The following is a 115,343-nucleotide window of genomic DNA, read 5'->3' as shown; positions in this document are numbered from 1 at the left end:
GTGATTTATAATTGACTGATAATAAGGATTTTAGAATATTTTTTTTCTGTTCAGGTTTTGAATGTCTAACTAATGCAATCATAGCATTGGTCAAAATAACTGGGTCTTTTTCTGCTAATGCTTTGGCTTGCCATTCACTAACAGGCTGGTGTTCAACCGCCAAACGAGCGGCATAACGAACAAAACGGTCAGGATTATTAAGATTTGCCCAAGCAACATTTATCGCTTCTGCATTTGGCTCACCATGAAATTTCTCCAAACTTCTACGAAGTAAATTTTCTTTGTTAATGGCAGTTGCAGCCGCAACATTTGTATTTTCTGTACCATTATAATAAACCCGATAAAGGTCTGATTCTAAGCGACGTCCGCCCGTTAGGAAATATAATGCACCATCAGGGCCAATAGCACCATCGGTTAATGGTAGGGGCATTCCAGATAAAAATTCTTCTCGTTCGGCAGTGTATGTTGAGCCAGAAGGTTTGAGATGAACTGCGTGAATAATCCCAAAACTCCAGTCGAATGCCAATAGTGTTTGCTTATATTTAGCAGGAAATTTGGCGTCTTTCAAATAAAGTAAATTAGTTGGCGAACCTTGTCCGATATTAAGCACAGGTGGAAGATTATCTGGAAAAGTGGGCGACCATTTTCCAGTACCGATTCGCCAGCCAAATTCGCCACCACTTGTTACGTGGCAAATTCGAGTTGGACGATACCAAGGCAAACCAAAATCCCATTCCATGTCTGAGTCGTAGGTAAACAAATCGCCTGCTTCATTGAAAGTAATATCAAACGGATTTCTGAACCCAGCAGCAACCATTTCCCAGCGTTTTCCAGTAGAATCTACATTTGCGACCCATCCTGCAGGTACTTTCGGATAATCATCATGTCCACGTGGGTCTTTGATCAAAGGCAATAAATTATCATTTTGACCAACATTTGGCAGGCGATAAGCATCCATTGCTGGTGGAGTTGTGAAATTTCCTGCAACAACATAAATAGATTTTTTATCGGGTGATAAAATAACACTGTGTGGGCCGTGTTCGCCATCTCCTTTTAGCTCTTTTAATAGGGTAAGTTTGTCAAATTGGTCGTCACCGTCGGTATCTTGCAAACGGTATAAACCACTGGTTTTAGGCAACGTTTTGCTTGGATAATTATTAACTACGATATATAGACTATTGAAGGCATAAAGTAAACCTTGAGCTGCTCCAATTGCTGTTGTATCATTTCCAATCTTGAGTTTTTCGATGATGGGTTTGGTCGAACCTGAGTTAATTGCTGGAATTTTTAAACGATACAAAAAACCATATTGGTCTGATGTAATCATTCGTCCTTTGTTATCAAAAGTCATCGAAACCCATGAGCCTTGTCCATTTTCGGAAGGGCTATAAAGGTGTTCGGCTTTGAAGCCTTCTTGAAGTTTGAGTTTATCAATTTTAGGGTTTTCAGCCAGAGGCGACTGTTTTAATTGTGTGTAGGATGCTCCAACAAGTAACAGCCCAGTTACCGCAGTAATTAGTTGAATAGTTTTAGATTGAAATTTCATTTTTGTTTAAATTGATTAGGTTGAATGAAGGCTAATGGGTAATTTTTGTTAGTAAATGCCTTTAAAAATATGACCGTAATGTTATATTAAGCAGGCGTTTTAACTTAACAAATATTGTTTATTTCTTTCATAGAAATTGATAAACAATATGAATGTGGTTTTTAAAACTGAATTTTTACCACAAATATTAAAAGTTGGAATATCGTTCTATTAAACTTAACCAATAACTATTATAAAAATGATGTTTTTTTATCTTTTTTGGTGGGAATGTAGTCAAAATGTATAAAAACCGAGACAGGATGCCCAATAAATCAAGATTTTACAAGTCAAAATAATGTATTTAAACTTGATTTTATTTTATACTATCATTCTCTAAAGTTCATTTCGATTAAAAATGCTTTCCATTTGTGGTTGTTGTTCGTTCAGAATAGCTAATACATTTTTGACCGTTGAAACACACATATTGGTATAAGTTGTGGTTGTTAGACTACCTACGTGTGGAGTAATAAGGGTATTGGGATGGATCATTAATGGGTCATTGGCACTTGGTGGAGTTGCCATTGGAACATCGGCCCCATAGCCTGCGATTGTTTTATTATTTAAGGCTTCGAGTAGAGCATCTTGGTCAACAATTATTGCTCTTGCTGTATTGATTAAAATAGCGTTTGGTTTCATCAATGCCAAAGCTTTTTTGTCAATCAGTTGTTTAGTTTCGGTAACCAAAGGCAGGTGAATACTGATAATATCTGATTGACGAAGCACTTCTTCAAAAGTCAAAAACTCGTAAGGAGACTCAACTTTGCTACGATTCCAGTAAACTACTTTCATACCAAAAGCGTCAGCTATTTTAGCCACTTTTTTACCGATATTTCCTAAACCTAAAATTCCTAAAGTTTTTCCGTTAATTTCATCACCTTCATATTGATTTCGCCAATTCCAATTACTAGATTTTACTTCATTGATGGCATTATAAAGGTTTCGTTGAAGCATTAATATCAACGAAATTGTATGTTCAGCAATCGTTGATGCATTTGAACCTGGTGCATTAACGACCTTTATTTTACGAGCTGTTGCTTCCTTTACGTTAAGGTTGTCAAGTCCAACTCCGCAACGAGCAGCTACTTTTAAATCAGGACAAGCATCCATCAATTGTAGATTTACTTGCCCTTTTCCACGCGTAATAACCGCATCAATTGAATTTTCGGATAAAATGTCTGTTAAAGATTGTTCGCCATAAGCAGTAAAAATCTGAATATTTTGGGATTCAGCTAAAAGCTGATAAGCTTCGTCGGCAATGGTTTCTAAAAGAAGAACGTTTTTTTTCATGTTTATTGAATGTGGCAAAGTTAGACTTGATACTTTGCCACTTTATGCCTTAATTATGATACAAAGTTGCTTCTTTTGATTTATAACCTCTAAAATCATTTCTTCCTGAAACATAAATTCCTGCTTGAAAATATTCATCTTCAAAAATAGCAGGGTCGATATAACTTCCTGGAGCACATGAAAGTTCGAGTAAGTTTCCCGAAGGGTCACGGACAAACATTTGAATGGGGCCATCAGGCAATTGGCGAACTTTTCCCCACGGCGAAGTATCAATAACACCGAGCTCTTTCATCCTGAAAAATATGGCATTGATGTCATCAACTTGAATACAGATGTGACCACGAAATGAAAAAACATCATCCCATTCGGTTAAGTGTAGCTGTTGAGTTTCGTTAAATTTGAAGAATGCCGTTGGGTAATCGAAAAGAAAGGCGGGAATGGGTTCTAGCCCTAATTCTTTTTCGTAAAATTCGCAAGCTTTTTCCAAATCACTTACAATTAGTGCGATGTGATTTACTCCTAATGCTTTTGCCATAGTTTTATTGGTTTAAAAGAGAATAGATACTAAACTTTTGATTGAATAAATTTTTGAGTTTTAAGTACTCCTTCAACAAATAGAATTTTGGAAAGATAGCTCAAACTCATAATCCAAAGATAATCGTAGGCAGTTCTAACAATAAAACCACCAATAACTGATAATATATTTGACGTAACGATAACTATAATACTGATTGAAATAGCAATGTCAATGCCTTTTCTGAACAAACCGTAAATAGCCATAAGGCTTTGTTGAACCATGATTATCAACACCAAACACTGCATTAGCGTTGTAAATACTGGAAAAGCTATATAAATAAATCCAATTGCTGTTATCAGAATCAAGCTAATTCTCCATGAATCATTTTTGTTGTTATAACCCACATCTCTATTTAATTTCGACAAGATAAAAAGGGTGATTTGTAACTCAATGATATAAATGATGGTTATAACATTAAAATTTTCAACATTTTTATTAAATAGATAACTTGACCAAAGGCCAATAAATGTAATGGCTAATGATAATAATAAAAGCTTATCTAGGATTTCAAGTTTATGTTTTCTATTTTCATAGTAATAATAAGCGAGTAAGGGTGTTTCTAATGCTTTGAAAATCCAAACAAGCCAAAATTTACCACTCAACTGGCCGTAAATTTCAAGAGCGACCATGATGAAATAAACTAAGAAAACATATTTTTTTTCAATCATTCGCTTTAATTTATACCTTTTGCTTAAATTCTTTCACAAAATCCCAATTGGGAGTTAATCCTAATCCTGGAGATTTTGGAGCATCAATCATACCATCAATCGCTTCAATTTTTTCATTTACTAAATCATACATCATCGGATTTCCACCCAACGAAAATTCTATAATCGTAGCAGCAGGAGCAGCAAAAGCTACATTTACACCAGCCATAAACGAAAATGCCGAACCCCAACAATGTGGTGCGAGTTCGAGTTGATAGGTGTGAGCCAAATGTGCTACCCGCATTGCTTCTGTGATTCCGCCAATGATTGCTGAGTCTGGTTGTACAATATCTAATGCTCGAACTTCAATTAAATCTCGTACATCAAAAGCCGTATATTCGCTTTCACCCGCAGCAATTGGAATTGAAGTTGAGGCTCTTACTTCAGCCGTTCCGTGGCGATTATCAGGACTAATTGGTTCTTCAAACCAATACAAATTACAATCTTCAACGCCTCTACAAAATTGTTTGGCTTCTGGAACGCTGAATGTTCCGTGGGCATCAGTCATTAATTTGATATCATCGCCCAAAGCTTCACGGGCGGCACGCACTCGCTTGATACTTTCTTTGACTGTTAAATCCATAATACCCACACGCATTTTTACACCTTGAAAACCTTTGGAAACGTAGCTCAAAAGCTGTTCGCCAATTTTATCAGCTTTTGCCCAACCACCGCTGGCGTAAGCAGGCATTTTGTCACGGCAAGTACCGCCCAAAAGCTCAACAACTGGTACGCCCAATGCTTTTCCTTTTAAGTCCCAAAGAGCTGTATCAACGCCACTCATAGCGGAAACGGTTAAGCCTCGACGCCCTAAAATCGGAAATTTCCGTCCTCTTGAAAGTGCGTAGTGGTCACGAGTGCCATTGTAAATATGTTCCCAAATACGAGAAATATGTCTAGCATCTTTGCCAATTAATAATGGTTTTATTTCATTTTCGACACAAGTGACAATGGAAGCACATTCGCCCGATGAACCAACCGCAGCTTTGGCTTCTCCAAAACCTTGGAGACCAGATTCGGTCGTTATGACTACGAGTGTCATGTCAAAATTGGTCAGAAGACCATAATCTGAAAAATGTTGTTTTTCTTTTGGTATTGGACAACGAAGCCAGAATGCTTCAACGTTTGTTATTTTCATAAGTACTATTTCTTGCTCATAAAATACTATTTTGGAGCAATGTTTTCTAAAACAATTATATCTTAAAATTGATATTCAACGCTTAAATCAATGGCCGTAAAGTTTCCACTGATTTTCGAGTAAGCATAGCATAGAATTCTTCGGTAACGGCTGAACTGCCGTGGTCTTCCAAAAACTTCTTTTGTTCTGGACTTAATCCTTCAGGATTTGTTTCGATTGAATTAGGATAAGGATTAGCAGGTGTTCGGTCTAAAGGTGAGCAAAACTCAACAGAAAGCACTTTGTCGTAGCCTATTTCCTGCAAAGTTTCAATAATTTTTGGCCAGTTGATTGTTCCCATTCCAGGAGCCATGCGGTTATTATCTGCTACATGGAAACCAACCAAACGCCCTTTAGCTCTGAGAATAGCATCATAAGTATTGTCTTCTTCAATGTTCATGTGAAAAGTATCCAAACAAACACCACAATTAGGGCCAGTTGCTTTTGCTAGTGCCAAAGCTTGGTCTCCACGATTGATAAAATAGGTTTCAAAACGATTGATTGGCTCAATTCCAAGCTGAATTCCGACGCTTTCCGAATATTCGTAGATTTCTTGCATTCCTTCAACAGCCCATTGCCATTCTTCATCAGGACGGCCATCAGGGATGATTTTGCCAACAGTGGCAGGTACAACAGATACCATCGAGCCATCCAATTCTTTTACCATTCGCACAACATCTTTTACATATTGTACTGATTTGGCACGTTGGTTTTTATCTTTTGCAAGAAGATTTCGGTCTTCGAGCATGAGTGTTACCGAACCCCAGCAACCCATGCCATAATCTTTGAGCAATTGATTTACTTTTTTAGTATCGTAAAGTTCGGGTGAACCTTGAATTTCGATTTTTTCGTAGCCTAATTGTGCAATTCTTTTAACGGTTTGTTCGATAGGCTCTGCCCGCATCCAATTATGAATTGAAAGTTCCATTGTGAAGTTTTGAGGTTGAATAATTTAAGCAGAATTTAGGTGATTTATCTGCTTTATTTCGATAAAACAAATCTACTATTTTTTGATTATTAATAGCATTATTTGGGAATTTTTAATTTGTCATAAATACAATTAATCGTTCAAGATTTTAACAATTTATCTAGTCTTACAACCGACTGAATCATGGCACGCACATCATGATAATTGATTTTCCAAGAATGACTCATGTGTCTCCAAATAGGTTCACCTTGACGAGTCATTAGTGGCCACCATTCGCCTAATTTGTGGTTAATCATTTTATCAAATACAAAACGGTGAACGTTTACATAAGCATTCCAGTATTTTTCGTCTTTCAAGTATCGGTAAGCATCAAGCATTCCGATTAACATTTCGGCTTGCTGCCAAAATTCTTTTTCTCGGTCATAGACTTCGCCAGCGTGCGAACCTTCTACGAAAACACCACCAAATTCCCAATCAATGCCATTATCAACCGAATGGCTAAATGATTTTTGAATTTGTTGTTCGTATAAGTCATAAGGCAACTTCAAAATATCTAGGGCGTGCATCAATAACCAAGCAAATTCTGAGTTATGCCCGTAGCTGGTATTGTCTTCAGCAGAGGCCTTTTGTCCATCTTCGCTGAATCTGTCCCAACCCCAAACAATATCAAATTTTATCTGTGGAGCAACAGTCCAATCTGCCCAAAACTGTGGAATTCCAGTGCCATATTTTGGGTGCATGATTTTCTTGGTCAATAACTCAATTGCTTCCAATAATTTACGTCGATGTACTTGTTCACCTGTACATTCGTAGAGTGTTGTAAATGCTTCCATCAGGTGCATGTGAGCGTCAAGTGTTTTGCGGTCACCACCTGCCGAGCCAGCACCTTTTAAATCCCAGTTTCGATGGAACATTTCCCAATAACCGCCAAAATGTGTATCAACAGCGTATTTTTGTAGTAAATCAAATACTTTTTCTGCATATTCTCGTCCACGTGGGTCGCCAGTTGCAAGGGTATATTCGCTCAAACTATAAATGGCAAAACTATGACCATAAACTATTTTTTCATCAATTACAACTTCGCCTTTGCGGTTCATCATCCAGTAAAAACCGCCATATTCTGCATCCCACATTTTATTGAGCATAAAATCAACGCCATGGCGAGCCATTTCTGCCAATTTCCCACCGCCATAACCTGCACGATGAGCCGATGAATAGGTGAAAACGGAGCGAGATTGGGCAATCAAAGATTTTTCATCTTCGCCCGAATCATTGCCAAATTCATCGAAATGTGTCAAAAAACCGCCGTATTGGGTATCAACGGTGCGAGAAATCCAGAAAGGTAAAAGGCCATTATTGAGATAAGAGACAATTTCGTCTCGCAGCTCTTGGGCATGAGAAAGATTCATAGTTGAATAGTTTTTTATAGAGGTTGAATGCTGATATGATTCTAGTTAAGGTTTTGTTCTAAAATTTCTTCCAAAGTAGCTGTGCCAGTTTGGTGCAACTTCTGAACTGTTACGGCGGCAGCTAAATTAGCAATTTCGAGCGATTCTTTTATAGTTGCACCCGTACCTCGGCTTGCCGAAAATGCCGCTACAACTGTATCTCCTGCACCAACTGTATCGAGTTTTGTGTTCAATTTTAATGCTTCTACGCTTTGTGTTTTGTCGGATGAAATATATAAAATACCGTGTTCACCACGAGTTATGACGAGCGAACCGCCAATTTGTTTGAGCAAAGCTTTGCCATACATAATGCAAGCTATTTCATTAGCTTCTTCTATTTCTAAAACGCCAACTAAGCGGGCTAATTCTTCGGTATTTACTTTTAAAATAATGTTTTTGATATGCAGTCCATACGCACGTAAATCGGCTACAAAAAGACAATCAGGAAATTTTTCTAAAACACTATTAAGCTGCTGAATTCGTTGAGGCGTAAGTAGGGGATTAGGAAATTGTTGGTTGATAATCAGAACATTAAGATTAGGTAAAGCAGATTCAAGGTCAAGCAATATTTGCTTAAATATCTCTTCAGAAAGAGCATTGTTTGTTCCGAAATCTAGTCGGTTTTCTTCGCCATTGACCGACATCGGTTTTGTATAAGTACAGGTATCCCAACCGCTCGAAAGACCTTTCAGAAATGTAGTATCAACATTGATATTTTGAAACAAATGCTTCATTTCTCGCCCAAAAATATCATTACCAATACAGCCAAAAACTTGTATATTTTCTACGCCTAAAGCCGCCAAATTCTGAACTACATTTCCTGCCGCACCTAAAGAAGTTATGGGCTTACTGCCCCAAAAAACTTCTTTACTCGTTTCAACCGAAAATTCGTGCGTTTGCTGGTTAATTGCATAGTAAAAATCAACAGCAAAATCACCAATAACCCCAATTCGGAGATTGCTAGTTTTTTGAAAAATTTGCTTTATTTTGGTTGGTTGAAGAGGCATGAGTTTCTAGTTATTTACTCAAATAATTGTTAAAAAACTCAAAAAATCATAATGATGATATTTTTGATAGTCGTGCTTATTATTCTTTTCAATCCACATGACCATCTTTCTTGAAGGGTTTGCCACTCCATGCTTTTTTTGCTGTCCATTCGGCTGCTGGGTCAGTCCAAAATGGGTGCGATGCAGGTAAGCCTAGCGGTAAGAATCCAAAAGTACATAAGTATAAACTTCCAGTTGTAATATAAGGGTCGGCTGCTTCAGGTTGGTGTCCTGCAAAACCTAATTGCAACCAACCTTTTTCGTCAAAAGTGCCATCGGCTTCAAACTGATTTTCCATAACTTTTGTCAACGCACACCTTACCTGTGCTGGTTGAATATAAGCGGATAAGTTATTACTTAAAGCCACTGCTGCCAATACTTGGAACGCACCAACTCGATACGCTATCGAACGCCCAATTGGTGGATAAGTGCCTTCTGGCGAGATGAATCTTTCCTGATGCTCAGCATAGCGAATCATGCGTTTGAGAGCAAGGTCGTATTCTTCTTTTTTTGCGAGTTTATTTTCAACCATTACTTGCAAAACCTCAACGAGCATTGGATGAATAACAAAAGAATTATAATAATCCATCGCAAAGCTTGGTCCATCGCCATAAATGCCATCGCCGTAGTACCATTCTGGAATTTTCTTGAGGGCATAATCAATGCGAGCTGGGTCATAGTCTTCTCCAATTTTAAGCAGAAAGGTTTCGGTCATGGCCGAAAAAAGTAACCAATTGCTATAATATGCCTTTCGATTTCTTAGCGATTTGAATTCCTCAATAAAACGTTTTTTTGTGAGTTCATCGAGCGGTTCCCAAAGTTTGGTTTTTGCTCTTAAAAATCCCTGTGCTAAAAATGCCGCATCAACCAAAGGTTGCATTTCTTTTCTGAAATTAAGATAATCAGGACTTTGCTGATTAACCATGTTTTTCAAACCGACAAGCAGTTCTTCCCTCAATTTTTTACGAAGTTTCCCTTCATCTGTGTTGTCGTCATCTAGTGCGAGCCATGGAGCAATACCCGCTACGGTTCGGCCGACAGCCTCCAAATGTGAAACGGGAAATTCTCTTTTATAAGTATTTGGCCCACCCTCAATGGGCATATTTTTGACTAAAGTTTCTTGTGCTAAATTATGCACTACAGGATAAGAAATTTTATACAATAATTTACTCCAATATGCCCGATTTTGTTCGCCAGTTTCATTATTAAATGCTTTATTTTGGGCGAAAATAAGTACTGGACTTATCAACGAGAAAAGGATTATAATTAATGTTTTTTTCATTTATCTTGTTCTTATTTTAAAGCATCAACTATTTCATAAGTCCAAGCGTATTGGCAAGGAATATTACTCGGATTAACAGACGGAGCTATTATTGTAAGCGTATTATTTTTATGTGTAAATTTTACATCGCCCTTATACCCCAAAAGGTTGATTTTTAGGGGTTTATTAACGTTTTGAATCGTTATAACTTCATCCCAATGACGAGTAATAGCGTAAATATTTTTATCTTTTTGAGTAAAATACAAGGTTGATTCTTTAGTCAAAGCTGGAGAATTATGCCATTTACGAGAGCCATAAATGGCATTGCTATTTACTTTTAGCCAAGTGCCTATTTCGTGTAAACGTTCCTGCATAATTACTGGAATCGTACCATCTGCGGCAGGGCCAATGTTGAGCAATAAATTGCCGCCTTTAGCCACAATATCAATGAGTTGATGCACGAGAGCCTCGCCTGTTTGGTAACTGTCAAGGTTTTCATTTCGGTTATAACCAAACGATTCTCCCATGCCTCGACATTCTTCCCAAGGTTTCTGAAATCCATTGGTAGTTTCGGTATTATCATTGCCTCCGTGGCCGTATTCTGATGTATAAAAACTTCCGTGTTTACTTTTAGTATCATTGCCCCAACGGTCGTTCACAACAATATTATTTTTTACCGCAGGATTATTATAAAGCCAAGCCAAAAATTCTTCACTTTTCCAAGTTTTGGCAGGATAATCCCACTCCCCATCAGTCCATAAAATATCAGGTTGATAGCGAGTTACGAGGTCTTTCATTTGTGGCAACATTCGCTCGCTCACATATTGATTTACATCGTTTTTATAAACAGGATTATACCATTCGTAAAGTGAATAATAATAACCCATTTTGAGGTTTTTTGCTCGGACAGATTTCATTAAATCGCCTGCTAAATCTCGGTGTGGGCCAACGTCAACGGCGTTCCAATTCCATGATTCTTTGCTTGGCCAAAGTGTAAATCCTTCGTGGTGTTTTGATGTCAGAACTACATATTTTGCTCCAGCTTGTTCAAATATATTTGCCCAATCGTCAGGTTGAAAAAGTTCGGCTTTAAAATCTTGCACGAAATCTTGGTAGTTTTTATCACCAAAATTTTTCTTGTGAAATGCCAAAAACTCAGGATGAATTTTAAGATTTGGGGCGAATAATCGTTGCCAATACCATTCGGCATAACCGCTACCAAATCCATCGGCATTTGATTTTGTTGCCCAAGAAGGAACAGAATAAAGTCCCCAATGGATAAAAATGCCAAATTTTGCATCTTCAAACCAAGTTGGTGTTGGTCTTTGGTCGAGGCTTTGCCAATTAGCTTGATATTGGGCATGACTATTGACACCAATAACAATGAAGATTATCGTTATGAACTTTTTCATTCGTCTAAAATATCTTTACTTATAATGACTGGTGGCCATAAAAACTTTTCCGCCGTCTTCGCTTGCTGTAACCGAATAACTAAATCCAGGGTTGATTGAGTACGCTCCGTATTCGCCTAGTTTATTGATGGCGATGAAACCTACTTGAAAATCTTTGGCTTTTACGGGGTTTATTTTTACTAAACGTTCAATAGCAGCTTTGCATGCTTCTTCTGGACTTTTACCCATTCGCATCATTTCGACTACCAAATGAGTTCCTGCAATCCTGATTACTTCTTCGCCTTGACCCGAAGAAACGGCCGCTCCAATTTCATTATCAACGAATAGTCCAGCTCCGATAATTGGAGAATCTCCCAAGCGGCCTTTCATTTTGAAACCCATTCCGCTGGTAGTACAAGCTCCCGAAAGATTTCCTGCATTATCCAACGCAATTGTTCCCATTGTATCGTGGTTAAACGAGCCATCTTCCAAGAAGTTTGGAGCAAAAGGGCCATGTCCTGCCTTTTTTTGTCCTTTTATTTGTTGTTGCTCAATATTCATAACTGGCTTATATTCCGATTTTTTAAGCCAATTTTTGTAAGATTGTTCAGCATCAGCCGAAAGTTTATCAGGTTCTTTTGTGAAACCATTAGCCAACGCAAATTGTAAAGCACCATCGCCCACCAAAAATACATGTGGCGTACTTTCCATTACCTTTCGAGCTACCGAAATCGGATGTTTGATGTGTTGTAAATAGGCAACCGCCCCGCAATTAGCATATTCGTCCATAATACAAGCATCAAGTGTTACTTTTCCGTCACGGTCGGGGTTTCCGCCCAAGCCAACACAACAATTAATTGTATCTTCGATTGACCTTGCACCTGCTTCAACTGCATCTAATGCACGGCCTTTTGGTTCTTTCAAAATTTTCCATGCTACGGCATTCACAGGTAAACCGCTATCCCACGTTGAAACTACGATTGGTTTTTGTATGGTATTGGTTTTGGCAAATGCTTTGCTAATTGACAAAAATGGTAAACTAAGTACCGACCAATGTAAAAAATTTCTTCTAGATTGCATAAAATAAATGGATTATTGTATTGTTGAATGAGTGATTTTACGGAATAATGAAAATTATGACGCTTTTAATATATTTTCGACTACGTAAGCGTGAACGCCATAAATTTTTGCATCATCGCTGAGTTGCGAAATTTCGATGCTCAATTCTTCTTTGAAATCGGTCAAGCAATATTTATTGATTGCGTGTTCGATTGGATTTACAATCAATTTTTGAGCTTTAGAAAGTACACCATCAATAATAATTATTTGTGGATTGAATAAATGCACTGCAATTGATAACCCTTTACCGAGTTCAAGACCAATATTATGAATGATGTCAATTGCAAAAGCATCGCCTTGTTGGGCAGCATCAATCACCATTTCGAGGTTGATGTTTTCGAGTTTATCTTTGTATTCCCCTAATTTTGAAACCTGCCCATTTCGCAAGCCTTCTTTGATATTTTTTAATAAGGAAGACGCAGAAGTAATTGTATCTAAACATCCAACTTTTCCACAATAACAAAGAACACCATCAGGATTAACCTGAATATGTCCTAGCTCACCTGCGAAGCCTGAAGCACCATCGAAAATATCACCGTTAATAACGATACCTAAACCAACTCCCCAGTCAACATTGACCGATAATACGTGTGATTTTCCTTTAGCTAAACCAAAACGATATTCCCCAAAAGCAGTTGCTTTAGAGTCATTAATCACAAATGTTGGTAAATTAAAGTGAGCTTCGATGAGTTTTCCTAAAGAAGTATTTTCTTCGTTGAGGCCTTTGTAAGTGTAGTTAATGCCCGTTTTCTTGTTGACCAAACCAGGAATGGAAACGCCTAAAGCTATAATTTCTTTTCCTTTCGAGATTTTTTGTTCAACAACATTATCTACTAATTTAAAAAGTGTTTCCAAAAAAGATGGATTATTTTTTAGTTGAAGGTCAAAAACTTGGGAAAAAACAATTTCATTTTTCAGATTTAATACCGCAATTCGAGTATCATGCGTATTAATATCAAGGACTAAAATGAAATTTTTATCTGGATTTACGCCGTAAATTGCAGGTCTTCTGCCTTGTTTAGAGATGGCGAATCCTGTTTCAAGAATCCATTTCTCGCTGACAAGTTCGTCAATTAAAGCAGTAATCGAAGGAATACTGATATGTAGCGAATGTGATAATTCAGCAATTGTATTTTTGTCATTAAAGTACAAATCATTAAGAATGCCCTTCTTTTGTTTGTTTTTCTTAATATCAACAACAGATTCTTTGCTGTTTACTTCCACTTCAGGTTCAATAGCGTTTTCGGTTTTAGGTATGAGCATAGTGCTTTTTTATATAATAGGTAAGTAAATAATAGATAAATGAGACTAAAATTAGGATTAAAATACAAATCTCAGTTTATTTTTTTAAATTAAACAATAATTATTATAAACATTCCTGTTTTTACAGATATTTATTTTAATAAAAATAGTATAAAATTCTTATTAAATAAAATTATTTAATAAGTCGCTTTAAATATATTCAAGAAAATGGTTAACTAGACTAAATCTAATTGATAAATTTAATATTTAACACGCAAAAATTATCGAAAATTTATTTTTCTTGTAACAGAAACATGTCTGCACAGCATGAAAATGTGAAGCCTATTGTTTACTTTTAAGGTCAGATTTAAACTTCAAAACTATTCAACTATTATACGACTATGACTTTAAGAAAACTTCTTAAAAACAAATTACTGATAGCCACCGCTTCCACGGCTTTCATTGTTTCTTGTGTGAAGCTTAGTAAAAAAGAACAACCACTTATTATTAATGAAGATGCAACCAAAGCAGTTGCAAAAGCAAAAGAAATTCGTGAAAAAACTCCAATAAAATTGACGGATGGCGTACAAATGACTCTTTGGGCGTCTGATTCGCTTGCTCCAGACCCAGTTTCTATGTCAATCGATGACCAAGGAAGAGTTTATCTGATTCGTACAAATCGTCAAAAAAATTCTGAATTTGATATTCGCGGACACCGTGATTGGATGACGGAATCAATCGGCTTACAAACGGTAGAAGATAGAAGAGCATTTCTGCACAAAACATTTGCTCCTGAACGTAGTAAAGAAAATGAATGGCTCAAAGATTTGAACGAAGATGGTAGCCATGATTGGCATGATTTAGCCGTTGAAAAGGATGAAGTTTGGCGTTTGGAAGATAAAGATAATGATGGAATTGCCGATGTTTCGATGCGTGTAGTGAATGATTTCTTTGAAGAAATAACTGATGTAGCAGGTGGACTATTAGTAAGTGGAAAAGAAATGTTTATCGGCATTGCACCTGATGTTTGGCGTTTGAAAGATACCAATAATGATGGCATTTATGATAAAAAAACATCCATTAGTCATGGATATGGCGTTCATATTGGTTTTGGTGGACACGGAATGTCGGGCGTAACTGAAGGTCCAGATGGACGAATTTACTGGAATATTGGCGATATAGGTGCAAATGTCACCACTGTCGATGGGAAAAAATTTGAAAACCCTAACTCAGGAATTATTGCTCGTTCAAATCCAGATGGTAGCGATTTCGAGATTTTTGCTAGTGGTTTACGCAATACACACGAGTTTGTTTTTGATGATTATGGAAATTTGATTTCGTCAGATAATGACGGCGATTACCCAGGCGAAAGTGAGCGTTTGGTTCATGTCGTAGAAGGCTCAGATGCTGGATGGCGTTCAAACTGGCAATATGGAAAATATACCGACCCAAAGAATAATAAATTTAATGTTTGGATGGATGAAAAACTCTACAAACCTCGTTGGGATGGACAAGCGGCGTATATAATTCCGCCAATCATGAATTATCATAATGGCCCAACTGGTATGGTTTATAATCCTGGAACAGCGTTGGGTTCAGACTGGAAAAATAAGTTTTTCTTGGTAGAATTTGTCGGAAGTCCAACTCGCTCACATATCTGGTCGTTTGGTTTGAAACAGAAAGGAGCATCATTTGTACTCGATGGAGAAAAAGATGTTGTTAGCGGAATTCTACCAACGGGAATTCGATTTGGCCCAGACGGAGCATTATACGCCGCCGATTGGATAAATGGTTGGGATACCAAAAATTATGGCCGTGTTTGGAAATTGGATGTGACAAAAGATAAAAATGACTACGAAGCTCTGCGAAAAGAAACCAAACGCTTGATTCAACTTAATTATGAGGCACAAACAGATGCGGTTCTTTATGGATTACTATCAAATGTTGATATGCGTATTCGCCAAAAAGCTCAGTTTGAACTTGTAAACAGAGGTCAAAAAGGTTTTACACAATTAACAAAAGCCATTGCTCAAACACAAAATCAATTAGCTAGAGTACATGCCATTTGGGGAGTTGGACAATTGGCTCGTCAAAATAAAACTTTTGCTTCGCCTTTAATTACATTGTTGAAAGATAGTGATGAAGAAATCATTGCTCAAGCCGCTAAAATTATTGGTGACGTAAGACTTGAAACTGCGGGAAGTGAATTAGTGCCTTTGTTGAAAAGTAAAAATCCAAGAGTGAAGTTTTATGCTGCCGAAGCAATTGGTCGTATTGCCTATCAAGATGCCGTAAATCCGCTAATTCAAATGCTCGAAGCCAATAATGATGAAGATTTATATATTCGTCATGCGGGTGTTTTGGCTTTGTCAAGAATCGGAAAAGTTGAGCCAATGGTTGCTTTAGCTAATAATCCAAGCAAAGCACTTCGTACGGCTGCGGTTTTGGTTTTGAGAAAATTGAAAAATGATAATATTGCAGTTTTCTTGAATGATAAAGATGAATATATTGTAACAGAGGCTGCTCGTGCTATCAATGATGATTTATCGATTACTGGAGCATTGCCAGCTTTGGCGGCTACTTTGGCAGATAAAAGATTTACTTCTGAACCTTTATTGCGTCGTGCTATCAATGCTGCTTTGCGAGTCGGAACGGGCAAAGAACTTGATTTATTGATTGCCTTTTCAACAAGAACTGATATTAAAGACAATATCAAAGCAGAAGCTTTGGCTACTTTGGGGTCATGGGCTAATCCTTCGGTTTTGGATAGAGTTGATGGCCGTTATCGTGGAAAATTAGAAAGAGATGGAGCATTAGTAAAAACTAAAGTTCAACCTTTTATTGGCAATTTCTTGAAAGAAACAAATGCCGAATCGCTAGTTGCAATGGCTGGATTACTTTCAGATTTGAAAATAAAAGATTTTAATACAGAGTTAGCTACAATTTATGATAACAATAGCAATTCTAAAGTAAAAACAGCTATTCTTTCGGCTTTGAATGACCTTAATTACGCAGAAATGGAGGCGATTATTAAGAAGGGAATGGAAGATAAAGAAGAAAATGTAAGAACTGTTGCATTGAGTTTATTGAGCAATGAAAACGTGTCGAAAGAAAGCTTGCCAGGGATTGTAAAAACGATTTTTACAAAAGGGGGAATCAAAGAACAGCAACAAATTTTGATAGTTTTAGGAAAATTAGCAATTGATAAAACCCAATCTATTTTAGACGGTTTAATTGACCAACTGAAAGAAAAACAATTATCACCAAGCCTTTCTCTTGAATTGAAAGAAGCCGTTGAGACTTCTGGCTCAGAAACCCTAAAAACAAAAATCGCGGCAATCAAACCAAATGCCTCACCGATGGATGAATATTTGGAAGCTCTTTTTGGCGGAAATCGATTTAATGGTCGTAATACCTTCAACTATAACTCAACAGCTCAATGTGTGCGTTGTCATTCGCTGGGTGGTGAAGGTGGTTCGGTTGGGCCAAACTTATCAAAAATCGGTAGTACTTTAAGCCGTGAACAAATTTTGCAAGCACTCATTGAGCCAAGTGCGAGGCTTTCGCCTGGTTATGGTACAGTTTCATTGAAACTAAAAGATGGACAAGAAGTAACTGGAACTTTAGCCAAGGAAAACGAACATGAATTGGTCATTACTACTTCTGATGCAGAGCCTTTGGTGATTCCAGTTTCTCGCATCGCTAAAAGAGAAAATATGCCATCAAGTATGCCACCAATGGGAACTTTACTTTCAAAAAGAGAAATTCGTGACGTGGTTGAATTTTTGGCTAATCTGAAGTAAAGTACGAAAAGTTCAGTAATTAAGTTTACTGAACTTTTTTTTAACATAATTAGGCATCAATGCTTGGATTTGCTCAGTTTTAATTAAATTCAAATATGTTTTTGAATCTTGTTATCGGGGTTCAATCATTCTTATCGTTTATTCAACCATTCTCTTAACTATGAAAAATGAAATTTCTCGCCGTGGCTTCATGGCCATTGCTCCAATCGCAACCATTGGCTTGTTGCTCAACAAACGCTCTAATAGTTGGTTAGACAAGCCAAATTCAAAATTTGGCGGCGTTCAGATTGGCACTATCACGTATTCTTTTAGAAGTATGCCACACGATATTGACCAATTGTTGCAGTTTTGTATAGATTGTAATGTAAGTGCCATTGAAATGATGGGTGACCCCGCCGAGGATTTTGCAGGAAAACCTAAAAATCCGAATCCATTTAGAATGGGGCCTCCACCACGCCAAGCAGCTGGTCAACCGCCACAACGTCCACAAATGACCGACGAGCAGAGAGCTCAAATGGCTGAATACAATAAAAAAGTAGCGGCTTGGAGAGAAACTGCATCGATGGATAAATTTAAGGAAATTCGTAAGAAATTTAATGATGCGGGTGTATCGATTTATGCTTTTAAACCGAATGCTTTTGGTCCAAACAATTCGGATGCAGAAGTAGAATATGGCATGAAAGCCGCTAAAGCTTTAGGTGCAACATCAGTAACGGTGGAACTTCCAACTGATTCAGCACAAACCAAAAGATTGGGCGATTTAGGTGCGAAACACAAAGTTTATGTGGGGTATCACGCTCATTTGCAAGCAACTGATACACTTTGGGACGAAGCTTTAAGCCAATCACCTTACAATTCGCTCAACCTTGACTGTGGACACTACATTGCTGTTGGTGGAAAAAACACCAAAGAATCGTTGTTGGCATTGATTGAAGCCAAACACGACCGTATCACAAGTATGCACATCAAAGACCGTACTGCCGATGGTAAAGGAAATTTGGAATGGGGCAAAGGCGATACTCCACTCAAAGAAGTTTTAACATTGATGAAGACCAAGAAATATAAATTTCCAGCTACGATTGAGTTAGAATATGATATTCCTGAAGGATCAAATGCCGTAAAAGAAGTTGCCAAGTGTGTGGCTTATGCCAAAGGTTTGTTGAGTTAATGAGCATATTTAGTTTTCAAATGCCATCTACAGAGATGGCATTTGAAAAATTATTTTAACTTATTCACTAAAACCAACACCGCAGTATCTTTTTTAGATTCATTTATACGACCACGTTTGTTTCGGTCAAAATTGCCTAATACAATATCCTCATCACCGTCAGCATCGAGATCGGCGGCATCCATCACGAGCCAATTTCCTGCATTTACTTCTTTGATTGATGAAGCTTTAAAGGCAAACTTGCCCTTATTTTCTAGATAAACAAAACCTTCTTTTGGCTGATTTTTGAAATCGGGGAAATAAGCAATTGTTGCAATATCAACGTCACCATCTTTGTCAAAATCTCGAGCCAAAGCCTTAAAACAGCCATTAATCGGATAAAAAAATGCTTGTTGAAATTGTGGCGATGAACTGTTATTTTTACCTACATTTAAAAAGCCATAAACGCCATGATAATTCTTGAGAAGATGCGTAGAATAATCTGCATTATCTCCACTTGTATATAATATATCTTTTAAACCATCATTATTCAAATCAACTAATTCAAAGAAACTTGAGCCATTTACAGGCGAAAACCGTAGAATTTCTTTGGTTTCAAACTGAAGTGCACCTTCCGCACTTTTGCCTTTATTTGTAAATAAGAAAATGCCTTCTTGAGCTTGTGCAAATAATACCCAAATGTCGGGTAAACCATCTTTGTTTACATCATCAATGTATGCTTTTATAGCACCAGGTAAGCTTCTTATGATAAATTGTTTGTAGTTGTTTTTACCCAAATTTTTGTACCATATTAATGCTCCATTTTTATTGCCATAGCCGCAAATAAGTTGGTCAATTAATCCGTCTTTGTCTAAGTCAACAGATATACTTTGAACGGGTCTTGGCAGATTTTCGATGACTAATCCCGTATTTTTGAAATTATTTTTCTCAGATAAATTGAAGCTATTTAAAGTACCTTTTGTCAAATCATTTGGATTTAAAATGCCAATATTTGTCAAATATCCAGTTCGACTACCTGATTTTTGAAGCGAAATCCCGAAGTCAATATCAACAATAGTTTCTGTTAATTTTTGAGATAAAATAGCTGTATTTTTCTTGTCAAAAATGCTTAACAAGGCATCACTTGCTGCATAAATTTGTTGATTTGCAGTGTCAATTTTAATGTAAGTGAGCGATGGAAAACTACTTTGTGTAATCGAAACAGGTTTTACCGAAAATAAATCAGTGATTGCAGAAATGGGTTCACGACCTTGATTGGGTAATTTTTCAGGAGCATTTTTTTGATAAAATGCTACAATTTTTTCCCAATCTTCAGGCGAAATAGCAGAAATACTTTGATATTGATTATCGACTCCTTTCTGAATATCTGGATAAACTTCCCCATTGACTATTTGTAGGCCTAATTGTTTGGCCATTACGGGCATGATATTGTTTTTCCAAGTGTTTTTATCAAGAAGAGAAGGTTCTGGAAAAATATGACAAGAACTACAATAGGTTTGAGCAAGTTTTTCGCCTTCAGATGGTTGATTACAGCCCAAAGTAAATAATAAACCAACGAAAGAAAAATAGCTTATTATTCGTAAAATATTCATATTATTTGATTCAAAACTTTTTGTGAACGATTCCGAAAGCTAAGTAAAATTGCTTGCCTTACAAAAAAGGCAATGATTATTAAATATCCAAAAACAGAAAATGCGTACTTTTAGGGTACGCATTTTCGTAATAAAAGCGGTATTATAAATTCTTTTTCTTCAATTCGTTTACCGCAAAATTGGCTGCACGAGCGGTAAGTGCCATATACGTCAATGAAGGATTTACGCAAGAAGCCGAAACCATAGCGGAGCCATCAGTTACGAAAACGTTTTTCGCTCCCCAAACTTGATTATTGCCGTTCAATACTGAAGTTTTTGGGTCACGTCCCATGCGAGCAGTTCCCATTTCGTGAATTGCCATACCCAAATATGAGCCACGGTCGTAACCTTTTACATTTTTCACACCAGATTTTTCGAGCATTTCAATGGCGTCATTTTGCATATCGACACGCATTTTTTTCTCATTTTCTTTCAATTCGGCATCAAAAACTGGAAGAGGAAGACCCCATTTATCTTTATCGGTTTTGTGTAAATAAACACGATTTTCAAAGTAAGGAAGCGTTTCTCCAAAACCACCGAAGCCCATTGTCCAGTTACCAGGTTTTGTTAGTTCTTCTTTAAAATCTGCACCGAAACTCAATTCGGCTACATTTCGCTGCCATCCTTGACGGCTACCGCCACCTTGATAACCAAAACCACGTAAATAGTCACGTTTATCACTGCCAATATTTCGGTAGCGAGGTACATAAATACCATTTGCTCGACGACCAGAATAATATTTGTCCAAGTCTCCTTCCCATTCTCCAGCAGCTCCAGTGCGGAAATGGTGATCCATTAAATTATGACCTAATTGTCCAGAATCATTGCCGAAACCATTTGGAAAACGCTCAGAAGTTGAGTTTAGCATCAAAGTTGTAGATCCTAATGTACTTCCACATACAAAAATGATTTTGGCATAGAACTCACGCACATCCAAAGTTTGTGTGTCAATGATACGTACTCCAGTAGCTTTTTGTGTTTTATTATCGAATAAAATTTCTTTTGCAACCGAATCAGGGCGAAGGGTCAAACGACCAGTTTTAGCCGCAGGCGGTAAAGTACAAGATTGTGTACTGAAATATGCCCCGAAAGGACAACCCAACGCACATTTATTGCGATATTGACATGCTGCACGACCAACACCCAATTGTTCTTTGCGGGCTTCTGAAAGATTGGCAACACGGCCAATTGTCATTGTACGACCTGGGAAATTTTTCTCAAGGCGTTTACGAACTTCTTTTTCTACACAATACATTTCCATTGGAGGTAGAAAATCGCTGTCTGGCAATTGCGGTAAACCTAACTTTTCACCAGAAATTCCAGCAAATTTTTCTACATAAGAATACCACGGAGCAATATCTTTATAGCGAATAGGCCAGTCAACTGCAATGCCATCTTTGAGGTTGGCTTCAAAGTCAATATCACTCAAACGATATGATTGACGCCCCCACATGATTGATTTTCCACCAACAATATTGGGTCTAAACCAGTCGAAACGTTTGTCTTCTTTATACAAAGCATCCGAATCGTTCATCCAATATTTTTCGCTCATCTCGTTGTACGGATAATCACGAGATAATTTTGGGTGGCTTTCTTTCTGAGCAACCGTTAATCGGCCATTGTACTGCGATTCCCACGGAGCTTTCATAGCATTTTCGTAGCCTGTCACGTGTTCGAGTTGGCGACCTTTTTCAAGCATTAAAACTCGTAAACCCTTTTCAGTCAATTCCTTAGCTGCCCATCCGCCTGATATTCCAGAGCCAATTACGATGGCGTCGTAAGTTTGTTCTTTGATTAAATCTATATTTAAGTTTGCCATATTTTTATTTGATATGATAGATGTGAGATACTTGATTTGGGAAAATGTATTTTTTCCACTCTCGTTTCTGAATTATAAAGCCCAAGCTTTTTGACCAGGTTTTAATGGAATACAAGCCTCAAATTTACCAGGAATTGGCAAGTATTCTAATGCCTGCGTGGCACCGATTTCGGAAGTGAAATAACCTGTTACTGTCAAACCTTTCATCGTTAAAAAAAACGTTTTGTTATCAATGGTGCTTTGTTTGACCATTTCGTTTTTTTGAGCGAGGTCGAGAGCAGCAAAACCTTTTCCAAATTTAGCTTGGCTATCGGCATCTAATTTTGCTAATCCTGCATAAAACTTTTCTTGTTCTGGTTTTTCGTAACAATCTCGCATCACACGCACGATAAACTTTTCAACACCAGCTGCTTTTGCTCCAGGTGTACCAGTTGTTGGGATAATAATATCTGCAACATCAGCTAGTAAGGCTTCTTGAGTTGTACTTACTTTGAGGCTTTCGCCTGTGTTGAGGACTTGCCCCATTGCACCTGCCATGAGTGGTGCTGCCATTACGCCTCCGAGTAGGAGCGTGGCTCTTTGAATTGATTCTCTACGATTCATGTTTTTTTAATTAATGTTGAATAAATAAATGAGAAAATGCTAGCAAATAGTGGTTGATTGATGCTATCATTGCTCATTCAAAATTATCTACGGAAACTGTCACCTACAAATTTTAAAACTTCTGGCAAAGCAGTACGCCAATAAGTCCAGTTATGGCTTCCATCACGAACTCTAAATTCGTGTGGTATTTTTTTGTCAATCATCATAGCATGAAGAGCCATATTGCCTTTTATCAAGAAGTCATCGTCACCGCAATCAATATAAAATTTTACCTTTTTTATATCATCACTGTTAGCATTTTCGACAATTTTTATTGGAGCATTTTTGTAATAATGGTCTGTCAAACGGCTTTTTCCAGATAAGTCTTTTCCATATAAATCACCAAAAACGGCATTCCAACGAGCATTATCTGTCGAGTTAGATGTAATTTCTTCGTCAGTCCAAACGGCAGCACTAAGTGGAGCTGCTGCCACAAACATTTCGGGGTGTTTGGTTGCATAAAGTAATGTTCCAAGTCCACCCATTGAAAGACCAGCTACGGCTCTAAATTCTTTTTTTGCTCTAATTCTGTAGTTTGATTCAATGTATGGAATAAATTCTTTGATGAAGAAATCTTCAAATTTAGTTTTTCCATCGAAAGTATTCATGTACCAACTAACGCCTGCATCGGGCATCACAATAATCATTGATGGAGCTTCACCACTGTTAATGGCCTTGTCTGCAATTTCGGGAGTTTGTCCAAATTGTGTCCAACCAGTTTCATCATCGGTGTAGCCGTGAAGTAGATAAAGTACAGGATAAGCCCGATTGGTTTTGTCATAGTCGGCAGGTAGGTAAATGCTGTATTCAACATCTTTGCCGAGGGTAGTACTTTTAATTTTTAAGCTTTCTTTGAGCGTTCCTTGTTGGGCGTACCCAGCGAAAGAGACTATTAATAATAGCCAGAGTAATCGTTTCATTATACGTCGTAATTGTAAGGTTGAATAATAACCAAATATAGCAGATTTACTTTCATTTTTATTCAAGAAAATGCCAATAAATCTGCTATAAATATAATTATTTAACTAAGCGATTTTCTAGCTTCACGGTCTGGGTCATTTTTGAGCATTGATTCGTCATTTAAAACCATTGTTTCACCGTTTTCAGAAGTATATTTTGCCCAATTTGGTAAACCTCCGCCATTTGGATTGCCAGTTCGTGCAAAGTTTAAGAGTGATTTTGCCATTTTTTCAGAAAGTCTTCTTGGTCTTGCACCACCGCCAGTATGTGTCAACATTAGGTCAGTATTATAAAACCAAAAACAAATATCATCACAATGAAAAGCTCTCATTCGACCATCAAAAAGTGGTGGTTGGAAACCAAACCAAGCTACATAAACTGGGGCTTTTTGTTTTGCTTTCGCATCAGCTGTAGTAATGGCAGCTTTTCTGTTACTTGCAATCATTGACCAAATTTCGATAGGTTTTTTATCAGGGAAAACTTTTGCGTAACTATCAACTATGGCACTTGTTTTATCACCAAAACGCGATTTTAATTTATCTTTTGCTTCGGAAAGACTAATGTTTTCAAGCGAAGAATCAACTCGACTTGGGGATTGTTCATTGAAAGTTGTACTGATTATCATCGGAATATCAGCCGAGAAATGCGAATTATTTGCATAAAATGTACCTTCTTCCAAGAAGCGACCATCGGCAACTGGCACAAAACCACCACGAACAAGATTAAGTCTTTTGGCTTCGTCGGCCATTTTTGCAACGGCACGATTGGCAATATCAATGTATTCTCGCCACGGAATTTGTTGTAATTTCCCAACTTCATTGGCAGATAATCCAGCTTCTTTCAAAACAGCTTCACCCAATTTTTCTGAATATTCTTTTGATAAACCACCAAGCGAAGAACCACTCAGTGCTACGACTTTATGGAATAATCCTTTAGCCGATGGCATTGCAGTAAGTGTACAAACTTTTGCTCCACCACCCGATTGGCCCATAATTGTAACGTTGCCTGCATCACCACCGAAATTAGCAATATTATCTCGTACCCATTCCAAAGCAGCTACAATATCTAGCATTCCAACATTTCCTGAAGCAGCCATTTTTTCACCAGCAGCACCCGCTAAATTTGTAAATCCTAAAGCTCCTAAACGATGATTGAGCGAACAAAAAACAACATCACCAAGACGACTGAGATTTTCGCCGTTATAACCATCTTGCTCAATTGCATTTCCATTAACAAAACCTCCACCGTGCAACCATACAATAACTGGCCTTTTCTTATTATCAAGTGCGGGAGTCCAAACGTTAATTTTTAAACAATCTTCACTTACGTCGTCATAATTCCAATGGTCAACAAATGAGGCATATTGGTCGGCGTAACGTTTTTCCATGATTTGTGGTGCCGAATTTCCCCACCAAACGGCAGGTTTAATATCTGTCCAAGCTTTTGGTTTTTGTGGAGGCATAAAACGATTTTCACCTGAAGTATCTGCTCCGTATGAAATACCCAAAAAGGTATGAATTCCACGCAAAATATAACCTCTTACTTTGCCATATTGCGTATTTGCAACCGCAATATTATCCCCAACAAATAATACTTGTTCATCTTCATTATCTTTTGGTTTAACACCTTTTGCTTCCGAAGAAAGAGTAGTGCCAAGGCCTAAGCCCGCTGTACTTAAGCCTAATTTCTGAATGAAATTGCGTCGGTTTGATTTCATGTCAATAGTTTTTATAGGGTGAATAGATGGAAAATCGGTATTGAAATCAATTTAATAATGCCAAAATGGAGGATTATCCCATGATTTTCTTCAAATTGTTGAAGCTAGTTGTTAAATTTTCAACTGGTGACGGAGCTCCATCTTGCTCAACAAAATAATGTTTTACGCCCGCCGTTTTAGCTGCGGCAAATATTGGATTAAAATCAATGTAGCCAGTTCCTACCTCTACTGGGCGTTGTGTTTCTTTGTTCAAATCTTTTACGTGGAAGAGAGGGAAACGTCCTGGATGTTTTTTGAATAACGCTGGAATATCAACACCAGCTTTGGTTGCCCAAGCAAGGTCAAGCTCAAATTTTAGTATATCAGCACTGATTTGTGAAGTCATCATATCGAATGGACGTTGCCCTTCAACTTGCTCAAATTCCGCAGTATGGTTGTGGAAAACGAAGGTTAGTCCAGCTTTTTTTGCTGCTTCACCTGCTTTTTGAAGAATTTCGAGCGAAAGTTTTATTTCCTCCATTGTTTTTACTGGAGTGCTTGCACAAACCAAGTACTTTACACCACCTTCAGCAGCTTCATCAACAATTTGTTGGGTATCATTCAATAATGATTTCATCGGTGGCATTGCTGGTCGTGCAGGTGCTGCACTTCCGTCGGCTGTTGGACGTGGAGCAGGTCGATTAAATGGAGCTCCATTTACGTGGTGTGCTTGCCAAGACATGCCTAAATCGATCACTAATTTAGCAAATTCTTTAGGTTTCATGCCATAGTAGCCACCTTTCATACTAAAAGCAGATTCGATTTCTTTGTAGCCAATGGTTGAAATTTGCTTCAATGTTCCTTCAACGTCTTTATCAATAACTGACATTGTTGTAAACAATTGAACGCCAAAATTGGCCGTTTTTTTATTATCAAAGAATGCGTCTGCTAAATTAGGTAACATCAACCCACCAAGTGCTAAAGCACCCGAATTTCTAAGAAAATCTCTTCTGTTTTGCATCGTAGTTATTTTTAAAATTATTTATTTTTATTGCTTTGTTCCATGAAATACTTATCCCAAAAAGCCAATTGCTCCTTTGATGGTAATTTTGAATATATTGGAGTTTTGCCAAATTCCATCACTTGTGGGTTTGTCGAATCGAATGCTTGCCAATCGGGGAGGCCTTTCGCATTTGGATTACCATTTTTAGCAAAATTTACCCAATATGAAGACATTTGTTCTTCTAAAATCTTATCGGATGCTTGAAATGGACGATTCCATTTGTGTAGCGTGTGCAAAGCGTAACCAAATTCGGCAGAATGGAATGCCCCAAAATCTTGTTTATCTGAAAATTGTGGCGGTACGTGGCTAAAATGATAAAGAAACGCTTTATTTTTTCCTTTGCTCGATTGCAATTTCGCCCAAGTATAGTTTTGCCAGCTAAAGAGTATATCGCCATCCATGGCATTTTGAGATTCTTTGGCTTCTTCGTCTGTGTTGGCAGGATAAACTTTTAGAAAATCATTGCTAAGTTCACCATATTTTTTCTCGGCATCTATTTTAAAATCTATTGCGTTAAGGACTTTTTGTCGTGGAAATCTATCGCCTGCATTCCAACCTGTGAGTAGCGGAACGTCATTTTGTTTATTTTTCTCGAAAATTTCGTGTACTTGTTCTGTTAAAACATAACCATCAATAATCGGAGAATTCATCGCCCCATTGAGCTTTAATAATTCATCGGCAGGTTTGATTCTCAATGTTGCAATAGAATTTGCTTGCATTTTTTCGGCCAATTTTACTCCGACCAGTTCGGCTTCAGCGAGTGATGGAGTTTTTCGAGTTAATCCAAAAATTCCGCCACTTTCTGCAATTACTCTATGAAACAGTCCTTTTGCTAAAGGTGAAGCCATTAAAACATTTATCCCAAATGCTCCAGCCGATTGACCAGCAATGGTCACATTTTGAGGATTTCCACCGAAGGCAGCGATGTTCTTTTTGACCCATTTCAAGGCAGCAATCATATCAAGAATGGCATAGTTTCCCGAAGCATTATACTCACTTTCTTTGGTTAAGTCAGGATGAGAGAGGAAACCAAAAATGCCTAAACGGTAGTTGATAGTGACAAAAATTGCTCCTTTTTTTGCCATGTTTTCTCCATCATATAATGGCACAGAACCCGAACCACTTGTAAAAGCTCCTCCGTGAATCCAAACAATAACAGGACGTTTTTCGGCACTTGACTTGGCGGCTGTCCAAACATTGAGGTACAAACAATCTTCGCTTAATGGTTCTTGTGGAGCCAGAAATTCGGCGGTGTACATCATAAACGGCACAGGTTTATTTTGTATGGCACTTGCTGAAAAGGCTTCACATTTACGTATTCCTTCCCAATTAGTGACGGGTTGTGGAGTTTTCCATCGCAATTCGTTCACAGGCGGTGCAGCATACGGAATGCCTTTATAAACCAATACATTTGGGTTTTTGCCTCGAATCCCTGAAATATTTCCATTCTCAATTCTAATGATATTCTTTTGGCCAAAAACAAGAACTGAAATCAGTAAAAATGAAATTGTTAAGATTTTCTTCATTCCTTTTGCTGTGTTATTTTAGTATAATTACACCAGAGTTCTTTAGTTTTTCTGCTTCAATATTTGGAAGTTTCCAATTATTGTCGAATCTTCCTCCCGAAATAATGTTTGTATTGCTTCCTTTGAAAAGTATAAAATCTTGAAATCTTCCAAGTGCATTCATGGCTGCTGGTGAGCCTTGGCGAGTCGGAACGCCGTTTGTCATTTCAGGAACTGTCCACCACGGTAAACCAGAGTTAACCAAAACATAATGATTTCCTACAGGGAAAGTGTATGCAAGACCATAATCTGTTGCAGAAGAATTGAGATGAATGGGTAATTTATCGGCAAATTTTCCAATTAATGTATTGGTTTCTTTTGTTCCAAATAGTATCAAATTTGATGCTTCAATATCGCTTGGACGTACTTCTTTATCACTCAAGGTTCTTGGAAAAACCATCACTCTACCCAAGAAATCACCACGATAAACAGACCATTCTGCTGCTTTTTGGGCATCTGCTCGACGTTTTGCTAATTCTTCTGATGATGGATTTCCTGCTGTGCCGTAAACATAAATGTGACGGTCTGCAATGGCTTCAGTCATTGGGCCTTCAGCCCCTTCTTTTTTCGACAATTCTTCGGGTGAAAAAGTAATTTCAGTCCAAGTACCAGTTTTTTTAGAAAATGTAACCGTATTTCCTGTTAGTGTATTTATTGATTTTCCATCAATTATTACTTCTAGTTGATTTTTTGATTTAAATTTTGGGTGATTTTCGAGGTTTAAACTGAAAGTATTAAGCTCTGAAGTTACGATTTCAATGTGATTTTTTGCCGTAAATTTCGCATCAATTAAAGCGGTTTTTCCTACCGTAAATTCGTTCAACTTTACCCAATATGATTTGCTATGTTTGTATTGACTTGTTGCGAAACGTACTCTTTCAGGAAAAGGATTACGTTTGAATTTTGCAAACCAATCAAAGATGAATTCGTCTTTGTAGGCATTTTCCCAACTATTATGTTGTACACCTGGATATTCTGTATATTCTACTTGCGTGCCAGCATCTTTCAAGCGTTTTACCCATTTACGTGTTGAATCAACATTTACTGCTGGATCTTTGTCTCCTTGAAAGAAATAAACAGGAAAATTGAGTGCATTCGGTACTAATTCGAGCGTTCCAGCAGGAGGAGCAGGACATACAGGTGCAATGGCTGCCCAAATATCTGGATGACTCAGCCCAATCCACATTGTGCCACCGCCTCCCATCGAAAGCCCTGTCAGATAAGTTCGGTTTTCGTCAATAGAAAATCGTTTTTTTGCGTCGGCAATCATGTCCATCACATCTTTTTCAACTACACCTTGGTAGCCTATTGTGCCACGAGCAAATGAAGAAACTACGATGTAATCTACGTCTTTCCATTCTGGAAAATAGCGACTTGCTTCCACATCTGATTCACCTTGAGCATTGCTTTTACCAAATACCCTTCGCAATGACAAACGATGGTTTGATCCCGCTCCATGAAGCATTACAACGAATGGATATTTCTTTTTTGGATTATAATTCTTTGGCAAATACAAGCCATAAGGCTGTTCGGTATCATCAACATCCGAATGAAATGTCAAAACTTGTGGCCCAGAAGGAAGCTTTTGAGCAAGACTATTTATACTCATTGTGATACCCAATAGTATTACAAAAATGAGGTTTTTTGAGAATTTCATAGTGTTGAGGTTGAATAGTGATTGATTTAGAATAAATCAAAAAATATAACTTATTGATAATGAGAGAAGTCAAATATATCTGAGTAAAACAAAGGTTAAATATATGCCAGAGCCATTGTGTTTTAAACAAAAAATATATTTTAGAAAAAAGGAGAATTGGGTTTTTAGTCCCAATCCTCCATACTGTATTTATTCTAGGGTTTATTATTCAATTTAATGTTATTCGCTTGCTTTGAATTCGATTGCTGAAACTGCCATTACGATTTGTTTTTCTTTTGCATTGGCATTTTTGAAAACTAAATATAAATCGTGTTGACCTGTATTTTGCGGTACTGCAATTTTTAATTTATTATTCATATTAGGTCGTGGAGCAGGAGCGGCCGCTTGTCCATTCGCTGGAGCTGCAGGAGCTGCTGGAGGCGGTCCCATTCTCATTTCTCTTGGTTCAATTTTTTCGCTTGTTCCAATCAAAGAACCTGTTGGTGAATCAAGGTGAAGTTCGATTACACCACCTGAAGCACCAACACGTGTTTGTGCTTGAGCTGTAATTTCGATTTCACTAATTCCTGTTAAATCAACATTATTATAACCTAAATATGAGTTATCACCAACCATCGAGAATGACCTACCTGGCGTAATTACTAATTGTGTACCTTTCGATTTATCAGCTAATTCTGGATTTAAGGTCGGGTTTCTCAAAACAATTACATCTTCAGTTGCCAAAGACTTCATTACTTTTGTTCCTTTATCTTTGTATGCAGCACGTAAAATATATGTTCCGTTAGTCTTTTGTCCTTCAGGAATTTTGGTTGCATAACTTCCTTGAGTTGGCAAAGATTTCGCTGTTTTTGGCTCGTTGATATTCAAAATATAATCTACCATAATATTTGCTTCTGCCATCGAAATTTGTGGGTGAGCTGCCATTACGTGGTCGCCCCAAACACCACCGCCACCATTGATAACTTTTTTAGAAAGGTATTCAACAGCTTTACTATCGCCTTTATATTTGTTAGCAACATCTTTTAAGCTTGGCCCTACTGATTTTACATCGATGATGTGGCAAGATTTACAATCACTTTTACTCATCAAACGTTCCCCCATTGAAGCAAATGCCACCGCATCAACGCCTCTGTGATTTTGCGATGCTTCAATTTTATCATATCCGATTGGCATATAATCAATGCTAATAGCTACTTGTTCTGGTTTAATTTTGCCATTAGCCAAATTACCATCTTCTTTGTCAGAAACACTTACTTCGTAATCGATTGGTTTATTTGGGAAATAGAAAGTTTTATTACCTTTTTTGATGTTGAAAGCCACTGCTGGAGGTTCGTTTCCTACTTTAATTTCAAACGACTCGCTGTTTTCTTCACCTTTGCCATCTTTCACCGTAAGTGTTATGTCATAAATTCCTGCTTTGTCAAATAATACACTTGCATTTTCTGTTTTAAAAACTTTTTTGCCAGTTTTTCCTTTTACTTCCCATAAATAGCTCAATTTATCGCCGTCAGGGTCAACAGTTCCTTTAGAAGTTAGATTCACTTTCATTGGTACAGAACCCGTCATGTTATCTGCTTTTGCAACTACTTTTGGCATTCTATTTCCACCATTATATTCCACTTTAACGAGTCTTGCATTTTCGTTTCCTCTAAACCATGCTGAACCATATTCTAGTACATATAAGTCGCCATCTGGAGCAAAATCCATATCAATGGCACTACCAAAATCCGTATTTGGCATAAAACGCTCCATTGATTTATAATCACCATTTTCGTCCATTGTTACAGACATAATCCATCCACGCATAAACTCTACGATTAACCATTTACCTTCATAATAATCAGGAAAAACACGTTTTCCATTTGGGAAATCTGATTTACGAAAAACAGGGCCTCCAGTTGCACTTCTACCCGAACTACCAACTAACGGGAACTCTTCTGAGATACCATAAGGATAATAAATAAAAGCTTTTTGTGCAGGAGGCAACTGTTTTAAGCCAGTATTATTTGGTGAATCATTGATTGGTTTTGCTGGGTCATATTTTGCGTCTGGACGAGGCTTACCTGTTTCAAAATCCCAATCAGTATAGGCTTTGTTATCAGCAATGAAATACGGCCATCCAAAATTGCTTGCTTTGCGTGCTTGGTTAAATTCATCATATCCACGAGGGCCTTGCTCAGAATCAACTGAGGCATCTGGACCAACTTCTCCCCAATACAAATACCCAGTTTTGCTATCAATTGTTGGTCTCCATGGATTACGATGTCCCATTGTATAAATTTCTTTTTTTACTAAACCATCACCATTATTTGGCAATGTTTCGTATAAATTTCCTTTTGGTATGCTGTATGTAGCATTTGCTTCAGCAACATCCGTTGTGGGCTTGATTCTTAAAATTTTCCCTGTTAAACTGTTTGTATTTCCTGCCCCACGTTGGTCATCCCAATATTCCCATCCTTTTCTTTCGTCAAGGTTAGCATAACCAACAGTACCACTGTTTGATGTATTATTTCCAACTGTCAAATACAGATTTCCTGCTTTATCAAAGACCATTCCTCCACCTGTGTGGCAGCATTCTTCACGTTGTGTTGGTACGGTTAACATTATTTTCTTTGAACTAGCCACCAACTCTTCTCCACGCAATTCCCAACGTGCTAAAACATGTTGATTCACGTCTGTATCTGCATAATACATATAAATCCAGTGATTTTGCTCAAAATTTGGGTCATGAACCAATCCCATTAATCCTTCTTCTGCTTCACGTTTTACCCCTTTTGCATTGGTATATTTTGTGTTTACTGGAATCGTTGCCAAAGTTTTGATTACTCCTGTATTTGGGTCGAATTGTTTTAATGCACCTTTGCGTTCAACAAAAAGTACTCTGCCATCTTTAAGCAAAGTCATTTCCATTGGCTCATCTAATTTATCACCTAAAACCACTTTTGTGAAGCGATTTTCATCGGGAGCTTTTTGGGCAAAATTGTTAAAAGTACATAACGTTGAGATAGTAAAAATCAACGATTGTAGGATGTTTTTTGTACGCTGCATTTTTTTGAAATATTGGAGTTGAAACTTCATGATACCATGGTTATGGTTGAGTATAATTAATAAACAAAAATGCAAATAACTGAGGATTGTGAAATGATAAATCGGCACAATAGCTAAAGTTCTCGACGAATAGGCTTATTTGAAGGATTTTTTGTACTATGATTTTAAAAGTATGACAATTAATCTACTTAAAGCTAGTTTTTCAAGAGACACTATTATTGTATCAAATAGATACAATAATAGTGTCTTTCTTTGATAATTACAAATATTTCTTTATTTTTGTATAAATCTAAGTTCTATGACTGAAAATACTGACCTGAAAGATTACTGGGAAAATAAAACCCGATTACTTCCTAGTGTTTCGATTGATTGTGTGATATTTGGCTTCCACAATAATCAATTAAAAATTTTACTTTTAAAGTATAAGAATACTAATTACTACGCTTTACCTGGTGGATTTATTAATTTGGATGAAGATTTAGAAGATGCTGCTCAAAGAGTTTTGGAAGATAGAACGGGTTTGAAAGATATTTATTTAGAGCAGTTTCATGTTTTTGGATGTAAAAATCGAAGAAATGATGAGACGCATCAACAAATAATGTCAGCGAGTGGTATTAACTTAAAACCAAACCATTTTTTATTGAATCGTTTTATTTCTATTGGCTATTATGCCTTAGTTGATTTCTCGAAAGTGATTCCAACTCCTGATGACTTGTCGGATTCTTGCCAATGGTACGATTTGGATAAAATACCGCATTTGATGTTTGACCACAACCAAATTTTTGAGAAAGCTCTTGAAACTTTGCGTTTGATGATTTATGATAAATTGGTTGGTTTTAATTTGCTTCCAACAACATTTACAATGAATGAAATTCAAAACCTTTACGAAACGATTTTGGGAGAAAAATTGGTTCGGTCAAATTTTCAACGAAAAATTCTTAGTTTAGGTATTTTGGAAAGAATTGAAAAGAAAATGACTGGAGCTGCTAATAAAGCTCCTTATTTATATCGTTTTGTAAGAGATTAAATAATTAGATAATGCTTTGGATGAAGGAATAACAGCCAAAGCATTATTATTACTTATTAGTAGTAATTACAATCGTACCGTTAGCTCCTCTAGAACCAAATGCCGCACTATTTCCGTACTTAACAGCTCCCAATTCTTTAATATCTCTGACATTCAAACTATTGAGAATATTCATGACAGTTTCTTCGCCGTCAATGAAAGTTCCATCAAGAACCAAAGCGGGTGTAATTGAGCCACCTCCACCACCAAGATTTGTATTTGTACTCCGAAAATGTATTGTATATTGACCTTGTACATTTGTAACGACCATTCCTGGAATGCGGCGAAGTAAGTCAAAAACACTTAAATTGTAATCATTTTCGCTTATTTTTACATTAATATCGTTAGAAACGATAGCAAATTCTTTCCTTTCTTCTTTTAACTCTGAAACAGGTTTAGAATCATAAACTACTCCTTGAGTAATGATTTCTTTTAATGGTATCGAATCTGTTTTGAATCCACGTGGAGCAATTGCTGCAATCGTTCTTATGTTTGTTTCTGCTAAAGTACTATCTAGTTGGTGAAAATCTTCTGGGAAATAGTCATCGGGAAGCATGTTTGCAAATCCTTCTCGTCCCCAATAACCATTAATTAAAATGCCATTTGGTTTTGAGAGCCAACCATTTTCTCCAAAACTAGCATGAAAATTGACTAAATTAACGACTGAATAATAATACGGATAATCATAAAATATTTTTATTGGATTGAAGCGATTTGTTACAAAAACCATGAGTGGATACTCAGAATAGAAGATAAATTCCTCTGTTTCTCGGTCGAACATACAAATCTCTTTCGCTTCGCAAGGTTTTAAAGTACCGTCTTTTATTTCTTGTTCAACTGTTGTTCTTCCGAAATACATTTGTTTTGGTGCTAGAACTTTAAAAACCGCAAATCCGCTTTCTTGAAGTTTATTATCTTTTAACGCGACCAAAAAACTTCTAAAAGAATCTCGATATGATTTCTTTTTATGTTTTTCCCAACGTTTTTCATCTATTGGAGAAATTGGGTTATTTTTTTCAAAATATTTTAATCCTGAAAAATATGTTTTTTCACCATCCGATTCAAATCTATCCATTTGAAACTTTATTTTAAGTCCAAAAGCATCATTTTGAATGATTATTGGTTCACGAGCGGTCGCTACAACTTTTTTATTTTTATCGTAAGTCAATACAATCACCTCAGGATTCAAGATTTTACAATCTTTGAAATATTCAGATTCTCCTAAAAGTCCACGATTAAAAATTTTCCATTTTTTTCTCCATTCTTTATCGTGTTGAGCTATTACTTTTACTTCTTTGAGTTCTAAACCGTTTTGTAAAGTGAAAGAAAGATTTTGCGTTTTTGTATCAGATTTTATAAGCGTTTTCTTGAGCGTTTCATAACCAACGAATGAAATAATTAAATCTATTTTTTGAAAGCGTGCAGGAATTTTTAGCGAAAAAAAACCATTTTGGTTAGTTGTTGTGCCAATACTTGTGTTATTGACATAAACATTGGCAAATGGAACGGGGATTTTACTTTTTTCGGCAACTTTTCCGCTAATTTCCCAGCTTGTATTTTGGGAAAATGCCGAAAATGAAAGCAAAAGAATAATCAAAAACTGAATTCCCGTTTTCATTGTATTTGTGTTTAAGGATTAGTATTGAATAGTTTTATACCCAATGAGGCGTGATACAACCTTTTTGTATCACGCCTCAACGCCTCACGATATTATTTAATGATTCTTTTAGCACCTTTTGTATCAATAATTTCGGCACTCAGAATATCCGAACTTATCGTTAAATTATGAGCTGATTGTGATAAAAATGAAGAACCAAATCCGATTTCTTCCCTTCTTGTTTTACCGTTTTTGAATTTCAATAGAACCGTAGTTTCGTTTGGTTGAAGTGCAACGGTTTTAACAGGAAAGTGGTATTCAAAGAATTTCAAGATGTTTTTATTTTGAGAAGTTACGGTCAATAGTTGTCCTTTTGGATTCATTATTTTCACTAAACTTTTAGCATCTCCAGTTACACAATAACCACTTTTATCAAGTGAAACCGCTTCAAAAGAACCTTTTCCATTGCCTTTTAGTAATAAACCGTTTAATGCATCATTTCTACCAACCGAAACTTCAACAGCATAATCGTTTCCAGTAACGAGTACATCTAAATTGCCATCTTGGTCAAAATCTTGTGTGAGCATGCCAAATATTGGGGCAAATTGGGCTTGAATTGGCAATTCTTTTATTTCAAATTGTCCATTTCCTTTGTTTTCGATATAACTACTTTTTAACCAATTTGCTTTAAGAATTATTGCTTCTTTCAATTCTTCTGGTTTCAAAATTTCTTTGATTGTTGCCTCAGAAAATTTAGCATAATTCTGAAAACGTTGACGGGTTTGTATAAATTGTTTGGCCAAATCATCACGTGTATTGAATGGAAATTCTTTCGGTTTTCCTTCTAAATCTTTATAATAAACAGTCGGAATAGCATCATAGAATCCATCATTATTAAAGTCTTTGGCATAAACACTTACAGGTCGTTCGTCGGTTGCTCGCATAAGCGTATTGATTCCAGTATTTCCTGCGATATAATCAATGTCTCCATCATTATCAAAATCTCCAGAAGTGATACTATTCCACCAACCTATTTTATTTTCAATATTTGACGTCTGTGGTTGTAATTTTCCTTTAACATTTTTCATGAATGTAATTGGCATAAACTCTCCAGCAAGCACCAAATCTTGCCAACCATCATTATCAAAGTCAGTCCAAAGCACATCACAAACTAATCCAATGTTTTTTAATTGCGGAGCAATTTGAGCTGAAACGTCAGTAAATTTGCCTTTATCGTTGCGTAAAATATAACTAGAAACTGGTTTTGGGTAAGCTGAAGGTTCAACTCTGCCACCAATAAAGAGGTCTAAGTCGCCATCTTTGTCAAAATCAGCAGCTTTTACACATGAACCACTTTTGAGAAATTTAGGTAAAGCGTTAATTTCTAATTGAAAATGCCCTTTGCCATCATTGAGATAAAGTTGGTCTTGTAGCGAAGGTGAATCAGCCGCAAATTCTGAACTACCGCTGACGATGTATAAATCTAAATCTCCGTCGTTTTCAACATCAAAGAGAAGCGTACCCATATCTTCGGTAACTTTTTCGGCTCCATCTTTACCCGACAATAAATCCTGAATGCTAAATTTTCCTTCTTTATTTTGAATCAAAAATTTCCCCTTATGATTATTTGAACCACCAATGAAAATATCTTCAATGCCATCGCCGTTTACATCTCCCACTGAAAGAGCAGGGCCAAATTGAGAAAATTTATGTGGTAAAAGTTTCTGAACATTAAAGTCAATATAATCTTCTTCTTCATGTTTATAATTTACTTTAAGAGCATCTGTAACATCCGTAAAAAGCAGACTTGCTTTAGGTAATTGAACTTCTGGAAGGGGAGGAGTGGCATTTTTTTCATCAAGTATAATTACTTGATTGGTTTTTATATTGCTGAGTGTTTGCGTTTTTCCGTTGCCCCAAGTAACTTTTAGTTGTGTTATTTGTTTGTATTTACCTAAACCAAAATGTGCTATTGGCTCGACGGTTGATAAATAACCTCGATAAGGGGAGTTTTCGTAAACTTGTTTTTCGCCTTTACCATATTTTATTTCAACCCAAGCACCAATTCCGTTGATGTTATTTTCGTTTCCTTTAAATTTTACTCGCAGGAAACTACTTTCTTTAGGTTTGATTTGAACTAAATTATTTTGAAAAACTGATGCAGAATCATTAATATTATTGACAATGTAGTCTAAGTCTCCGTCGTTGTCAAGGTCAGCATACGCAGCTCCATTTGCCGAAGTTGGTTGCGTAATTCCCCATTTTTCCGTTACATCATCAAATTGAAATGCTCCGTTTGTTCCAGTATTTTTATATGCGTAATTTTTAAGTTTTACTTTTGGTACATATTCCAAAAGCATAGATTTTTCCATGAGTGCGTTTACCTCATTCCGATAAGCTAAAAAATCTTGGTCAGTTATATCTCTTGGAAAACCATTAGTGATGATAATATCTCGGAAACCGTCATTATCAAAATCAGTTACCATTGGAGTCCAACTCCAATCGGTTTGGGCAACACCTGCTAATAAACTGATTTCGCTGAAAATTGGCTGTCCATTTATAGGATTTTTTCCTTGATTAAGCTGCAAAGTATTGCGTGGATATTGGTATAAATAACCAAATTTGTCATTGTTTTGGTAAGTTACATAGCTATTTGCTGGAGTCATCATTTTTTTACGATAGTTACTTTCGGGCATCATATCGAGAGCTATAATGTCAACTAAACCATCGTTATTAATGTCCGAAACATCATTCCCCATAGCCGAATAAGAAGTATGTTTAAAATACTGTTTTGCTTGTTCGGAGAAAGTGCCATTATGATTATTGATATATAATAAATCGTTTGTCAGGAAATCGTTGGTTACATAAATATCTTTCCAGCCATCTTGATTAATATCAGTTATATTGATACCTAATCCATAAGCATCGTCGAAAATTCCTGCTTCTTGCGAAACATTGGTATAGAAAGCATGATTTTTGGTTTTATCGAAATCATTTCTATAAAGTCGGTCGCTTCTTTTGGAAGCTTTAATTTTATCTTTTTCTTGATATTTATTAGGAAAGCGACTATCATCCATTTCATTAATGACAAGATATAAATCTAAATCACCATCATTGTCATAATCAAAAAAAGCGGCATTTGTTGTGTGTGTAGTATCAGCAATGCCATAATCTTTGGCCATTTCTTTGAATGTCGGAATACCTTCTTTACCAAATCCTTGATTGATGTAAAGCATATTTGTCCGTTGGGTTACTGCTTTTCGAGCGGTAGCACAGACATAAATATCAAGTAATTTATCATTATTAATATCAACCAAAGCAACACCTGACGACCATCTATTTTCGCCAGCAACACCAGCTTTTTGTGTTACATCTTCAAAGTGTAATGTTTCACCTTTTTTAGTTTTATTAATATAAAGTTTATTTTGAGTGGTGTTTCCAGTAAAGTATATATCTGTAAGGTTATCGTTATTGAAGTCACCCATTGCCACGCCACCGCCATTATAAACGTATTCAAAAGTGAGGATATTCAAGGTGTCATTTTCAGCAATTCGGTTTGAAAATTTAATGCCACTTTTTTCAGGTTTGAGTTCTGTAAATAGTGTCTGTTTATTTTCACAGGCTGAGAAAATAAATGGGATTAAGAGCAAGTATAGTACCTTTTTCATAATTTTCTATAATAGAGAAATGTAATAACAAGTTTTTAGGGCTAATGGCGTGTTTGTTTCTACAAAATTAAAAAAGAGATGGCAATTTAGCCATCTCTTTTTATAAATCACTTAGATATAATAAATATTAATATCCAGGATTTTGTTTTAAAATACTAGAACCAAGTAAGTCAATTTGAGCTTGAGGAAGTGGTAACAAAGCATGTTTCGCTTGGTATCCACCGTTTGGTAATGTATTTGGTAATACTGTATTTTCGTATTTCAAATAAGCATTGATATCAGCAACATCAGTTCCCCAACGTACCAAGTCAAAGAAACGGTGTCCTTCCATAGCTAACTCTAACTTACGTTCGAAACGAACAGCAGTACGAGCAACAGCTTTGTCAGTCCAAGGAGCATCATAAGTACTGATTTTATAGTTAGCCGCTGGGCCACCATCTTGTGTTACGAAAGATGCAGGGTTCGCTGCACGATTACGAATCATGTTAACATATTCACGAGCTTTTTCTAAGCTACCAACTTCAACTTCAGCTTCAGCTGCCATCAATAAAACGTCAGCGAAACGGATGATTGTAACGTTCAAAGCAGTGTAACCTGGAGTCCAAGAGCTATTATCTTGTAACGAACCCTTTTCAGATTTGTAATAAGAATATTTCTTTGGAGAGTATGGTCCACCATTAGCTTGGTTACGAATCCAGTCAAAGCCTGGGTGTTTTTGCCAGTCTAAGAACATGATACCACGACGACCGATAGTGTGGTCAATACGAGGGTCTAGTTCACCTGCATCTGGTGTAAATGAAGTACTTGTTTGAATACCCATATCAGATTTTACTCTGTTTGCAGCATCATTGTAAGAACCATCAAGTAATGGTAAACCATCTTTTGTACGGTATGAGTTCGCTAATTCTGAGCTTGGTTGGAAGAATCCACAACAGTTACCAGGGCCATTAGGACCAGTGTTGTAAGGCCAGTTCAAGTCACCATCAGCATTTGCGTTATTTACACTACCTGTGTTAGCAGCAGCTTGTACAGCAAAGATTGACTCAGAGTTATTATCGTTAGATGCTTTGTACAAATCAGGGAAGCTAGCAACAAGAGCGTATTTAGTTCCACCCGTTGTTACACCATTTGCAATGATTGCATCAAACAAAGTTTTTGCTTCAGCATATTTCTTTTGAGCCATATAAACTTTAGCTAAATATGCAGCAGCAGCCCATTTGTTTGCACGACCTTTTTGGCCTTGAGTTGCAGGTAAGTTATCGTAAGCGAATTTGAAATCAGCTTCGATTTTAGGGTACAAATCAGCAGTATTCGTAATTTTCTCAATACCAGAACCTACGTCAACAGTTTCGTCAACATAAGGAGTATTGTTGTAGTTTCTCTTCAATGAGAAATAGAAGTGACCTCTCAAGAATTTAGCTTCAGCTTCTATACGTTTTTTGTCTTCAGCACTTACATCAGATTGAGCATCTTTCAATAAGCCTAAAACGTTATTTGAACGAGCTACACCTTCATATAAACCACGGTAGTTATCGTTAATTACACCTTGAGTTGCAAGATATTCAAAACGTTGGATTGGGTTGATGTCAGAAAAGTCACCTGGGTCAGTTCCTTTGTTAGCATCTCCACCACGAATACTTCCCCAAACCCAGTTGTTAGGGTGAACCATACGTGTACCATAACCACTCATTTGACCATAAGCAGAAATCAAAGCTCCTTCTAGTCCTTTTTTAGTAGTCAACTGCGTTTTAGCAATTGCACCAGTCGGTAATACTGTAAGGAAATCTTCCTTACATGAGTATCCTATTAAAGTAAGCAAGGATACTGCTAATGTTAATTTACTAAAAATATATTTTCTCATTTTAATAATGAAGATTTGAGTTAAATTTTTAACACTTTGCTTTTGTAATCAGCAGCATTCACTGCTGATTACGATTTACTTTGAATTAGAATCCTAAGTTAAGACCTACTGTAAAGCTTTTAGTAATTGGGTAGTTACCTACGTCAATACCGAAGTTTGTATCAGCATTTCCACCTACTTGAGGGTCTAAGCCTTGGTATTTTGTGATTGTAAACAAGTTGTTAGTTGAAGCATATAAGTGTAATCTGCTCAATTTCAATTTGTCTAAAATGCTCTTAGGTAAGTTATAACCTAATGCAACATTTTGCAATCTCAAGTATGAACCATTTTCAACGTAGAATGAACTAGCTTGAGTATTAGTACTAAAGTTAGAAGCAGTTTCAAAAATTGGAATTGTTGCTCCTGTATTTTGTGGTGTCCAAGAATCTTTAACACGCTCAGAAATAGCAGCACCAGAGAATGATGGATAGAAATCAGTAAACCATTTAGATACGTTGAAAATTTTGTTTCCAACTGAAGTATAAAGATATGCTGATAAGTCAAATCCTTTGTAAGTCAAAGTGAAGTTTACACCACCAGTGAATTTAGGGATTGGACTTCCTAAATAAGTACGGTCATTTGCATCAATTTTACCATCGCTGTTAAGGTCAGCATAACGGAAACGGCCAACGCCTTTACCATCTTGTGCTGGAGCAGCATCAACTTCTGCTTTTGATTGGAACAAACCTAATACTTTGAAACCATAGAATGACGATAAGCCATAACCCAATTGGTTACGAATAGGGTTGATACCACGGAAACCAGGGTTAACGTTAGTTAAGTAAGTTTGACCGTCAGCAATTGCAGTAATTTCGTTTTTCAAGAAGCTACCAGTTACGTTTACTTCATAACCTAAGTCAGTAGTAATTTTACCACGGTTGATAACTTGAATATCAATACCTTTATTTACCATTTTACCAATGTTTACTGAAGGAGCAGCAGCTTGGAAACCAGCAGTTGCTGTAATTGGTAATTGATACAATAAGTCTTTAGTATCTTTTTGCCAGAAATCAACGATAACATCTAATTTACCTTTCAAGAATGAACCATCGATACCGATGTTTTTAGTGATACTTGTTTCCCATTTAGCGTTCGGGTTTCCGATACGTGTACGGTAGTATCCATCAACGATGCTTGAGTTAGAACCATTAATGTCATAACCTGAGTTACTTACACTTGCAGCATATAAGCTGTATTGGTTGTTAGGGTCAACGTTGTTTGAGTTACCCATTGTACCATAACCTCCACGAACTTTCAAGTCTTGAACCCAAGAAAGATTTTTCATGAAAGATTCAGAAGATACACGCCATGCAGCAGATACCGCAGGGAATATACCATAACGGCTGTTTTCACCAAATCTTGAAGAACCATCACGACGAATAACTCCAGTTACGATATATTTGTCATTGAATGTATAAATAGCTCTACCGAAATATGAGTTAAAGTTTACACCTTTAAACAAGTTACTTGAAGGTGGGTTTTTGCTTCCCAATGTAGTAATTGTTACATAGTTAGGGTCTTTAGAGAATGGATTTAAACCATTTGCATTAATGCTTCTACCTGCACCAGTATTCAATGCTTCTTGACCAACTAAAGCTTCGATATTGTGTTTACCAAATGCTTTTTTGTAGCTAGCTGTATTTGTGAAAGTCCATCCGAATGAATAGTTGCTTCCTTCGTTATAACCAAATGCTGAGTTATTTTCAGAGTTTTCATATTGCCAACGAGTATAACCCCAGTTGTAACCATTGTTGTAGTTACCAGCTGCAGAAGAACGTAATGTTAAACCTGGAATTGGATCATATTCAACATAAATGTTACCATTTGCTAACGCATTGAAATTGCGGTTATTTAGTAAACCTTGTTGGTTAGCAACTGGGTTACGTGGGTTGTTAAAACCTTTTGCTGCAGTACCTGCATATCCACCAAATTCATCATAGATAGGAATGATAGATGGCATACGGAATGCTTGTAAGATGTCATTTTCGTCAGCAGCAATACCATTACCACCAGCACCACCAGTTTGTCCTAACACTTGAAGGTAGGTCATTTGGATGTTTTCACCGATACGTAAGTTTTTCAAAACGTTGAATTCTGAATTGATACGGAATGCATAACGTTTTAATTGGTTACTAATCAAGATACCTTTTTGGTCTTGAGCTGAGAAACCAACATAGAAACGGCTGTTTTCGCCACCACCGCTAAATCCTAAAGAGTGTCTTTGGATTGGAGCTTGACGTGTAATTGCACCATACCAGTCTGTACCTGCTTTGTTAGCTTTGATAACTTGATAGATTGAACCAGCTGAAGGGTCGATGTTATATTTTAATTTTTGGGCAGCTAAATCAACTGAACCAACAACACCTGGAGTTCCACCAACACTTAAATAATCAGGAATAACTGGAGTTGAACCTGTACCAAATTGTGGGTGACCAAATGCTTCACCAGAATTTCTTTTTGCATTCCAAGTCCAAGTAGCGAAATCAGTTGGATTCATCATCGCTTGACCATTACCTGGGTCAGTAACACCATACATACCATCATAAGTAACACTTAATTTCTTAGCACCTTTTGAGCCTTTTTTAGTAGTGTAAACAATTACACCATTGGCAGCACGAGCACCATAGATTGAAGCAGCAGAAGCATCTTTCAATACAGTAGTTGACTCGATGTCGTCAGGGCTTAAAAAGTTAGTAGAACCTACTGGCATCCCATCAACAACATAAAGAGGTTCGTTACCACCAAATGCACCAAAACCACGTACACGAATTTGGCTGGCAGTACCTGGCTGACCGTTTGTTACAACAGTAAGACCAGCAACTCTACCTTGTAATTGTTGCTCAACGTTACCAGATGGAACAGCAGTTAAATCTTTAGATTTTACTGTTGAAATCGCACCAGTTGATTCACGTCTTTTATCGATTGAATAACCTGTTACAACAACTTCATCAAGACTTGCAGCATCATCTTCTAAAGTAACATTGATAGAGCTTTGTCCAGATAATTTTACTTCTTGAGTTTTGTAGCCAATTGAACTAAATACCAATGAACCACCTGAATTTGGTACATTGATTTTAAATCCACCGCCTGCATCACTAATAGTACCAGTCGTAGTACCTTTCACTGTGATACTAGCACCTGGTACGCCTTCGCCTTTTGCGTCACTTACTTTACCACTTACGGATTTTTGTGCAAAAGCGGCTACGGACATCAGCCATAACAACCCGCAAAACAGAGCCCCCTTGATAGGAACAAAGTAGTTTTGTTTCATAGTTTTGATTAAGTTAAAAAATTAGAAAAAAAAATTGATTAAGGTTTTTTTACTATATATATAGAATAAATTATTGCTAAAAACACACGATTAAGTGTATCTGGTACAATTATAAGAATCATCTTATGTTGTTCCAAATTTTTCTTTATATTTTTATATTTTTGATGAAGATTTTAATCTGGCAAATAAACTTAATAGGTATCGTTTACAACCAGTTTTTAGTTATTGTATCAATCTGATGCAATATTAAATATTTTATAGAAAACTTCAAAATATTTCTATTTAATATAATTCGTTTAGTGTAAAAAAAAGTTTTTTTACATTAAATAACGAAATATTTATATCGTGGCAAATATACAAAACTTTAATGAGTCTATATATGTATAGACAAGTTTTTAAATGAAATGATAAAATAATATCATTATTGACTAAAATAGTTGAATAATTTAGTGAAGTAACTACTTGCAGTGCATCATTGTAATTTTGAAGCTAAAAGTCCTTATTTTTTTGAAAATTGTTCGGCTGCGGCCAACACACGCATCGTATTCCCCCCCCAAATCTTTTTAATATCTTTAGCAGAATATCCTCTTCTGAGAAGCTCAATTGTTACATTTTTTATTTTACTTACATCTTCCACTCCAATTACATCACTACCTCCATCCATGTCCATACCGATACCAACATGGTCAATACCAACCAATTGTACAACGTGGTCAATATGATTGACAACATCTTTTACAGTGGGTACATCGCTCGGATATTTGTACTTGATTTGTCGAAGTTCGGCATTGAGTCGCTTCTTTTCTTCGGGAGTTGTTTCTGCTTTCATGGTTTGCATTCTGATAGTTTTGATTGAAACTGCCACTTCAGCCGAAGGCTTTTTAAGAAAATCTGCCACAAAATTTATTTGAATAACGCCTCCTTTTGATGCCAAAAGTTTTATCATATCGTCGGTCATATTACGTTTTACATCGCACAAAGCTCGGCATGAAGAATGGGACGCAAAAACAGGAACTTTACTCATTTGCATTACATCATAAAAAGCCGAATCCGACAAATGTGATACATCAACGACAATCCCCAAACGATTCATTTCTTTAATACAGGCTTCTCCCAATGGACTCACGCCGCCGTGTTCTGCTCCTTGTGGGTCGCCAGAAGAATCGCTCAAATCGTTATTAAAAGAGTGAGCGAGCGTAATATATCGCAAACCTAAATCATAAAATAATTTCAGATTAGATAAATCAGTACCCACTGGCCACCCATTTTCCATGCCAATAAAAACACCTAATTTTCCTTTTTTGTGAGCAGAGAAACCTTCTTTAGCAGAAGTCACTAATTCGACTGTTGAGGCGTTTTGTTTGACGCTCTCATGTATTTTCTGAAAAATCTTCAACGCTTTTTCTTTGGCCTCCGCATTTGCTTCGGGAGTTCGTTTCCCTTGCCCTAAATAAACAGCAAAAAACATTGCATCCATGCCACCTTCTTTCATTCTTGGAAAGTCAATCTGGGTGCCATCTACTTCATAATCATGCTTCGCACCCACATCAAAGCCTTCCATATCCATCATATTTATGGGAGCATCTGCGTGCGTATCAACCGTAAAAGCTTGGGTATGAATTTTATTGGCTTTTCTCAGTATGCGTTTTTCATTTTTATCTTGTGCGTTAATAATGAAAGGAATGAATAGCAATAATGTAAATAGATGTTTCATTGTTGATGTTAGTTAGGGTTTTTATTTAAGTTTTCTTCCTTTCCAAGTATATTCGGTTTTGTTTTGAGCCACAAGCCCAAAAAATACGACGTAAAATGGATAAATTATCTGTACAAAAGGAATGAGCCAAATTAATCTTTTTTTATCTAAAAAACTGACTATAAGGCTTAAAAATATAAATTCAGCAGAAAACTTTAGAAAAAATAGACGATTTAAAAAATCATTTGGAATTTGAGTAAAAAAACAAGCAATTAGACTTAATGGTAAAGCCAAATTTGCAAAAAAAACAAAAACTGCTAATGCCGTTGTTTGCCAATTATTGTAATGCCGCCATTTGCTTGCCCAACGTTTACGTTGATTGTAAAAAGACTGCCAAGATTGATGAGCGTGCGTTTGCACAATTGTAGCCTTATTTTTTAGAAAAAAAACTTTTTCTGAGTGAATTTTAGCAATTTTATGCATCAAAAATTCATCATCACCCGAGGCCAAATCTTCATTTCCTTTGAAACCATCTACTTCATAAAATGCAGTTTTTAAGTAAGTTAAATTCGCTCCATTGCACATATTTGGTTTTTTTATGAACATGGCACAAGCTCCTGAACCAACTAAACTTGCAAATTCAATTATTTGAATCGCATCAAAAAAAGAACGAAGCCCTGATTTGTTTTGAATAAAAATTACAGGACAACTGATTAAATATGCTCCAGTTCGGGCTTGAAATGTGGCAATTGTTTCTAGCCAATTTGTACCAACTCTACAATCTCCGTCAGTTGTAGTGATTAAATCGCCTGAAGCTAATTGAATGGATGAATCAATGGCTCTTTTTTTTGGTGAAGTATTATTGACTTTTGGCTCTAATTGATTGATAATCAGATTAATGGAAGCGTTTTTTTGAAATGATTGAATGATTTTTAAAGTATCATCAGTCGAATCGTCATCAGCTACAATTACTTCAAATTTTTCTTTTGAGAAAGTCTGTTTTTCTAAATCTTGCAGTAATAAAAGAATATTATCAGCTTCGTTACGAACAGGAATAATAACAGAAATTTTTAGACTTTCGCCCACTTTTTCTGAATCCAAAAAACCAGAAATTGGGGCTTTTAGCCAAACAAAAATTAAACTTGATGTCATCAAAAAATATATTCCAGTAATGATTAACAAGCTGAATATTAGCATTTTACGTGTTTTTAGGTTTGAGTTTTAATTCTAATATAAATAAACTACCAATGAGTATAGGGAATAACACATTGATAAGCCAAATAGAAAACGTTGCCGAAGAAATAGATGCGATATTTGCTCCAAAAAAACTAAAATAATAAATAGAAGTTAATGCTCGAATGCTTAAATCTCCCAAAGCATTGAGTATGGAAATCAAAGTTTTTGTCAAGAAAATGATTCCGATTCCAGCTAAGAGGACTGAATTTGGTAGATTAATCTGAAAAATCTTAAACAACAATAAAAATTGAAATGTAAAAACGATGTATCTACAAGTTGAAATGATGAATAGGTTTCTTAGTTCGGCTAGAGTATAGTTTTCTAAAATGCCTAAGTATTTTTTTAAATATTCAAACAATTTATTTCTTGATAAAAACTGATTAATATTTGATAAATTAATGCCTAAGAAAATTCCAAAAACTAAAAAAATCAATAAAAAAGTAATAATAATGATGTGAATGAAAATAGGAGAGGGTTTTACCCAAAATACAAAAAAAATATAACTTATTGTGCCAAAAAGCAGCGAAATGTATAGCTGAAGGCTATTTCCAAGTAAAACTGCTCCAACGCTTTGTAAGCGTTTATCTGTTTTTAACATCAAAATTTTTCCTGCATAATCGCCAATCATCATTGGAGTGGCAGTGGCAAAGGTTAAACCTATCAAAACGCCTTTATAAGCATTCCAGAAACTTATTTTTTCTACTTTTGAAGCTAATTTCTGCCATTTCCAAGCTTCAAATGCCCAGTTGATGGGTGTGAATAAAATTATGACAATGAGTATTAATCGGTTACCTGCTAGGAATAATGGGCTGAAACTTTGCTTAAATTCACTCAAATGCTCAATTTTAGTTTTGACTAAGTTATAAAGCATAAATAGAACGAGTAAAAAGATACCAGTTTTTATCCACCACATTGCTCGACTTGACGTAAGATATGAGATTTTTGAGTTAATTTGCATCTATGAATCAAGATAAACAAGATAAAATAATATTAGGGGTTGACCCTGGTACACGTGTGATGGGCTACGGAATTATTTCTGTACAAGGAAATACATTGACTTTAATCCAATATGGTGTAATAAAACTTGACAAATATAGTTCACATGAATTGAAGTTGAAGAAAATATTTGAACGAATAACACAACTAATAAACGAATATTTGCCTGATGAAATGGCTATTGAAGCTCCATTTTACGGTGTAAATGTGCAATCAATGTTGAAATTAGGACGAGCTCAGGGCGTGGCAATCGCAGCCGCTTTGAACCGTGAAGTACCAATTGTTGAATATCTACCAAAAAAAGTAAAACAATCGGTTACTGGAAATGGAAATGCCACCAAAGAGCAGGTGGCATATATGTTGGAACATCTATTAAAAACGAAACTTGAAACTCAATTTCTTGATGCAACCGATGCTTTGGGTGTTGCGGTTTGCCATTACATGCACGGCAAAACTAAGGCCCTCACAGGTAATTCATCAAAAAAGAAAGGTTGGTCTGCCTTTGTGAGTGAAAATCCCGAACGTATGAAATAATTTCACAAAAGCTAAATCATTTTATTTCTTCAATAACTCTGGAAATTGAGCTTTCATGCGTTCAATTCTTGGAATAGAAACATTTTGTACATAAGGATTTTCAGGATGATTTCTTTCGTAATCTTGGTGGTAGCCTTCTGCTTTCCAAAATATTTGAAATGGTACAATTTCAACAGCAATAGGTTTTTTATATTTTCCAGAAGCATTTAATTGTTTTTTGTAGTTTTCGGCAGCTACTTTTTCGCTTTCATTCTGATAAAAAATAATCGAACGATACGAATCTCCACGGTCTGGGCCTTGACCTTTCACTTGTGTTGGGTCTTGAGATGCAAAATAAACTTTTAGAAGCGTTTCGTAAGAAATGATTTTTGGGTCATAAATTACTTCTACCGATTCGGCATGACCTGTCAATTCAGTATTTACATCTTCATAAGTTGGATTTTTGGTATGCCCACCGCTATAACCTGAAACAGCTTCTTTTACACCTTTTAAACTTTCAAAAATAGCTTCGACACACCAAAAACAGCCTGCTGCAAAATAGGCTTTTTCGGTTGGGCCATAAACAGTTTTATCGACAATTTTTTCAGCAGGTTTTGTGGTTGAACTGCAAGATAATATTAAAATAATTAGGCTTAATGCAAGGCTAGCAAAAAATGTCTTTTTCATAAATTATTAAAGTTTTGATTCATAAAAAAAGCGTGTCAAGGCGAAACATGACACGCTCAATATAATAAACGATAAAATGACTGTTTTGGTTTTATTCTATTTCTACGACTTTAAATTCAGTCCGACGATTAGTTTGGTGTTCTTCCTCTGTTTTAGCATTTTTGATAATTAACTCACTTTCGCCATAACCTTTGGCAGAAAGACGTTCACGAGCAACACCCTTTGAAACAATATAATTAATAGCAGATTCTGCACGTTTTTGTGATAAGCGAAGGTTATAAACTTCGGTTGCACGGGCATCAGTATGGGAGCCTAATTCAATTTTTATCTGCGGATTATCATTCAACGTTTGTACTAATTTATTCAATTCAGTCGCCGCATCTGGACGAATATCCCATTTATCTAAATCATAATAAATGTTATCAACTCTAAAAGTTTTGCCTACAAAAACCTGTTCTAAATTTAATGAAGTATAAAAAGTGGTATCTGTAACTGGTTTTTTCAATAATGATTGCGGAATATCTCGACCTGACATGGAGAATTCTTCACGATTGGTCAAGAAGTTAGGTTTCTTTGCCATTACCAAATAATTGCCATCTACTTTTAATGGAATTGGGCCAAATTTCCCATCTTTACCAGTCGTAAGTTCAGTGATTATTTGGTCTTGGTCTGCATCTACAATTCTTACTCTTGCAGAGTCAAGCGGTGTAAAAACATTAGCCGAATTTTTTGAAGTTATTGTACCTACTAAATAATAGTTGACCGTTTTAATTTCTAAAACTTTGCTTGTGCTATCAGGATTTCCTGTTTTTGGAGAAAGCAATGGGTTTTTCGATGGGTCATCATTGTCAGTTAATTCGGTTTTAGTTGGTGCTTCGTAATAATAAATATCATCGTCGCCCAAACCGCCAGCTCTATTTGATGAGAAAAATACATCGCCACGTTTACTCATCACCAAACCAAAATCATCCATATTTGAGTTATATGGAATGCCCATATTTTCAACGGTTACTTTTCCTCCAGCTCTAACAGCCAAGAAAAGGTCGAGTTTTCCTAATCCAGGATGCCCGTCTGAAGCAAAATAAAGTTTTCCGTCTTCTGACACATAAGGAAACATTTCATCACCTGCTGTGTTAATTTCTTTTCCCATATTTGCAGGATTCCCGAAGCGACCCGACGCATCCATGTTTACTCGGTATAGGTCTAGTCCACCAAACCCACCTGGCCGATTGGAAGCAAAATAAATAGTTTTTCCATCTCTAGAAAACGCTGGGCTTCCATCCCAACTAGCCGAATCGGAAGCACTTACGTAACGAGGTTCAGTCCAACCGCTGCCGTCAACATAGCGAGCAATGTACAAATCCATATCTGGAGAAAGGTCTTTACGTTTGCCAGTATTTCCTCTCGCATAAATCATGGTTTTGCCATCAGGTGAAAAAGTTGGTGTTCCTTCGTTGCGTTCGTCGTCAAAAATGGCGTCACTAAATTTTTCAATTTTGCCCATTTCCGAAATTGTCTTATCAATTTTCACTTTATAAAGTCCAACATAGGGCAATCCGTTAGAATAGGTTTTACTTTTGCGTGAAGCCGTAAAAATAAGTTCGTCACCCCTTACCATTGGAGCAAATTCAGAACCTTTAGTGTTGACTTGTGAAAGGTTTTTAAAAGCTACAACACTTTGTTTTTTCTTGATTTCATCAATTGTTTTGAGCGTATTTACTTCACGATATGCTTTTTCGTTATATGCTTTGATGGTACTTTTTGAATCAATAAATTGTTGGAGTTCTTTAAGAGCCAAATCATAATTTCCTGCTGCTTTTAAAGCAAAAGCATAATGAAAATGAGCTTCTGGATTAGCTATTTTAGCTTCAAATGCTTTTTCGTAATATGGAACAGCCTCAACCCAGCGGTTTGAAAGTCGATACGATTCGGCAATTTTGTAATAAAGATTGGCTTTTTCGGTCTCGGCAATATTCGTTACCTTCGTCAAATCTTTAATGGCTAAGTCGTATTGTCCTTTATCAAAACTGGCAAGTCCACGTTTATAGGTTTGGATTTGCCCCAAAACACTATTTGCTATACAAAAAAGGACAATAATATTTAATAATCGTTTCATCGTTTTAGATTCGAGATATTGAGATTCGCGATACAAAAGAAAAATAGAGTATTAGAAAATAAAACTAAAATTTCTATAAATACTCGACCCAATTTATAAGTTTAACCTAATAAGTCAAACGTTTTTTTGATAGAATTGTTGTATTTGTATAAAATGCTTTAAAATATGTCTTTTATTGTTTCAGAAATTACTATTTACCCTATAAAATCATTGGCAGGAATTGCTCTCCAAGAAGCAATTGTGGAGGAGCGTGGCCTACAATATGACCGTAGGTGGGTGCTTGCCGATGAACAAAACGTATTTATCACACAGCGTCAGAATGAGCAAATGGCTTTGATTGACGTACAAATTGAAGCTGAAAGACTAAAAATAACGCATCGAGTAAAAAAAATAGCTCCTTTGATTGTGCCATATTTGCCCCAAACAACTGATTATAAAACGATTACAATTTGGGATGATGAGGTAAAAGCCATCAGGGTAAGTGATGAAGTTGATGCTTGGTTTTCAACTGTTTTAGGTATAAAATGTCAATTATTTTATCAGCCAAATGATTCAATTCGATTGACCGACCCACGATATTCTATTACAAAAGAAGAACATACAAGTTTTGCCGATGGTTATCCAATTTTAATTCTTGGGCAAGCTTCACTAGATAGTTTGAATGAAAGATTGGCAGAACCTGTTTCAATGAAACGATTTAGACCTAATATCGTTTTTTTAGGCGGTGAAGCACATATTGAAGATGATTGGAAGTATTTTAGTATTGGAGAGGCACAAATGGTAGGTGTAAAGCCTTGTGCCAGATGTGTCCTGACAACCATCGATCCCGAAACTGCATTGAAAGGAAAAGAACCGCTAAGAACATTGAATCAATATCGAAATTTTAATAATAAAGTATTATTTGGGCAAAATTTGTTGGTTGTGAAGACTGGAAAAATTTCGGTAGGTGACAAAATTCAATTTTGACAATACATGATTGAGACTAAAAATAGCTTCCTAAAAACGCTTCATTATTTGAGCCTAGATGTGGTTTTGGGAGCTATTATAAGTAGTTGGATGTTTTGGAAAATACCAGTTGGAAATGATTTAGTTGATACTCCTTCACTGATAATTTTGGGTATCTGCACTTGGATTATTTATATATTAGACCGATTGCTGGATAATCTAAAATCTGAACCCGAAGATGCTCGACATCAATTCCATTTTCAACATCAGTACTACCTTCAAGTAACTATAATTATTTTGTTTTTTATTGCTTTTATTTTTGTTTTTTTTCTGCCAAAAAAAGTATTTTATTTTGGAATTTACTTTTCAGTAGCACTTATTTTATACTTTTTTATTCTACAAAAACAATCAAAAAGCACAAATTTTCAATATTATAAAGAAATTTTCACATCAGCTATTTATAGTATTTGTATAATTGAAAGTGCATTTAGTACCAAACAAAAGCTTGATTGGACGGCATATTTAGCTGGATTTAATTTCTTTTTATTGGTGCAACAAAGTATTCTTATTTTTTCGTTTTATGAACTTCAAGAATATCCACAAACAAAAAATCTCGCCAAGAAACTTGGCAAGACCAATTGTACTTATTTAATATTGTGTATTATAGTATTTATTGCTGTTTCAAGTTTTACTACAAAAGAAAATTTTCTTCAAAAAGTATTTTTTATTGAAACATTAATGGCTGTTTGTTCGACTTTGATTTACTTTTTTCAAGCTAAATTAGTCATCAACCAAAATTATCGATGGCTAGGAGAAATGGTGTTTTGGCTGCCACTTTTGCTTATTTTCTTTTAAGTCTGTCAGCAATTTTCTTAGATTTCTCTTCATTTTTTGCGTCTTCATTCTTCTTTTCAGCCATAATTCTAAGTCCACGGCGGTAAGTATAGTAGAAAAAACCAGCAACAGCAAACATCAAAAAGAAGTAACTGTCTTTGAGTGGAACTTGTTTATAAAGTGCTTGATCAACAAACATCGTAAGAAATGCTAAACTGGCAAAAAGTATGATAGATTCAACGAGCTTCATATTTTATTAATTATTTTATCAGTGCTCCAATTACCTTAAATTTTTCAAAAACTTGTTCATTATGTGGAGCATCGGCAAGTTCTTCGGTTAAATCTTGTCCTGCCCAATGCTCGTAATGTTTCCCATTTCGCCATAATCGGGAGTTGGTAACTTCGTAAATTAATCCTTTGTAAGCAACCCAGATTTCGTCTTTATCTTGTCCATTTCGGAGGGCAAGCTGGTTTTTGGTATATTCTTTCAAGTTTTATCAAAATTTCTGCAAAGGTCGTAAATTCTTAACAAAGATTTGATTGAAGCTGTTTTATTTTGAATTAAAAAAGGCGATAAATATTTTATTTATCGCCTTAAATAAGCTTATTTCCATGTTTCTAATTCAATAATTTCACCCGTTGCTTTCTTCTTCAGAATGACTTTTTTATCGCCATTAGGCAAAATTTCATCTTTAATAAACCAATGGTCCACATCATATTCGTTGTAAACCGATGGTTTTTCTAAACCAACTTGACCACGCCAATCAGGTAGTTGAACGGGTTCCCAAAGCTTAGTTTTTGCCGATTTATACGCTGCATCAATGATGGCATTTACTACGTAACCATCATAAAAAGTTTCATTGGGTTCTTTGCCTTGTTCCAAAGCGTTGAACATATCGGTAAACATATTTGTATAACCAAGTTCGTGGGCTTCGTCACCAACGGGAAATTGCCAACCACTTGAACTTTCGGCTTTTTCGGCTACATAACCACCTTCGCCTGCACCGCTTGTAAACATCTCAAAGCCTGTACGAAGAAATGAATTTATCCAAATTGTACCTTCAGTTCCCATCACTTCATCTCGTAAATCCATGCCACCTCTGAATGTCCATGAAACCTCAAATTGTCCGATTGCTCCATTTTCATATTTTACCAATCCGATTGCATGGTCTTCAGCGTCAATTGGTTTTACTTGCGTATCGGCCCAACACATCACTTCGACAGGTTTTACATCTTTTCCAATAAAATTTCGGGCAATTTCAATGCAATGACATCCCAAATCTAAAACCGCTCCGCCACCTGCTTTATCAATATCCCAAAACCAATCCGAGTGTGGGCCAGGATGCGTTTCTCTTGATTTTGCCCATAAAATGCGACCAATTGCTCCATTTTTTACACTTGTCAGAGATTTCATGAATTTTGGAGTGTAGCATAAATCTTCCAAATAACCAGCAAAAATACCTGCTTCTTCACAGGCTTTGGTCATACGAAGAGCTTCTTCTGCATTTCGGCCGAGAGGTTTGGTACATAAAACTGCTTTTTTGTGTTTTACACATAAATCAACAGCCGTTTCGTGTAAATTATTTGGTAAAGCAATCACAACGACTTCTGTTGCCGAACTTTTAATGGCTTCTTCCATATCAGTAAAATAATGCGGAACTGCGTAATCTGAAGCAAAACGGATGGCGGTTTCTTCACGTCGGGCATAAACTACCGAAACTCGGTCTCTTCCACGTTGACCGTGAAGTGAATCTGCGTAAAAACGCCCAATAAATCCACCACCAAGGATACAAACTTGTGCCATATTTTTTATTTTTTTGATGAATAGATATTTTGTAAAATTGGATTGACGAGATAAAATTCTAATTAATTACTAAACCTTCGCCCATTGCTAGTACTTTATATTTTGTGTCATATAATTGGCAAGCTTCAACAAAGCGATTTGGGTCTTCTGTATTGAATTCGAAAAGATGATAATGGTGCGGGATGACTAATTTCGCACCAATGATTTTTCCTAATTTGGCGGCTTCGTCAGCGTTTAAATTTCCTGCCACTTTTCGTTCGGGTTGATTGCCGTTGATGGGCAAAAAAGCAACGTCAACGGTATAAGGTTTTAGGATTTCTTCTAAGCCGTCAAACCAAAGTGTATCGCCCGAATGATAAACCGAAAAGTGACCAAACTGAGTGATAAACCCCATAAATTTACATTCGCCTTTTTCGTTTTTTTCGACTGAATTATGAGCCGCAGGAATTCCTGTAATTGTAAAACCTTTATATTGGAAACTCAAGCCTTCATTTAATCCAATAGGAAAGTTTAAATCGCATTGAATTCTATCAGCTACAAAAGTTCGATTTGCTTCGGGTATGATAAATTTTATGCTTGAATTTTTTTGAATAATCGGAATCAACGTTTCAGCATCCAAATGGTCTGTATGATTATGGCTCGATGTAACAATATCAATGAAATCTAATTGTTGTGGCGAAATTACCAATTCACTCATTCGGACGTGCGGTTTGTCAGTATTTTGGTATTTTATGCTCAAAGAATCAGATAAATAGGGGTCAAAAAGCAAGTATTTGCCTTGCCATTTTATCAGAAAACCACTTTGAGCCAGCCACCAAACTTTAAAACCCGAAAAACTATCAAATGACTGGATGTCATTTAATAGCTCAATATTTTTTTGTTTGGGTTTAATTAAGGTCATTTTATTATCTCATCAAATTTGCAGCGGTACACATATTTGCTATTTTCTGCTTCGTAGCCCAACGAGCCGTTTGCGACATTCCGCAGTCTGGAGCAATGGCTAGTTTGTCGGCAGGAACATATTTTAAGCATTTGGCAATGCGTTCTTTAATGTCTTCAACGGTTTCGATATAATAACTTTTTACGTCAATTACTCCAACAGCTACATCCATTTTTTCGGCGAAACGCTCTAATAAATGTACTTCAGCAAAATTTAAAACGCACATTTCTGTATGCAATTCATCGACTGTAAAATCTAAAAAATCAGGTAGCATTGGTAAAATTGTTTTCTTGCCAACCGAACGCCCTTTATAATTTCCGAAGCATAAGTGCGTACCAATTCTAGTTTTTCCAACAATCCCTTTTACAGTGCGGTTAAAAATATCAACAAATCTCTTTGTATCTTCTTTATAAGCGTAACATGACATTGACGGCTCATCGATACAAATTTCTTTCGCACCCGCTTCAACTAAAGCCGCCAATTCTTTTGCAACGATTGGTAAAAGTGCTTCGGTAATTTCCCAACGGTCTTTATAAATTTCACCAGGGAGCATTCTTCCAGAGAGTGTATATGGTCCAGGAATTGAAGCTTTTAAAATTTTGCCTTCAGGTGCCAAACGTTTTAGTCGTTTAAATTCTTCAACAACTCCCAATCCTTTTGGAGCAGTAAGTGGTTCTATAATGGTATGTTTACCTCTTTGGTCGTGAGCAGGCGGCCCAAATTTACGGGTTTCTTCGTGATTAGCTTGTAATCCTTTAATGAAACCATAAAAGGACAAATTGAAGTCCAAGCGAGTTTGTTCGCCATCAGTTATAACATCAAGCCCAGCCGAAACTTGGTCATGGATGGCATTAACTACGGCATCTTCAATCATTTCGTTGATGTCGGCGGGGCCAAATTTATCTAAATTTTCGGAAGCAAATTCGAGCCAACTTGGAAAAGGCCAAGAGCCAACAACTGTGGTTTTTATAGGAATTGGTTGCATATCTTTATGTAAAAATTAACAATTATAATCTTAGTCGAAAAAAGAAGAATTATTTTTCTTTAGAAACGTAGCTTTCGATACCAACTTTTTGATACATTTTTGATATTCGATGGGCGTGTTCATCATAAGCTGCTTGAAAAATTTCAGTGGCTTTTTCTGCTCCGATTACTGCTCCAGCCGTCAATACTTTTGGCGGATGTCCAGCTTGTGTTAGGATATTGGCTAATTCAGCTTTGATACAGTTAATAATCATGCAAGAACCAACCGTCGAACCTGGTGAAACAGGTGTTTCTAATCCTTCAATTTTAATCATTGCATCACCAACTGGAGCTCCAGAATCAAGCACAATTTTACAAAAATCTTGCAATTTTTTGCCATCTTGTTTTTTACTTATACTCGCTTCAGAATGTTCTTTTGAAATAATTCCAACGGTTTTTATGTCTTTACTTTGAAAAATCTCAGCCATTTCAATCGGAACAACATTACAACCAGAGGAAGAAATAACTAAAGCAGTATCAACTTCCGAAAGGTCAAAATTTCTCAAAATTTGTTGTGCAAATCCTGTTACATTTTCCAAAAACATGGCTTGCCGTTGTCCATTAGCCCCAACAACTAAGTTATGAAATGTCAGCGATAATTCTACAATTGGGTTAAATCCAGGAAATGAGCCGTAGCGTGGCCACATTTCTTCGACCATAATTCGACTGTGTCCGCTCCCAAAAACGTGTACCATTCTTCCTGCCAAAATTGATGCTGAAAACAGTTTTGCCACTTGCCTTATTTGAGTTTCTTGCTTAGAAACAGTTTCAATTAATCCTTGACATTTTGCTAGATATGCTGCGGTGTATGACATTCTTTAATGATGAAAAATGGTTAATATATTTTGTGATTTATAATAACTAATGTGCTTTTAACACTTACTAAATGCAAAAGCGGCTGCTCCAATAGCTCCTGATAAATCGGTAAATTTTGCTTGTTTAATGATTGTTTTTTTACCTTTTGGGCGAAATTCATAAAGGTCAATAAATTCATTCAGCGGTCTGAACAATGCCTCGTTTGCCGTTGTTATTCCTCCTGCCAAAACAACTATTTCAGGCGAAAGGGCATTAACCAAAGATACAATCGTAATTGCCAATTTTTTGACCGAATCAAGCCAAAGCCAAGTGGCAAATGTATCATTGGCAAGGTATGCTTTTACTAAATCATGGGTTGATTGAAATTTCCCCATCGACCGACGGCTAATCGAATAATTGCCAACGGCGTATTCTAAACTACCTGGCGTTCCCAAAATACTTAGTTCATCGTCTTTATTATCAATCGAAATATGTCCTAAATGCCCAGCCATTTGGCTAAGTCCTTGATAAAGTTGACCGTTTATCATAATTCCGCCGCCAACGCCTGTTCCTAAAGTTAGCAAAATTGCATTTTTATATCCTTCAATAACACCATATTTTGCTTCAGCCATCAAGGCTGCGTGAGCATCGTTTAGGACAAAGGTTTTTGTGCCAAAGTATTCTTCCCAAATAAAATTTTCTAAACCAAACAAGCGGTTCGGCAAATGGGCAATTGATTTATTATCATTACTCGCCAAGCCTGGTGCGGAAACACCAATCATTTCAATTGGGTCTTGCCAAAAATTTGTTAAATATTTGACCATTTCTAGCAACTTTTCTCGCCATTTTCCTTCTGGGTCGTCTTGTGTTGCGATGTAATGTTGCTTCAAAATCTCTCCGTTTTCACTTAGTAAAATTCCTTTTACATTTGTACCTCCGAGGTCAATTCCAATGGCTACTTTCATTGTTTTTTGCATTTTAAATACTCAATATTGTCCTTCTGATACTTCCCAACCTCCATCAACGTAAAGCGTTTGGCCTGTGCTAAACTTGGAGGCGTCCGACATAAAAAAGATTGCTGCTCCGTCGAGGTCTTCTGGTCGGCCAATTCTTCCACCATCTAAAGGTTGTTTTGTTTTTACAAAATTCATGATTGTGGTGTCTTTGCTGGCTCGTGCCGACATTGGTGTTTCGACCAAAGCAGGAGCCAAAAGATTGATTCTGATATTGTGAGAAGCATAATATGCTGCCAATGATTTTGTAAAACCAATAACGGCCGATTTGGATGCAGCATAAGCATGTGTAACAAAAAATTGTGGTGATGGCGAAAAACCCAACACTGAACCCATATTTAAAATTGACCCTCCTTTACCTAATTCAAGCATTTTTTTTACCGCTGCTTGGTTGGAAAGCATCAAACTTGTGAGATTCAATTCCATTGTTTTGTTCCAACCTTCAAGTGAAAGTTCATGTAATGGCCCATCGCCATATTTTCGTCCACTTCCACCTGCTACGTGATAAAGTCCATCGAAACTACCAAATTCACCGCAACACAATTCTATGGCTTTAATAGATGTTTGTTGCTCAGTTGCATCTCCGCAAATCGCTCGTCCGTTTTTGCCCAAAAATAGTTCGGCAGATAAACAACTTTCGGGATTTCTGCCCACCACTACAACTTTTGCTCCTTCTCGAACGAATGCTTTGGCTGCCGAAAAGCCTAGACCTGTTGTTCCGCCAACGATAACAATTGCTTTGTTTTTGAGCATTTTTGCAAATAAAGTATTATGAAATACGTAACAGAATAATTATTATACAAAATTGTAACTGAATAATTATAAAATCCACACAATAATTTTAAATTCACAATACTATTTTGATATTTATGTTTAAAAAACCTTTACTACAAAAACTACCGTTGAGTTTCGGTTCTTCATTTTTGATTGAACGTTTTGAAACGCCTTATTTTGAAACCCCGTGGCATTACCATCAAGAAATAGAAATTGTATTGTGTGATGGCGGTTTTGGAAAAAAATTTGTTGGCAATCACGTTTCAGATTACATCGAAGGTGATTTGGCTATTTTGGGAAGTAATCTTCCGCATTGGTTTCGAGCCGATGATAATTGCTATAATAAAACAGCCACAATAAAACCTGCTTCTATTGTGATTCATTTCTTGGATGATTGTTTTGGGAAAGAATTTTTTTGGATTGAGGAAATGACTGAAATTCGGAAGTTCTTGGAAATAGCAAAATTTGGAATTGAGTTTTATGGTGAAACCAAAAATACCATCAGGAAAATAATTTTAGGACTTTTAAAAGCTGATAAAATTGGCCGTTTACTAGGTCTAATCGAAATTTTGCATTTGATGGCAAATACAAAAGAATACAAATTACTTTCTGAAAATGGCATGGTTGGTGTCAGTAAAAAAGACTCCGAAAGAATGAATGTTGTGTTTGATTATGTGTTAAAAAACTTTAAAAATGACATCAATTTGGGAGAAATTGCTAATAAAACCAACTTTTCGGAAGCTGCATTTTGTCGGTATTTTAAACTTCGAACACAAAAAACATTTGTAGAATTTGTGAATGAAATCAGGGTTGGACATGCCTGTAAATTATTGATGGTAAGTGAGCTAAATATTATCGAAATTTGCTACGAATCAGGTTTTAAAAATCTTTCAAATTTCAATCGTCAGTTTAGAAATTTCATGAAAATGAATCCAAAATCGTACCGAGATCGTTTAGAAAATTAAAGATTTATAGCAGAAAATCACTATATTCGCATCTAATTATTGAATCCCTATGAAGGTTTTACTATTAGAAGACGACCCTGCTTTGTCGAAAGAAATTCAAAGCTTTTTGTCTTCAAAAAAAATAGATTGTGATACAGTTTTTGACGGAGAATTGTTTTTCCGACAAACAAAAAATAACGAATACGATGTTTTTCTGCTTGATATAAATGTACCTAAAATCAATGGCTTAGATGTTTGTAAACTCATTCGAGAAACCAACAAATATACACCAATTATTATGCTAACGGCCTACGGTGATATTCAGGATAAAGCTGATGCGTTTGGTTTTGGAGCGGATGATTATCTTGTAAAACCTTTTCATTTTGAAGAACTTTTTTTGAGAATTACGTCATTATTACGTCGAAGTGTGACACCGCAAGATTCAGATAGTATTATTACGATTGATGATTTAGAAATTAATACTTCCGAAATGAAAGCCAAGCGTAAAGGTGAACTAATCGACTTAACACCTAAGGAATATCAACTTTTATTGCTGTTGGCAAAAGCAAAAGGACGCACACTTTCAAAACAATCAATTGCCGAACAAATTTGGGACATACATTTTGATTCAAACATGAATACAATTGAGGTTTATATAAATTTTTTAAGAAAAAAAATAGACCGAAACCATGATGTTAAATTGATTCATACTCGGCCTGGCTTTGGTTATTATCTCAAAATAGAATAGCCATGACATTAAAAAGACGCATTGCCATTAATATTGCCATCGCTTTTTCGGTTTTATTCGGATTGGCAGCCTTTATTATTTTTTACGCTTTTTCATCCTTCCGAATTGAAGAATTTAAACAACGATTAGAAGAAAAAGCTTTAACTACTGCCAAGCTATTGGTTGAAGTGAAAGAGATTGATAATCAGATACTTAAGCTAATTGATCAAAATTCAATCAATAAACTTTATAACGAAAAAACACTTGTTTTCGACCAAAATTACAAACTAATTTATAGTAGCATTGATGACGCCACAATCAGTTGGAATATTGAAGATTTACAGACTTTAAGAAAAGAAAAAACGTTTTTTAGGAGTGAAAAAGAAAAAGACCTGCTCGGAATCTACTATGATTTTGAAAAGACAGATTATTATATTTTAATTTCAGCAGAAGATAAATATGGCTATAATAAACTTGATTTTTTGTTTTTGACTCTTCTTTTTACATTCTTGGCGGGTACATTATTGGTTTGGTTTTCAACTTATTTTTTTATTGAACGATTATTAAAACCGCTTGATGTTTTTCAGAAGCAAATAACCAATATTTCGGTCAATGAACTAGATATTCAATTGTACGAAACTAGCCATAATGACGAAATTAATTTACTTACAAAGGCATTCAATATTTTACTTTCGAGAATTGGGAGTGCTTTTCAAAGTCAAAGAGAATTTACATCGAATGCGTCGCACGAAATTCGAACACCTTTGACCAGAATCGCCTTTAAAGTCGAGAATTTACTGCAAAACCCTACACATTCGCCCGAAACAATCAGCTCTCTCAAAAGTATCAACGATTACGTTCATCAACTTTCAGACTTGGTAAACTCATTATTGCTTTTATCAAAAATCAATCGAGAAGATGCCCAAAAAAAGTTTGAAAAAGTGCGGATTGATGAAGTGATTTTTTTGGCGAATGAAAAAGTCAAGAAAATTTACCCCAATTTTGACCTAAAATTTGAAATCATAGTCATTGATGAAATTGAGCTTTCGATGGATGTACTTGGCGTAAAATCGCTTCTCGAAATTGTCTTTATCAATCTTTTAAAAAATGCTTATTTGTATTCAAAAGATATGCGAGCCAATATCGTTATCGAACAAATTGCAAGCCATCAGTTACAAATTAATATTTCAAATGAAGGAGATATTTTAAATCACTTAGAGCAAGAAAAACTTTTTGAGCCCTTTATGCGAGGCTCAAATTCGAGCAATATCAATGGCTCTGGCTTGGGTTTACGCCTTTCAAAACGTATTTTAGATTATCATTCTGCAACTATAAATTATCAAGCAATTTCTCCTCAAACGAACCTTTTTAAAATTATTTTCTCTAATTAAGTTTTTTTTAAGGTAAACTTAAAGGCAATTTTAATAAGCATCAATACATCTTTGTGGCTGTAAACAAAATACTGTCAACTGATGATAAAAAAGATTGCTTTTTTACTAATAATTATATCCACTCAGACTGTTTTTGCACAACAAAATCTTACACTTAAACAATGTGAGGAGGCTTTTGTCAAAAATAATTTGTTGTTATTGGCCGAACAATACAACATTGATATTGCTAAAGCATCGGTAATTCAGTCTAAAATTTGGGAATTACCCTACGCATCAGGCGAACTGAACGCCATAAATCCTCAAAATAAGCGAGTACTTGATATTGGGGCAAAAGGACAAAAAGCTATAGCAGTTCAGCAACTACTTTATTTGGGGAAAAAGAAAAAAAATGAAGTGGAATTTGCAAAATCAACCGTCGGCATTGCAGAACTGCAATTTGAGCAACTCCTTAAAAATCTCCGATTTCAGCTCCATCAAAGTTTTTTCAATAGCTACTTTGAGCAACAAAAAATTCTGAGTATCAATAAGCAAATTGCCAATATTGATACCCTCGTGAAAGTGTATTCGCAGCAGGCTCAGAAAGGAAATTGGCCATTGCGAGATGTGGTGCGTTTGCAATCGTTGTCGTTCAATCTTAAAAATGATTTTTTGGCGGTTCAAAAAAATATCAATGACGAACAGGAAAATTTGAAAATTCTTATCGGTAGTCAAGAAACCATCAACCCAATTGTTGAGGAGAGAGGTTTGAATAATTATTTTGAGAAAAATAATCTTCCAGTTTCCGAAGCACTTTTGGCAATGGCTTTAGAGAAAAATCCTGATTATTTAAGTTTTTTGAAAATCATTGAAAGCAACGAATTGATGATAAAATGGCAAAAATCGCTAGCAAAACCCGATATTACGGTTGGTGCTTCTTACGACCAGCGTGGGGGAGCTTTTGGAAATCAAGTGAATTTTACTGTTGGAATTCCTTTGGCTTTGTGGAATAGGAATAAGGGAAATATCAAAATTGCAGAAGCTGAATTTGAAAAATCAAAGCTTTTGAAAGAACAAAAAATACTTGAACTTAAAAGCCAAATTGATAATGCATATTCAACTTGGAATCAGCAAAGAGAACAATACAGTCATATTATTTCGTCAGGAATTGAAAATTTTGATGTCGTTTATAAGGGAATCTTGTTCAATTTTCAAAAGCAAAATATCGCTTTGCTTGAGTTTACAGACTTCATGGAAAGTTACAATCAAAGTACGCTTCAGTTAATTGAAATGAGAAAACAGCTCATTTTATCAGGCGAATCAATCAATCATATTGTCAATGTAAATTTATTCAACTAATGAAAAATATATTAATTATAACAATGCTGGTATTTGGCATTTTTGGTTGTGATAAAACACCAAAAAAAGTAGAAACACAAACAACTTTTGTGTTGAGCAAAAAAATGCTTGAAACTACCCAAACACAAGCTGTGGCATTTCAAAACCTAAGAAATGAGCTTAATTTTTATGGGAAAATCACGGCCGATAACAACAAAATGATTGAAGTTTATCCAGTTGTTGGCGGAAATGTGACGAAAGTATTTGTCGAATTGGGAGATTATGTAAAAAAAGGACAATTGCTCGCAACCATTCGTAGTACTGAAGTGGCAAGTTTTGAGAAAGAACTAGATGATGCAAAAAATGATTTGTTGGTATCGAAAAATAATTTAAAAGTAGCTCAAGAATTATTTGAAGGAAAACTGAATTCGGAGCGAGAAGTAATTGAAGCTCGCAGTCAGCTTGATAAGGCAAAGTCGCAATTACACCGCATTGAAGAAACATATAGTATTTATAACATCAAGCAAGGTGCAGTTTATGAAGTGCGGTCGCCGTTGAGTGGCTTTGTGATTCAAAAAAATATTAATCAAGATATGCTTCTCCGCAACGACCGTAGCGACAATATTTTTGATATTGCCGAGATTGATGATGTTTGGGCGATTGCTAATGTCAATGAAAGTGACATCAACCAAGTAAAATTAGGAATTGAAGCTGCCGTTACGACGTTGAGCTATCCTGATAAAGTTTTTCATGGAAAAGTTGATAAGATATTCAATATTATCGACCCCGAAACAAAAGCCATGAAAGTGCGAATTAAACTTAGCAATAGCGAATATTTACTCAAACCCGAAATGCGTGCTAATATCAAACTTTCTTACACCGAAAGCGAAAAAATGTTAGCAATTCCATCGGAGTCGGTCATTTTTGATAAAAGCAAAAACTTTGTTATGATTTTCAAAGACCGTAATAATATCGAAACCCGACAAGTAGAAGTTTTTCGACAAGTGGGTGATATAACTTATATTTTATCAGGATTAAAAGAAGGCGAAAAAGTAATGACCGCAAACCAACTATTGGTTTATGACGAGTTGAACGATTAATCGAAATAAAAATATTTAAGCCTTAAATTCATCACATCCGAAATGAATAAATTCATCAAAAATATTATAGCCTTTTCACTTAAAAATAAACCGTTTACTTTCTTTTGGGTAGGGGTTTTAGTGATTTCTGGCTTTATTTCATTCAAGAATATGCCCATTGAGGCGTTTCCAGATGTAACAAATACTCAAATAATCATCGTAACCGAATGGAATGGAAGAAGTGCCGAGGAAATTGAGCGTTTCGTAACGACTCCAATTGAGATTTCTATGAACTCAGTTCAGAAGAAAACCAGTGTTCGTAGTATAACTATGTTTGGGCTTTCGGTCATCAAAATTATTTTTGATGATGATGTAGAAGACTTTTTCGCAAGACAACAAGTAAACAATCTTTTACGTAATGTGTCTCTGCCCGAAGGTGTCGAACCTGACGTACAACCACCTTATGGCCCAACAGGCGAGATTTTTAGATATACGTTGAAAAGTAAAACAAGAGATTCAAAAGATTTACTTACGATTCAAAACTGGGTCATTGACCGTCAATTACGCTCGGTTTCGGGAGTTGCCGACCTGGTTGCATTTGGTGGACAAGAGAAAACCTACGAGATTAGTGTTGACCCTAATCGTTTGGCTAAATATGATATAACGCCATTGCAGGTTTATGAAGCGGTAAATAAAGGAAACTTAAACGTTGGTGGAGACATCATCGAAAAAAACAAGCAAGCCTATGTTGTTCGTGGAATTGGTTTGCTGAGTTCAATTCAAGATATTGAAAACATTATCGTGGATGATGCTGGTGGAAATCCGATTTTGGTAAAAAACCTAGCCGATGTACACGAAGCGGCTATGCCAAGAGTTGGTCAAGTTGGTTTGAATAATAATGACGACGCTGTAGAAGGAATTGTGGTGATGCGAAAAGGTGAAAATCCTAAGGAAGTATTGGAAAGAGTAAAAGCGAAAATTACTGATTTAAATGAAAGAATATTACCGTCGGATGTAAAAATGGAAACATTCTACGACCGAGACAATTTGATGAATTATACAACCACCACTGTGATGCACAATATGTTTGAAGGAATATTATTTGTGACTGTCATTGTGTTTTTATTCATGGCAGATTGGCGAACAACGGTTACAGTTTCAATCATTATTCCGCTATCTTTATTGTTTGCATTTTTTTGTTTAAGAATGAAGGGAATGAGTGCTAATTTACTCTCTTTGGGTGCGGTCGATTTCGGAATTATCATTGATGGTGCTGTCGTGATGGTTGAAGGTATATTTGTAACTCTAGACCACATCGCCCACAAAAAGGGAATGCAAGCCTATAATAAACTTGCCATCGGTAGTGTCATTAAAAAAACTGGAACTGAACTTGGGAAGGCTATTTTCTTTTCAAAATTAATTATCATCACAGCTTTAATGCCCATTTTTGCCTTTCAAAAAGTAGAAGGAAAGATGTTTTCACCTTTGGCTTATACGCTTGGTTTTGCATTGTTAGGGGCGTTACTTTTTACGCTGACATTAGTTCCTGTTTTATCCCACATTTTTTTGAATAAAAATGTTCGAGAAAAAAATAATCCTTTTGTTAATTTTTGGAATAATATCGTCGAAAAGGGACTTTTATGGACATTTGCTCACAAAAAACTGACCTTATTGGTTTCAATAATATTTATGGGACTTACGTTTTTTTCGGCATCTTTTCTCGGAACAGAGTTTTTGCCGCAACTTAATGAAGGGGCATTATGGGTAGAAGCTAAATTTCCAATGAGCCAAAGTTTGCCAGAAACTGTGCAGAAAACTGCAATTTTAAGAACAGAACTTCGAAAATTTCCTGAAGTAAATGGCGTGCTGTCGCAAGTTGGTAGAAGCAATGACGGCACCGACCCAAGCGGTTTTTATTATGTGCAAATGCAAGTAAATCTTAAACCAAAAGATGAATGGAAAAGAAAAATCACAATGGACGATTTGGTGCGTCAAATGGATGATTCTTTATCAAAATACCAAGGAATTGGCTATAATTATTCGCAGCCAATCATTGATAATGTGGCAGAAAGCGTGGCGGGAATTAATGCTTCTAATGCGGTAAAAATATTTGGCGATGATTTGAATGAATTAGATAAAATTGCCAATCAAGTTATCAAGCAAATCGAAAAAGTAGAGGGAATTAAAGATGTCGGGATTTTACGAAATGTTGGTCAACCCGAAATTAGTGTAATCTTAGACCGTGAAAGAATGGCAGCTTATGGCGTAACACTCTCTGATGCACAAGCTGTTTTAGAAATGGCTTTTGGCGGGAAAACCGCCACTCAAAAATTTGAAGGAGAAAAGAAATTTGACGTACGAGTAAGGTATTTAAAAAATTACAGAAAAGATGAAGAAGACATAAAAAACCTGAAGGTGCCAACCATTCAAGGAGCGAAAATCCCGTTGAAAGAAATTGCTAGTATTCAAAAAATAACAGGGCCTGCCTTTATTTATCGGGATAATAATAAACGTTTTATTGGTGTAAAGTTTTCTGTAAGAGACCGTGATTTGGGAAGTACTATTGCTGATGCTCAAAAAAATGTTGAAAAAAATATCAAATTGCCAACAGGTTATTCAATTGGTTGGACAGGCGAATTTGAAAATCAGGTGAGAGCCACAAAACGCCTGGGCGAGATGGTGCCAATTAGTTTAGTTGGTATTTTTGTGCTGCTTTTCATTATGTTTGGCAATGTAAAAGATTCACTTTTGGTGTTGGCTAATGTACCTTTTGCTATTATCGGAGGAATTATTGCACTGCACATAACTGGAATCAATTTCGGTATTTCGGGTGGAGTTGGTTTTATTGCTTTATTTGGTATTTGTATTCAAAATGGCGTTATTCTTATTTCCGAATTTCACAAAAATATCAGGAGCAAAATGACCCTCGACGCTTCAATTATGGAAGCCGTAAAAGTACGAACAAGACCAGTTGTGATGACGGCTCTTATGGCATCAATCGGCCTTTTGCCTGCTGCCATCAGTACAGGAATCGGTTCTGAGTCGCAAAAACCTTTGGCAATCGTAATTATTGGAGGTTTAGTCACAGCCACAGTATTAACACTTTTGGTTTTTCCGATTATTTTTTGGATTTTCAATCGAGTTAAACACGAAGCAATTGATTAAAATAAAGGCTTGAAAAATGATTGCTTTGAATGATTCAGAATATAGATTTCATTCAAAGCAATTTTGTTATTTATTGAGAAAATATTAGGTATCGCTACAACGTTTATTTAAAAAAAAACGTCATTCTTTAAAACAACATTTTTTTTTCTTTTATATTTAAACCATATTTGCTGAAAATCAATGTTTGGATTGATATTTGACTGATTATAATTTGCCAATAAAGCTATTAAACAAAAATATTCGCATGAAAAAAATTGCCATTCTCTTCATTTCTTTTGCTTCTTTTGCCGTTTTTTCTTGTAAAGACAAAACTGTTCCTGTTTCCGAGAAAATCAAAAAAACATGGGGTGCAAATATCGTAAAAGAAGGAAGTGCTACCGTTTTTACTAAAGGAGCTTCATCAAATACGAAGCCAGGGTATTCGTCTTTTGTATTAAATTTACTTATTGCTCCTTCAGTAACATTGAAAGAAGCTGATGGAAATACGTTTACAGGTCAATATGAATTAGTTGGAGATACACAATTGGTGTTGAAAAACTTAAATCCTGTTCCAACAGGTACTGGCGGTACAATCGAATTTACAATCAATTCTATCACTGATACCGAACTAAACATTACTCGTACTACTGCTAGTCAAAAAACGGGCGGTACTATCAATACTTATAGTTTGATTAAGCAATAAGAAATGATTTTGAAATATTTTGAATCAGAAGGTGAACTGAAAAGTTCACCTTTTTTGATGTGATATTTTCTCAGTCGAAAATAACAACTCTTGCGAATCTTATTAATCTTCATCAATTTTGCATTATGGAAAGAACAGAACTCAACACACTTGGCGAATTTGGTTTAATAAACCGAATCAGTTCAAAATTTATAGCAACAAATCCTGAAACAATCAAAGGTATTGGCGATGATGCTGCCGTTATTGACGTTGGTGATAAGTATATGCTTATTTCGACTGATATGCTCATGGAAGGGATTCATTTTGACCTTTCTTATACACCTTTGCGTCATTTAGGTTATAAAGCTGTTGCGGTCAATATTTCTGATATTGCGGCCATGAATGGTATTGCCAAACAAATTACAGTTAGTATCGGACTAAGCAATCGGATGTCGGTTGAAGCGATTGACGAACTTTATGAAGGAATTAGATTTGCTTGTGAAAGTTATAATGTTGATTTGGTTGGTGGTGATACTACCGCTTCTCGTTCGGGACTTGTGATTTCGGTAACGGCAACTGGTTTTGTTGATAAAGATAAAATTTCGTACCGAAACGGAGCAAAACCTAATGATATTTTGTGTGTAACGGGCGATTTAGCTGCAGCATATTTTGGTTTACAAATCTTGGAACGTGAAAAACAAGTGTTTTTGGCTAATCCAAATATGCAACCCGAATTGACCGATAAAGAATATTTAGTTGGAAAATTACTCAAACCCGAAGCCAGAACAGATATTATTCATGAATTACACGAGTTGGACGTTGTGCCGACTTCTATGATTGATATTTCTGATGGATTGGCTTCCGAATTGCTCCATATTTGTTCACAATCGGGCGTAGGAGCGATGGTTTTTGAAGATAAATTGCCAATCGAAGATATTACTATGCTTACTGCAACCGAATTTAACCTCAGTCCAATTACAGCAGCGTTGAATGGAGGCGAAGATTACCAACTTTTATTTACAGTAAAACAGGCTGATTTTGATAAAATCAAAAACTTATCCGATGTTTTGCCTATTGGATATATAACCCAAAACCCAGAAGTAGAATTAGCACTTAAAAGTGGAGGAAAAGCCGAAATCAAAGCTCAAGGTTGGGTACATTTGAATAATTGATGTATTGCAGTTAATAAAATACTTTTATGCAAAGCCGCTCATTTCTGAGCGGCTTTTTTTATTAATTATAATGATTAAATAATGTTAAAATTGTTCAAATGATGGATAATAAAGTATTGCTTTGATGCTTTTAAAAAGCTTTTTGGCAAAATAATATTTGGTTTTTTTGAAAAATAAAAAGTAATCGTTTGTTTTGCCTTGTTTTTATGAAGTTTTTTATCGCAAAATACTTTATGTTTATCTTGAATTAGTTAGTTGGTATCTATTTTGTAATTTAACGTACAATTTTTCTCGTAAAAATTCATTTAATTTGTAATCAAAATCATTCAATCCTAAAAAAATGCAAAGACGTTCGGCAATCAAAACTATTGCCCTATCAATCGGTAGTACTATTGTTTTACCATCGTGGGCCAATGCTTGGAATAAGGAAAGCATTTCAAATTCACAGTTTATCATTTCGTCTTCTCAAGAAACAGTTTTAGCCGAAATCGTCGAAACGATTATTCCTAAAACAGATACTCCTGGAGCAAAAGACCTTAATATTCACCAATTTACAACTAAAATGGTGACAGATTGTTACGATAAAAAATCACAAGATATTTTCTCGAAAGGAATAGATTTGGTTGATGCCGCCGCAAAAAAAGATTATTCAAAAACGTTTATTGATTGTGATGCGAAGCAAAGATTAGTGATTTTAAATAAACTTTCAAATTCAGAAAATAACGATGAGAAAGGCTTTATTCGTTTAGTCAAAAATTTGACAATTCAGGGATATCTTAATTCAGAATACGTGATGACCAACCTCCGTGTTTATGAATTTGCTCCTGCTCGTTATCACGGTTGTGTTCCTGTCAAAAAGTAATAAGTTATCGAAAGTAAATGTCAGAAAACATTCACCAATTTATTCTCACATTCAATTATTTAGATTAGATAATGTCAAACTTAAATATAGATTCAGTAAAAGCTCAAACATTTGATGCCATCGTAATTGGCTCAGGAATTAGCGGCGGATGGGCAGCTAAAGAGCTGACAGGTAAAGGTTTACGTACGCTCGTATTAGAGCGTGGACGTGAAGTAAAACACGTAACTGATTACCCAACAACCATGATGCAACCTTGGGAATTTGAGCATCGTAACCAACTCAAAAAGGAAGTACGAGATGCCAATCCTATCATTAGTAAGTGCTATGCTTTTTATGAAGGAACAGAACAGTTTTTTGTAAAAGATGCCGAGCATCCTTATGTACAAGAAAAACCATTCGACTGGATTCGTGGCTATCAAACAGGTGGAAAGTCGTTGATGTGGGCAAGACAAACACAACGTTGGTCAGAATTTGATTTTGAAGGCCCAGCCCGTGATGGTTTTGCTGTTGACTGGCCAATTCGCTATGCTGACATTGCTCCTTGGTATAGTTACGTTGAAAAATTTGCAGGAATTTCAGGCAATAAAGACGGCTTAGCATCGCTTCCAGACGGAGAGTTTTTGCCACCGCATGAAATGAATTGCGTTGAAAAATATTTTAGTCAAGAAGTAGCAAAAAACTACAAAGATCGTCACATTATTATGGGGCGTGCAGCTCACTTGACTCAGCCGAAACAAATTCATTTTGACCAAGGAAGAGCTACTTGCCAACACCGCACCATTTGTGAACGTGGTTGTCCTTATGGAGGATATTTTAGTAGTAATTCTTCTACTTTACCTTGGGCGGCTCGAACTGGTAAAATGACATTGCGACCACATTCGGTAGTGCATTCAATCATTTATGATGAGAAAAAAGGCAAAGCAAAAGGTGTAAGAGTGATTGATGCCAATACCAAAGAAATGATTGAGTATTATGCTCGTATTATTTTTGTCAATGCGGCAGCTCTAAACTCTAACTTGATTTTGTTGAATTCGACTTCAAGTCGTTTTCCGAATGGATTAGGCAATGACAGTGGATTATTAGGAAAATATGTGGCTTTTCATAATTATCGTGCAACAATTAATGCTGAATATGAAGGTTATTTAGACAGTACTACTGATGGCCGTCGTCCTAATTCGCCGTATATTCCTCGTTTTAGGAATGTATTTAAGCAAGAAACTGACTTTTTGCGTGGTTATGCTTCTGGATTTTCGGCTGGTCGTTATTCGCACGATGATAGAAGCGGAATGGGCGAAGATTTGAAAAACGGTTTGTTAAATCCATCATTGAATAATGTTTGGAGTGTTGGCTCGCACATGATGGGTGAAACAATTCCTAAAGAAAGTAATTATGTGGCTTTGGATAAAAACCAAGTTGACCCGTGGGGAATTCCGCAGTTGAAAATTTCGGTTGATTATGATGACAATGATGTTAAAATGACCAAAGATTTCTTTGAGCAATTGACCGAAATGTACACAAAAGCAGGTTTTAAAAATATTCGTACCTACGATTCAAATCGTACTCCAGGTTTGGATATTCACGAAATGGGCGGTGTCAGAATGGGCAAAGACCCAAAAACTTCGTTGCTCAATAAATGGAATGCAATACACAGTTGTAGCAATGTTTTTGTAACTGATGGTGCTTCGATGACTTCTACCTCAACGCAAAATCCATCATTAACTTACATGGCTCTCACCGCTCGTGCAGCCGATTATGCAGTGAAAGAAATGAAAAAAGGGAATCTTTAACAATACTTTATTTACCTTAAAAATCCGTAAATTCTTAATTAGATTGACGGATTTTTAAATTTATAATAAATTCAAAATATTTTGAATTTATAGTTTTGATAATTTATTTAGTTTAAATAGGTTGTTCAATAAAATATACTTGTTTGCCATTTTTGGCATTTCATTGAAATCATGCCTAATTTTGAGCTTTTAAAAGACAACCAGAGAAAATGCAAAAACTCCTTTTTATAGACCGTGACGGTACAATCATTGATGAGCCAAAATCAGATTTTCAAATTGATTCGCTCGAAAAATTAGAATTTCTACCAAAAGCCCTTTCAAATCTCAGAAAAATTGCTGAAGAAACTGATTATAAGCTCATTATGGTAACAAATCAGGATGGACTCGGTACAGAATCTTTTCCAGAAGATACCTTTTGGCCTGCCCATAATAAAATGTTGAAAACAATGGAAAATGAAAATATTCGTTTTTCAGCGATTCACATCGACCGTAGTTTTCCTCATGAAAACCAACCAACTCGCAAGCCAGGAACTGCTTTATTGACCGAATATTTGAATAATGAAATGTACGATTTGGCTAATTCCTATGTTATTGGAGATAGAGCAACGGATGTTCAATTAGCAGTGAATTTAGGAGCAAAAGCAATTTTTATAGTCGATGGTTTGACGAATAACTTGGTTGAAGGCTTGACTCCGCCCCAAAAAGAAGCAACTAAACTGATAAGTAATGATTGGGATGAAATTTATGAGTTCTTGAAACTTCCAGAACGAATTGCTTTTATTGAGCGAAATACGAAGGAAACGAAAATAAAAATCGAATTGAATCTTGATGGAACTGGAAAGTCAGATATTCATACAGGACTTGGATTTTATGACCACATGCTTGACCAAGTGGCAAAACATTCGGGTGCTGATTTGAAGATTTCGGTTGAGGGAGATTTACATATCGACGAACATCATACGATTGAAGATACAGCTTTGGCCCTTGGTGAAGCTTATTTGAAAGCTTTAGGAGATAAAAAAGGAACAAATCGCTATGGTTTTTTATTGCCAATGGACGAAGCCCTTGCTCAAGTTGCTATTGATTTTTCAGGCCGACCTTGGTTAGTTTGGGATGCAGATTTTAAGCGTGAAAAAATTGGAGAAATGCCAACCGAAATGTTTTACCATTTCTTTAAATCGTTTTCTGATACATCAAAATGTAATTTAAACATTAAGTGTGAAGGACAAAATGAGCATCATAAAATTGAAGCAATTTTTAAAGCTTTTGCCAAATCAATTAAAATGGCAGTCAAAAGAAATCTCAATGAAATGAACTCTTTGCCAAGTACAAAAGGAGTTTTATAAGAAAAAAAGAAATGTTATTTTGAGTCCAAACAGTTTTTGTTTGGACTTTTTTATTAACAATAATGATGATTTTTATAGGTGTTAATAATTTTAAGACACTAAAAGTCTTTCAAATAATTTTGAAAATACAAAAACTTCCATTTATTTTTGTGAATATAGTAAACAGCAGTAACCCAAAACATGAATAAATTTAGAATAGTCGCTTTCACAAGTGTACTTTTAAGCCACTTTTATGCTCAAGGGCAAAATCAATTGCCAGTTTCGGTAGTTGTGATTGGTACAGATTCAAAGCAAAATAATGAGCAAGTAGTTACTAAATACTACGGAAACAATAAAAAAGAAGTTAAAACTGCTCAAGATGCTGCTTATTATCGTGAATTTAAGCAAGTTGCCGAAAAACTTTATCAGGTTTGTGAATACAAAATTGATAAAAGACCATCAATGGAGCTTTATGTGACAAATACGGCTTATGACATTAAAAATGGACCATTTAGGTTGTATTATCCTAATGGAAATTTGATTGACAACGAAGGTTTCTATAAAAATGATGTACAAGTTGGGCAGTGGTACTATTATCACACCAATGGTCAATTGAGTGGAAAAGAATTATATGAAGATGGGCTGCTGGTTGATGCCGAGTATTTCAATGAAGATGGTAGTAAACTGGCAGATATTACGCTTTCAGTAAGAGAAAAACCTAGTTTTCCTGGTGGAGTTAATGAAATGGATAGGTTTGTTCAACGAACAATCGAATTGCCCGAAGAAGTCGTGAAGAACAAGATTGTTGGTAAAATGGCGATTGGTTTTATTGTCGAACCAGATGGTACACTTTCTAACCCTAAAATTGAATTATCATTGAATCGTGCTTTGGATGAAGCGGCATTTAAAGTGCTTGACCAAATGCCAAAATGGATTCCTGCTAAATTACATAATAGACTCGTTAGGGCAAAATATACGATGCCAATTGTTATTACTATGCGAACAAAGTAATTTATTGCTCTCTTCATTTTTCTTCTGTTTTTGCTTTTTGTCGTTTTCTCATGCTCAATATTTTAAAATGACTTAATAAAACTTTTGGCATAGTATTTGAAAAGTTATTAAGCGGATACAAATCGTATCCCAAATTTCAACTAAAAAGAAATTTGTGTGCTAAATAATAAACCCAAAAGGAAAACGTCAAATGAGAAAAGTTTTAACCTCTGCTGTTATCTTGAGTTGCGGAATTTCGGCTTTCGCACAAACTTCTGAGCATTCACTAATTTATGCGAAGGTTTCAGAAAAAATAAGTTCAAAAATTGATTTATCTTCTAATGATATTAGTCGAAAGTATTTTAATGCTAATTATGAAGAAGTAAAATCATTAGAAGCTGCAAAATTTATTCAAATAAAGAAGAAAAATAGTAGTGGAATCTACGATGTTACCGAATTTAATGCGGAAGGATTTTTAAGAATGGAAGGTTCATTTGCTGATGAAAAATTGGAAATGAAAAACGGTAAATTTAAGTTTTATCGCCCGAATGGAGTGGTAGATTACGAAGGCGTTTATGATGAAAATATGCCTACTGGTGAATGGAAATTTTATTTCCCTAATGGGCAAATGAGTAGCATTGAAGTATATGAAAATGGCAATAGAATCAAGGAAGAATATTGGAATGAAGATGGCAGTGCTTTATTAAAAAAGAGTGTAGGCGAACGTTTATTGCCATTATTTATGGGTGGACAGCTTGTAATGAGTGAATATTTGAAGAAAAACCTTGTTTATCCTGCCGAAGCTGTTGCAAGTAAAATTTCAGGTAAAGTTGTGGTAAGTTTTTGGGTAAACGAAGATGGTACAATTGCTGACCCAAAAATTGAAGAATCATTGGGAACAGCTTTTGATAATGCTGTGTTGAAAATGGTCAAAGAAATGCCAAAGTGGTTGCCTGCGAAGCACCATAACCGTGCTGCAAAACAAATGTATATTTTGCCTGTAACGTTTCAACTATAATTTACTTGGGAGTAAATCTTTCAGGCTAAAATATCTAAGCCACGGTTTTAAAAATCGTGGCTTTTTTGTATATAAACATTAAAAAAAATTAATGATAGAATTCAAATATTTTGTTCTCTTTTTCAAAGAATAATCCAAAAAAAGCCGTTTTTGATGTACAAAACCTTGTTTTTGTCTAAATACTTTTGTTATATTTGATAAGATTAAAATCAGATCTATATAAATGTTTATTTATGAAAATGCTTTTGCCAATCGTATGGTTTGTGCTAAATGTATTGAGTTTCAATACATTTCCGAGCCATTTTGAGCAAAAGATATTGAGCGTTGAAAAACCTCAAAATATTAGATTAAATCAAGTTCCTTCGGAGAATTCTCATAAAAACAAGCCTCAAATTTATTTTTTACCTGAAGAAATTGAAGAGAATGTTGAGGAAGATGCTGACCATGAATCCGAATTGGATTTCTTGGGAAATGTAGATTTTTTAGAAAATAGTTTTTTTATCGCTAAATATTTCACAAAATTTCAACAATTTGACTTTTTATTTAGTGATTTCTGCCCCATTGCTTATCATCAAGCAAAGTTTATACGCTTTCGAAATATCAGAATTTGATACTCATTCAAGTTTTTACAGCTTCCAAACAAATAATTTACTCTATTAATTGAGATTAAAGGTTTTTAATTCCTTTTTGATATTGATTTCAGAGCCATATAGTTCATTTGTTAAAAGTTCAGCACGTATTTGATTTTTACACATTATTTTGAGTAAGTAGAATCAGTGGTGACTTTGTATAGCTTTTTATATTTTTTATTTAAGAAAAGTCTTCATGAAAAAGAACCATTCAAACGGGTCGTCGTCACGATTCGATGAACATGAGCTTTTGCATGAACTAAAGCACTTTTTGCCAGCACAAGCCCCGCTAAAAGACTTTGTTCATCACAACACGCTGCATGCTTTTCAAGATTCAAAGTTTTATGATGCCATTCGTAGAGCATCAAAACTGTTTGGATATAAAGTTTCGCTCTCATTGGATGAGTATCGAATGCTTTATGATAAAAAACAAATCAATCCAGCTATTCTTGAGAGAAAAATTATCGAACGAAAAGGGAAAACTCAAGCAGAAGAGTGGAAAGCGAAGGCTCTTTACGGAAAATATGATACTTCAATTTCGCCACGAATCGGCGTACTACGTTCAAATTGGAAGAAAAAGTACTATATCGACCTTGATTTATTAGTGCATCCACTTTTATTCAGGATTTTGTGCAGTTACCTCGACCAAGGTATTTCGATTTGGAGTTTCCCTGTTTCTCACAAGGGATTTTTGGCTTCGATGAGAGAAATTGAGCAAAATACTTTTTCTAGTTTTTTTAAGAGTAGTAGAGCCAAAAATTTATTGTTGAAAGGAGAATGCACCATTGAAGAATTGTTGACAATTGTGGTTGAAGACAAATCTCTTTTTAATCAATATGTTTTTGACCAACAATTTGCTCATCAGGGTTGGTCGGGCATGGTTTCGGCAGTTGAGGATCTACCACAAACGTTGTTAGACCAAAAGAAAATTTCATTAAAAGAACTCATCATATTTGAGTTATTACTCGAAATTGATGCACTTGATACAAAGTTTGGTGAAAACTGGACATCGCTAAGTCATCGTTTGGAAACCCAAACCGATTTGTTTGCTGATGTACCAAAAAATGAACTGAGCGAGTTATTAGAGATTTGGCAAGATGCTTTTGAATGGACTTATTATGACCAAGTACTTGCGGGAATAAAGATGGATAAAAAACACATTGAAAGTAGCAAAGAGAAGACTTTTCAAGCGATGTTTTGTATTGATGACCGTGAGTGTTCGATTAGACGTTACTTAGAAAAATTTGATGAAGGATGCCAAACTTATGGCACAGCGGGCTTTTTTGGTGTGGAGTTTTTCTACAAACCTGTTCATGCCAATTCATCAACAAAGCAATGCCCAGCACCAGTAACACCCAAATATTTGATAAAAGAGGAAATTGAGAATGCCAAGGCCAAGAAAAACAATGATATTCATTTCGGAAAGCAGACGCATTCACTTTTTAGTGGTTGGTTTATAGCCCAGACAGTTGGCTTTTGGTCGGCATTTCGTTTGTTTCTCAATATCTTCCGTCCTTCTGAAAATGCCGCAACGGTTTCTTCATTCAAACACATGGATAAATCATCGACACTTTCCATCGAAAACAAAAATATTGATGATAAAGAAGATGGTCTTCAAATTGGTTTTACTGTGGAAGAAATGGCTTTTCGTGTGGGAAACTTGCTCAATAGCATCGGTTTAGTGAAAGATTTTGCATCAATTGTTTATGTGGTTGGTCATGGAGCGAGTAGTGTAAATAATACGCATTATGCTGGTTATGATTGCGGAGCTTGTTCAGGAAGGCCAGGTTCTATTAATGCGAGAGTGGTTAGTTTTATGGCGAATCATGTGGGTGTTAGGGCAATTTTGAAAACACAAGGTATTGATATTCCCGAAAGTACACAGTTTGTGGGAGCATTGCACGATACCACACGTGATGAAATTGCTTTTTATGATATTGATATTCTTTCGGAAGAAAATCAGATAAAACATGCCAAAAATGAACTTCTTTTTGCAAAAGGATTAGATTTTAATGCCAAAGAACGTTCGAGAAGATTTGAGTCAATTGATACGAAATTGAGTGCTGAAGAAATTCACGAAAAAATCAGAACTCGCTCAGTTTCATTGTTTGAGCCTCGTCCCGAACTCAACCATGCTACCAATGCTCTTTGTATTGTCGGAAGAAGGGGGATGTCAGAAAATCTATTTCTTGACCGTCGTTCTTTTATGAATTCTTTCGATTATAAAGTTGACCCTGAAGGCAAGTTTTTGGTAAATATTCTGAATGCAGTTGCTCCTGTTTGTGGAGGAATAAACCTCGAATATTATTTTTCAAGAGTCGATAATCATAAACTTGGAGCAGGGTCAAAATTGCCTCATAATGTGATGGGACTTTTCGGAGTAGCCAATGGCATTGATGGTGACCTTCGTCCTGGACTTCCAAGTCAAATGATTGAAGTCCATGACCCTATTCGTTTGTTAGTAATTGTTGAGCATTTTACTGATGTTGTGCTGGCTTCAATTCAAAAATCAGCACAAACCTATGAATGGTTTTTCAATGAATGGATTCACTTAGTTGTGGTAAATCCAGTATCGAAAGAGCTTTCCTATTTCAAAGATGGCGGCTTTGAGACTTACGAACCATTGCAAACAGAACTTCAATCGGTTTCAGATATTGAGGATTTGGTGGAATCGCATCAAGAAAATTTTCCAGTTTATTTGATTAAGTAAAAATTGTCAGTCTTTGTCTTTAAGTACATTATTGGCAGTCAATACCAAAACAAAAGAATATGAATCAATTACTTCAGTTATTTATTTTTATACCGTTTTTGGGCTTTATTATAAGTCTTCTAATTCCCGATAAAAACGAAGGTACAATCTCTTGGGTTGCATTCTTAACAGCGGGAATCAATTTGGTGAGTTTAGTGATTTTTGTAATTATATGGTTAATTGATGGACATACAACATTGAATCTGAAAGAAATTGTACTTTTTAAATCGAAAGAGTATGAGTTTTTAGTGGATTTGTGTTTTGACAAAATTACGGTTGTTTATATTTTAGTCGGTGCTTTCTTAACATTTTTAGTAACGATTTACAGTCGTTATTATCTTCACCGTGAAAGAGGCTACAAACGTTTTTTCAATACCATTCTTTTCTTTTACTTAGGCTATAATATCACGATTTTATCAGGAAATTTTGAAACTTTATTTATTGGATGGGAAATATTAGGTATTTGTTCGTTTTTGTTGATTGCCTTTTACCGAGATAGATATTTGCCAGTTAAAAATGCGATTAAAGTATTTTCTGTTTACCGAATTGGTGACGTAGGCTTGATTTTAGCGATGTGGGCGAGCCATCATTTATGGCATGAAAACATCACATTCTTGAAATTGAGCAATTATGAACTTGTTCATGAGCATCTCGAAAATCATAGTTTTATTGGTGTTTTTATTTCATTAATGATTTTGTTGGCTGCGGCGGCTAAATCGGCTCAATTGCCTTTTTCATCTTGGTTACCAAGAGCCATGGAAGGGCCTACGCCATCAAGTGCTATTTTTTATGGCTCGCTTTCGGTGCATTTGGGCGTATTTTTATTGCTTCGCACCTTTCCTTTTTGGGACCATCAAATATCAGTCAGGATTTTGATTGCTTTGCTTGGTTTAGCAACTAGCATTATCGCTTCTCCGATTGCACGTGTACAGTCATCCGTAAAGAGTCAAATTGCTTATGCTTCGATTGCCCAAATTGGTTTAATTTTCATTGAAGTAGCCGCGGGTTTTGAAACATTTGCGTTGTTTCACTTTGCAGGAAATGCATTCTTGAGAACCTATCAATTATTGGTTTCTCCTTCGGTGGTGAGTTATAAAATTCGTGAGCAATTCTATAATTACGTTCCTCGACACCACACTTTTGAAGATAACCTTCCTAAGAAAATAGAATACTCAGTCTATTTATTGAGCTTAAAAGAATGGAATTTAGATTCATTTATGAATTATATTCTTTGGAAACCGCTCAAAAATATTGGTCGAAAACTAGATTTTTTGACTGTAAATAGACTTTTATTGCTGTTTATTCCTGCTTATATCATCGGTTTAATATTTCTTTTTACAGTTGGAACAGGCACCGAACACCCGCACGAATATTTGCCAGGAATATTTGCCTTGATTGGTTTATTGATGATTTTGAAATCGTTTTCTGAGCGAAAAAGCCCTTTGATGAGTTGGCTATTATTGATAATGAATCACTTTTGGATTGCCCTTGCTATTTCATTCAACGAAAAGTTTGAATTGACCGAAGTCATTTTCTATTTGAGCGGTGTCATTGTTTCGGGAATTGTCGGTTATTGGGGTATTCTGAAACTTAAAACCTACGAAAAAAACATTGATTTGAATCAGTTTCATGGCCATGCTTTTGAGCATCCAAAATTTGCAATGGTTTTCTTATTGGCTTGTTTAGGCTTGGCTGGATTTCCGATTACACCAACTTTTATTGGTCTTGATTTAGTATTTAGTCACATTCACGAAAACCAAGTGGTTTTGGCTTATGCTACTGCTTCAAGCTTCATATTAGCTGGTATTTCATTGATTAGACTTTACTCTCGATTATTTCTTGGGCCACATATTAAAACATATCACGAAACAGCTTACAAATCATCATAAGTTGTTCAATACATTCTAAGCAAAATTTAAAAAAATTAAGAAATGGAACATAAAACAAAGTTATTACTGCCAAAAGACGGTATTGAAGGGTTAAAAGAAAACTTTTCAACGGATGCAATTTCTGGATTTATTGTATTTTTATTGGCATTACCATTGAGTTTAGGTATTGCTAAAGCATCCGAATTTCCACCTATAATGGGTTTAATTACTGCCATCATTGGCGGTATTGTTGTAAGTTTTTTCATGGGTTCACGCTTAACAATTAAAGGCCCTGCGGCAGGTTTAATCGTAATTGTAGCTGGAGCCGTTGGCGAATTTGGTGGCGGCGAAATTGGATGGCATTTAGCACTTGGTGCAATGGTTGTGGCTGGCATTGTTCAGATTTTATTTGGCGTTTTTAAACTAGGAAAATTAGCCGACTTTTTTCCACTTTCGGCCATTCATGGAATGCTTGCAGCCATCGGTTTAATTATTATTGCCAAACAAATTCCAGTTTTATTAGATGTTGCACCAGCAATGGTTAAAGGAAAAGGGCCAATCGAATTACTCGCGGCTATTCCTGATTTTATTCTTCATCTTGACCCTAAAGCAACTTTGGTTGGTTTAGTAAGTTTGACAATTATGCTGATTTGGCCTTTTATTAATCATCCGATTAAAATGATTCCTGCACCGTTAATGGTTTTATTATTTGCCATTCCTGCTGAATTAATGCTAGATTTTCAAAAAACTGAACCTGCCTATGCTTTAGTTCACATTGGAAATTTACTTGAAAATGTCAAAATAAACGTTAATTTTGCTGGTTTTGCTCAAACAGGCGTATTTATTAAATATGTTATAATGTTTGCTTTGGTTGGTACATTAGAATCATTATTGACCGTTAAAGCAATTGATATGCTCGACCCATTCCGTCGCAAATCTGATGCTAACAAAGACCTAATTGCTGTTGGAATTGGTAATACTTTGGCTGCCATTTTAGGAGGTTTGCCTATGATTTCGGAAGTTGCTCGTAGTTCATCAAACGTTAATAATGGTGCTAGAACACGTTGGGCAAATTTCTTTCACGGATTTTTTATCTTAGCTTTCGTTTTATTGGCTTCACATCTTATTGAGTTGATTCCGAATACAGCTCTTGCAGCAATGTTAATTACGGTAGGTATTAAATTGGCTCATCCAAGAGAATTTATTCAGACTTTCAAAATCGGAAAAGAGCAATTAGCCATCTTTTTAGTAACCATTTTCTTTACACTATTTGAAGATTTATTGGTCGGAATTGGAGCTGGAATGTTGCTTAAAATCCTTATTCACCTGTATCATGGAGCATCTGTTACAGCTTTATTCAAAGCCCCTGTAATTGTTTCATTCACAGATGATACTTATCTAATCGAAATTGATAAAGCCGCAATTTTTACCAATTATCTAGGAATAAAAACAAAATTAGAAGCGATTCCACCTGGATTTAATGTAATTATTGACTTAAAAAATACGAGCTTGATTGACCATTCTGTGATGGAAAATTTGCATCATTTCGAACACGATTATAAAGAAAATGGCGGTAATGTTTCAATTATAGGATTAGAAGCTCATCAACCAGTTTCTAAACATAAATTAGCTGCTCGTAAGAAATAAAATATTCTTCAGAATAAGTGGTAACTATTATACAATCAATGGTAGTTATCACTCATTTATGAAGTTAATAGAGTAAAAACAATAAAGTTGATAAGTGGCTATTGTTTAAATATTTCTCGCAATAAAAAGATGTTAATAAAAAATAGGCAATCACGATTGTTATTAATTTTGTTTTTTTTCTCGCTAGAAATCAATGCTCAAAAATCAATTACTTTTCATTTTCAACAAACAGTTGTTTCTCAAACAAAGCCTAAAATCAATGCTCCGTATTCTGGCACAAACAGTTTAACAACAGCTGAAGAAACACAAGCGTCAATAACTGCAACTCTCTTTACAGGTGTAAAACTTTGGGAAGGTGCTGAAGCTTATTTTAATGCCGAATTATCAGGAGGTAGTGGGCTGAGTGGAGCAAAAGGAATAGCGGGTTTTACAAACGGTGAAGCATTTAGAATAGGTGATGCCGCTCCAAAAATATACTTAGCAAGACTTTATTTGAAGCAAACCATTGCATTGAGTAATGATTTTGAAACAGTAGATGATGGCATAAATCAAGTGGCAACCAAATATCCAAAAAAGTATTTGAGGTTTATTTTGGGGAAATTTTGTTTGTCAGATTTTTTTGATTCAAATTCATATAGCCATGATCCTCGTTCGCAATTTATGAACTGGGCTTTGATGAGTCATGGAGCTTGGGATTACGCTGCAAATGTGCGAGGTTATACCTCAGGATATGTAATAGAATATGGAAGCCCTAAGGTAGGAATAAGATTTAGTACAACTGCCGTACCAACAACAGCCAATGGACCAGATTTGAATTACAAATTTGCCAAAAATTATTCTCATTCTTTTGAAGTCAATAAGAAGTTTGGTGAAATAGGTAAAGAAACTACTGTGCGATTGTTAGGTTATTATACCAAAACTTATATGGGAAATTATGCTGAAGCTATTAAAAGAACCGATAAAGATGTAACCGAAACGAGAATAAATGGCAGAAATAAAGTTGGAACTGGTCTGAATGTTGAACAAAAAATTACGGATAATGCAGGAATATTCTTTAGAGCAAGTTGGAATGATGGAAAGAATGAAACTTGGGCATTTACCGAAATTGACCGTTCTATTAGTATAGGTTTTTCAAACAACGGCACGAAATGGAAAAGACCAAATGATACTTTTGGGCTAGCTCTTGTTGCCAACGGACTTTCTAACGAACATCGTGATTATTTAGGAAGTGGAGGCTACGGGTTCATCGTAGGGGATGGTAAACTCAATTATGGGTTAGAAAAAATAGTTGAATCTTATTATAATATTCATTTACATGACCGTCATTTTTGGGTCTCGCCCAATTATCAGTTTGTCGTAAATCCAGCTTATAATAAAGATAGAGGACCAGTCAGTGTTTTTAGTTTGAGAGCTCATGCCGAATTTTAAATTCACTAAATATACTTAATTTTTAAGCGATAACTGCCTTGCACATTTGAAATTCAAATGTGTTATAACAAATGTGCCTTCAAGCATTTTATTAATTTTTTAGAATTGATGTGTTCTTAATTTGCTGATTATCAGTTGATTAAAAGTCCATTGTCTTTTATTTCTCAATATTCATTTTTAATAACTAAAGCGATGAAAAATTTCAAAAATAAAGTCATAGTTTCCTTATTGTTGATAAGCATTTTTAGTTTACAAACACAAGCTCAAACTAAAAGTCAGAACAACGATATTTGGTTACATTATGTGGGTAAAAATATGCTGACCAAAAAGTTGTCTTTTACCTTTGAAGCTACAATGCGTTTTGCAAATGGTTTTAGTGAAAAACAACAATATTTTGTTCGTCCATCGTTTGATTATCAACTTACGAAGCATTTTCTAGGAAGTATTGGGTATAGTCACTATAATACTTATGTGTATGGTAGTCCTGCTATTAACAAGCGTCCAATTCCTGAAGACCATGTTTGGTTGCAAGGTACACTCAGCCATCAATTAGGAGATTTAAAATTGACTAATCGTTTGCGTAATGAGTTTCGTTTTGTAGGAGTAGCAAGTAGTACCGTGGCAACTCCGACTAATCAAGCAGACTATGCCATTACTGACCATAAATTCCGTGACCGTCTACGTTACATGGTTTTGGCAACTTATCCACTTGTGAAGATTGACAACAAACCAAAACTTCTTGGAATCATTGGTGATGAAGCATTCATGAACATTGGCGTTCTAGGAACTGATGCTACTAAGAATAATGTTGGAAAAACATTTATGAACCAAAATCGAATCATTGCTGGTTTGGGATATGTGATTGATCCACATAATCAAATACAATTATGTTACATTCACCAAAATATTTGGAATTTCTCTGATACAATTGAAGAAAGTAATCCAACTATTAGGATTTCTTATTTGACCAATTTTTCGTTTGCAAAAAAATAAAAATCACTATTATAGAATATTTCAAAAATCCCTATTTGTTATCAAATAGGGATTTTTATTTGAAAATCTCTGCAAAATCATCCTTCAACTCAAACAATCATTTGTAATTTTGTGTTAATATTATTAAAATCAATCAAATTTTATTTCCATCATGATTCTAAAGTTTTTAATCGTAATTGTCACATTTGCATTTATGGAATTCATGGCTTGGTTTTCTCATAAATATATCATGCACGGTTTTGGCTGGGCATGGCACGCCGATCACCATAATCATCACAAAGGATTTTTCGAGAAAAATGATTATTACGCCATCGTTTTTAGTATTGTAGCTTCTTCGACAATTATTTACGGAAATATTAATCCCGACTTTTGGTATTTAACTTGGTTTGGTGCTGGAGTTACGTGTTATGGAGTTGCTTATTTTGTCTTTCATGACATCATTGTTCATCGTCGAGTAAAGATAAAATTTGTGGCAAAAAGTAAATACATGAAACGCATCATGCACGCCCATTATATTCACCATAAAGTGCATACCAAAGATGGGGCAGAGGCTTTTGGTTTCTTGTACGCTCCCGAAAAATATGAACCAAAACAAAGAGACTGAAATATTATAAAGAAATAAAAAGAGCGTGTCACCCATTTTTATAAATTTAAAAATGAGTGACACGCTCTTTTTAAGAATACTTTTTTACCGTAAATATATGCTATCAAAAATCGTTCCTAAATTTGTATTTGCCATTTTTTAGGCGTTTTTTGATTTATAAGTTATTGATTGTAAGTAAGTTAGATGTCGAAAATAAGTAGTAGGTGTCATTCATTCTTTTAGCATGATTTTTGCTCCGTTTAATAATAATTACGGAATTAGTCCTTCGTGCCTTTATGAAACAAATCGTTACATGCCTAATACTTTGGTTTTCGATTACTTCAACTTTTGCTCAGACAGAAAGCAAACTTTCAGAATCAATCTACCGAAGTTTTTATAATGAAACCATTACCATTCGACCAGATAATCCTGATAAGGTTATCAAGAAACGATACGGTATTTTTATTGATACTACACAAAATTCGGTTTTTGCGAGAAATCTTGATGAAAGAACCGAATTTGATGATTATCACCAATCACTTATTTTTCGTGCTTGCCGAGATTTTAAAGCATCCAAAAAATTAAAAGAATTATGGTCTTTTAAAGATGATACACTTTATAATTCAATTCCTAAAAAGTGGTTTGAGGCTCAAAAACTGAACGGTAATACCTATGTTTTTTGTCCGAAAACACTGAAAGGGCATTATTACTATCATCTGACTGACTCTACTATTATTGTCAGCAAAGGTGAAGGCCCCAAAACATACTTTATTAAATCTGTTAAAAAATTCCAAAATTCAATCATTATTGATTGTTTTCAGGGAAGTAAGTTTACAGTCAAAATTCTTGACCAAAAAACCAAACTTGCTATCTGGAAAATTGAAGATAATACTTTTGAACATGGAGTTGTGTATCGTTTATCTGTTCCTGTAAATAGTTTTAAATATTATAATTTAATCGTGAATCATAGTGCAGAAGATAAAGTGCCAGATGATTTAACTTTTGACGAAATTGACTACGAAAATCTGCTTTCATTTACCAATAAATTGCAAGCTAGATTTTAATAAATGATTTTTACATCGCTATTGAGAAATGAAGAAACCACGGGCTTTTGTCTGTGGTTTTCTTATAAATTACACTTTAAGTAAAGTCCTTCTGAATGTTCCATAATTCGATTTTTGAAGTCGTAATAAGGCTCAATTCTTAGTGAAACAACAACTTTGCTTGATACTTTCCAATCACGTACAATCCTTGTTATCAGTACATTGCGACTTTCTTCGTAATGACTTTCATTATTAAATTTTCTTGACGTCGATTGCATTAAATCATTCCCGAAAGGGGCATTAAAATAGTGTCCTCCCCAATAACTAAAGCCAATTTGATATTTTGGATTTTGCCAAAATGTATTCAAATAATAAGCCGTTCCTTGCAGTGGCGATTCAAAATATCCAACATAATAATTATCTAATGTGAAAGCTTGATTTTGGTTAAATTCTTTCTTAATACGTAATCCCAAAGTTGGATTAATCATTGTTCGAACGGGTTGAATATTTTGAATATTTTGTCCGCCACTATGATAAATACTGGCTTGAGCAATTGCTTGGAATTTGATACCTTTTAGCTCAACCGCTTTGCTGTAATAAGACATTCCCGCCCAAATCTTTTCTTGATTAGTTTGGCCAGCAATTGTAGTTTGTTGCCAATCGAGCCAGCCGTCAAAGAATGCTTCCTGTTTCTGGTATTTTGCTTGAAAACCATGCTCTAACGGTTTACTAAGTACACGTTCAAAGCTTAAAAGTGGTTCAATCATTCGGTGGCTAAGGTTTCCTTCAATATTACCAAACAAAAATCGCCAATCCTTTTGTTTGATTTGAACCGTAAAGGTCGGCTCGATTTCTTTTAATCCATTTCGACCATATTCTTTTCTCAAGAATACACCTGCATCTATTTGTACTTTTTCGTGAAGTCGAATACTCATTTTAGGGTTCAAATAATACCCAATTAGTGTATATCCATCTGCTATTTCATTGAAATATTCATTATTTTTTACATAAACCAACGAATTAAACTTGAATTGTATTTTTCTAATATTGGTATCATTAAATGAATGGTTGTTTTCTATGCTTTTATTATCTACTTGGGCGTATATTTTATTTATTATTTGTAGAAAAAAAATCATACAAAAAAATATGCATTTTAAAAAACCATTCATCATTAAAAAAAACCTTTTGTAAAAAATATTGTGCATTGTATTAAATATTTGTATTACCTTTGTATCGTTCAAATGAGCATATAAGGTAAAAAGTGAAATTGATAAAGCATTTAAAAAGCAGAAAAAAAAGTAATAATTTTTATTGAAAATCAATTGTACTTTTTTTATAATTTAAAAGGCAATAAGTTGTTTTTTTTACTCTAAAAAACGAACTTCATTTGAAATATAAGTAAAAATTATCTAAAAAATAGTAGTTTGCGTTAATATCATTAAAATTCAATTTTAAAAATAAAATGGCAGCAGAAAAAGAACCAAAAGGCGACGACAGAGCGAACAAATTGAAAAGTCTCCAAACCACAATGGAGAAATTGGATAAAACTTACGGTAAAGGTACAGTAATGCGTTTGAGTGATGCTAAAGTAATGGAAGTTCCTTCTATTTCTACTGGCTCACTTGGACTTGACCTTGCTCTAGGTATTGGAGGGTTTCCGAAAGCTCGTATCGTTGAAATTTATGGCCCTGAATCTTCAGGAAAAACCACTTTAGCAATGCAAGCAATTGCTGAAGCTCAGAAAGCAGGTGGTATTGCGGCTTTTATTGACGCAGAACACGCATTTGACCGTACTTATGCTGAAAAATTAGGTATTGATACTAAAAACTTATTAATCTCACAGCCCGATTATGGCGAGCAAGCCCTAGAAATTGCTGAACATTTGATTAGTTCGGGTGCAGTTGATATTGTAGTAGTTGACTCAGTTGCGGCTCTTGTGCCAAAAGCTGAATTGGAAGGCGATATGGGCGATAGTAAAATGGGTTTGCAAGCTCGTATGATGTCACAAGCAATGCGTAAACTGACAGGTACAATTAATAAAACAGGTTGTTGTGTTATTTTTATCAATCAATTACGTGATAAAATCGGAGTAATGTTTGGTAGTCCAGAAACAACAACTGGTGGAAATGCCCTAAAATTCTATGCTTCAATCAGAATTGATATTCGTCGTATCGGTGCTATCAAAGATGGCGATGAGATTTTAGGTAATCGTACTCGAGTGAAAGTTGTAAAAAACAAACTAGCTCCACCATTTAAAGTAGTTGAATTTGATATTCTTTACGGACAAGGTGTGTCGAAAGCGGGTGAAATTCTCGATTTAGCAGTTGATTTGGAAATTGTAAAAAAATCGGGTTCTTGGTTCTCTTATGGTACTTCAAAATTAGGTCAAGGCCGTGATGGTGTACGTGATATGCTCAAAGATAATCCAGAATTAATGGCCGAATTAGAAGATAAAATAAAGGCTACTGTGGCAGTTAATGCTGATGCACTTATGGACACTAAACCAGGTGACCAAGATGGTGTAATCGAAGATGAAGCCGAATAAAAAATTAGATTATAGGAAATAAGTTAATGTTAAAAAGACAGTCTTTTAGACTGTCTTTTTTTATACACTAACATTAATTTATTATAAAGTAGAATCTGTTTTGCTCACTGGTGCAGTTGTAGCAGGATGTTGTGCTGGAAAAGTTTGAACAGGCGTTTGATGTATAATAAACTCAACATCATCAATGAAATACTTAGTATCGCCATTCCAAGGAAATTTAAAGAATTTTTCTGAATATTTAAGTGTAATTCGTTCGCCTGTTTTCAACGCCCTTTGAAGTTTAGCAATTGTTGAATCTGTTTTACACGAAAAATCAAAATATCTGGGTGTCAGTGTTCCTGTTTCGCCCGAATAGCCTCCTTCATTTAATACCCCTTCATAGGTTTTAAAAACGTAACCTCTTTCGCTTAGCTTCGAAATTGTACCAGCACGTTCACCCTTTGAATAGTAACCTGCGGTTAAATAATATGCCACGCTAATTAGTAACAGTAATATGATTAATAGTGTAATTTTAAATTTCATTGGTCAAAATGTTTATTTTGTTTGATGATACAAAAGAAAGGATTTTTTAGAAAAATGCAAAAAATAAGTGTGGGACGGAGAAATAAGACTGATGAGTAGAAATTGGAACGAAATGAGAATTACATAAAATTCATTCGGACATTCAAGCCAATATTTGAAGGTCTAATTTGTAAATAATTATTAGCATCAAGCGACTGTGAAAGACTGTAACGATAAGTTGGTTCAATCCAAACGGTTTTACCGCTTTTCGTTGGGTAGGAGATGGCCACCGAAGCATTTAAATAATAAGCATATTGATTATTATTAAGTACTCTAACAGCTTCTGCTCCACCCAAAACGAATAGTTTATTTTTCTGATTAGAAACCAAATAAGCGTTGTCTATTTTTAAACCAACAGTATGTAAAAACTTATTTTGATTAATTGCTTCACCAACACCTACAACAGTATATGATTGAGTTGCATCTAATAGCACATCGTAAGTTCCGTTGTTTACTTCATAGTTAATTGATTGCTGAATGCCAGAATATGCCAGCGAAATGCCCGTTGAGAAGCGATTTGAAAGTGACTGCATCACTCCAACACGTGCCTGAATACCAAGGCGTTGTGCATCAATCGCATTGAGTGTACCAACTTGTTGAATATAAGTAGTTGTTTGCGGCAAAATAGTTAGAGCTTGATATGTTTGCAAAGGCATGATGCTGCTAGTGAGAATCATTTTTCTTCTAACTTTTTCTTCTTTTTCTTCCATCGGACGTTCATTATTGTAGGCAATCGCCCCAAATGGGAGTCTAATATTTTTTGTCTTAAAGGCCTTACTGTCAATTAATTCAAGATTTAATGTTGCTTTTGTTTCAGCTATTTCGCTTTGATTTGATGAAACAAAAATAGTTGAATTGTCATTGATGCCAGAATCAATCGGTTTATCATTATTGGCTAAAGATTCTTTATTCAAGTGGTTTGCAAACCCATTGTTAAGATGCTTTTTCTTAGGTGTTTTTTTAGAAAAAAAGTTGCTTTTTTGGGTGTTTTTTTCATTTAAAGCAATTTTGTTATTACTTATTAAGCCATTATTTTTCTTTTTAGAAGAAGCTATTTGCTCAGTCAAAACGCCATTAGGTACTGTGTTTTTCTCAGAATGAGCATCAGTTGATTTTGAATTGTCCGAAGCATTATTTTGAGCAAAATCTTTTGATGAAACTTTGCCTGATGCAGTAGCATTTGAATGCTTATTAAGTGCGATGCCAGAAGACGCAATTTTACTATTGTTATAAATTAACCATCCAAAACCCAGCAATAACGCAATACTTGCCGCAATGCCAACTCTGTATGCAAAAGGCCATAAAATTATTCGACGTTCTTTTTCGGGCGTAATAGCAGCCTTTATTTTCTGCCAAGATTCGGCCTTTGGTTCAGCTTCGTAATTTTTAAATTTATTAGTAAGATGTGTAGCTAGTTGAATTTTTGCCCAAGTAGCCTCTTGCGGCTCTGCTCCATAATGTTTGAATTTCTCGTCAAGCCTAGTAGATGCCTTTATTTTCTGCCAAGATTCGGCCTGTGGCTCAGCTTCAAAATCTTTAAATTTATCAGAAAGTTGCGTTACTAATTTTATTTTCTCCCAAGAATCATCTTGCGGCTCAGCTTCAAAGTCTTTAAATTTATCAGAAAGTTGTGTTGCTAACATTATTTTCTCCCAAGAATCATCTTGTGGTTCGGCTTCATAAGAACTTAATTTTTCTTTCAAATCAAGAGCAAAGCGAATATTCTCCCAAGAATCATCTTGTGGTTCGGCTTCAAAATTCTCAAATTTTTCAGATAAAATTTTCCTTATGTTGTCTGTTGGTTTCATTTTTTGAGAACCCTATTAAGTTTATAGAATCGCTGAAACGTTTCTAACTTAGTAGGATTTTTCCTAAATATTGATTGACTTTAATCGAATAATATAAATTATTAAACAACACCCATTTCCTGCAATGATTTTCGTAAATGAACTTTTGCTCGTGAAAGCTGAGATTTTGATGTTCCTTCTGAGATTCCTAAAATCTTAGCGATTTCGTTGTGTTCATATCCATCAATCAAGTACATATTGACGACCATCCTGTAGCCATCGGGCAATTGATTGATAATACCAACGATTTCTTCGTGGCTCAGTTGCGATATAACGCCAATGTCGGCTTCGCTTTGATTTTCAATGGCTGCATAATCAACAAATTGCCGTTCGTTTGTATTCTGTCGATAATGGTCAATGGCTGTTCGTACAACCAAAGATTTTACCCAGTATTCAACAGATTCGGGTTTTTGTAAATCATTGATTTTGTTAAAAATCTTTATAAATGCCTCTTGAAAAATATCCTCGGCTTCCATGACAGTTCGGGCATAGCGACGACATACACCCAAAAGCCTGCCTTTATAGAGGTTATAAAAGGCGGCTTGGGCTCTCGGGTCGTTTCGCTGACAACCAAGAACTAATTCTACTTCATTCCGCATCCGAAAAGGGTTGCTGTGTTTTAGATTCAATTAATAATAATAGGTTTGATAATGCTTTTTAGCCTTTTCTGGCAGATATAAAACGAGCATTTTCATCAAAATTGATGTAATAATAATCGTTCCCTACCTTAATAGCTATCATATAACCTAAAACTTTATTTTCTGCGTACGCTATAAATCCTTTTTGAAATACCCAACCTTTAAAGTTTATATCTAAATATTCTTTGGCTTTGCTCGGAATATCTTTTGGGTCGAGAGGTTTATCATTTATTTTATTATCAGGAAATTTCATCGTAATTTCCTTGACATTTATGAAATTCCCTTGATTATCGAAGGTATAATCGAAAGTAATATTCTTGCTAAGAATAGTTATCCAATATGTTTTTTTGTCTTTTGTCGTAACAATTGAAGACTGAATATATTTAAAATCTGTATGTTTACTAGCCAAATAATTAGTAATGATACTCGGTAAATCTTTTGGTTGAATCATTTGAATAACGGCCTTTTCCATGCCATTATTACCAATTTCTTCTTTCTTTATATAGTTTCCTTCACCATCAAATTGTATGGAATATTGTTTTTTATCATACGTTATAAGAATATTATATATTTGAATAACATTATTTTGTGAAAAAGATAAACCTCGTTCAAATTGCCAACCTTTAAATTCTTTGTCGAGATAATTTTTGATTTTAGAACTTAAATCGTTGATATTTAATGGTTTATCTTCGATTCTATCGCTAGGAGCATTGACTCCAAAAGAAGATGATTTTAATACATTTCCTTTTTCATCAAACAAATAATCATAAGTCGTAAAATCTTTACTAATCACAACCGAATATCCTTTAGTATCGGCTTCTACTATAACGGCAATTTTAATACATTTATATTCACCATGCTTTGAAACTAAATAATCAGTAATCGCTTGAGGCAATTCACTTTTGTCGATAAAATAGATTTTTTGAGGTTTCATTCCAGGAGGCTTCATTCCTCTATCATCGGCAATTGATAAGATTAGCGTGCCTGTTGCATCAAAAATTAAGGTAATTTCTTTTGCATCTTTACCTTTAATCCTAACTTTATAACCTTCAATTTGTCCATCTTTATTTACTTGCTGGCAAATATCTCCATAAGTTGCTCCCGAATAATTTGTTTCAATATATTTTTTAATAATTTCGGGTAAATCAATTTCGCCAGTTTGTTTATACATTTCAGAGATTACCCCTAAATAATTAACAATTGCTGACATTTTTTCGACTTTTATTTCAAAATCAGATTGAAAAATTTTATCTTTTTCAATTGTCGAAAAACGAACTTTTGTGGCCTCTGGATAGGCGTGCCTCACAGCGTTGACGGCAGCTTGAGGAATGGCTACATTAATATTCTGCTGTGGCTGCAAATCAGTGACGCTATCGCAGCCCCAAAATAACCAACCAACAAAAAATAAATATATATATACTTTTTTCATTATTTCTTCGTTTCCAACGCTTTGGTATTTGTAGAGACGTTACCAAATATAATTTGGTTGCATTTGTTGTATAAATATATTTTCAAAAAAACTTTTTTACGAGATATAAAATCAAATTTAATAAAAGACTGATAATCAGCATTGTAACTAGTGGAAATGAGAATTTAAAGTTTTTGTTTTCGTAGTGGATATCACCAGGTAATCGACCAAACCAATGGAGTTTATCAGAAAAATAGTAAATAAAAATACCAATCAAAAGTAAAACACTACCAATTAAAATCAAGTATTTGCCTGTATTTTGATTCATAAAGTTTATTTTTGCTTTATTAATAATATTCACTTGGATGAATTTCCGTGATGCACAAATTCTAAAATGATGCTCGAAAAACTCGAAGATGCCCACAAATTTAAGCTTTGGAAAACTAATTTAATAGCAAATGGATTGAAAATCAATAAGATAGATGAACATTTTACTCGCCGACGTTACAATGGCGAAGTTTTGTTCTCGCTTCTGATGCTTGATGCCGAAACTCCAGAAGGAGATAAAATACCACCTATTTGTTTTTTGAAAGGTGAGGTAGTTTGTGTACTGATTTGTTTGATTAATAAGGAAAGCAAAGAAAAATTTTTGCTTTTGGTAAAACAACGCCGAATTGCAGAAGGCGGTTATACGTACGAACATCCTGCTGGAATGGTTGACGGAACGATGACTCCACTTGCCATTGCAGTACAGGAAGTACGAGAAGAAACAGGTTTAGAGATATTGGAAAGTCAATTAATGGATTTATCACCAGGCAAAAGAACATTTCCTGCAACAGGAACAAGCGATGAAGCGATTTATTTATACGCTTGTGAAATCGAAATGACTGGTGATGAAATAGCAGCGATGAATAACAAAGAAATGGGTACGGAGTATGAATTCGAGCGAATTACTACGCACGTAGTTCCGTTTGTGGAAGGGCATCGTATGATTAATAATACGAATGCACTTTTACTTGATTATATGTATTTGACTAAAGTCGGTGATTTTGAATTAATGGGAAAACTTTAAAAAAATGCGTTATGAAATTGTAAAAATCTCATAACGCATAAATATTAACAAAAAGCTACAATTAAACCAGTTTCCAGCCTTCACGGTATTGACGTTTCACAAATTGATTTGCTTCGTCAAAATTAGTTATTTTCATATTTGGTCCATCCCAAATTAGTTTTTTGCGACCATCATAATTAAATCCGTTTTTACCATTTGATTTTCTGAGCATATAACTACGAATCGCTAAGTTGCCCATGATAACAGTTTCGGTCAATGGCCCAGAATAATCGAACGATGAAGACAACGCTTTATGCTCTGTGCTATTAAAGCCAGTTTTGCAAGCTTCTGCCCAAGATGCTTGGTGTCCATGCTCAGGCAATGGTTTGAAATTAGGGTCAGCTTTCGGCATTGTTATTCTTTCGCCATTTTTTAGGTATATTTTTGGTTCATTTCCGTAAGTTCCACAAGTCATTACACCTTTAGTTCCCATCATTATTACACCATTGCTGCTATCCGCTTCTGCAAGAGGCTCATCAGCAGGAATCCATTCTGGATGGAATGGTCTAATTCCACCATCTGTCCAATACATTGTCACTGGCGAATTATTGCGTTTTGTAGCAGGGAATTTCAACTGCACACTTGATGATGGCGGGCAACCTTCTGGATTATATTCGGCTTGCCAATCTTTCATAAATACTTGTCCAACACTACATTCTACTTCAGTTGGGTAGCCCAAACCTAAAACTCGGAAAGCAGGGTCAATTAAGTGGCAGCCCATGTCGCCCAAAGCTCCTGTTCCAAAATTCCACCATCCACGCCATTTAAATGGGTGATAAAGAGGGTGATAGTCAACATATTGAGCAGTTCCAATAAACAAATCCCAATCATTTGCATCCATAGACTCAATTAATTTGGGTTTATCAGTTGGAACAGGGTTTCCTTGTGGCCAAACTGGGCGATTTGTCCAGATATGTACTTCGCTTACTTTTCCAATGAGGCCTTTATCGAGCCAGTCCATCATTACTTTTTGAGTAGGATTTGATGAACCTTGGTTACCCATTTGCGTAACGACTTTGTATTTTCTCGCCCCTTCGGTTAGTGTACGAGCTTCATAAATATCGTGTGTTAATGGTTTTTGTACATAAACGTGCTTGCCCATTTGCATTGAAGCCATTGCGGCAACTGCATGTTGATGGTCAGGAGTTGAAATAGTTACAGCATCAATGTCGCCTTTCATTTCTTCAAGCATTATTCTGAAATCTTTATAACGCTTGGCATTTGGAAACTTGTCGAGACTAGCTTTGCATCGAGCCATATCAACATCACAAAGAGCTACTACATTATTCACTCCGTTGTTATATGCATTGTTAATATCTGAAGCACCTTTGCCGCCAGCACCGATGGCAGCTATGTTTAACTTATCACTTGGAGCAATGAATCCTTTGCCCAAAACGTGGCGAGGCACAATAAAAAAGCCACTGGCAGCGATGGCAGAACTTTTAATAAAATTTCGTCTGCTTGTTGATTTATCTTGCATTTTAATAGATATGAAATAGGTTGAATATAGAGACCAAATCTACTAAGAAAAACGAATAAACTTGTATAGACAAATAAAAAAAAAGACGAACCCAATAAAAAGTTCGTCATAATGTAAAGATTTATATGTTTGTCTACTTACAGATCGTTGTATATTCTAACAAATGCTTATCAAAATTAGTCCAGCGGTGGTCAGATTTTAATTTTTGAAGCAAAGTTGGACAATCCTTATAGAGGTTTGTGTATTCGTCGTCGTAGTCTTTCTTTTTGAGTTTTTCGGCAACTTCGTTTCCAACCTGCACATAATATGATTTGTCGTCGCCACCTGCCATTGTGATACCGCCTACGCCAAATCTCATTGATTCTTGAGCTAGTGGGTCATGGAAAACTTTGATTTTTAGTGAAAATGATGGATTAACCATTTGCATCAATAATTCTTCAGTATCTTTTTTGATTTTTACTTTTACTTTTTCAAAATAAGCATAGCCTTTATTGATGATTTCCATGTTAACGCTATTGTTTTTCCATTTTTGGGCATTATAAGCTTGGTCAAGTGAGTTTGCCAATTTATTGTAGCCACTTGCAGGCAAATACATCGTTTTAATATCTTTTGGTTCAAAAGTTTTCTTTTTCTTTTGCCCTGTTGGTAAAATTGTTACTTCTTCGATAAGGCCTTTTTTACGGTCGAGGTCGTCAATTGTTCCTTCTACTTTAGTGCCATTTTCGAGGTAAATGTAGGCTACTTCTTTTCCTGAAAATCGGTCGAAGGCGGGAATAAATGATTGAGCAAAATTCGAGAATGAAATACAACTTAATGTGGTGAGAAAGAGTAATGGTTTTTTCATGAAAGAATAATTAAATTGATTGAAAAAAATAATAGTTAACGCCAAGCTTTTCTTAAAAAACGCAACCAATTTCCGTGAAAAACTTTTTTAATGTCATCCTCCGAATATCCTCTGTTGGTAAGTAAACCTTGTAGTTTTTGCAAATCCGCAATCGTTTCGAGGTCACTAGGCGTTTGTTCAGTTCCGAAACAACCATCCAAATCGCTACCAATAGCAATATGATTGGCATTACCTGCAATTTGACAAATATGGTCATAATTATCAATCAGTTTTTCGAGTGTCACACCACGTTCGAGCGGAGTATCTTTTCCTCTTGTCCAGTTTGGTACTAGCATCCACGCATCCAAAACACCTCCGATAACAGCTCCTCTTTCAATCAAAATTTTAATTTGTTCATCAGTCAATTGACGTTGATAATCAACAAGTGAGCGACAGTTATGATGGCTAGCCCAAACGTTGCCTTTAAACAAAGACAATGCTTCTGTAAATCCTTCATCTGTTAAGTGCGTTACATCCAAAATCATGTTGAGCTTATCCATTTCTTGCACCAACTCTCGGCCCATTTTGGTTAAACCGCCCGACATTGTTGTGCCAGGTGCGTAGCGTCCTGGGCCGTAATGGGCAGGGCCACAAGCACGTAAACCGTAAGCATAAGCTTTTTCTAAATATGATAAATTGATAAGCGAATCTGCTCCTTCGAGACTTAAAATATAACCGACAGGTTTTGTTTCATTAGAAATGCTATCATCCTGCCAAAGCTTCAAATGATTTTCTAAAGCTGTAAGATTGTTTATTTGTACCATTTCGCCCAAATCTTCCATAGCAATGTACCAAGCAAGTTGGGCTTGCGTAATTCCCCAAGCGATTTCGGGTGAATTATAACCACTTATCACGCTATCTGGAGCAACGTACCGAGCCAATTGTGTGGCAACAATGAGACCGATATTTCCTTTGCGTAGTTCAGGCAAAGAAACTGTCCCTTTTGCTCGGTCAGGTTTATCGGTCATGCCTTTTTCACGTTCACGGATGTCAAAAATAGATTTTCTAAAATCACGATTCCATTCAATGGCGTTCATTGCAATGTCCAGATGGGCGTCAATTATAAGCATATTTTGGGTATTGGGTTGAAAAATTTAAAATTAGAAAAAAATGTAGAAAAGCCCAATGAATTTTGAGGGATTAAATTTTAGCGAATAGAGAGAAAAGTATCATTTTGAGGAAAATTATCTACATTTTTTTCATTTCTTTCTAACTTTTTTTCTGTAAAAAATGAGGAATGATTTTTTTCATTATTCAATCATTAATTATCTAAAAAAAGAATATCATGAAAAAAACAATCAAATTTATAGTTTTTGGTGCTGCTTTGGGAATTTTTACATTAGGAGCTTGTTCGCGTGATGAAAAAAAAGATGCAGCGAATGATTTACAAGATGCTCAAGATAAAGTAGCCGAAAAAGCTGATGATGCCGCCGATACAATCAAAGATGCTGCGGATGAAACTGCAAATGATATCGAGGAATCTCGCAAGGAATTATCAATTAAAATTGAAGAACGTCGAGAAAAAATTAATTCAGAAATTGATGATATAAATGCAAAAATCAAGAAATCGACTAATGAAGAAAAATCAAAACTTGAAACTCGACGAGAAAAGTTGAAAGATAATTTGAAAGAATTAGATAACGATTTGGTTGAAGTTGGTAAAGACATTAAGCGTGATTGGAAACAATTTAAGCATGACCTTAATACTAAAATTGATGGAATGCAGTCAAGTTTTGAACAATAAATTATAAGAATTTGTGAGAAAGGCCTCGCCCAAGCGTGGTCTTTTTTTATGGATAAATTTTAAGTTTTTAAGAAATTAAATAGGGTAAATAAATACTTTTTAAATCCCAAAATGAGGAAAAAGATACTCATTAGAAAACACAAAATTAGTTCACCTGAATCTGTAAAGTGTTTATTATAAGTTAATTGTGTGCTATTTGCGTTTTTTAATAATCTTGGAATGGTATTTTTATTAATCAAAGTAAGCATTTAAAATATTTAGTTTTAAATAAAAAATCAAGAAGAACATGAACGCAAAAAATATCATCACAGTAGCCTGTATTGGTTTATTTTTAATGGGTAATACAGTTGCATCGTTTGGGCAGGCAACAAAGAAAAAAAGTCCTTTAAAAAAATCCCAAAAAGGAGCAATTATTGGGGCTGGCTCGGGAGCAGTTATTGGTGGCATTATCGGGAAAAATAAAAGTAATACAGCAATCGGTGCAATTATTGGAGCGACCGTTGGAGGTGCGGCGGGAGCAGTCATTGGCGATATTATGGATAAAAAAGCTGAAAAGTTAAGAGAAGATTTAGGAGATAAAGCCAAAGTTGAAAGAGTGGGTGAGGGGGTAAAATTGACTATGGGCAATAGCCTTTTGTTTGATTTTGGCTCATCAGTTTTGCTTCCTAAAACAATGATGAACCTTAAAAATATGGCCGAAACGCTAAAAAAAGATGCTCAAATAGAACTCTTGATTGAAGGCAATACAGATAGTATTGGGTCATTGGCTTACAATAAAAGGTTATCCGAAATGCGTGCAAATTCGGTTGGTAATTTTTTGATAGCCGAAGGAATTGCTCCCAATCGAATCAAAATTGTAGGAATGGGTGAAGCGAATCCAGTGGCAAGTAATAATTCGGAGGCTGGTCGCCAGCAAAATCGTCGGGTAGAAATGGGTATTTATGCCAGTGAACAAATGAAAAAAGAAGCAGGTTCGCCAGTAAGTTTGAAATAAATCAATCATTATCCACCAACTTTTAATAATTATATTATTTACTTAAAATCAAAATTAAGATGAAATTTAAAATCGTTATAATGGCATTTATTGTAGCCTTGGGTCTTCTTCAAAAAACACAAGCACAAACAGCAAAGTCTGGTATTAGAGGAGGTTTGAATGCTTCTAATCTTTATATCAAAGATGTGAGCGACCGTAATCCAAGATATGGTTTCAATGTGGGGTTATTTACGCAAGTTCCGCTTATAAAAGGGGTATTATATTTTCAACCAGAAATAGCCTATTCAACTAAAGGAACAACCGCTCATTACAATATTTTGAATACATTTCAAGGCGAAACAACCTTTAAATTAGATTATGCTGAAGTACCACTTTTACTTACCTATAAAATTGGTAATGTAATTGATATTCATGCAGGAGCTTATGGCGGATTTTTGGTTAATGCCTCCTCAAAAAGTAAAGCAGATAACGGAAATGCGAGCGAAATACTTTTGAATAAAGATAATTATAAAAGCTTCGATTATGGCTTGACAGCTGGCTTGAGTTTATATTTTGGCAAATTAATGGTTGGAACACGTTATAGCTATGGTTTGCAAAAAATTGCCAATTCCGAATCGGCAAAGATATTTTTGGGAGATTCTAAAAACTCTGTTGGACAATTAAATATTGGTTTCACTTTTTAAAACACACAATAATCATGGATAACAAAAAAGAAGAATTACTCGACAAAGCAGCTGAACACAAAGCTGAAACATTCGATAAAAAAGTAGCATTAGCCAAAGCAAAACTCCAAGAAAAAGTAGATGATGTGAAAATTGGAGCTGTTGATTTAAAGGAAAAAGCTAGCGAAAAATGGGATGATTTGAAAGAAAATGCGAGCGAAACTTGGGAAAAAACCAAACAGAAAGCGGAAGAATTAAAAAAAGATATCAAAGAAAAATTAGATTAATTCTTGAATCAATAAAAAGAACTCCCAATGGTAAAGCCGTTGGGAGTTCTTTTATTGATGTAAAATACGTTCAATTTTATGAATATCGAGCGGTTTTTCAATAAAACCATCCGCACCTAAATTTAATGCTTGTTTAGACAGCGAACTCATGGCGGTCATCATGACTAATTTTGAAGTAGGAATTTGTTTTTTAATTTGCTCAATGTATTCAATACCTCGACCATCAGGAAGGTCATTGTCTAAGAAAATAATTAATGGCTTTTCTGTCATTAACATCGCAAAACCGTCGGCTAAATTATGAGCAATAACGGAGGAGATTCCGAATTTTTTTAGCAACATTCCTAATAAAAGGCAAGTATCAATTTCGTCATCAATGATTAAAGCTTTTGGGTATAAATTTCTCACGCTATCTTCATTCATTTGCAGTTTATTTTAGCGTATAAATTCAAAAAATCGTGCCACATGCTTGTATTTATTCAATAAAAAAGATTTTTAGAATTACTAACTTCTAACTGGAAGGTGGCACAAATCAATCCAAAATTTGCTCAATGTAGCAATTACATCATTTAGCCCATCGTAAGATGAAGGTTTGGAAATGAAGCAATTTGCACCTAAAGCGTAGCATTGCTCAATATCTTGAGGCGAACCAGAAGTAGTAAGGATAACCACAGGAATACGACAATAATCTGGATTAGATTTAATGGCTTTCAAAACTTCCCGACCATCCATTTTTGGCATATTCAAATCCAACAAAATTAATCCAACTGTTGCATCACGGTCATTTTTTTGGAGAGTTTCCATCACTTCAAAACCATTTTTTAGAAAAACAGTTTGATTTTTAAATTGAATATCTTCTAAAACGGATTTTATTAGGAACAAGTCATCTTCGTCATCGTCACAAATGATAACCCTTACGTTTCTATTCATTATGGTATGAACATTTTTTATGATGGCAAATATATGTGAAATATCGCACCAATATGCCCTTTTTTTACTTCAGTCAGAATATAGCCGTTGTGATTTGTTACAATTCTTCGACAAAGAGCAAGACCAATCCCAGTACCTTCGTATTCGTTTTTATTGTGTAAACGCTGAAAAATAGTGAAAATCTTTTCAGAATATTGTTCTTCAAAACCGATGCCATTATCAATAAATGTTAGTCGATGATAAAGGTTCTCTTTCTGCAAAATGCCTGCATTCGGAATCTCTGAGCCACTTACTTGCTTGTACTGAATTTTTATTAATGGTCTAATTTCTTGTCGGCTATATTTGAGCGAATTTGATAATAAATTATTGAATAATTGCACAAATTGCACCCTCACTCCTTTGATAATAGGCAGCTTGTCGGTTATGATAGTCGCATCTTTTTGAGAAATATATTCCGAAAAATCTTCCAATGATTCTTTAATGATTTCATTCAAATTTATATCATCATGTTTATAATCTTTAATATTTGTAACTCTCGAAAACGCCAATAAATCGTTGATAAGTTGTTGCATTCGGCTAGCCGATTGATTTATTTTTTTGATATTAGCTTTAGCATCTTCACTCAATTGGTCGCCTTGTTTAGCGTTCAAACGTTCCGAAAATGCCCTAATTTTACGTAAAGGTTCTTGTAAGTCGTGTGAAGTGATGTGAGCAAACTGCTCAAGTTCAGCATTTGTGCGTTCGAGTTCGGCAAGTTTATTTTCTAAGGTATTTTGAAATCCAATTCTACGTTTGAGTTCTAAATATAATAGGCGAAAAAACACTAACAAAAAAGCCAATGAAACGCCCGAAAGGCCAAATAAATAATAAGTTATACTGGTATCGGCACTTTGTTGGAGGTCATTTCGATATTTTAAAAGTAATATTTCTTCGTCGTCAATTTGCTCCGAAAAAGACCTTATTTTATCCATATAAATTTTGCCAAGGTACAAATTTAAGGTATCAATTGTTCTGTTTTTTTTGAGATTTTTGATGCCATTTTCCATGATTATCAACTTTCTGGCAATCAATTCATCTAATTTATTGAGGCGTTTGCTCTGCTGATTATTATCATTCAATAAAACCCGTAGTTCACTTTGTATCAATCCAATTTTGGTTTTTCCTTGTAAATAAGGTTCTAAAAAAATATCATCTTCAGTCAATAAATAACCTCTTTGACCCGTTTCAACGTCAATTAAGGTCTTTATTAAATCTTTATTTTTAAACCTAACTCGGTAAGTATGCGTCACATCGGCGTTGCGTTGACTCATGTCTCGTAGGTTATTATACGTAATCAAACTCAAAAAAGAGAGCATCGTGATACTTATCACGATTGAAAAAACAAAACTCAAAAGAGCCTTAGGGAAATTAGCGAAGGATAATTCGTTGGGGATTATTTTACCCAACAGATTGTGGAAAAAAGTCTTCATTTTAAGGAAAAATTTGGACAATCAATGAATGTCATCAATGAACGATTGTAATAAATTAATAAAATTTACTGTAAAAAAGCTTGATAAGAACGCCGTTTAACGTACATTATAAAATAATCTAACGGTATTTCTTTTGATTTGATATAGTTGATTCGTTTATTCATTTAAGGTAGGTATATTTTTTTCTAATTGTAAAAAAACTTATTCCCCCAAAATTGTTCCTATGCTTCATTTCACTCAATCGCAAAAGCAGTCACTGAAAATTTCGCCCATGCAAATTCAACTGTTAAATTTTTTTCAGTTGAATTCGCTTGAGTTGGAACAGTATATCAAGAATGAATTGGAGGAAAATCCAATTTTGGAAGAAGGCGTTGCCGAGTTGAACGATGAATTTACGAATCCCAATGAAAATACCGACGACCACACGCAAGATTATATGGATTGGGACGAATTTAGTGATGATAATGTGCCTGATTACCGTACAAGAGTGAATAATTATACAGAAGATGACACTATTTTTTCGCCAACTTTGGTCGAAAGTATTAGTTGGCGAGCAGAAGTGAAAGAGCAATTTCATTTGCTTTTAACCAACGAGCGTCAGCAATTATTAGCAGATTTTTTGGTAGATTCATTGACAGATGAAGGTTATTTGCTTGTAACTCCTGAATCATTGGCTGATGACGTTTCTTTCGCCAGCGGAATGTATATCGAAGAAGAAGAAATACAAGTTTTAGTGTCTATTTTACATAAAATTGACCCCGTAGGCTTGGGTTCAAGCAATTTGCAAGAATGTTTAATGCGACAATTGGAGCGACGTAAAGATGTGGACGTTTGTATCGCTAAAACATTGGTAAAAGATTTTTTTGATGAATTATCAACCAGAAATTACGATAAACTCATCCGAATAAGTGATTTTACTTCAGAACAAATAAAAGATGCGATTTTACTTATTTCGACGCTAAATCCACACCCAGTAGTTGGCGGACAATCATCAAATGTGCTGATTGCTAAAGACAATATTATTCCTGATTATATCATTTCGGTTGAGGGTGAAAGTTTGGAAGTTTCGCTTAATAATCGAGGCATTCCACCTTTGCACATCAATAAAGTTTATGCAGAAGATTTAGGAACGTCGAAGGCGGTAAATTCATATTTAAACACCAAAATCAATGCAGCCAATTGGCTGATTGCGGCCATTCAGCAACGAGAAAGTACAATGCTGAAAACAATGAAAGCCATTGTAAAAATGCAACAACAATATTTTGTTTCGGGCGATGTTCGTCAATTAAAACCAATGGTTTTGCAACATATTGCCGAGCAGATTAAAATGGATATTTCGACGATTTCAAGAGTTACAAGTGGCAAATATGCCCAAACGCCTTTTGGCGTAATTCATCTTAAAGATTTATTTACCGAAGGAATGAAAACCGAAAATGGCGAAGAAGTTTCCAATCGTGAGATTCAATTAGTTTTAGCTGAATTGATTGCTGACGAAGACAAACATAAACCTTTCAACGATTTCCAATTGACCGAATTTCTTTCGCAGCGTGGATATAATTTGGCAAGAAGAACTGTTGCCAAATACCGTGAAATATTAGGAATAGCACCCGCTCCGTTGCGTCGAATTTTATAATAAAAACAAGAAATAGCCTTAATCGTAAATTTAAAAAAGTATGGCACAACGAATTTTAGTCATTGATGACGACACCGATATTTGTCTTTTATTAAGACGTTTTTTAAGTAAAAATGGCTTTGATGTGGCAATTGCTCACGATGGAACAACTGGTTTGGAAACATTGGAAAACTTCGTTCCTGACCTCGTTTTGACCGATTTTCGATTAGGCGATATGGACGGAGAAACGATTTTGTTAAATATCAAACAAAAGCTTCCACAGGTTCCCGTTTTGATTATTACTGGTTATTCTGATATTAAAGTTGCTATCAATGTGATGAAGCAAGGTGCTTATGATTATATAACAAAACCACTTTTTCCTGATGAAATTTTATTAACAATCAAAAAAGCTCTTAGCCATCCATCGCATTACGTCAATATAGCCGAAAATCCAATAAATAATGAAAATGAGTTGCCTATATCTGTTGGCAAAAAGCCAAATCAGTCGAAATATATTTTTGGTGATGGCCCCGAATCGAATCATCTTTACAAGCAAGTAGATTTGGTTGCACCGACCAATTATAGCGTATTGATTTATGGTGAAAGTGGCTCAGGAAAAGAAGCAGTTGCACTAGAAATTCATAAACGAAGCAAACGGGCTTCTGGCCCATTTGTGGCGATGGATTGCGGTGCAATTTCAAAAGATTTAGCGGCAAGCGAACTTTTTGGACATGAAAAAGGAGCGTTTACAGGAGCATTGGCACAGAAAATTGGTCATTTTGAAATGGCCAACGGTGGCACACTTTTTTTAGATGAAGTAGGAAATCTGCCATACGATACGCAAGTGTCATTATTAAGAGTGGTGCAAGAGCGGAAAGTGCGTAGAATTGGTGGAAATCGTGAAATATCGGTTGATGTACGCTTAATTGTCGCATCCAACGAACGTTTGATTGAAGCGGCTAAAAAAGGAAAATTTCGAGAAGATTTGTATTATCGTTTCAATGAATTTAGCATTGATGTACCGCCTATTCGTGACCGAAAAGAAGATTTAATGGCTTTTGCACAGTTTTTCTTGGTAAAAACGAATGACGAATTGAACAAAAATGTCCAAAGTTTTTCTTCAGAAGTAATCAAAGCTTTCCACGAATATCCATGGCCAGGCAATTTGCGTGAAATGAGAAATGTTATTCGTCGTGCAACTTTGCTTTCCGAATCAAATATGATTGAGGCAAGTACACTGCCTTTTGAACTGATAAATTATAACCGTTTATTGTTTAATGAACCAACCAATATTTCACCGCAAACGCTGGGCACAACTTTTGAAACGCCCAAATACTATGTTCCACAACCAATCATTGCTCAACCGATAACAGCTCTGTCGAAAGCCGATTTAAAATCAGCTGCTTTAGAAGCCGAATGTGAAATGATTTTAAATGTTTTAAAACAAGTTAATTTCAATAAGAGCAAAGCTGCTGAGGTTTTGGGAATCGACCGAAAAACGCTTTACAATAAAATGAAAAATATTAATTTGAATGCTTGAGTTTTTATTTCCCGTTTAACACACCCTAATATTTGAATCTTACCGATGATGAATAAAATTGATTTGTGTACCAATGTTTTCGGACTTGATTTGATTGGTGGTCAAATAGCAACTTGGGTGAATTTTTTACCCAATCCTATTTATATTTTTGACCTAGAACAACGTAAATTGATTTTTGTTAATAGCCGAATTGTCGAAATATTAGGATATGATTTGGCGGAGATTCAAGCAACAAATGAAACAATTGAAGGAATAACGATTATCGATTTCCCTGATGAATTATCAAATCGTTTTTTGGGAATTAAAATGGGAGAATCAATCGAGTTTTTGACGAATTTTCGACATAAAAATGGTCAAATCCATACATTTTCTAATCGAGGTATAGTTTTGAAGCAAAACGAAATTGGTGAAAATCGTTTCGTAATGCTCATTGCGGAAGATATTACCGAAAAAATAAACACTGATTTGACCGAAGTTGAGACTTATCGAAAAGAGTTAGAGCGACAATTGGCGGCTCTCAATAAAAGTAATCATGAATTAGAACAATTTGCTTATGTTGCATCGCACGATTTACAAGAGCCACTACGAAAAATTAAGGCTTTTGGCGAGCGACTCAATCATAAATATAAAGATTCGTTGGGAGATGAGGGTAAGTTTTTTATTGACCGAATGATGAATGCTGCTCAACGGATGAATCATCTTATCGAAGATTTGTTGACCTATTCTCGTGCATCAAGAAATATTGAAATTCCACAAAATATTTCACTAAATGAAGTTGTAAAAAACGTTTTAGAAGATTTAGATTTAAGAATTCAAGAAGAAAAGGTAACAATTTTAGTAGATGATTTGCCTATAATTGAAGCTCAATCGGTGCAAATGCAGCAGCTTTTTCAAAATCTCATTGAAAATGCCATTAAATTTAAACAGTCGAACATTGCTCCAATTATAAAAATTAAAGCTACAAAATTAGCCAAAGAAGAATCTGAGAAAATACCGCAACTGAAATCTGAATTATCTTATTTTCGGTTTAATATCAGCGACAACGGAATTGGTTTTGAACAAAAATATGCCGAGCAAATTTTTGCTATTTTTCAACGTCTTCACGGTCGTACTGAATATGAAGGTACTGGACTTGGTTTGGCTATTTGTCGTAAAATTGTTGAAACGCATCAGGGTTTTATTGAAGCTTTTGGTGAAGATAATGTGGGTGCCGAGTTTATTTTTTATCTGCCAATTACCACGAAAATAATTTAATTGTAGAAGCCAATGAAAAATATTCGAGATATAAATAAAATGCTCATTTTAGTAGCCGACGATGACGAAGATGACCAACTTTTTACGAAAGAAGCTTTTTATGAAAGTAAACTTCACGTCGAAATTCATTTTGTAAACAATGGTTTAGAATTGCTCGATTATCTCAAAAAAGGTAACGATGAAAAACGACCAATGCCTGCCCTAATATTGCTTGATTTGAATATGCCTAAAATGGATGGGCGAGAAGCATTGAAAGAAATAAAATCGAATCATGCACTTAAAATGATTCCTGTTGTAGCTTTAACAACCTCCAAAGCTGAGCAAGATATTTTGAAAACCTACGAATTGGGCATCAATAGTTTCATTACAAAACCTGTTTCTATTGCTGATTTTATAGAAATTGCTCAAACTTTAGGGCATTATTGGCTTGAAATTGTTCAACTTCCTCAAAATTCACAAAAATGAACATTGATTCAATAAAATTATTAATTGTTGATGATGATGAAGACGATTTTTATTTAACGTCAGATTATCTCAAAGATATTCCTAACAAAAAGTTTGAAATTACTTGGGCGAGTTCGTTTAATGAAGGAATTGCTCAACTTGCTAAAACTAAGTTTGACCTTTGTTTTTTTGATTTCTTATTAGGAATAAAAACTGGAATTGATTTATTGAAAATTGCCGTTGAAAAAGGGATTAATTGTCCAATTGTACTTTTTACAGGAAAAGGCGACCAAAAAGTCGATATTGAAGCGATGAGGTTGGGAGCGATGGATTATTTAGTGAAAAGTGATTTGGATGCCGAAAAATTAGACCGTTGTATTCGATATGCACTTGAACGAGCCGAAACGATGCGACGTTTGCGGGAAAGTGAAAAACGATTACAGCATATTTTTGAGCAGATGAAAGAAGCAATCGTGCTAAAATCGACTGATGGACTGATTTTTTATCATAATAAAACAGCTCTTGATTTGTTTAATTTTGATGAAAAAGCCATTGCCGATCGCCATTTTAGTGATTTTTTTGCTATTCCAGACAATTATTATCGTTTCAAAGAAATTCTTGAAAATCAAGAGTCTATTGATAATTATGAAGCGTCATTGGTCAGGAAAAATGGCGAACGTGTGCTTTGCTCGTTGAATAGTAGCAAACAAAAAGATAGCGATGGAAATGATTATTATTTGATAGTAATCAATGATATTACGGCTCGAAAAAAGATGGAACGAGACCGATTATTGGCCGAAAAATCGGCATCGACAGCTCGTTTGGCTCGTACCCTTGCTCATGAAGTAAGGAATCCTTTAACAAATATTCATTTGTCATTAGACCAACTCGACCCCGAACTGGAAGATGAAGAATTGAAACTTTTTACAAATATAATTCGTAGAAATAGCCATCGAATTAATACGCTTATCACCGAATTGCTAGATTCTTTCAAACCTCAAGAAACAATTTTAACAGAAGTTTCGATAGTTGATTTGTTGGAAAAAGCCCTTAACGAAGCTTCAGATAGATTAAGTTTGAAAAAGATAACTTTGCAAAAATATTTTTCGGAAGATTGTCATTTACTACTTGACCAATCGAAAATTAAAATTGCATTTCTCAATCTTATAATAAACGCCATTGAGGCAATGGAAGCTGAAAAAGGCATTTTAAATATTTCAACGCATACAGATACAAATTTTTGTTATGTAAAAATACAGGATAATGGTATTGGCATCAGTGCCGATAACCTTAATAAATTATTTGAACCCTATTTTACTTTGAAAACTAATGGTTTAGGACTTGGTTTAGCAGCCACACTTACTATTTTGCAGTCGCACAATGCAAGAGTTGAAGTTGAATCTGAATTAGGAAAAGGAACAATATTTATGATAATTTTTTCTCTAAAAAATTGATTTTAGAAATATTATCTTGAATTTTTAAAAACCGATTTAGTTGTTTCGATAATTAAGCTTGTGCCAACAATGACAATTCCGAAAACGGTTGTCCAAACAATAAAACGGTAATAATCAACCGCACCGATGCGGGCAATTAAAATGCCGATGAAAGCCCACAAAACGGCAATTCCAATAAAACTATTTTGCAGTTTTAGAAGTGTACAACTCACAATAACAGCTCCGAGTAAAATCATGAAGCAAGTCCAAAAGCTTGGACTTTGCCCCATTCCTTCCCAACCAAAATAGACCAAAAGAGCAGTTATGTTAGCAATTATTGCTATACAAATCCATCCTAAATAAACACCAAAAGAAGATTTTATGATAAATGAACGAGTAATTTCCAATTTATTGATTTTACTATTAATGTCAATGAGTTGAATAAGCAGCGAAACCATGACTAAAACCGAGAAAAATAAATGTTCATAATGCCAAGCTAAAATCCAAAAAATATTTAAGATACAGGTAATAATGAATCGAAAACCAATTTTTTTTACTAAATCGTTAGTTGAAGAATCAATGGTTTTACTGAAAAACGCTTTGCTTTGTTGGATGCAAAAAAATAGTAGAAGCACATAGATAACTCCCCAAATAGCAAAAGTAATGGGTGCTGGAACAAATAAATTAGGGTATTGGTCGGATAATTCTCCTGTTGTTTTACCATTGAAAGGCAAAGCATTAGCCAAGTAATTGGCCGTAATCATCGCAAAAAAGAATAGCCAGTTGAGAATTTGTAAGGTTTTTATACTGATTTGATTAGCGATTGATTTCATGTGTTTTCTATTAATAATATGAAGAAATATCAGTTTTAGTAATGAGCCAATCGTATAACTAAAATATTATTCCAAGGGTTTTTATAAAAAAGTGAGGAATGTTTTTCCCTATAAAAACTATTTCGTCTGTCAATTTTCCCATAAAAAAGCTTTTTTGTAGTGGAATAGTTATTTTATCCTACTATTTAACAAACCATTTTTTCATTCAAAACTAATTTAAGCCATGCGTTCTATCTTATATATCATTGCCATTATTCTCATTGTAGGTTGGCTAATCGGAGCCGTTGCTTATAGTGCTTCTGGACTCATTCATGTATTATTAGTTTTGGCTGTTATTTCTTTTTTGGTTGGGTTTATTCGTCGAGGAAAGTTTAATGAATAGTACCCAATTTATTTTCATTCACATAAAACAAATAAAAGCTATGGAAACTATCATTGTAATTGGATTTTTATTGTTGGGCTTATTGACTTCCTTCTCTTTAATTTTCTTTTCAAAGCAGTTTTTTTTCAACAAACCAAAAAGTGATTTTGAGCAAAAAAAGCAAGAAAACTTTTTCCGAAGAATAAAATACAACAGCGTTCGTATCAAACATATTCATGCCTAAATACGAACAAAAGTTATTTGGCAGAAAGTTATTTTTTATAAATGAACCAAGCCCAAAAGATAAATACAAATTGGATAGGTAAACGTATTAATGCAGTTTGATGGCTACCGATGGCAGGGTTTTCTTTAAAAACATCAATTATATGTAGCGGCAAAAATGCCAACATCAATATCAAAATCCCAAGTGTTGCAATGGAGCGAAAACGTGGAATAAAAGCTCCAAAACCTACCGCAATTTCTAGGATTCCTGTAAAATAATTGACAGCAATATTGGGCAAAAACGCAGGAATAAATGGAGCATAGACTTCAGGTTTGATGAAGTGCATAACTCCGCCTAAAATCATAAAAATACCGAAAATGAAAGTCAAGATTAGTTTTAGGGTTTTCATTATTAAAGTTAGTTTTAAATTTATTTCAAAAAGCAATAAAAAAGCGAATCTACCAAGGTAAATTCGCTTTTTTAGAAAATTCTATAGGTTCATTACAAATTCATTTTCTTCAACTCTGATACTGCAAAATCTGCTGCACGAGCCGTAAGAGCCATGTATGTAAGCGATGGGTTTACGCAAGATGCCGAAGTCATAGCAGCACCGTCAGTTACAAAAACGTTGCTTGCTCCCCAAACTTGATTATTTCCGTTCAATACTGAAGTTTTTTTATCTCTACCCATTCGAGCAGTTCCCATTTCGTGAATACCAATACCTGGGTTTGGAGTCGGATTGTTATAAGTGCTGATGTTTTTAAAACCAGCGGCATCTAACATTTCGCCTGCTTCATTCATCATTGCGATACGCATTTTCAACGCATTTTCGCCCCATGCGGCGTCAAATTCAACAACTGGCAAGCCCCATTTATCTTTCTTATCAGATAAAATAAAGCGGTTGTTTTCGTCAGGAAGTGTTTCTCCAAAACCACCAATTCCCATTGACCAAGGACCAACTTGTGTCATTGCTTCTTTGAAATCAGCTCCGAAACCGTCCATTCCAGTACCACGTCCCCATGTTGAGCGGCTTGCACCACCTTGATAACCAAAACCACGTACGAAGTCACGTTTTTTATCGCTACCCCAGTTAGCAAAACGAGGAACATAAATACCATTGGCACGGCGACCATAGTAATACATATCTTCCATGCCTTCGAAAGTTCCTGAAGCACCAACTGATAAATGGTGGTCCATGATGTTTCTTCCTAACTGGTCTGACTCGTTTCCTAAACCATTTGGATGCGTTTTTGACTTCGATTGCATCATAATCCAAGTAGAATTAATAGCAGAAGCATTCAAGAAGATGATTTTTGCGAAGTATTCGTATTCTTCTTTTGTGTTTTGGTCGATGGCTTTTACTCCAACTGCTTTGCCTTTTTCATCATCAAAAATAACTTGATGAACAATTTTGTCAGTTGTTAAAGTCAAATTACCAGTTTTGTTGGCTGCTGGTAAAGTAGCAGATTGTGTACTGAAATACCCACCATAAGGGCAACCACGCATACAAGCATTGCGGAATTGACAAGCAGCACGACCTAAATCAGTTTGAATTTTAGTCGGAGACGTTAAGTGAGCTGTACGGCCAATCGTTACAGCACGGCCACCAAATTTTTTATTGATTTTAGCTTTGAAATCTTTTTCAACACAGTTCATTTCCATGCCAGGTTGATAATTTCCATCAGGCAATACATCCAAACCATCTTTTGTACCACTAACGCCAATGAAACTCTCAACATAGCTATACCATGGAGCTAAGTCTTTGTAACGAATTGGCCAGTCAACGCCATGTCCATCTTCAAGATTTGCGGTAAAGTCTTTTTCGTTCCAACGGTAGCTTTGACGACCCCACATCAATGAGCGTCCGCCAACGTGGTATCCACGAATCCAGTCAAAACCACGTTTTTCTAAATACGGGTTTTCTTTATCGTTTTCAAACATTTTACGGTGTTCTTCACGACCCGTATAACCTGTACGAACGCTTGCCCAATATTCTTCTTTAGCCATGTTGTCCATGTTTCCACGGTGAGGGAAGTCCCACGGATTTTTCATAGCTGTATCATATCCTTCTACGTGTTTGATGTCTCTTCCACGTTCAATCATCAATACTTTTAAGCCTTTCTCACATAATTCTTTGGCAGCCCAGCCACCTGATATTCCCGAACCTACAACGATTGCGTCATAAGTCATTTTTTCTTTTTCTTTACCTTGAATATTCATCTGATTGAATAGATTATTTTTTAGTATTTTTTTCTTTGAAGCGATTCTCAATCATAGTTTTAGGAATTAGATTTTTATGTTGTCTAAATCCTGTAATAGCTATTTTCTAAACCCTTATTACAATGCCCAAGCTTTTTGTCCAGGAGTCATTTTTACACAACCTTCATATTTACCAGGCACTTCCACAAAAGCTAATGCTTCTTTACAACCAACTTCTGACGTAAAATAACCCAATAGAGTTAATTCTTTCATCAATTTGAAGAAAGGTGTTGGCGGAGCTTCTGTTTTGCCTTTGGTGTCTTTTGCAAGACCAGTTTCGGCATCAATTATCTTCTTAGAAGCTTCATTCTTTTTAGCTTCTTCGTTTGCTAAAGCTTCAAATGATTTTAGAATGGCGGTTTGTTGTTCGGGTGTACTTTCCAAGAATTTTTTTCCTGCATTTGCTTTTTTTGAAGCTTCTTCAATAGCGTCAAGTCCTTTTATAAAATGTTCTTGTTGGCCTTTAGTGTAGCAATCTTTTAGCATTATTTCGATAAATGGACCAACGCCAGCATCTTTAGCTCCAGGTGTTGATGTTTTAGGAATAATAATCTCGGCAATTTCAGCAACCAAACTTTTATAGTCGGTCGATAAAGCAAAAGACGTGGCTGCTTCAGTAGCAGTATTTGATTTGCAGCCTTCCAGCATTGCAATCATTGTTGGGGCAGACAAAGCACCTCCCATCAGGAAGGCAACTCTTTGCATCGCATCTCTTCTATTCAACGTTAGATGTACTTTTAGGATTGACAATAAATAAAGTGGTGAATTTACGAAAGAAACATGAGTTGATGCAAGTTAAAATCAATGAAAATTCTAATAATGCTAATAGTTTGGCAAAATTATTGCGTAGTGTTTCAATAGAAATTTACTTTCATTCGGAAAGTAATCTTCTTTTTTTAATATTTTCTTTTTAGAATTAAATTTTAAAAAATGAAAAAATAATTCTTAAAATATGTACTTAAAAGAGTAATTAGCTAATTAAGTGCCGTTTTTTAAACAATATTTATTGTTTTTTTATTGAACGGTAACTTATGTTTCTAAAAAAAATTATACATTTGTACTGACAAACAAAAAATCAAATAATATAGTTTATATTCGCTCGAAATATGCCTCACTCGGGTGATTTAAGCACTAAAAAAACTATCCTTCAGGGGCTGGGGGTGCATTCTTAATAATATGAAAATAGCAGTAGTAGGTACAGGTTACGTTGGACTCGTAACTGGCACGTGTTTTGCCGAAACAGGCAATCAAGTTACTTGTGTTGATATTGATGAACGTAAAGTTGAGAAACTCCGCAAAGGAAAACTCACGATTTATGAACCAGGTTTGGATATTATATTCGACCGAAATACAAAAGAAGGTCGCCTTAAATTTACAACCAATTTAGCTGAAGGAATAGAAGATGCACAAGTTATTTTCTTGGCATTACCAACGCCTCCAGGTGAAGATGGTTCGGCTGATTTAAAATATATTTTAGGTGTGGCGAGTGATTTGGGACCTCTACTAAAAAACTATGCAGTTATAATTGATAAAAGTACCGTACCTGTTGGAACTGCAGAAAAAGTTCGTGAACGTGTAGCAAAAAATGCAAAAGTTGACTTTGATGTGGTGTCAAATCCAGAATTTTTGCGTGAAGGAGTTGCCGTTGATGATTTTATGAAGCCCGACCGTGTTGTAATTGGAACAACTTCTGAAAACGCTAAAAAAGTGATGGAGAAATTATATGCTCCATTGGTACGTCAAGGAAATCCGATAATCTTTA

The 115,343-nt window shown here is 35.4% G+C and carries 95 protein-coding genes (2 of these 95 running past the window's edge); 41 read left to right on the top strand and 54 right to left on the bottom strand.

The genetic code is table 11. The features are described 5' to 3' along the window. The 12 genes from MJQ71_RS11190 to MJQ71_RS11135 form a co-directional block, all read right to left on the bottom strand. Positions 1–1,546: the 5' portion of a c-type cytochrome gene (locus MJQ71_RS11190; RefSeq protein ID WP_238806703.1), read on the bottom strand. The gene continues 1,109 nt to the left of window position 1, outside the view; 1,546 of the gene's 2,655 nt are visible here — the first part of the coding sequence; its start codon is at positions 1,544–1,546; its stop codon lies off the left edge, out of view. Between the two features lie 372 nt (positions 1,547–1,918). Then, the gene (locus MJQ71_RS11185) at positions 1,919–2,872 is read right to left on the bottom strand and encodes a 2-hydroxyacid dehydrogenase (RefSeq protein ID WP_238806702.1); all 954 of its coding nucleotides are present in this window, start codon (positions 2,870–2,872) and stop codon (positions 1,919–1,921) included. Between the two features lie 49 nt (positions 2,873–2,921). Continuing rightward, complete coding sequence (locus tag MJQ71_RS11180; RefSeq protein ID WP_238806701.1) at positions 2,922–3,407, bottom strand: VOC family protein; 486 nt, start codon at positions 3,405–3,407, stop codon at positions 2,922–2,924. A gap of 29 nt (positions 3,408–3,436) precedes the next feature. After that, entirely contained in the window at positions 3,437–4,117 is a 681-nt protein-coding gene (locus MJQ71_RS11175; RefSeq protein ID WP_238806700.1) for a hypothetical protein, read from the bottom strand. A 10-nt stretch (positions 4,118–4,127) separates the two neighbouring features. Then, complete coding sequence (locus MJQ71_RS11170) at positions 4,128–5,294, bottom strand: mandelate racemase/muconate lactonizing enzyme family protein (RefSeq protein ID WP_238806699.1); 1,167 nt, start codon at positions 5,292–5,294, stop codon at positions 4,128–4,130. Between the two features lie 82 nt (positions 5,295–5,376). Continuing rightward, complete coding sequence (locus MJQ71_RS11165) at positions 5,377–6,261, bottom strand: sugar phosphate isomerase/epimerase family protein (RefSeq protein ID WP_238806698.1); 885 nt, start codon at positions 6,259–6,261, stop codon at positions 5,377–5,379. A gap of 140 nt (positions 6,262–6,401) precedes the next feature. Then, positions 6,402–7,670, bottom strand: a complete 1,269-nt coding sequence (locus tag MJQ71_RS11160; RefSeq protein ID WP_238806697.1) for a beta-1,2-mannosidase — start codon at positions 7,668–7,670, stop codon at positions 6,402–6,404. A gap of 41 nt (positions 7,671–7,711) precedes the next feature. Continuing rightward, positions 7,712–8,716, bottom strand: a complete 1,005-nt coding sequence (locus MJQ71_RS11155; protein WP_238806696.1) for a bifunctional heptose 7-phosphate kinase/heptose 1-phosphate adenyltransferase — start codon at positions 8,714–8,716, stop codon at positions 7,712–7,714. Positions 8,717–8,804: 88 nt separating this feature from the next. After that, entirely contained in the window at positions 8,805–10,037 is a 1,233-nt protein-coding gene (locus MJQ71_RS11150; RefSeq protein WP_238806695.1) for a DUF2264 domain-containing protein, read from the bottom strand. Between the two features lie 11 nt (positions 10,038–10,048). Continuing rightward, positions 10,049–11,428 carry an alpha-L-fucosidase gene (locus MJQ71_RS11145; RefSeq protein WP_238806694.1) on the bottom strand — a complete coding sequence of 460 codons (1,380 nt, stop codon included), beginning with the start codon at positions 11,426–11,428 and terminating at the stop codon, positions 10,049–10,051. A gap of 15 nt (positions 11,429–11,443) precedes the next feature. Then, positions 11,444–12,487, bottom strand: coding sequence for an isoaspartyl peptidase/L-asparaginase family protein (locus MJQ71_RS11140; protein ID WP_238806693.1), 1,044 nt, complete (start codon positions 12,485–12,487; stop codon positions 11,444–11,446). 54 nt (positions 12,488–12,541) lie between these two features. Beyond that, positions 12,542–13,789: an ROK family protein gene (locus MJQ71_RS11135; protein WP_238806692.1), complete on the bottom strand. Its 1,248-nt coding sequence runs from the start codon at positions 13,787–13,789 to the stop codon at positions 12,542–12,544. 380 nt (positions 13,790–14,169) lie between these two features. On the opposite strand from MJQ71_RS11135, the gene MJQ71_RS11130 reads away from it, so the two are divergent. Together MJQ71_RS11130 and MJQ71_RS11125 are read left to right on the top strand one after the other, a co-directional pair. After that, positions 14,170–17,571: a DUF7133 domain-containing protein gene (locus MJQ71_RS11130; RefSeq protein ID WP_238806691.1), complete on the top strand. Its 3,402-nt coding sequence runs from the start codon at positions 14,170–14,172 to the stop codon at positions 17,569–17,571. A 160-nt stretch (positions 17,572–17,731) separates the two neighbouring features. Beyond that, complete coding sequence (locus MJQ71_RS11125) at positions 17,732–18,739, top strand: sugar phosphate isomerase/epimerase family protein (protein WP_238806690.1); 1,008 nt, start codon at positions 17,732–17,734, stop codon at positions 18,737–18,739. Between the two features lie 50 nt (positions 18,740–18,789). Here MJQ71_RS11125 and MJQ71_RS11120 read toward each other — a convergent pair whose 3' ends face one another. The 9 genes from MJQ71_RS11120 to MJQ71_RS11080 form a co-directional block, all read right to left on the bottom strand. After that, the gene (locus MJQ71_RS11120; RefSeq protein ID WP_238806689.1) at positions 18,790–20,331 is read right to left on the bottom strand and encodes an FG-GAP repeat domain-containing protein; all 1,542 of its coding nucleotides are present in this window, start codon (positions 20,329–20,331) and stop codon (positions 18,790–18,792) included. Between the two features lie 142 nt (positions 20,332–20,473). Beyond that, complete coding sequence (locus MJQ71_RS11115) at positions 20,474–22,189, bottom strand: GMC oxidoreductase (RefSeq protein WP_238806688.1); 1,716 nt, start codon at positions 22,187–22,189, stop codon at positions 20,474–20,476. Between the two features lie 72 nt (positions 22,190–22,261). Beyond that, positions 22,262–22,792 carry a gluconate 2-dehydrogenase subunit 3 family protein gene (locus MJQ71_RS11110; RefSeq protein WP_238806687.1) on the bottom strand — a complete coding sequence of 177 codons (531 nt, stop codon included), beginning with the start codon at positions 22,790–22,792 and terminating at the stop codon, positions 22,262–22,264. Between the two features lie 83 nt (positions 22,793–22,875). After that, entirely contained in the window at positions 22,876–23,751 is an 876-nt protein-coding gene (locus tag MJQ71_RS11105; protein WP_238806686.1) for an alpha/beta hydrolase, read from the bottom strand. 101 nt (positions 23,752–23,852) lie between these two features. Beyond that, a complete protein-coding gene (locus MJQ71_RS11100) occupies positions 23,853–25,508 on the bottom strand; it encodes a carboxylesterase/lipase family protein (protein WP_238806685.1) in 1,656 nt (551 codons plus the stop codon). Between the two features lie 73 nt (positions 25,509–25,581). Beyond that, complete coding sequence (locus MJQ71_RS11095; RefSeq protein WP_238806684.1) at positions 25,582–26,508, bottom strand: sugar phosphate isomerase/epimerase family protein; 927 nt, start codon at positions 26,506–26,508, stop codon at positions 25,582–25,584. Positions 26,509–26,525: 17 nt separating this feature from the next. After that, positions 26,526–28,076, bottom strand: a complete 1,551-nt coding sequence (locus MJQ71_RS11090; protein ID WP_238806683.1) for a carboxylesterase/lipase family protein — start codon at positions 28,074–28,076, stop codon at positions 26,526–26,528. A gap of 13 nt (positions 28,077–28,089) precedes the next feature. Then, on the bottom strand, positions 28,090–29,772 hold the full coding sequence (locus MJQ71_RS11085) for a carboxylesterase family protein (protein ID WP_238806682.1): 1,683 nt from the start codon (positions 29,770–29,772) through the stop codon (positions 28,090–28,092). Positions 29,773–29,991: 219 nt separating this feature from the next. Further along, on the bottom strand, positions 29,992–32,850 hold the full coding sequence (locus MJQ71_RS11080; RefSeq protein ID WP_238806681.1) for a PQQ-dependent sugar dehydrogenase: 2,859 nt from the start codon (positions 32,848–32,850) through the stop codon (positions 29,992–29,994). 268 nt (positions 32,851–33,118) lie between these two features. Between MJQ71_RS11080 and MJQ71_RS11075 the strand changes: the two genes are divergently transcribed. After that, a complete protein-coding gene (locus MJQ71_RS11075) occupies positions 33,119–33,847 on the top strand; it encodes an NUDIX hydrolase (protein ID WP_238806680.1) in 729 nt (242 codons plus the stop codon). Positions 33,848–33,896: 49 nt separating this feature from the next. Here MJQ71_RS11075 and MJQ71_RS11070 read toward each other — a convergent pair whose 3' ends face one another. From MJQ71_RS11070 to MJQ71_RS11040, 7 genes are all read right to left on the bottom strand, one after another. After that, positions 33,897–35,504, bottom strand: a complete 1,608-nt coding sequence (locus MJQ71_RS11070) for a TonB-dependent receptor (protein ID WP_238806679.1) — start codon at positions 35,502–35,504, stop codon at positions 33,897–33,899. Between the two features lie 92 nt (positions 35,505–35,596). Then, positions 35,597–39,151 (bottom strand): VCBS repeat-containing protein, encoded by a 3,555-nt coding sequence (locus MJQ71_RS11065; protein WP_238806678.1) that lies wholly within the window; start codon positions 39,149–39,151, stop codon positions 35,597–35,599. 127 nt (positions 39,152–39,278) lie between these two features. After that, positions 39,279–41,012 (bottom strand): RagB/SusD family nutrient uptake outer membrane protein, encoded by a 1,734-nt coding sequence (locus tag MJQ71_RS11060; protein ID WP_238806677.1) that lies wholly within the window; start codon positions 41,010–41,012, stop codon positions 39,279–39,281. An 85-nt stretch (positions 41,013–41,097) separates the two neighbouring features. Then, complete coding sequence (locus MJQ71_RS11055; RefSeq protein WP_238806676.1) at positions 41,098–44,322, bottom strand: SusC/RagA family TonB-linked outer membrane protein; 3,225 nt, start codon at positions 44,320–44,322, stop codon at positions 41,098–41,100. Between the two features lie 499 nt (positions 44,323–44,821). Next, positions 44,822–46,036 (bottom strand): dipeptidase, encoded by a 1,215-nt coding sequence (locus MJQ71_RS11050; RefSeq protein WP_238806675.1) that lies wholly within the window; start codon positions 46,034–46,036, stop codon positions 44,822–44,824. Positions 46,037–46,057: 21 nt separating this feature from the next. Further along, positions 46,058–47,212 (bottom strand): glycosyltransferase, encoded by a 1,155-nt coding sequence (locus MJQ71_RS11045; RefSeq protein WP_238806674.1) that lies wholly within the window; start codon positions 47,210–47,212, stop codon positions 46,058–46,060. Between the two features lies 1 nt (position 47,213). Next, on the bottom strand, positions 47,214–48,209 hold the full coding sequence (locus tag MJQ71_RS11040) for a lysylphosphatidylglycerol synthase domain-containing protein (RefSeq protein ID WP_238806673.1): 996 nt from the start codon (positions 48,207–48,209) through the stop codon (positions 47,214–47,216). A gap of 2 nt (positions 48,210–48,211) precedes the next feature. On the opposite strand from MJQ71_RS11040, the gene ruvC reads away from it, so the two are divergent. Continuing rightward, entirely contained in the window at positions 48,212–48,781 is a 570-nt protein-coding gene (gene ruvC, locus MJQ71_RS11035) for a crossover junction endodeoxyribonuclease RuvC (protein ID WP_238806672.1), read from the top strand. A gap of 21 nt (positions 48,782–48,802) precedes the next feature. On the opposite strand, the gene msrA is transcribed toward ruvC, so the two are convergent. Beyond that, positions 48,803–49,447, bottom strand: coding sequence for a peptide-methionine (S)-S-oxide reductase MsrA (msrA, locus tag MJQ71_RS11030; protein ID WP_238806671.1), 645 nt, complete (start codon positions 49,445–49,447; stop codon positions 48,803–48,805). 91 nt (positions 49,448–49,538) lie between these two features. Then, complete coding sequence (locus MJQ71_RS20895) at positions 49,539–51,563, bottom strand: CHU_0125 family OmpA-like outer membrane integrity protein (protein ID WP_290370179.1); 2,025 nt, start codon at positions 51,561–51,563, stop codon at positions 49,539–49,541. 165 nt (positions 51,564–51,728) lie between these two features. Between MJQ71_RS20895 and MJQ71_RS11020 the strand changes: the two genes are divergently transcribed. Together MJQ71_RS11020 and MJQ71_RS11015 are read left to right on the top strand one after the other, a co-directional pair. Beyond that, positions 51,729–52,529, top strand: a complete 801-nt coding sequence (locus MJQ71_RS11020; protein WP_238806670.1) for an MOSC domain-containing protein — start codon at positions 51,729–51,731, stop codon at positions 52,527–52,529. Between the two features lie 6 nt (positions 52,530–52,535). Continuing rightward, positions 52,536–53,363, top strand: coding sequence for a hypothetical protein (locus tag MJQ71_RS11015; RefSeq protein WP_238806669.1), 828 nt, complete (start codon positions 52,536–52,538; stop codon positions 53,361–53,363). Here MJQ71_RS11015 and MJQ71_RS11010 read toward each other — a convergent pair. The 8 genes from MJQ71_RS11010 to MJQ71_RS10975 form a co-directional block, all read right to left on the bottom strand. After that, complete coding sequence (locus tag MJQ71_RS11010; RefSeq protein ID WP_238806668.1) at positions 53,350–53,592, bottom strand: hypothetical protein; 243 nt, start codon at positions 53,590–53,592, stop codon at positions 53,350–53,352. The two genes, MJQ71_RS11015 and MJQ71_RS11010, sit on opposite strands and share 14 nt — an antisense overlap. A 10-nt stretch (positions 53,593–53,602) precedes the next feature. Further along, a complete protein-coding gene (locus tag MJQ71_RS11005) occupies positions 53,603–53,833 on the bottom strand; it encodes a cytochrome b5 domain-containing protein (protein WP_238806667.1) in 231 nt (76 codons plus the stop codon). A gap of 113 nt (positions 53,834–53,946) precedes the next feature. After that, positions 53,947–55,146 carry a Gfo/Idh/MocA family protein gene (locus tag MJQ71_RS11000; protein WP_238806666.1) on the bottom strand — a complete coding sequence of 400 codons (1,200 nt, stop codon included), beginning with the start codon at positions 55,144–55,146 and terminating at the stop codon, positions 53,947–53,949. A 58-nt stretch (positions 55,147–55,204) separates the two neighbouring features. Next, complete coding sequence (locus tag MJQ71_RS10995) at positions 55,205–56,047, bottom strand: MBL fold metallo-hydrolase (RefSeq protein WP_238806665.1); 843 nt, start codon at positions 56,045–56,047, stop codon at positions 55,205–55,207. 4 nt (positions 56,048–56,051) lie between these two features. Continuing rightward, complete coding sequence (locus MJQ71_RS10990) at positions 56,052–57,071, bottom strand: methionine synthase (RefSeq protein WP_238806664.1); 1,020 nt, start codon at positions 57,069–57,071, stop codon at positions 56,052–56,054. Positions 57,072–57,120: 49 nt separating this feature from the next. Beyond that, positions 57,121–57,924 (bottom strand): sugar isomerase domain-containing protein, encoded by an 804-nt coding sequence (locus MJQ71_RS10985; RefSeq protein WP_238806663.1) that lies wholly within the window; start codon positions 57,922–57,924, stop codon positions 57,121–57,123. Positions 57,925–57,981: 57 nt separating this feature from the next. Next, positions 57,982–58,869: an ROK family protein gene (locus MJQ71_RS10980; RefSeq protein ID WP_238806662.1), complete on the bottom strand. Its 888-nt coding sequence runs from the start codon at positions 58,867–58,869 to the stop codon at positions 57,982–57,984. A 21-nt stretch (positions 58,870–58,890) separates the two neighbouring features. After that, positions 58,891–59,670, bottom strand: a complete 780-nt coding sequence (locus MJQ71_RS10975; protein ID WP_238806661.1) for an SDR family NAD(P)-dependent oxidoreductase — start codon at positions 59,668–59,670, stop codon at positions 58,891–58,893. A 116-nt stretch (positions 59,671–59,786) separates the two neighbouring features. On the opposite strand from MJQ71_RS10975, the gene MJQ71_RS10970 reads away from it, so the two are divergent. The 21 genes from MJQ71_RS10970 to MJQ71_RS10870 all read left to right on the top strand — a co-directional run bounded on the left by MJQ71_RS10970 (position 59,787) and on the right by MJQ71_RS10870 (position 87,087). After that, positions 59,787–60,656: an AraC family transcriptional regulator gene (locus MJQ71_RS10970; protein ID WP_238806660.1), complete on the top strand. Its 870-nt coding sequence runs from the start codon at positions 59,787–59,789 to the stop codon at positions 60,654–60,656. A 49-nt stretch (positions 60,657–60,705) separates the two neighbouring features. Then, the gene (locus MJQ71_RS10965; protein ID WP_238806659.1) at positions 60,706–61,383 is read left to right on the top strand and encodes a response regulator transcription factor; all 678 of its coding nucleotides are present in this window, start codon (positions 60,706–60,708) and stop codon (positions 61,381–61,383) included. 2 nt (positions 61,384–61,385) lie between these two features. Then, entirely contained in the window at positions 61,386–62,753 is a 1,368-nt protein-coding gene (locus tag MJQ71_RS10960) for a sensor histidine kinase (RefSeq protein WP_238806658.1), read from the top strand. Positions 62,754–62,834: 81 nt separating this feature from the next. Next, positions 62,835–64,088 carry a TolC family protein gene (locus tag MJQ71_RS10955; protein ID WP_238806657.1) on the top strand — a complete coding sequence of 418 codons (1,254 nt, stop codon included), beginning with the start codon at positions 62,835–62,837 and terminating at the stop codon, positions 64,086–64,088. Then, entirely contained in the window at positions 64,088–65,167 is a 1,080-nt protein-coding gene (locus tag MJQ71_RS10950; RefSeq protein ID WP_238806656.1) for an efflux RND transporter periplasmic adaptor subunit, read from the top strand. Before MJQ71_RS10955 ends, MJQ71_RS10950 begins: the two co-directional genes overlap by 1 nt. Before the next feature lie 42 nt (positions 65,168–65,209). Continuing rightward, positions 65,210–68,311: an efflux RND transporter permease subunit gene (locus tag MJQ71_RS10945; RefSeq protein WP_238806655.1), complete on the top strand. Its 3,102-nt coding sequence runs from the start codon at positions 65,210–65,212 to the stop codon at positions 68,309–68,311. Between the two features lie 244 nt (positions 68,312–68,555). Then, positions 68,556–68,993, top strand: a complete 438-nt coding sequence (locus tag MJQ71_RS10940; protein ID WP_238806654.1) for a hypothetical protein — start codon at positions 68,556–68,558, stop codon at positions 68,991–68,993. A gap of 125 nt (positions 68,994–69,118) precedes the next feature. Beyond that, complete coding sequence (gene thiL / locus MJQ71_RS10935) at positions 69,119–70,144, top strand: thiamine-phosphate kinase (RefSeq protein ID WP_238806653.1); 1,026 nt, start codon at positions 69,119–69,121, stop codon at positions 70,142–70,144. A 340-nt stretch (positions 70,145–70,484) separates the two neighbouring features. Beyond that, on the top strand, positions 70,485–71,006 hold the full coding sequence (locus MJQ71_RS10930; RefSeq protein ID WP_238806652.1) for a gluconate 2-dehydrogenase subunit 3 family protein: 522 nt from the start codon (positions 70,485–70,487) through the stop codon (positions 71,004–71,006). Positions 71,007–71,077: 71 nt separating this feature from the next. Continuing rightward, complete coding sequence (locus MJQ71_RS10925; protein WP_238806651.1) at positions 71,078–72,793, top strand: GMC oxidoreductase; 1,716 nt, start codon at positions 71,078–71,080, stop codon at positions 72,791–72,793. Between the two features lie 209 nt (positions 72,794–73,002). Then, positions 73,003–74,139 (top strand): bifunctional histidinol-phosphatase/imidazoleglycerol-phosphate dehydratase HisB, encoded by a 1,137-nt coding sequence (gene hisB / locus MJQ71_RS10920; protein WP_238806650.1) that lies wholly within the window; start codon positions 73,003–73,005, stop codon positions 74,137–74,139. Positions 74,140–74,319: 180 nt separating this feature from the next. Further along, the gene (locus MJQ71_RS10915; RefSeq protein ID WP_238806649.1) at positions 74,320–75,129 is read left to right on the top strand and encodes an energy transducer TonB; all 810 of its coding nucleotides are present in this window, start codon (positions 74,320–74,322) and stop codon (positions 75,127–75,129) included. Positions 75,130–75,319: 190 nt separating this feature from the next. Further along, the gene (locus MJQ71_RS10910; RefSeq protein WP_238806648.1) at positions 75,320–76,126 is read left to right on the top strand and encodes an energy transducer TonB; all 807 of its coding nucleotides are present in this window, start codon (positions 75,320–75,322) and stop codon (positions 76,124–76,126) included. 233 nt (positions 76,127–76,359) lie between these two features. After that, a complete protein-coding gene (locus tag MJQ71_RS10905; protein ID WP_238806647.1) occupies positions 76,360–76,737 on the top strand; it encodes a hypothetical protein in 378 nt (125 codons plus the stop codon). 214 nt (positions 76,738–76,951) lie between these two features. Further along, positions 76,952–79,465, top strand: a complete 2,514-nt coding sequence (locus tag MJQ71_RS10900) for a YbcC family protein (protein ID WP_238806646.1) — start codon at positions 76,952–76,954, stop codon at positions 79,463–79,465. Positions 79,466–79,524: 59 nt separating this feature from the next. After that, positions 79,525–81,393, top strand: a complete 1,869-nt coding sequence (locus MJQ71_RS10895; protein WP_238806645.1) for a proton-conducting transporter transmembrane domain-containing protein — start codon at positions 79,525–79,527, stop codon at positions 81,391–81,393. 42 nt (positions 81,394–81,435) lie between these two features. Then, positions 81,436–83,019, top strand: coding sequence for a SulP family inorganic anion transporter (locus MJQ71_RS10890; RefSeq protein ID WP_238806644.1), 1,584 nt, complete (start codon positions 81,436–81,438; stop codon positions 83,017–83,019). A gap of 168 nt (positions 83,020–83,187) precedes the next feature. Then, a complete protein-coding gene (locus MJQ71_RS10885; protein WP_238806643.1) occupies positions 83,188–84,447 on the top strand; it encodes a carbohydrate porin in 1,260 nt (419 codons plus the stop codon). 192 nt (positions 84,448–84,639) lie between these two features. Continuing rightward, positions 84,640–85,440 (top strand): DUF2490 domain-containing protein, encoded by an 801-nt coding sequence (locus tag MJQ71_RS10880; protein ID WP_238806642.1) that lies wholly within the window; start codon positions 84,640–84,642, stop codon positions 85,438–85,440. Between the two features lie 151 nt (positions 85,441–85,591). Beyond that, on the top strand, positions 85,592–86,044 hold the full coding sequence (locus tag MJQ71_RS10875; protein ID WP_238806641.1) for a sterol desaturase family protein: 453 nt from the start codon (positions 85,592–85,594) through the stop codon (positions 86,042–86,044). Between the two features lie 275 nt (positions 86,045–86,319). After that, positions 86,320–87,087 carry a hypothetical protein gene (locus MJQ71_RS10870; protein ID WP_238806640.1) on the top strand — a complete coding sequence of 256 codons (768 nt, stop codon included), beginning with the start codon at positions 86,320–86,322 and terminating at the stop codon, positions 87,085–87,087. 62 nt (positions 87,088–87,149) lie between these two features. On the opposite strand, the gene MJQ71_RS10865 is transcribed toward MJQ71_RS10870, so the two are convergent. Beyond that, a complete protein-coding gene (locus MJQ71_RS10865; RefSeq protein WP_238806639.1) occupies positions 87,150–88,202 on the bottom strand; it encodes a lipid A deacylase in 1,053 nt (350 codons plus the stop codon). A gap of 326 nt (positions 88,203–88,528) precedes the next feature. On the opposite strand from MJQ71_RS10865, the gene recA reads away from it, so the two are divergent. Continuing rightward, the gene (gene recA, locus MJQ71_RS10860; protein WP_238806638.1) at positions 88,529–89,611 is read left to right on the top strand and encodes a recombinase RecA; all 1,083 of its coding nucleotides are present in this window, start codon (positions 88,529–88,531) and stop codon (positions 89,609–89,611) included. A gap of 81 nt (positions 89,612–89,692) precedes the next feature. Here recA and MJQ71_RS10855 read toward each other — a convergent pair whose 3' ends face one another. The 5 genes from MJQ71_RS10855 to MJQ71_RS10835 all read right to left on the bottom strand — a co-directional run bounded on the left by MJQ71_RS10855 (position 89,693) and on the right by MJQ71_RS10835 (position 94,393). After that, positions 89,693–90,133, bottom strand: a complete 441-nt coding sequence (locus MJQ71_RS10855) for a hypothetical protein (RefSeq protein ID WP_238806637.1) — start codon at positions 90,131–90,133, stop codon at positions 89,693–89,695. A 119-nt stretch (positions 90,134–90,252) separates the two neighbouring features. After that, positions 90,253–91,980 (bottom strand): hypothetical protein, encoded by a 1,728-nt coding sequence (locus tag MJQ71_RS10850; protein WP_238806636.1) that lies wholly within the window; start codon positions 91,978–91,980, stop codon positions 90,253–90,255. Positions 91,981–92,081: 101 nt separating this feature from the next. Continuing rightward, the gene (locus tag MJQ71_RS10845; RefSeq protein ID WP_238806635.1) at positions 92,082–92,618 is read right to left on the bottom strand and encodes an RNA polymerase sigma factor; all 537 of its coding nucleotides are present in this window, start codon (positions 92,616–92,618) and stop codon (positions 92,082–92,084) included. Between the two features lie 58 nt (positions 92,619–92,676). After that, on the bottom strand, positions 92,677–94,086 hold the full coding sequence (locus MJQ71_RS10840; protein WP_238806634.1) for a PepSY-like domain-containing protein: 1,410 nt from the start codon (positions 94,084–94,086) through the stop codon (positions 92,677–92,679). A gap of 82 nt (positions 94,087–94,168) precedes the next feature. Continuing rightward, positions 94,169–94,393 (bottom strand): DUF2905 domain-containing protein, encoded by a 225-nt coding sequence (locus tag MJQ71_RS10835; RefSeq protein ID WP_238806633.1) that lies wholly within the window; start codon positions 94,391–94,393, stop codon positions 94,169–94,171. Between the two features lie 69 nt (positions 94,394–94,462). Between MJQ71_RS10835 and MJQ71_RS10830 the strand changes: the two genes are divergently transcribed. Beyond that, on the top strand, positions 94,463–95,137 hold the full coding sequence (locus MJQ71_RS10830) for an NUDIX domain-containing protein (protein ID WP_238806632.1): 675 nt from the start codon (positions 94,463–94,465) through the stop codon (positions 95,135–95,137). A gap of 61 nt (positions 95,138–95,198) precedes the next feature. Here the strand turns inward: MJQ71_RS10830 and MJQ71_RS10825 are convergent, their stop codons facing one another. From MJQ71_RS10825 to MJQ71_RS10815, 3 genes are all read right to left on the bottom strand, one after another. Next, positions 95,199–96,656 (bottom strand): Gfo/Idh/MocA family protein, encoded by a 1,458-nt coding sequence (locus tag MJQ71_RS10825; protein ID WP_238806631.1) that lies wholly within the window; start codon positions 96,654–96,656, stop codon positions 95,199–95,201. A gap of 133 nt (positions 96,657–96,789) precedes the next feature. After that, positions 96,790–97,500 carry a hypothetical protein gene (locus MJQ71_RS10820; protein WP_238806630.1) on the bottom strand — a complete coding sequence of 237 codons (711 nt, stop codon included), beginning with the start codon at positions 97,498–97,500 and terminating at the stop codon, positions 96,790–96,792. 35 nt (positions 97,501–97,535) lie between these two features. Further along, on the bottom strand, positions 97,536–98,609 hold the full coding sequence (locus MJQ71_RS10815) for a dipeptidase (RefSeq protein WP_238806629.1): 1,074 nt from the start codon (positions 98,607–98,609) through the stop codon (positions 97,536–97,538). A 215-nt stretch (positions 98,610–98,824) separates the two neighbouring features. Between MJQ71_RS10815 and MJQ71_RS10810 the strand changes: the two genes are divergently transcribed. The 4 genes from MJQ71_RS10810 (at position 98,825) to MJQ71_RS10795 (ending at position 101,226) form a co-directional block, all read left to right on the top strand. Next, positions 98,825–99,283 carry a coiled-coil domain-containing protein gene (locus MJQ71_RS10810; RefSeq protein WP_238806628.1) on the top strand — a complete coding sequence of 153 codons (459 nt, stop codon included), beginning with the start codon at positions 98,825–98,827 and terminating at the stop codon, positions 99,281–99,283. A 286-nt stretch (positions 99,284–99,569) separates the two neighbouring features. Beyond that, positions 99,570–100,277, top strand: coding sequence for a YiaD family glycine zipper/OmpA-like lipoprotein (locus MJQ71_RS10805; RefSeq protein WP_238806627.1), 708 nt, complete (start codon positions 99,570–99,572; stop codon positions 100,275–100,277). Positions 100,278–100,336: 59 nt separating this feature from the next. Continuing rightward, a complete protein-coding gene (locus tag MJQ71_RS10800) occupies positions 100,337–100,960 on the top strand; it encodes a porin family protein (RefSeq protein ID WP_238806626.1) in 624 nt (207 codons plus the stop codon). A gap of 14 nt (positions 100,961–100,974) precedes the next feature. Further along, positions 100,975–101,226: a hypothetical protein gene (locus MJQ71_RS10795; protein ID WP_238806625.1), complete on the top strand. Its 252-nt coding sequence runs from the start codon at positions 100,975–100,977 to the stop codon at positions 101,224–101,226. A gap of 51 nt (positions 101,227–101,277) precedes the next feature. On the opposite strand, the gene MJQ71_RS10790 is transcribed toward MJQ71_RS10795, so the two are convergent. From MJQ71_RS10790 to MJQ71_RS10780, 3 genes are all read right to left on the bottom strand, one after another. Beyond that, positions 101,278–101,646, bottom strand: a complete 369-nt coding sequence (locus MJQ71_RS10790; protein ID WP_238806624.1) for a response regulator — start codon at positions 101,644–101,646, stop codon at positions 101,278–101,280. A gap of 81 nt (positions 101,647–101,727) precedes the next feature. After that, positions 101,728–102,153, bottom strand: a complete 426-nt coding sequence (locus MJQ71_RS10785; protein WP_238806623.1) for a response regulator — start codon at positions 102,151–102,153, stop codon at positions 101,728–101,730. 17 nt (positions 102,154–102,170) lie between these two features. Further along, on the bottom strand, positions 102,171–103,622 hold the full coding sequence (locus MJQ71_RS10780) for a sensor histidine kinase (RefSeq protein ID WP_238806622.1): 1,452 nt from the start codon (positions 103,620–103,622) through the stop codon (positions 102,171–102,173). A gap of 223 nt (positions 103,623–103,845) precedes the next feature. On the opposite strand from MJQ71_RS10780, the gene rpoN reads away from it, so the two are divergent. The 5 genes from rpoN to MJQ71_RS10755 are packed head-to-tail and all read left to right on the top strand — an operon-like array spanning position 103,846 to position 109,926. Then, positions 103,846–105,255 carry an RNA polymerase factor sigma-54 gene (gene rpoN, locus MJQ71_RS10775; protein ID WP_290370178.1) on the top strand — a complete coding sequence of 470 codons (1,410 nt, stop codon included), beginning with the start codon at positions 103,846–103,848 and terminating at the stop codon, positions 105,253–105,255. A gap of 40 nt (positions 105,256–105,295) precedes the next feature. Continuing rightward, complete coding sequence (locus MJQ71_RS10770) at positions 105,296–106,774, top strand: sigma-54-dependent transcriptional regulator (protein WP_238806620.1); 1,479 nt, start codon at positions 105,296–105,298, stop codon at positions 106,772–106,774. A gap of 45 nt (positions 106,775–106,819) precedes the next feature. After that, entirely contained in the window at positions 106,820–108,028 is a 1,209-nt protein-coding gene (locus tag MJQ71_RS10765) for a sensor histidine kinase (RefSeq protein WP_238806619.1), read from the top strand. A 12-nt stretch (positions 108,029–108,040) separates the two neighbouring features. After that, on the top strand, positions 108,041–108,493 hold the full coding sequence (locus tag MJQ71_RS10760; RefSeq protein WP_238806618.1) for a response regulator: 453 nt from the start codon (positions 108,041–108,043) through the stop codon (positions 108,491–108,493). Further along, a complete protein-coding gene (locus tag MJQ71_RS10755) occupies positions 108,490–109,926 on the top strand; it encodes a hybrid sensor histidine kinase/response regulator (RefSeq protein WP_238806617.1) in 1,437 nt (478 codons plus the stop codon). Before MJQ71_RS10760 ends, MJQ71_RS10755 begins: the two co-directional genes overlap by 4 nt. A gap of 11 nt (positions 109,927–109,937) precedes the next feature. On the opposite strand, the gene MJQ71_RS10750 is transcribed toward MJQ71_RS10755, so the two are convergent. Beyond that, positions 109,938–110,738, bottom strand: coding sequence for a TspO-related membrane protein (locus MJQ71_RS10750; protein WP_238806616.1), 801 nt, complete (start codon positions 110,736–110,738; stop codon positions 109,938–109,940). A 223-nt stretch (positions 110,739–110,961) separates the two neighbouring features. Here MJQ71_RS10750 and MJQ71_RS10745 point away from each other — a divergent pair, with 223 nt between their 5' ends. Both MJQ71_RS10745 and MJQ71_RS10740 read left to right on the top strand, forming a co-directional pair. After that, positions 110,962–111,120: a lmo0937 family membrane protein gene (locus tag MJQ71_RS10745; RefSeq protein WP_238806615.1), complete on the top strand. Its 159-nt coding sequence runs from the start codon at positions 110,962–110,964 to the stop codon at positions 111,118–111,120. 40 nt (positions 111,121–111,160) lie between these two features. Then, entirely contained in the window at positions 111,161–111,343 is a 183-nt protein-coding gene (locus MJQ71_RS10740) for a hypothetical protein (protein ID WP_238806614.1), read from the top strand. 28 nt (positions 111,344–111,371) lie between these two features. Here the strand turns inward: MJQ71_RS10740 and MJQ71_RS10735 are convergent, their stop codons facing one another. The 3 genes from MJQ71_RS10735 to MJQ71_RS10725 all read right to left on the bottom strand — a co-directional run bounded on the left by MJQ71_RS10735 (position 111,372) and on the right by MJQ71_RS10725 (position 114,304). After that, positions 111,372–111,731, bottom strand: coding sequence for a DoxX family protein (locus MJQ71_RS10735; protein ID WP_238806613.1), 360 nt, complete (start codon positions 111,729–111,731; stop codon positions 111,372–111,374). A gap of 92 nt (positions 111,732–111,823) precedes the next feature. Next, on the bottom strand, positions 111,824–113,542 hold the full coding sequence (locus MJQ71_RS10730) for a GMC oxidoreductase (RefSeq protein ID WP_238806612.1): 1,719 nt from the start codon (positions 113,540–113,542) through the stop codon (positions 111,824–111,826). 117 nt (positions 113,543–113,659) lie between these two features. Beyond that, positions 113,660–114,304 (bottom strand): gluconate 2-dehydrogenase subunit 3 family protein, encoded by a 645-nt coding sequence (locus MJQ71_RS10725; protein WP_238806611.1) that lies wholly within the window; start codon positions 114,302–114,304, stop codon positions 113,660–113,662. Between the two features lie 453 nt (positions 114,305–114,757). On the opposite strand from MJQ71_RS10725, the gene MJQ71_RS10720 reads away from it, so the two are divergent. After that, positions 114,758–115,343, top strand: partial view of a UDP-glucose dehydrogenase family protein gene (locus MJQ71_RS10720; RefSeq protein WP_238806610.1) — the 5' portion only. The gene runs 725 nt beyond the window's last position; only the first 586 of its 1,311 coding nucleotides appear in the window; the start codon lies at positions 114,758–114,760; its stop codon lies beyond the right edge, outside the window.

Origin of the sequence: Emticicia aquatica (assembly GCF_923079645.1) — a bacterium.
Lineage (GTDB): Bacteria > Bacteroidota > Bacteroidia > Cytophagales > Spirosomataceae > Emticicia > Emticicia aquatica.
Note: the sequence above shows the minus strand (reverse complement) of the source record. Positions and strands in the feature narration are given on the sequence as shown.

Bases quoted from the DNA above. Each gene is read 5' to 3' on its own strand.
- MJQ71_RS11185 (WP_238806702.1), bottom strand. From the start codon at position 2,872: ATGAAAAAAAACGTTCTTCTTTTAGAAACCATTGCCGACGAAGCTTAT.
- MJQ71_RS11180 (WP_238806701.1), bottom strand. From the start codon at position 3,407: ATGGCAAAAGCATTAGGAGTAAATCACATCGCACTAATTGTAAGTGAT.
- MJQ71_RS11175 (WP_238806700.1), bottom strand. From the start codon at position 4,117: ATGATTGAAAAAAAATATGTTTTCTTAGTTTATTTCATCATGGTCGCT.
- MJQ71_RS11170 (WP_238806699.1), bottom strand. From the start codon at position 5,294: ATGAAAATAACAAACGTTGAAGCATTCTGGCTTCGTTGTCCAATACCA.
- MJQ71_RS11165 (WP_238806698.1), bottom strand. From the start codon at position 6,261: ATGGAACTTTCAATTCATAATTGGATGCGGGCAGAGCCTATCGAACAA.
- MJQ71_RS11160 (WP_238806697.1), bottom strand. From the start codon at position 7,670: ATGAATCTTTCTCATGCCCAAGAGCTGCGAGACGAAATTGTCTCTTAT.
- MJQ71_RS11155 (WP_238806696.1), bottom strand. From the start codon at position 8,716: ATGCCTCTTCAACCAACCAAAATAAAGCAAATTTTTCAAAAAACTAGC.
- MJQ71_RS11150 (WP_238806695.1), bottom strand. From the start codon at position 10,037: ATGAAAAAAACATTAATTATAATCCTTTTCTCGTTGATAAGTCCAGTA.
- MJQ71_RS11145 (WP_238806694.1), bottom strand. From the start codon at position 11,428: ATGAAAAAGTTCATAACGATAATCTTCATTGTTATTGGTGTCAATAGT.
- MJQ71_RS11140 (WP_238806693.1), bottom strand. From the start codon at position 12,487: ATGCAATCTAGAAGAAATTTTTTACATTGGTCGGTACTTAGTTTACCA.
- MJQ71_RS11135 (WP_238806692.1), bottom strand. From the start codon at position 13,789: ATGCTCATACCTAAAACCGAAAACGCTATTGAACCTGAAGTGGAAGTA.
- MJQ71_RS11130 (WP_238806691.1), top strand. From the start codon at position 14,170: ATGACTTTAAGAAAACTTCTTAAAAACAAATTACTGATAGCCACCGCT.
- MJQ71_RS11125 (WP_238806690.1), top strand. From the start codon at position 17,732: ATGAAAAATGAAATTTCTCGCCGTGGCTTCATGGCCATTGCTCCAATC.
- MJQ71_RS11120 (WP_238806689.1), bottom strand. From the start codon at position 20,331: ATGAATATTTTACGAATAATAAGCTATTTTTCTTTCGTTGGTTTATTA.
- MJQ71_RS11115 (WP_238806688.1), bottom strand. From the start codon at position 22,189: ATGGCAAACTTAAATATAGATTTAATCAAAGAACAAACTTACGACGCC.
- MJQ71_RS11110 (WP_238806687.1), bottom strand. From the start codon at position 22,792: ATGAATCGTAGAGAATCAATTCAAAGAGCCACGCTCCTACTCGGAGGC.
- MJQ71_RS11105 (WP_238806686.1), bottom strand. From the start codon at position 23,751: ATGAAACGATTACTCTGGCTATTATTAATAGTCTCTTTCGCTGGGTAC.
- MJQ71_RS11100 (WP_238806685.1), bottom strand. From the start codon at position 25,508: ATGAAATCAAACCGACGCAATTTCATTCAGAAATTAGGCTTAAGTACA.
- MJQ71_RS11095 (WP_238806684.1), bottom strand. From the start codon at position 26,508: ATGCAAAACAGAAGAGATTTTCTTAGAAATTCGGGTGCTTTAGCACTT.
- MJQ71_RS11090 (WP_238806683.1), bottom strand. From the start codon at position 28,076: ATGAAGAAAATCTTAACAATTTCATTTTTACTGATTTCAGTTCTTGTT.
- MJQ71_RS11085 (WP_238806682.1), bottom strand. From the start codon at position 29,772: ATGAAATTCTCAAAAAACCTCATTTTTGTAATACTATTGGGTATCACA.
- MJQ71_RS11080 (WP_238806681.1), bottom strand. From the start codon at position 32,850: ATGAAGTTTCAACTCCAATATTTCAAAAAAATGCAGCGTACAAAAAAC.
- MJQ71_RS11075 (WP_238806680.1), top strand. From the start codon at position 33,119: ATGACTGAAAATACTGACCTGAAAGATTACTGGGAAAATAAAACCCGA.
- MJQ71_RS11070 (WP_238806679.1), bottom strand. From the start codon at position 35,504: ATGAAAACGGGAATTCAGTTTTTGATTATTCTTTTGCTTTCATTTTCG.
- MJQ71_RS11065 (WP_238806678.1), bottom strand. From the start codon at position 39,151: ATGAAAAAGGTACTATACTTGCTCTTAATCCCATTTATTTTCTCAGCC.
- MJQ71_RS11060 (WP_238806677.1), bottom strand. From the start codon at position 41,012: ATGAGAAAATATATTTTTAGTAAATTAACATTAGCAGTATCCTTGCTT.
- MJQ71_RS11055 (WP_238806676.1), bottom strand. From the start codon at position 44,322: ATGAAACAAAACTACTTTGTTCCTATCAAGGGGGCTCTGTTTTGCGGG.
- MJQ71_RS11050 (WP_238806675.1), bottom strand. From the start codon at position 46,036: ATGAAACATCTATTTACATTATTGCTATTCATTCCTTTCATTATTAAC.
- MJQ71_RS11045 (WP_238806674.1), bottom strand. From the start codon at position 47,212: ATGCTAATATTCAGCTTGTTAATCATTACTGGAATATATTTTTTGATG.
- MJQ71_RS11040 (WP_238806673.1), bottom strand. From the start codon at position 48,209: ATGCAAATTAACTCAAAAATCTCATATCTTACGTCAAGTCGAGCAATG.
- ruvC (WP_238806672.1), top strand. From the start codon at position 48,212: ATGAATCAAGATAAACAAGATAAAATAATATTAGGGGTTGACCCTGGT.
- msrA (WP_238806671.1), bottom strand. From the start codon at position 49,447: ATGAAAAAGACATTTTTTGCTAGCCTTGCATTAAGCCTAATTATTTTA.
- MJQ71_RS20895 (WP_290370179.1), bottom strand. From the start codon at position 51,563: ATGAAACGATTATTAAATATTATTGTCCTTTTTTGTATAGCAAATAGT.
- MJQ71_RS11020 (WP_238806670.1), top strand. From the start codon at position 51,729: ATGTCTTTTATTGTTTCAGAAATTACTATTTACCCTATAAAATCATTG.
- MJQ71_RS11015 (WP_238806669.1), top strand. From the start codon at position 52,536: ATGATTGAGACTAAAAATAGCTTCCTAAAAACGCTTCATTATTTGAGC.
- MJQ71_RS11010 (WP_238806668.1), bottom strand. From the start codon at position 53,592: ATGAAGCTCGTTGAATCTATCATACTTTTTGCCAGTTTAGCATTTCTT.
- MJQ71_RS11000 (WP_238806666.1), bottom strand. From the start codon at position 55,146: ATGGCACAAGTTTGTATCCTTGGTGGTGGATTTATTGGGCGTTTTTAC.
- MJQ71_RS10995 (WP_238806665.1), bottom strand. From the start codon at position 56,047: ATGACCTTAATTAAACCCAAACAAAAAAATATTGAGCTATTAAATGAC.
- MJQ71_RS10990 (WP_238806664.1), bottom strand. From the start codon at position 57,071: ATGCAACCAATTCCTATAAAAACCACAGTTGTTGGCTCTTGGCCTTTT.
- MJQ71_RS10985 (WP_238806663.1), bottom strand. From the start codon at position 57,924: ATGTCATACACCGCAGCATATCTAGCAAAATGTCAAGGATTAATTGAA.
- MJQ71_RS10980 (WP_238806662.1), bottom strand. From the start codon at position 58,869: ATGAAAGTAGCCATTGGAATTGACCTCGGAGGTACAAATGTAAAAGGA.
- MJQ71_RS10975 (WP_238806661.1), bottom strand. From the start codon at position 59,670: ATGCTCAAAAACAAAGCAATTGTTATCGTTGGCGGAACAACAGGTCTA.
- MJQ71_RS10970 (WP_238806660.1), top strand. From the start codon at position 59,787: ATGTTTAAAAAACCTTTACTACAAAAACTACCGTTGAGTTTCGGTTCT.
- MJQ71_RS10965 (WP_238806659.1), top strand. From the start codon at position 60,706: ATGAAGGTTTTACTATTAGAAGACGACCCTGCTTTGTCGAAAGAAATT.
- MJQ71_RS10960 (WP_238806658.1), top strand. From the start codon at position 61,386: ATGACATTAAAAAGACGCATTGCCATTAATATTGCCATCGCTTTTTCG.
- MJQ71_RS10955 (WP_238806657.1), top strand. From the start codon at position 62,835: ATGATAAAAAAGATTGCTTTTTTACTAATAATTATATCCACTCAGACT.
- MJQ71_RS10950 (WP_238806656.1), top strand. From the start codon at position 64,088: ATGAAAAATATATTAATTATAACAATGCTGGTATTTGGCATTTTTGGT.
- MJQ71_RS10945 (WP_238806655.1), top strand. From the start codon at position 65,210: ATGAATAAATTCATCAAAAATATTATAGCCTTTTCACTTAAAAATAAA.
- MJQ71_RS10940 (WP_238806654.1), top strand. From the start codon at position 68,556: ATGAAAAAAATTGCCATTCTCTTCATTTCTTTTGCTTCTTTTGCCGTT.
- thiL (WP_238806653.1), top strand. From the start codon at position 69,119: ATGGAAAGAACAGAACTCAACACACTTGGCGAATTTGGTTTAATAAAC.
- MJQ71_RS10930 (WP_238806652.1), top strand. From the start codon at position 70,485: ATGCAAAGACGTTCGGCAATCAAAACTATTGCCCTATCAATCGGTAGT.
- MJQ71_RS10925 (WP_238806651.1), top strand. From the start codon at position 71,078: ATGTCAAACTTAAATATAGATTCAGTAAAAGCTCAAACATTTGATGCC.
- hisB (WP_238806650.1), top strand. From the start codon at position 73,003: ATGCAAAAACTCCTTTTTATAGACCGTGACGGTACAATCATTGATGAG.
- MJQ71_RS10915 (WP_238806649.1), top strand. From the start codon at position 74,320: ATGAATAAATTTAGAATAGTCGCTTTCACAAGTGTACTTTTAAGCCAC.
- MJQ71_RS10910 (WP_238806648.1), top strand. From the start codon at position 75,320: ATGAGAAAAGTTTTAACCTCTGCTGTTATCTTGAGTTGCGGAATTTCG.
- MJQ71_RS10905 (WP_238806647.1), top strand. From the start codon at position 76,360: ATGAAAATGCTTTTGCCAATCGTATGGTTTGTGCTAAATGTATTGAGT.
- MJQ71_RS10900 (WP_238806646.1), top strand. From the start codon at position 76,952: ATGAAAAAGAACCATTCAAACGGGTCGTCGTCACGATTCGATGAACAT.
- MJQ71_RS10895 (WP_238806645.1), top strand. From the start codon at position 79,525: ATGAATCAATTACTTCAGTTATTTATTTTTATACCGTTTTTGGGCTTT.
- MJQ71_RS10890 (WP_238806644.1), top strand. From the start codon at position 81,436: ATGGAACATAAAACAAAGTTATTACTGCCAAAAGACGGTATTGAAGGG.
- MJQ71_RS10880 (WP_238806642.1), top strand. From the start codon at position 84,640: ATGAAAAATTTCAAAAATAAAGTCATAGTTTCCTTATTGTTGATAAGC.
- MJQ71_RS10875 (WP_238806641.1), top strand. From the start codon at position 85,592: ATGATTCTAAAGTTTTTAATCGTAATTGTCACATTTGCATTTATGGAA.
- MJQ71_RS10870 (WP_238806640.1), top strand. From the start codon at position 86,320: ATGAAACAAATCGTTACATGCCTAATACTTTGGTTTTCGATTACTTCA.
- MJQ71_RS10865 (WP_238806639.1), bottom strand. From the start codon at position 88,202: ATGATTTTTTTTCTACAAATAATAAATAAAATATACGCCCAAGTAGAT.
- recA (WP_238806638.1), top strand. From the start codon at position 88,529: ATGGCAGCAGAAAAAGAACCAAAAGGCGACGACAGAGCGAACAAATTG.
- MJQ71_RS10855 (WP_238806637.1), bottom strand. From the start codon at position 90,133: ATGAAATTTAAAATTACACTATTAATCATATTACTGTTACTAATTAGC.
- MJQ71_RS10850 (WP_238806636.1), bottom strand. From the start codon at position 91,980: ATGAAACCAACAGACAACATAAGGAAAATTTTATCTGAAAAATTTGAG.
- MJQ71_RS10845 (WP_238806635.1), bottom strand. From the start codon at position 92,618: ATGCGGAATGAAGTAGAATTAGTTCTTGGTTGTCAGCGAAACGACCCG.
- MJQ71_RS10840 (WP_238806634.1), bottom strand. From the start codon at position 94,086: ATGAAAAAAGTATATATATATTTATTTTTTGTTGGTTGGTTATTTTGG.
- MJQ71_RS10835 (WP_238806633.1), bottom strand. From the start codon at position 94,393: ATGAATCAAAATACAGGCAAATACTTGATTTTAATTGGTAGTGTTTTA.
- MJQ71_RS10830 (WP_238806632.1), top strand. From the start codon at position 94,463: ATGCTCGAAAAACTCGAAGATGCCCACAAATTTAAGCTTTGGAAAACT.
- MJQ71_RS10825 (WP_238806631.1), bottom strand. From the start codon at position 96,656: ATGCAAGATAAATCAACAAGCAGACGAAATTTTATTAAAAGTTCTGCC.
- MJQ71_RS10820 (WP_238806630.1), bottom strand. From the start codon at position 97,500: ATGAAAAAACCATTACTCTTTCTCACCACATTAAGTTGTATTTCATTC.
- MJQ71_RS10815 (WP_238806629.1), bottom strand. From the start codon at position 98,609: ATGCTTATAATTGACGCCCATCTGGACATTGCAATGAACGCCATTGAA.
- MJQ71_RS10810 (WP_238806628.1), top strand. From the start codon at position 98,825: ATGAAAAAAACAATCAAATTTATAGTTTTTGGTGCTGCTTTGGGAATT.
- MJQ71_RS10805 (WP_238806627.1), top strand. From the start codon at position 99,570: ATGAACGCAAAAAATATCATCACAGTAGCCTGTATTGGTTTATTTTTA.
- MJQ71_RS10800 (WP_238806626.1), top strand. From the start codon at position 100,337: ATGAAATTTAAAATCGTTATAATGGCATTTATTGTAGCCTTGGGTCTT.
- MJQ71_RS10795 (WP_238806625.1), top strand. From the start codon at position 100,975: ATGGATAACAAAAAAGAAGAATTACTCGACAAAGCAGCTGAACACAAA.
- MJQ71_RS10790 (WP_238806624.1), bottom strand. From the start codon at position 101,646: ATGAATGAAGATAGCGTGAGAAATTTATACCCAAAAGCTTTAATCATT.
- MJQ71_RS10785 (WP_238806623.1), bottom strand. From the start codon at position 102,153: ATGAATAGAAACGTAAGGGTTATCATTTGTGACGATGACGAAGATGAC.
- MJQ71_RS10780 (WP_238806622.1), bottom strand. From the start codon at position 103,622: ATGAAGACTTTTTTCCACAATCTGTTGGGTAAAATAATCCCCAACGAA.
- rpoN (WP_290370178.1), top strand. From the start codon at position 103,846: ATGCTTCATTTCACTCAATCGCAAAAGCAGTCACTGAAAATTTCGCCC.
- MJQ71_RS10770 (WP_238806620.1), top strand. From the start codon at position 105,296: ATGGCACAACGAATTTTAGTCATTGATGACGACACCGATATTTGTCTT.
- MJQ71_RS10765 (WP_238806619.1), top strand. From the start codon at position 106,820: ATGATGAATAAAATTGATTTGTGTACCAATGTTTTCGGACTTGATTTG.
- MJQ71_RS10760 (WP_238806618.1), top strand. From the start codon at position 108,041: ATGAAAAATATTCGAGATATAAATAAAATGCTCATTTTAGTAGCCGAC.
- MJQ71_RS10755 (WP_238806617.1), top strand. From the start codon at position 108,490: ATGAACATTGATTCAATAAAATTATTAATTGTTGATGATGATGAAGAC.
- MJQ71_RS10750 (WP_238806616.1), bottom strand. From the start codon at position 110,738: ATGAAATCAATCGCTAATCAAATCAGTATAAAAACCTTACAAATTCTC.
- MJQ71_RS10745 (WP_238806615.1), top strand. From the start codon at position 110,962: ATGCGTTCTATCTTATATATCATTGCCATTATTCTCATTGTAGGTTGG.
- MJQ71_RS10740 (WP_238806614.1), top strand. From the start codon at position 111,161: ATGGAAACTATCATTGTAATTGGATTTTTATTGTTGGGCTTATTGACT.
- MJQ71_RS10735 (WP_238806613.1), bottom strand. From the start codon at position 111,731: ATGAAAACCCTAAAACTAATCTTGACTTTCATTTTCGGTATTTTTATG.
- MJQ71_RS10730 (WP_238806612.1), bottom strand. From the start codon at position 113,542: ATGAATATTCAAGGTAAAGAAAAAGAAAAAATGACTTATGACGCAATC.